The 115343-nt window shown below is 74.4% G+C and carries 97 protein-coding genes, 3 tRNA genes and 1 pseudogene (2 of these 101 only partly in view); 69 read left to right on the top strand and 32 right to left on the bottom strand.

The features are described 5' to 3' along the window. From ACFVXN_RS12310 to ACFVXN_RS12290, 5 genes are all read left to right on the top strand, one after another. Nucleotides 1-570 carry the 3' portion of an HAD family hydrolase gene (locus ACFVXN_RS12310; protein ID WP_389232434.1) on the top strand. 243 nt of this gene lie to the left of the window's left edge, so only the last 570 of its 813 coding nucleotides appear in the window; the start codon falls outside the window, past its left edge; it ends in the stop codon at nucleotides 568-570. A gap of 134 nt (nucleotides 571-704) precedes the next feature. Continuing rightward, a complete protein-coding gene (locus ACFVXN_RS12305; RefSeq protein ID WP_389232431.1) occupies nucleotides 705-1727 on the top strand; it encodes a LacI family DNA-binding transcriptional regulator in 1023 nt (340 codons plus the stop codon). Between the two features lie 99 nt (nucleotides 1728-1826). Then, nucleotides 1827-3218 (top strand): ABC transporter substrate-binding protein, encoded by a 1392-nt coding sequence (locus ACFVXN_RS12300; RefSeq protein WP_389232428.1) that lies wholly within the window; start codon nucleotides 1827-1829, stop codon nucleotides 3216-3218. Between the two features lie 90 nt (nucleotides 3219-3308). Then, nucleotides 3309-4298: a carbohydrate ABC transporter permease gene (locus tag ACFVXN_RS12295; RefSeq protein WP_389232425.1), complete on the top strand. Its 990-nt coding sequence runs from the start codon at nucleotides 3309-3311 to the stop codon at nucleotides 4296-4298. Then, a complete protein-coding gene (locus ACFVXN_RS12290; RefSeq protein ID WP_389232422.1) occupies nucleotides 4295-5260 on the top strand; it encodes a carbohydrate ABC transporter permease in 966 nt (321 codons plus the stop codon). Before ACFVXN_RS12295 ends, ACFVXN_RS12290 begins: the two co-directional genes overlap by 4 nt. 64 nt (nucleotides 5261-5324) lie before the next feature. Here the strand turns inward: ACFVXN_RS12290 and ACFVXN_RS12285 are convergent, their stop codons facing one another. Both ACFVXN_RS12285 and ACFVXN_RS12280 read right to left on the bottom strand, forming a co-directional pair. Continuing rightward, complete coding sequence (locus tag ACFVXN_RS12285; protein ID WP_389232419.1) at nucleotides 5325-7319, bottom strand: hypothetical protein; 1995 nt, start codon at nucleotides 7317-7319, stop codon at nucleotides 5325-5327. Next, on the bottom strand, nucleotides 7316-8254 hold the full coding sequence (locus ACFVXN_RS12280; RefSeq protein WP_389232416.1) for a hypothetical protein: 939 nt from the start codon (nucleotides 8252-8254) through the stop codon (nucleotides 7316-7318). The genes ACFVXN_RS12285 and ACFVXN_RS12280 overlap by 4 nt, the downstream gene beginning before the upstream one ends. 332 nt (nucleotides 8255-8586) lie before the next feature. Here ACFVXN_RS12280 and ACFVXN_RS12275 point away from each other — a divergent pair, with 332 nt between their 5' ends. The 3 genes from ACFVXN_RS12275 (at nucleotide 8587) to ACFVXN_RS12265 (ending at nucleotide 10857) form a co-directional block, all read left to right on the top strand. Continuing rightward, nucleotides 8587-9498, top strand: a complete 912-nt coding sequence (locus tag ACFVXN_RS12275) for a DMT family transporter (protein WP_389232619.1) — start codon at nucleotides 8587-8589, stop codon at nucleotides 9496-9498. A gap of 85 nt (nucleotides 9499-9583) precedes the next feature. After that, nucleotides 9584-10225, top strand: a complete 642-nt coding sequence (locus tag ACFVXN_RS12270; protein WP_389232413.1) for a GNAT family N-acetyltransferase — start codon at nucleotides 9584-9586, stop codon at nucleotides 10223-10225. 23 nt (nucleotides 10226-10248) lie between these two features. After that, a complete protein-coding gene (locus tag ACFVXN_RS12265; RefSeq protein ID WP_389232410.1) occupies nucleotides 10249-10857 on the top strand; it encodes a TetR/AcrR family transcriptional regulator in 609 nt (202 codons plus the stop codon). 40 nt (nucleotides 10858-10897) lie between these two features. Here ACFVXN_RS12265 and ACFVXN_RS12260 read toward each other — a convergent pair whose 3' ends face one another. From ACFVXN_RS12260 to ACFVXN_RS12250, 3 genes are all read right to left on the bottom strand, one after another. Further along, nucleotides 10898-12784, bottom strand: a complete 1887-nt coding sequence (locus ACFVXN_RS12260) for an RCC1 domain-containing protein (RefSeq protein WP_389232407.1) — start codon at nucleotides 12782-12784, stop codon at nucleotides 10898-10900. 229 nt (nucleotides 12785-13013) lie between these two features. After that, on the bottom strand, nucleotides 13014-13529 hold the full coding sequence (locus ACFVXN_RS12255; protein WP_389232404.1) for a bacterial proteasome activator family protein: 516 nt from the start codon (nucleotides 13527-13529) through the stop codon (nucleotides 13014-13016). 41 nt (nucleotides 13530-13570) lie between these two features. Beyond that, on the bottom strand, nucleotides 13571-14554 hold the full coding sequence (locus tag ACFVXN_RS12250; protein WP_389232401.1) for an NAD(P)H-quinone oxidoreductase: 984 nt from the start codon (nucleotides 14552-14554) through the stop codon (nucleotides 13571-13573). Between the two features lie 178 nt (nucleotides 14555-14732). Between ACFVXN_RS12250 and ACFVXN_RS12245 the strand changes: the two genes are divergently transcribed. From ACFVXN_RS12245 to ACFVXN_RS12215, 7 genes are all read left to right on the top strand, one after another. Next, nucleotides 14733-19175 (top strand): nitrate- and nitrite sensing domain-containing protein, encoded by a 4443-nt coding sequence (locus tag ACFVXN_RS12245; RefSeq protein ID WP_389232398.1) that lies wholly within the window; start codon nucleotides 14733-14735, stop codon nucleotides 19173-19175. A 43-nt stretch (nucleotides 19176-19218) separates the two neighbouring features. Further along, entirely contained in the window at nucleotides 19219-19668 is a 450-nt protein-coding gene (locus ACFVXN_RS12240; RefSeq protein WP_389232395.1) for a roadblock/LC7 domain-containing protein, read from the top strand. An 8-nt stretch (nucleotides 19669-19676) separates the two neighbouring features. After that, entirely contained in the window at nucleotides 19677-20051 is a 375-nt protein-coding gene (locus ACFVXN_RS12235; protein ID WP_389232392.1) for a DUF742 domain-containing protein, read from the top strand. Then, nucleotides 20032-20679: an ATP/GTP-binding protein gene (locus tag ACFVXN_RS12230; RefSeq protein WP_389232389.1), complete on the top strand. Its 648-nt coding sequence runs from the start codon at nucleotides 20032-20034 to the stop codon at nucleotides 20677-20679. Before ACFVXN_RS12235 ends, ACFVXN_RS12230 begins: the two co-directional genes overlap by 20 nt. 39 nt (nucleotides 20680-20718) lie before the next feature. Next, the gene (locus ACFVXN_RS12225; RefSeq protein ID WP_389232386.1) at nucleotides 20719-21201 is read left to right on the top strand and encodes a hypothetical protein; all 483 of its coding nucleotides are present in this window, start codon (nucleotides 20719-20721) and stop codon (nucleotides 21199-21201) included. 14 nt (nucleotides 21202-21215) lie between these two features. Beyond that, nucleotides 21216-21306 (top strand) — tRNA-Ser (locus ACFVXN_RS12220). A gap of 210 nt (nucleotides 21307-21516) precedes the next feature. After that, on the top strand, nucleotides 21517-23610 hold the full coding sequence (locus tag ACFVXN_RS12215; protein WP_389232383.1) for a putative Ig domain-containing protein: 2094 nt from the start codon (nucleotides 21517-21519) through the stop codon (nucleotides 23608-23610). Nucleotides 23611-23805: 195 nt separating this feature from the next. Here the strand turns inward: ACFVXN_RS12215 and ACFVXN_RS12210 are convergent, their stop codons facing one another. After that, nucleotides 23806-24741, bottom strand: coding sequence for a DUF2510 domain-containing protein (locus tag ACFVXN_RS12210; RefSeq protein ID WP_389232381.1), 936 nt, complete (start codon nucleotides 24739-24741; stop codon nucleotides 23806-23808). 118 nt (nucleotides 24742-24859) lie between these two features. Next, a complete protein-coding gene (locus ACFVXN_RS12205) occupies nucleotides 24860-26746 on the bottom strand; it encodes a glycoside hydrolase family 6 protein (RefSeq protein WP_389232378.1) in 1887 nt (628 codons plus the stop codon). Nucleotides 26747-27063: 317 nt separating this feature from the next. Between ACFVXN_RS12205 and ACFVXN_RS12200 the strand changes: the two genes are divergently transcribed. From ACFVXN_RS12200 to ACFVXN_RS12180, 5 genes are read left to right on the top strand one after another with little or no spacing between them, the layout of a single operon-like run. After that, the gene (locus ACFVXN_RS12200) at nucleotides 27064-28362 is read left to right on the top strand and encodes an extracellular solute-binding protein (protein WP_389232375.1); all 1299 of its coding nucleotides are present in this window, start codon (nucleotides 27064-27066) and stop codon (nucleotides 28360-28362) included. Nucleotides 28363-28371: 9 nt separating this feature from the next. Next, a complete protein-coding gene (locus ACFVXN_RS12195; protein ID WP_389232372.1) occupies nucleotides 28372-29388 on the top strand; it encodes a carbohydrate ABC transporter permease in 1017 nt (338 codons plus the stop codon). Next, nucleotides 29388-30278 (top strand): carbohydrate ABC transporter permease, encoded by an 891-nt coding sequence (locus tag ACFVXN_RS12190; protein WP_389232369.1) that lies wholly within the window; start codon nucleotides 29388-29390, stop codon nucleotides 30276-30278. Before ACFVXN_RS12195 ends, ACFVXN_RS12190 begins: the two co-directional genes overlap by 1 nt. 13 nt (nucleotides 30279-30291) lie before the next feature. Next, nucleotides 30292-32760, top strand: a complete 2469-nt coding sequence (locus ACFVXN_RS12185; RefSeq protein ID WP_389232366.1) for a beta-glucosidase — start codon at nucleotides 30292-30294, stop codon at nucleotides 32758-32760. After that, a complete protein-coding gene (locus ACFVXN_RS12180) occupies nucleotides 32757-34388 on the top strand; it encodes a family 43 glycosylhydrolase (protein WP_389232363.1) in 1632 nt (543 codons plus the stop codon). The genes ACFVXN_RS12185 and ACFVXN_RS12180 overlap by 4 nt, the downstream gene beginning before the upstream one ends. A 106-nt stretch (nucleotides 34389-34494) precedes the next feature. On the opposite strand, the gene ACFVXN_RS12175 is transcribed toward ACFVXN_RS12180, so the two are convergent. Beyond that, entirely contained in the window at nucleotides 34495-35457 is a 963-nt protein-coding gene (locus ACFVXN_RS12175) for an acetylxylan esterase (RefSeq protein WP_389232360.1), read from the bottom strand. A gap of 83 nt (nucleotides 35458-35540) precedes the next feature. Then, nucleotides 35541-35945: a YchJ family protein gene (locus ACFVXN_RS12170; protein ID WP_389232357.1), complete on the bottom strand. Its 405-nt coding sequence runs from the start codon at nucleotides 35943-35945 to the stop codon at nucleotides 35541-35543. Between the two features lie 61 nt (nucleotides 35946-36006). On the opposite strand from ACFVXN_RS12170, the gene ACFVXN_RS12165 reads away from it, so the two are divergent. Continuing rightward, nucleotides 36007-37293 carry a threonine/serine exporter ThrE family protein gene (locus ACFVXN_RS12165; protein ID WP_389232354.1) on the top strand — a complete coding sequence of 429 codons (1287 nt, stop codon included), beginning with the start codon at nucleotides 36007-36009 and terminating at the stop codon, nucleotides 37291-37293. A gap of 52 nt (nucleotides 37294-37345) precedes the next feature. Then, nucleotides 37346-37434: transfer RNA gene (locus ACFVXN_RS12160), tRNA-Ser, on the top strand. Nucleotides 37435-37648: 214 nt separating this feature from the next. On the opposite strand, the gene ACFVXN_RS12155 is transcribed toward ACFVXN_RS12160, so the two are convergent. Further along, the gene (locus ACFVXN_RS12155; protein ID WP_389232351.1) at nucleotides 37649-39640 is read right to left on the bottom strand and encodes a TPM domain-containing protein; all 1992 of its coding nucleotides are present in this window, start codon (nucleotides 39638-39640) and stop codon (nucleotides 37649-37651) included. Between the two features lie 158 nt (nucleotides 39641-39798). Here ACFVXN_RS12155 and ACFVXN_RS12150 point away from each other — a divergent pair, with 158 nt between their 5' ends. From ACFVXN_RS12150 to ACFVXN_RS12075, 16 genes are all read left to right on the top strand, one after another. After that, the gene (locus ACFVXN_RS12150; RefSeq protein WP_389232349.1) at nucleotides 39799-40095 is read left to right on the top strand and encodes a hypothetical protein; all 297 of its coding nucleotides are present in this window, start codon (nucleotides 39799-39801) and stop codon (nucleotides 40093-40095) included. Beyond that, nucleotides 40095-42434 (top strand): hypothetical protein, encoded by a 2340-nt coding sequence (locus ACFVXN_RS12145; RefSeq protein WP_389232346.1) that lies wholly within the window; start codon nucleotides 40095-40097, stop codon nucleotides 42432-42434. The genes ACFVXN_RS12150 and ACFVXN_RS12145 overlap by 1 nt, the downstream gene beginning before the upstream one ends. After that, nucleotides 42431-43006 (top strand): hypothetical protein, encoded by a 576-nt coding sequence (locus ACFVXN_RS12140; RefSeq protein WP_389232344.1) that lies wholly within the window; start codon nucleotides 42431-42433, stop codon nucleotides 43004-43006. Before ACFVXN_RS12145 ends, ACFVXN_RS12140 begins: the two co-directional genes overlap by 4 nt. Further along, entirely contained in the window at nucleotides 43003-44718 is a 1716-nt protein-coding gene (locus tag ACFVXN_RS12135) for a hypothetical protein (RefSeq protein ID WP_389232341.1), read from the top strand. The genes ACFVXN_RS12140 and ACFVXN_RS12135 overlap by 4 nt, the downstream gene beginning before the upstream one ends. Nucleotides 44719-44797: 79 nt before the next feature. Further along, entirely contained in the window at nucleotides 44798-46474 is a 1677-nt protein-coding gene (locus tag ACFVXN_RS12130; protein WP_389232338.1) for an FAD-binding dehydrogenase, read from the top strand. Nucleotides 46475-46562: 88 nt separating this feature from the next. Next, a complete protein-coding gene (locus ACFVXN_RS12125) occupies nucleotides 46563-47414 on the top strand; it encodes a DUF4397 domain-containing protein (protein ID WP_389232335.1) in 852 nt (283 codons plus the stop codon). A gap of 7 nt (nucleotides 47415-47421) precedes the next feature. After that, nucleotides 47422-48150 carry a class F sortase gene (locus tag ACFVXN_RS12120; protein WP_389232332.1) on the top strand — a complete coding sequence of 243 codons (729 nt, stop codon included), beginning with the start codon at nucleotides 47422-47424 and terminating at the stop codon, nucleotides 48148-48150. Between the two features lie 8 nt (nucleotides 48151-48158). Further along, complete coding sequence (locus ACFVXN_RS12115; protein ID WP_389232329.1) at nucleotides 48159-48812, top strand: RNA polymerase sigma factor; 654 nt, start codon at nucleotides 48159-48161, stop codon at nucleotides 48810-48812. After that, nucleotides 48793-49563 (top strand): anti-sigma factor domain-containing protein, encoded by a 771-nt coding sequence (locus tag ACFVXN_RS12110; protein WP_389232326.1) that lies wholly within the window; start codon nucleotides 48793-48795, stop codon nucleotides 49561-49563. Before ACFVXN_RS12115 ends, ACFVXN_RS12110 begins: the two co-directional genes overlap by 20 nt. A 187-nt stretch (nucleotides 49564-49750) precedes the next feature. Continuing rightward, nucleotides 49751-51835 (top strand): serine hydrolase, encoded by a 2085-nt coding sequence (locus ACFVXN_RS12105; protein ID WP_389232323.1) that lies wholly within the window; start codon nucleotides 49751-49753, stop codon nucleotides 51833-51835. Between the two features lie 39 nt (nucleotides 51836-51874). Then, nucleotides 51875-53188 (top strand): sensor histidine kinase, encoded by a 1314-nt coding sequence (locus ACFVXN_RS12100; protein ID WP_389232321.1) that lies wholly within the window; start codon nucleotides 51875-51877, stop codon nucleotides 53186-53188. Beyond that, a complete protein-coding gene (locus ACFVXN_RS12095; RefSeq protein ID WP_389232318.1) occupies nucleotides 53185-53850 on the top strand; it encodes a response regulator in 666 nt (221 codons plus the stop codon). The genes ACFVXN_RS12100 and ACFVXN_RS12095 overlap by 4 nt, the downstream gene beginning before the upstream one ends. Before the next feature lie 76 nt (nucleotides 53851-53926). After that, nucleotides 53927-53999: transfer RNA gene (locus tag ACFVXN_RS12090), tRNA-Arg, on the top strand. Nucleotides 54000-54199: 200 nt separating this feature from the next. After that, the gene (locus ACFVXN_RS12085) at nucleotides 54200-54538 is read left to right on the top strand and encodes a hypothetical protein (protein WP_389232315.1); all 339 of its coding nucleotides are present in this window, start codon (nucleotides 54200-54202) and stop codon (nucleotides 54536-54538) included. A 50-nt stretch (nucleotides 54539-54588) separates the two neighbouring features. Then, nucleotides 54589-56346, top strand: coding sequence for a hypothetical protein (locus ACFVXN_RS12080; RefSeq protein ID WP_389232312.1), 1758 nt, complete (start codon nucleotides 54589-54591; stop codon nucleotides 56344-56346). Nucleotides 56347-56373: 27 nt separating this feature from the next. Further along, nucleotides 56374-56583, top strand: coding sequence for a hypothetical protein (locus ACFVXN_RS12075; RefSeq protein WP_389232309.1), 210 nt, complete (start codon nucleotides 56374-56376; stop codon nucleotides 56581-56583). Nucleotides 56584-57468: 885 nt separating this feature from the next. Here the strand turns inward: ACFVXN_RS12075 and ACFVXN_RS12070 are convergent. Together ACFVXN_RS12070 and ACFVXN_RS12065 are read right to left on the bottom strand one after the other, a co-directional pair. After that, complete coding sequence (locus tag ACFVXN_RS12070; RefSeq protein WP_389232616.1) at nucleotides 57469-57648, bottom strand: DUF2188 domain-containing protein; 180 nt, start codon at nucleotides 57646-57648, stop codon at nucleotides 57469-57471. A gap of 78 nt (nucleotides 57649-57726) precedes the next feature. Next, nucleotides 57727-58509, bottom strand: a complete 783-nt coding sequence (locus tag ACFVXN_RS12065) for a PASTA domain-containing protein (RefSeq protein WP_389232307.1) — start codon at nucleotides 58507-58509, stop codon at nucleotides 57727-57729. Between the two features lie 142 nt (nucleotides 58510-58651). Between ACFVXN_RS12065 and ACFVXN_RS12060 the strand changes: the two genes are divergently transcribed. The 3 genes from ACFVXN_RS12060 to ACFVXN_RS12050 all read left to right on the top strand — a co-directional run bounded on the left by ACFVXN_RS12060 (nucleotide 58652) and on the right by ACFVXN_RS12050 (nucleotide 60613). After that, a complete protein-coding gene (locus ACFVXN_RS12060; RefSeq protein WP_389232304.1) occupies nucleotides 58652-58912 on the top strand; it encodes a hypothetical protein in 261 nt (86 codons plus the stop codon). A 170-nt stretch (nucleotides 58913-59082) separates the two neighbouring features. Further along, on the top strand, nucleotides 59083-59619 hold the full coding sequence (locus ACFVXN_RS12055) for a hypothetical protein (RefSeq protein ID WP_389232301.1): 537 nt from the start codon (nucleotides 59083-59085) through the stop codon (nucleotides 59617-59619). 364 nt (nucleotides 59620-59983) lie between these two features. Further along, nucleotides 59984-60613, top strand: a complete 630-nt coding sequence (locus tag ACFVXN_RS12050) for a sce7726 family protein (protein ID WP_389232298.1) — start codon at nucleotides 59984-59986, stop codon at nucleotides 60611-60613. Nucleotides 60614-60617: 4 nt separating this feature from the next. Here ACFVXN_RS12050 and ACFVXN_RS12045 read toward each other — a convergent pair whose 3' ends face one another. Continuing rightward, nucleotides 60618-61646 (bottom strand): hypothetical protein, encoded by a 1029-nt coding sequence (locus ACFVXN_RS12045; RefSeq protein WP_389232295.1) that lies wholly within the window; start codon nucleotides 61644-61646, stop codon nucleotides 60618-60620. A gap of 118 nt (nucleotides 61647-61764) precedes the next feature. Here ACFVXN_RS12045 and ACFVXN_RS12040 point away from each other — a divergent pair, with 118 nt between their 5' ends. Then, nucleotides 61765-62118: a helix-turn-helix domain-containing protein gene (locus tag ACFVXN_RS12040; RefSeq protein WP_389232292.1), complete on the top strand. Its 354-nt coding sequence runs from the start codon at nucleotides 61765-61767 to the stop codon at nucleotides 62116-62118. Nucleotides 62119-62122: 4 nt separating this feature from the next. Further along, a complete protein-coding gene (locus tag ACFVXN_RS12035; protein ID WP_389232289.1) occupies nucleotides 62123-62953 on the top strand; it encodes an ImmA/IrrE family metallo-endopeptidase in 831 nt (276 codons plus the stop codon). A gap of 46 nt (nucleotides 62954-62999) precedes the next feature. Here the strand turns inward: ACFVXN_RS12035 and ACFVXN_RS12030 are convergent, their stop codons facing one another. Together ACFVXN_RS12030 and ACFVXN_RS12025 are read right to left on the bottom strand one after the other, a co-directional pair. Then, on the bottom strand, nucleotides 63000-63410 hold the full coding sequence (locus ACFVXN_RS12030; protein WP_389232286.1) for a hypothetical protein: 411 nt from the start codon (nucleotides 63408-63410) through the stop codon (nucleotides 63000-63002). A gap of 88 nt (nucleotides 63411-63498) precedes the next feature. After that, nucleotides 63499-63792 carry a hypothetical protein gene (locus ACFVXN_RS12025; RefSeq protein ID WP_389232283.1) on the bottom strand — a complete coding sequence of 98 codons (294 nt, stop codon included), beginning with the start codon at nucleotides 63790-63792 and terminating at the stop codon, nucleotides 63499-63501. 6 nt (nucleotides 63793-63798) lie between these two features. Between ACFVXN_RS12025 and ACFVXN_RS12020 the strand changes: the two genes are divergently transcribed. From ACFVXN_RS12020 to ACFVXN_RS12010, 3 genes are all read left to right on the top strand, one after another. After that, on the top strand, nucleotides 63799-65232 hold the full coding sequence (locus tag ACFVXN_RS12020) for a hypothetical protein (protein ID WP_389232280.1): 1434 nt from the start codon (nucleotides 63799-63801) through the stop codon (nucleotides 65230-65232). A gap of 107 nt (nucleotides 65233-65339) precedes the next feature. Continuing rightward, nucleotides 65340-65651 (top strand): helix-turn-helix domain-containing protein, encoded by a 312-nt coding sequence (locus tag ACFVXN_RS12015; protein ID WP_389232277.1) that lies wholly within the window; start codon nucleotides 65340-65342, stop codon nucleotides 65649-65651. Nucleotides 65652-65770: 119 nt separating this feature from the next. Beyond that, nucleotides 65771-66037, top strand: coding sequence for a hypothetical protein (locus tag ACFVXN_RS12010; RefSeq protein ID WP_389232275.1), 267 nt, complete (start codon nucleotides 65771-65773; stop codon nucleotides 66035-66037). Between the two features lie 198 nt (nucleotides 66038-66235). Here the strand turns inward: ACFVXN_RS12010 and ACFVXN_RS12005 are convergent, their stop codons facing one another. Further along, entirely contained in the window at nucleotides 66236-66706 is a 471-nt protein-coding gene (locus ACFVXN_RS12005; RefSeq protein ID WP_389232272.1) for a sugar O-acetyltransferase, read from the bottom strand. A 150-nt stretch (nucleotides 66707-66856) separates the two neighbouring features. Here ACFVXN_RS12005 and ACFVXN_RS12000 point away from each other — a divergent pair, with 150 nt between their 5' ends. After that, complete coding sequence (locus ACFVXN_RS12000) at nucleotides 66857-67726, top strand: hypothetical protein (protein WP_389232269.1); 870 nt, start codon at nucleotides 66857-66859, stop codon at nucleotides 67724-67726. Between the two features lie 936 nt (nucleotides 67727-68662). Further along, entirely contained in the window at nucleotides 68663-72274 is a 3612-nt protein-coding gene (locus ACFVXN_RS11995) for an NACHT domain-containing protein (RefSeq protein ID WP_389232266.1), read from the top strand. A gap of 204 nt (nucleotides 72275-72478) precedes the next feature. On the opposite strand, the gene ACFVXN_RS11990 is transcribed toward ACFVXN_RS11995, so the two are convergent. Genes ACFVXN_RS11990 through ACFVXN_RS11980 form a run of 3 tightly spaced genes read right to left on the bottom strand, consistent with a single transcriptional unit; the run spans nucleotide 72479 to nucleotide 75110 of the window. Further along, nucleotides 72479-73399, bottom strand: coding sequence for a hypothetical protein (locus tag ACFVXN_RS11990; protein ID WP_389232263.1), 921 nt, complete (start codon nucleotides 73397-73399; stop codon nucleotides 72479-72481). A gap of 29 nt (nucleotides 73400-73428) precedes the next feature. Then, on the bottom strand, nucleotides 73429-74280 hold the full coding sequence (locus ACFVXN_RS11985) for a hypothetical protein (RefSeq protein WP_389232260.1): 852 nt from the start codon (nucleotides 74278-74280) through the stop codon (nucleotides 73429-73431). Continuing rightward, nucleotides 74277-75110 carry a TIGR04255 family protein gene (locus tag ACFVXN_RS11980; protein WP_389232257.1) on the bottom strand — a complete coding sequence of 278 codons (834 nt, stop codon included), beginning with the start codon at nucleotides 75108-75110 and terminating at the stop codon, nucleotides 74277-74279. The genes ACFVXN_RS11985 and ACFVXN_RS11980 overlap by 4 nt, the downstream gene beginning before the upstream one ends. A gap of 1956 nt (nucleotides 75111-77066) precedes the next feature. Here ACFVXN_RS11980 and ACFVXN_RS11975 point away from each other — a divergent pair. The 4 genes and pseudogenes from ACFVXN_RS11975 to ACFVXN_RS11960 all read left to right on the top strand — a co-directional run bounded on the left by ACFVXN_RS11975 (nucleotide 77067) and on the right by ACFVXN_RS11960 (nucleotide 80909). Continuing rightward, on the top strand, nucleotides 77067-78119 hold the full coding sequence (locus tag ACFVXN_RS11975) for a type IV toxin-antitoxin system AbiEi family antitoxin domain-containing protein (RefSeq protein WP_389232254.1): 1053 nt from the start codon (nucleotides 77067-77069) through the stop codon (nucleotides 78117-78119). Continuing rightward, on the top strand, nucleotides 78116-79021 hold the full coding sequence (locus ACFVXN_RS11970; protein WP_389232251.1) for a nucleotidyl transferase AbiEii/AbiGii toxin family protein: 906 nt from the start codon (nucleotides 78116-78118) through the stop codon (nucleotides 79019-79021). Before ACFVXN_RS11975 ends, ACFVXN_RS11970 begins: the two co-directional genes overlap by 4 nt. Nucleotides 79022-79233: 212 nt before the next feature. Continuing rightward, nucleotides 79234-80387, top strand: a pseudogene (locus tag ACFVXN_RS11965) (IS3 family transposase). A 288-nt stretch (nucleotides 80388-80675) separates the two neighbouring features. Next, complete coding sequence (locus tag ACFVXN_RS11960; RefSeq protein ID WP_389232249.1) at nucleotides 80676-80909, top strand: hypothetical protein; 234 nt, start codon at nucleotides 80676-80678, stop codon at nucleotides 80907-80909. Between the two features lie 11 nt (nucleotides 80910-80920). On the opposite strand, the gene ACFVXN_RS11955 is transcribed toward ACFVXN_RS11960, so the two are convergent. Both ACFVXN_RS11955 and ACFVXN_RS11950 read right to left on the bottom strand, forming a co-directional pair. Further along, nucleotides 80921-82036 (bottom strand): sensor histidine kinase, encoded by a 1116-nt coding sequence (locus ACFVXN_RS11955; RefSeq protein WP_389232247.1) that lies wholly within the window; start codon nucleotides 82034-82036, stop codon nucleotides 80921-80923. After that, nucleotides 82033-82701 carry a response regulator transcription factor gene (locus ACFVXN_RS11950; RefSeq protein ID WP_389232245.1) on the bottom strand — a complete coding sequence of 223 codons (669 nt, stop codon included), beginning with the start codon at nucleotides 82699-82701 and terminating at the stop codon, nucleotides 82033-82035. The genes ACFVXN_RS11955 and ACFVXN_RS11950 overlap by 4 nt, the downstream gene beginning before the upstream one ends. 114 nt (nucleotides 82702-82815) lie before the next feature. On the opposite strand from ACFVXN_RS11950, the gene ACFVXN_RS11945 reads away from it, so the two are divergent. After that, nucleotides 82816-83424, top strand: a complete 609-nt coding sequence (locus ACFVXN_RS11945) for a M15 family metallopeptidase (protein WP_389232242.1) — start codon at nucleotides 82816-82818, stop codon at nucleotides 83422-83424. A gap of 186 nt (nucleotides 83425-83610) precedes the next feature. On the opposite strand, the gene ACFVXN_RS11940 is transcribed toward ACFVXN_RS11945, so the two are convergent. The 4 genes from ACFVXN_RS11940 to ACFVXN_RS11925 form a co-directional block, all read right to left on the bottom strand. Beyond that, nucleotides 83611-84144 (bottom strand): signal peptidase I, encoded by a 534-nt coding sequence (locus ACFVXN_RS11940; RefSeq protein ID WP_389232240.1) that lies wholly within the window; start codon nucleotides 84142-84144, stop codon nucleotides 83611-83613. Between the two features lie 87 nt (nucleotides 84145-84231). Next, the gene (locus tag ACFVXN_RS11935; RefSeq protein WP_389232237.1) at nucleotides 84232-84801 is read right to left on the bottom strand and encodes a hypothetical protein; all 570 of its coding nucleotides are present in this window, start codon (nucleotides 84799-84801) and stop codon (nucleotides 84232-84234) included. A gap of 225 nt (nucleotides 84802-85026) precedes the next feature. Then, the gene (locus tag ACFVXN_RS11930) at nucleotides 85027-85953 is read right to left on the bottom strand and encodes a cation transporter (protein WP_389232234.1); all 927 of its coding nucleotides are present in this window, start codon (nucleotides 85951-85953) and stop codon (nucleotides 85027-85029) included. Between the two features lie 48 nt (nucleotides 85954-86001). Then, nucleotides 86002-88110, bottom strand: a complete 2109-nt coding sequence (locus ACFVXN_RS11925; protein ID WP_389232231.1) for a glycosyltransferase family 39 protein — start codon at nucleotides 88108-88110, stop codon at nucleotides 86002-86004. Nucleotides 88111-88319: 209 nt separating this feature from the next. Here ACFVXN_RS11925 and ACFVXN_RS11920 point away from each other — a divergent pair, with 209 nt between their 5' ends. Continuing rightward, the gene (locus ACFVXN_RS11920) at nucleotides 88320-89180 is read left to right on the top strand and encodes an alpha/beta fold hydrolase (protein WP_389232228.1); all 861 of its coding nucleotides are present in this window, start codon (nucleotides 88320-88322) and stop codon (nucleotides 89178-89180) included. 60 nt (nucleotides 89181-89240) lie between these two features. Here ACFVXN_RS11920 and ACFVXN_RS11915 read toward each other — a convergent pair whose 3' ends face one another. Both ACFVXN_RS11915 and ACFVXN_RS11910 read right to left on the bottom strand, forming a co-directional pair. Further along, nucleotides 89241-90470, bottom strand: a complete 1230-nt coding sequence (locus ACFVXN_RS11915; RefSeq protein ID WP_389232225.1) for a cytochrome P450 — start codon at nucleotides 90468-90470, stop codon at nucleotides 89241-89243. Further along, on the bottom strand, nucleotides 90467-91405 hold the full coding sequence (locus ACFVXN_RS11910) for a PDR/VanB family oxidoreductase (protein WP_389232222.1): 939 nt from the start codon (nucleotides 91403-91405) through the stop codon (nucleotides 90467-90469). Before ACFVXN_RS11910 ends, ACFVXN_RS11915 begins: the two co-directional genes overlap by 4 nt. Nucleotides 91406-91584: 179 nt before the next feature. Between ACFVXN_RS11910 and ACFVXN_RS11905 the strand changes: the two genes are divergently transcribed. From ACFVXN_RS11905 to ACFVXN_RS11890, 4 genes are read left to right on the top strand one after another with little or no spacing between them, the layout of a single operon-like run. After that, nucleotides 91585-93096 carry an MFS transporter gene (locus tag ACFVXN_RS11905; protein ID WP_389232219.1) on the top strand — a complete coding sequence of 504 codons (1512 nt, stop codon included), beginning with the start codon at nucleotides 91585-91587 and terminating at the stop codon, nucleotides 93094-93096. After that, nucleotides 93093-94079 (top strand): SDR family NAD(P)-dependent oxidoreductase, encoded by a 987-nt coding sequence (locus tag ACFVXN_RS11900; protein WP_389232216.1) that lies wholly within the window; start codon nucleotides 93093-93095, stop codon nucleotides 94077-94079. The genes ACFVXN_RS11905 and ACFVXN_RS11900 overlap by 4 nt, the downstream gene beginning before the upstream one ends. A 36-nt stretch (nucleotides 94080-94115) precedes the next feature. After that, entirely contained in the window at nucleotides 94116-94829 is a 714-nt protein-coding gene (locus tag ACFVXN_RS11895; RefSeq protein ID WP_389232213.1) for a sugar phosphate nucleotidyltransferase, read from the top strand. A gap of 13 nt (nucleotides 94830-94842) precedes the next feature. After that, complete coding sequence (locus ACFVXN_RS11890; RefSeq protein WP_389232210.1) at nucleotides 94843-95748, top strand: NAD-dependent epimerase/dehydratase family protein; 906 nt, start codon at nucleotides 94843-94845, stop codon at nucleotides 95746-95748. A 159-nt stretch (nucleotides 95749-95907) separates the two neighbouring features. Here the strand turns inward: ACFVXN_RS11890 and ACFVXN_RS11885 are convergent, their stop codons facing one another. Further along, nucleotides 95908-96612 carry a methyltransferase domain-containing protein gene (locus ACFVXN_RS11885; protein ID WP_389232208.1) on the bottom strand — a complete coding sequence of 235 codons (705 nt, stop codon included), beginning with the start codon at nucleotides 96610-96612 and terminating at the stop codon, nucleotides 95908-95910. Between the two features lie 131 nt (nucleotides 96613-96743). Between ACFVXN_RS11885 and ACFVXN_RS11880 the strand changes: the two genes are divergently transcribed. Genes ACFVXN_RS11880 through ACFVXN_RS11860 form a run of 5 tightly spaced genes read left to right on the top strand, consistent with a single transcriptional unit; the run spans nucleotide 96744 to nucleotide 100556 of the window. Beyond that, complete coding sequence (locus tag ACFVXN_RS11880) at nucleotides 96744-97520, top strand: glycosyltransferase (RefSeq protein WP_389232205.1); 777 nt, start codon at nucleotides 96744-96746, stop codon at nucleotides 97518-97520. Nucleotides 97521-97569: 49 nt separating this feature from the next. After that, on the top strand, nucleotides 97570-98037 hold the full coding sequence (locus ACFVXN_RS11875; RefSeq protein ID WP_389232202.1) for a GtrA family protein: 468 nt from the start codon (nucleotides 97570-97572) through the stop codon (nucleotides 98035-98037). Continuing rightward, the gene (locus tag ACFVXN_RS11870; RefSeq protein ID WP_389232199.1) at nucleotides 98025-98846 is read left to right on the top strand and encodes a carbohydrate deacetylase; all 822 of its coding nucleotides are present in this window, start codon (nucleotides 98025-98027) and stop codon (nucleotides 98844-98846) included. Before ACFVXN_RS11875 ends, ACFVXN_RS11870 begins: the two co-directional genes overlap by 13 nt. Before the next feature lie 50 nt (nucleotides 98847-98896). After that, nucleotides 98897-99271: a VOC family protein gene (locus tag ACFVXN_RS11865; protein ID WP_389232196.1), complete on the top strand. Its 375-nt coding sequence runs from the start codon at nucleotides 98897-98899 to the stop codon at nucleotides 99269-99271. A gap of 25 nt (nucleotides 99272-99296) precedes the next feature. Further along, nucleotides 99297-100556: a cytochrome P450 gene (locus tag ACFVXN_RS11860; protein WP_389232193.1), complete on the top strand. Its 1260-nt coding sequence runs from the start codon at nucleotides 99297-99299 to the stop codon at nucleotides 100554-100556. Nucleotides 100557-100845: 289 nt separating this feature from the next. On the opposite strand, the gene ACFVXN_RS11855 is transcribed toward ACFVXN_RS11860, so the two are convergent. The 4 genes from ACFVXN_RS11855 to ACFVXN_RS11840 are packed head-to-tail and all read right to left on the bottom strand — an operon-like array spanning nucleotide 100846 to nucleotide 105855. Then, a complete protein-coding gene (locus ACFVXN_RS11855) occupies nucleotides 100846-101583 on the bottom strand; it encodes a thioesterase II family protein (protein WP_389232190.1) in 738 nt (245 codons plus the stop codon). 2 nt (nucleotides 101584-101585) lie between these two features. After that, entirely contained in the window at nucleotides 101586-103004 is a 1419-nt protein-coding gene (locus ACFVXN_RS11850) for an NAD(P)-dependent oxidoreductase (protein ID WP_389232188.1), read from the bottom strand. Then, a complete protein-coding gene (locus tag ACFVXN_RS11845; protein WP_389232185.1) occupies nucleotides 103001-104101 on the bottom strand; it encodes a methyltransferase in 1101 nt (366 codons plus the stop codon). Before ACFVXN_RS11845 ends, ACFVXN_RS11850 begins: the two co-directional genes overlap by 4 nt. Next, nucleotides 104098-105855 (bottom strand): (2,3-dihydroxybenzoyl)adenylate synthase, encoded by a 1758-nt coding sequence (locus tag ACFVXN_RS11840; RefSeq protein WP_389232182.1) that lies wholly within the window; start codon nucleotides 105853-105855, stop codon nucleotides 104098-104100. Before ACFVXN_RS11840 ends, ACFVXN_RS11845 begins: the two co-directional genes overlap by 4 nt. Before the next feature lie 181 nt (nucleotides 105856-106036). Between ACFVXN_RS11840 and ACFVXN_RS11835 the strand changes: the two genes are divergently transcribed. The 6 genes in view from ACFVXN_RS11835 to ACFVXN_RS11810 are tightly spaced (at most 47 nt apart) and all read left to right on the top strand, a layout consistent with a single transcriptional unit that may run on beyond the window. Continuing rightward, on the top strand, nucleotides 106037-111289 hold the full coding sequence (locus ACFVXN_RS11835) for an SDR family NAD(P)-dependent oxidoreductase (protein ID WP_389232179.1): 5253 nt from the start codon (nucleotides 106037-106039) through the stop codon (nucleotides 111287-111289). A 47-nt stretch (nucleotides 111290-111336) separates the two neighbouring features. Next, nucleotides 111337-111759 (top strand): SgcJ/EcaC family oxidoreductase, encoded by a 423-nt coding sequence (locus tag ACFVXN_RS11830; protein ID WP_389232176.1) that lies wholly within the window; start codon nucleotides 111337-111339, stop codon nucleotides 111757-111759. After that, complete coding sequence (locus ACFVXN_RS11825) at nucleotides 111756-113057, top strand: FAD-binding protein (RefSeq protein ID WP_389232173.1); 1302 nt, start codon at nucleotides 111756-111758, stop codon at nucleotides 113055-113057. The genes ACFVXN_RS11830 and ACFVXN_RS11825 overlap by 4 nt, the downstream gene beginning before the upstream one ends. Nucleotides 113058-113091: 34 nt before the next feature. Further along, nucleotides 113092-114000 (top strand): UbiA family prenyltransferase, encoded by a 909-nt coding sequence (locus tag ACFVXN_RS11820; protein ID WP_389232170.1) that lies wholly within the window; start codon nucleotides 113092-113094, stop codon nucleotides 113998-114000. 19 nt (nucleotides 114001-114019) lie between these two features. Further along, nucleotides 114020-115090: a sensor histidine kinase gene (locus ACFVXN_RS11815; RefSeq protein WP_389232167.1), complete on the top strand. Its 1071-nt coding sequence runs from the start codon at nucleotides 114020-114022 to the stop codon at nucleotides 115088-115090. After that, a protein-coding gene (locus tag ACFVXN_RS11810; RefSeq protein WP_389232164.1) for a response regulator crosses the window boundary here: on the top strand, nucleotides 115087-115343 show its start. 403 nt of this gene lie beyond the right edge of the window; the window shows 257 of its 660 coding nt (coding positions 1-257); it begins with the start codon at nucleotides 115087-115089; the stop codon falls past the right edge of the window. Before ACFVXN_RS11815 ends, ACFVXN_RS11810 begins: the two co-directional genes overlap by 4 nt.

The raw sequence follows: 115343 nt of genomic DNA, 5'->3' as shown, positions 1-115343 counted from the left end.
GACCCGTCGCTTCCCGGCGGGTACGAGGTGACCAGCACGATCACGTTCGACCCGGAGCCGGCGCTCCGGCTGCTCCAGATGGAGCTGCCCGACGCGCTGTTCGCCGTCGAGGACCTGGGCCACGGGTTCAAGGTGTCGCGGGCGTTCCCGGAGAACGAGCTCACGGGCGACCAGACGGTGGTGCCGTTCGACGACCTGGTGGCCGAGCCGGCGACCCGCGTCGTCGTCCGGGACCCGGGGAGCACGCCGGAGGAGTTCCACGCGCTCGTCGAGCGGGTCGGCCTGCACCAGGTGTCGTACGCGGTGGGCTGGAGCGCCTGGTTGGACCTCACCCCGGGCGGGGTGTCGAAGGCCAGCGCGCTGGAGGAGGTCCGGCGCGCGCTGGGCGTCGAGCCGTTCGCGACGGTGGCGGTGGGCGACGGCGGCAACGACGTCGAGATGCTGCGCTGGGCCGCCCGCGGGGTGGCGATGGGGCACGCGTCGGAGCACGTGCGGCTCGCGGCCGACGAGGTCACCGGCTCGATCGACGACGACGGCGCCGTCGCGGTGCTGCGCAGCATCGGGCGCTGACGGGCCCGCGAACCTGCGGACCGGCGCCTCGCGGGGCGCCGCGCGCGTGACCGCGTGATGCGGTCGCGCTCCCACGGCAACCCGGAGCCGATGAGGGTGGACCCGCCCGGTCGGCGCAGAGCACAATCCCCCGCATGGCTCACGGCATCGTGGACGTGGCCCGGGCGGCCGGGGTGTCCACCGCGACCGTCTCCCGCGCGCTGCGGGGCCTGCCGAACGTCACGGCGGCCACGCGCGAGCGGGTGCGTCGTGCTGCCGACGAGCTCGGGTACGTCCCGTCGCCGTCCGCCGCCTCGCTGGCCTCGGGCCGGACGCGGACGATCGGCCTGATCACGCCGTGGGTGGCGCACTGGTTCTTCGCGAACGTGATCGAGGGCGCCGAGCGCGCGCTGCGCGCGGAGGAGTTCGACGCGCTGCTGTACACGTTCGAGGTCTCCCGCGAGCGGCGGCGACGCCCGGTCGACCCCGACGTGCTCCGTCGGCGCGTGGACGGGGTGCTGGTGGTCGGCCTGCCGCTGGAGGCCGAGGAGGTCGCGACGCTGGAGGGCCTGGAGCTGCCGCTGGTGTTCGTCGGGGCCGGTGCGCCCGGCCAGGTGACCGTCGGCGTGGACGACGTCGCCACGGCCCGGCGCGCGGTCGCGCACCTGGCGGAGCTCGGGCACGTCGTGATCGCGCACCTCAGCGGCGAGCCGGACGACACGCTGCCCTGGTCGCCGGCGGTGCGGCGGGCGCAGGGCTGGCAGGCGGAGATGCGGGACCGGGGCCTGGCGCACGCCGGGCTGGAGGTGCACGGGCACTTCGACGTGCGCGGCGGCCGGGCGTCGATGCACGCGCTGCTGGACCGGCGCCCGGACGTCACCGCGGTGTTCGCTGCGTCGGACGAGATGGCGATGGGCGCTGTCCTCGCGCTGCGCGACCGGGGGCTGCGGGTGCCGCAGGACGTGTCCGTCGTCGGGGTGGACGGGCACGAGATGGGCGAGCACCTGGGGCTGAGCACGATGGCCCAGAACGCGCACGAGCAGGGGGTCACGGCGGCCACGATGCTGCTCGAGATGATCACCGGGACGCCGGTCCCCGCGGACGTCGTGTTCCCGACGGTGCTGGTCGACCGGGGTTCGACGGCCCCTCCCTGTGACCGAATTGTGACCACGGTCTAGCCCGAAGTGGTTGTGCGCGAGCCATGTAAACGCTTGCATGGTGCCCACGCACCGAGGCGTCCCCCGCCTCGGGCTACCACGACGAGGTGGAGGCAACGCATGACCAGGATTCGTCGTCGCGGCACAGGTGCCGCGATCGCCGGCGGGCTCGGGCTGGCGCTCGCGCTCACGGCTTGTTCCGGTGGCGACTCGGGAGGCGGCAGCACGGACGACTCGGGCGGCGACACGGGCGCCGCGTCGGAGATCGACTGCGCCCCCTACGAGGAGTTCGGTGACCTCGAGGGCACGACCGTGTCGATCTACACGTCGATCGTCGAGCCCGAGCAGCAGACCCAGGAGGACTCCTACGACCCGTTCGAGGAGTGCACCGGCGTCACCGTCGAGTACGAGGGCTCCCGCGAGTTCGAGGCGCAGCTGCTCGTCCGCATCCAGGCCGGCAACGCGCCCGACATCGCCTACCTGCCCCAGCCCGGCCTGCTGAAGACGATCGTCCAGGACTTCCCGGACGCGATCGTGCCCGCCCCCGACGCGGTGAACGCGAACGTGGACGAGTTCTTCACCGAGTCGTGGAAGGAGTACGGCTCGGTCGACGGCACGTTCTACGCGGCCCCGCTCGGCGCGAATGCCAAGTCGTTCGTCTGGTACTCCCCGGCCATGTTCGAGGACGCCGGCTACGAGGTCCCGGAGACCTGGGACGAGATGATGGACCTGTCCCAGCAGATCGTCGACGACGGCGCGATGCCGTGGTGCGCGGGCGTCGAGTCCGGTGACGCCACCGGCTGGCCGGCCACCGACTGGATCGAGGACGTGGTGCTGCGCACCGCCGGCCCCGAGGTCTACGACCAGTGGTACACCCACGAGATCCCGTTCAACGACCCGCAGATCGTCGACGCGTTCGACACCGCGGGCGAGATCCTCAAGAACGACGAGTTCGTGAACGCCGGCCTCGGCGGCGTCGACTCGATCGCGACCACCCCGTGGACCGACGCGGGCTTCCCGATCCTCGACGGCACCTGCTGGATGCACCGCGCGGCGAACTTCTACGCCACGCAGTGGCCGGAGGGCACGGAGGTCGCCGAGGACGGCGACGTGTACGCGTTCTACCTGCCGACCAACCAGACCGACATCAAGCCGGTCCTCGGCGGCGCGGAGTTCGTGGCGGCGTTCGACGACCGTCCCGAGGTCCAGGCGTTCCAGGCGTACCTGTCCAGCGCCGACTGGGCCAACGCCAAGGCCAAGGCCACCCCGATGGGCGGCTGGGTCAGCGCGAACAACGGGCTCGACCCGGAGAACCTCGCGACCGACTTCGACAAGCTGTCGGCCGAGATCCTGTCCAACCCCGACTCGGTGATCCGGTTCGACGCGTCCGACCTGATGCCGGGCGAGGTCGGTGCCGGGACGTTCTGGACCGGGATGGTCAACTGGTTCACCGGTTCGTCGACCCAGGAGGTCACCGACCAGATCGAGGCGTCCTGGCCGGCGTCGTCCTGACCGTCAGGCACTGATCGGAACCGGCCTGCCCGGCCGGACGGGGGACCTCCCTCGTCCGGCCGGGCGGGCCGACCTGGCTCGGAGGGGCACATGGACTGGTTGACGAATGCGAGCACGGTGGGCGAGAAGTTCGCCCTGATGTTCGTGGCGATCGCGTTGTTCGTGGTCGTGATGGGGGCGATCCTCTTCCTGGTCGACCGACCGAAGCGGATCCCGAAGTGGGTCGTGGCGACCGCGTTCGCCGGGCCCGCGCTGCTGCTGCTGGCGTGGGGCCTCGTGCGGCCCGCGCTGATCACGATCTGGAACTCGTTCTTCGACCGGCGGGGCAACGAGTTCGTCGGGCTGGACAACTACCAGCGCGCGGTGACCGAGGGCCAGTTCCAGAGCGTGCTGGCCAACACCGCGGTCTGGGTGATCCTGGTGCCGATCGGGTCCACCCTGATCGGCCTGGTCTACGCGGTGCTGGTCGACCGCACCCGGTTCGAGCGCCTCGCCAAGGCGCTGGTGTTCATCCCGATGGCGATCTCGATGGTCGGTGCGTCGATCATCTGGAAGTTCGTCTACGAGTTCCGGCCGAACCAGCCGGGCGTCAAGCAGACGGGCCTGCTCAACCAGGTGCTGGTCTGGATCGGCCTGGAACCCCAGCAGTTCCTCATCAACGGGCCCTGGAACACGATGTTCCTCATCGTCGTGATGGTGTGGATCCAGACCGGGTTCGCGATGACGGTGCTGTCGGCGGCGATCAAGGCCATCCCGGACGACATCGTCGAGGCCGCCCGCCTGGACGGCCTGCACGGCGCGAAGATGTTCCGGTTCATCACGGTGCCGTCGATCCGACCGGCGCTCGTGGTCGTGCTCACCACCATCGCGATCGGCACGCTCAAGGTGTTCGACATCGTCCGGACCATGACCGGTGGGCAGTTCGACACCCAGGTCATCGCGAACGAGTTCTACACGCAGGCGTTCCGGCAGAACAACCAGGGGCTGGCCGCCGCGCTCGCGGTGATCCTGTTCATCCTGGTCATCCCCATCGTGATCTACAACGTGCGGCAGCTGCGCAAGTCGGAGGAGATCCGATGACCACCACCCCCCTCCCGCCGACGGCACCCGTCGGCCAGGCGATCGACGAGACCGCGTCGGGCAACGGGCAGCTGCGCAAGCTGAGCCGGCTCGAGAAGCGCGCGATCGCCACCAAGGGCAAGCTCTCGTCCCCCTGGGCGTCGTTCATCGCGATCCTCATCGCGATCCTGTGGACCATCCCCTCGGTGGGTCTGCTGGTGACGTCGTTCCGCCCCGAGCTCGACATCCGGCGCTCCGGCTGGTGGTCGGTCTTCGGCGGCCTGTTCAACGGCGAGGCCGAGTTCACGCTCGACAACTACGACCAGGCGCTCTTCGGCTCCGGGGCGAACCTGGCGACGTACTTCGTCAACTCGTTCGTCATCACGATCCCGGCCGTGATCATCCCGATCACCATCGCGCTGCTCGCGGCCTACGCGTTCGCGTGGATCGACTTCCGGGGCCGGAACCTGCTGTTCGTCGCGGTGTTCGCGCTGCAGGTCGTGCCGCTCCAGGTGGCGCTGGTGCCGCTGCTGCGCGACTACGTCGGGTTCGGCATCGAGGGCTCGTTCTGGACCGTGTGGCTGTCGCACTCGATCTTCGGCCTGCCGCTGGCGATCTTCCTGCTGCACAACTTCATGAAGGACATCCCGGCCTCGCTCGTCGAGGCGGCGCGGGTCGACGGCGCCGGGCACGTGAAGATCTTCTTCCAGGTGCTCATGCCGCTCCTGGTGCCGGCGATCGCCGCGTTCGGGATCTTCCAGTTCCTGTGGGTGTGGAACGACCTGCTGGTCGGCCTCACCTTCGCGAACACCGGCTCCCGGCCGCTGACCGTGGCGGTCGCGGAGATGGCGGGCAGCCGCGGCGGCGACTGGCACGTGCTCACCGCGGGGGCGTTCATCTCGATGGTGGTGCCGCTGATCGTGTTCATCTCGCTCCAGCGGTACTTCGTCCGCGGCCTGCTGGCGGGGTCCGTCAAGGGCTGAGCCGCCGGTCGCGAGCCGTGCGCCCCGGTCCCCGCCGTCGTGGGGGCCGGGGCGTCGTGCGTCGTCAGCCGATCATCGCGGACAGCGCGTCGTGGACGGTGTCGAGGTCGGCGCCGAGGTCCCGGGCGTTCTTGGCCAGCGCGTCGACCGCGTCGGCTGCGTGGTCGTCCAGGTGGTGCGCGACCTCCGCGAACGCGAGCCGGGACCGGTCGACCAGGTTGCGGCACCGGCGGTACCCGTCCTCGGCGGCCTCCAGCACGGCGTCCGCGAGGAAGGTGTCGCGCAGGTACGGGACCAGCTCGTCGACGAGGTCGGGCAGCTCGCCCAGCGTGCTGCGCACCCGGCGGATGTCGTCCTCCACGCGCTCGAGCTCGACGCGGACGCACGTGGTGACGTACTCCAGCTCGTCGGCGAACCGGCGCAGGTCCGCGGTCGAGCCCGCGGCGGTCAGGGCGAGCCCGGCGGGGGTCAGCAGGTACGCCCCGATCGCGGCCCGGGTCGCCCGCGACGCGGTCGTGATCGCCAGGTCGACGACCTCGACCGCCGCGACCGCCACCGTGCACGCCACGTCGAGCTGGGACAGCAGGTCCGCGAGGTCGGAGGCGAGCTCGCGGGCGAGGGTCCCGGCCGCGTCCTGCCGCTGCTCGACGGCGTCCCGGAGCGACCGGGCGCGGGCGTCGGGCACGGGCGGCGACGCGGCCCCGACCGGCCAGGGCGGCGCGCTCGCCGGCAGCGCGTCGGGCGGGCAGGTGCGCCCGGCGATGGCGGCGGCGAGGTCCTGGTCGACCTGGGCGAGCGCGGTGCCCAGCGTCTGCGTACCGGCGGCGAACGCCAGCCACTTGTCGTCGACGAGGCGCAGGTCCGCCCGCAGGTCCTCGCTGCTGTCGAGCAGCGACCGGGTGAGGTGGCGGGACTCCGCGAGGAACCCCTGCTCGCACAGGTCCCAGACCTGGACGGCGCCGAGCCGGGTGGCGAAGTCCGCGACCCGACCGCACCCCGCGGCCAGGTCGGCGAGCGCGTCCAGCACGGGATCACGCAGGGGCGTCCAGAGCACCCGCAGCGGCCCGGGCGGCCGCATCCGGACCCACGGGGACCGCAGCGCCCGGTCGATCTGCTCGACCACGTCGGACATCGTCCGGCGCACCGGCCGGTAGGCCTCGTCGACGTCGGCGGCGAACGACTCGCGCATCTGCGCGGCGCGCCGGTCGAGGTCGTCCTCGTGGGCGCGCAGGGTGTCGGCGACGTCGTCGATCTCGGACGCCAGGACCGCCACGAGGTCCTCGCGCTGCCGGGACAGGCTCGCGCCCATCCACCCCAGGACGTCCGCGTCCACCGCGACCGGCGCGCCGGGCCCTCGCAGCGCCCCGTGGCCGTCGGACCGGAGCACCACGCCGGGGTGGAACAGCGAGAACGGCACGCCCATCGACGCGTCGTAGACCCCGTCCGAGCGGTCGCTGCCGACGTGGTTCGCCCCCAGGAACGCGAGGTTGAACCCGGTGCCGGCGATCCGCACCTGCTCCCCGAGGATCCGGCTCTCGAGCTTGCCGGCGACCACCGCCCGGTGCAGCGGGTCCGTGGGGGTGATGTAGTTGCGCACCTGCGGGGCGTGCACGTCCGCGACGGCGTGCGGGACCGGTGCGGGGTTGACCGTCACGGCCCGGATCCGGGGGTTCTTCGCGGACACGTAGGCGGCCAGCCCGCCGCCGAGCGAGTTGCCGCAGACGGACGACACGACCTGGCCGCGGTCGCGCTCCACCTGCAGGACGTAGGCCTCGGCGGCCGCGAACTGCGACGGGGTCAGGGAGGTGATCAGGGCGATGTCCTGGCGCACGTCGGTGCCGCCCTGGGTGCCCTGGAAGCCGACGGTGAGCTCGCCGGTGGCCTTGTTCTCGAAGGTGAAGGCGTCGAGTCCGGTCACGGTGTCGTGCTTGACGTTGATGACCTGGAACTCCTTCCCGTTCGGGTGGATGTACGTCTTCTCCGTGAGGTCCTTCAGATAGCTGAACCGGCTCGCGAGGTCCATCAGGTCGTCGTCGTCGGTCCCGGGGCGACCGCTCATGTGGCCGGCTCCGTCGTGGGCGTCTCGTCGTCGCGCCAGTTGACCGACCCGCCGTCGAGCGTCTCGTCGACCCGCCACTCGACCCGAGCACGGTCGGCCCAGACCCCGACCTCGTGGTGGAAGTCGTTCCCGTCGCGGGTCATGAGGTGGGTCGCGACGCGGACGTCCCAGGCCGTGTACGGCGCGAACAGGGGGTGCGCGCGCAGCTCGTCGGCGATCTGCGCCACCTCCTCGCGGGACACGTCGGCTGCGGGGTCGGTGTGCACCAGGTTGACCTGGATCGACCAGGTCAGGTCCCCGCCGGCGGCGGCGACGACGGTGCGCCACTCCACGTCGGTGCGGTCGGGGTCGTCGCGGTAGGCGAGCCTGATCGCGTCCTCGGCGGCCCGCGCCCGTGGGCGCTCGTCGTCGCGCTGGTCGTCGTAGTGGAACGCGAACGTCCGGTCGGCCCGGGTGAACGCCTCCGAGTACCCCTTCGGCAGCGGCGCCAGGTGCGGGTACGCCGTCGCCAGGTGCTCCCGCAGCGCCGTGACCTCCGTCCGGTAGGCCATGAGGTAGATCGCGCCCACGTCGATCGGGGCGAGCGCGCCGTCGCCCGTCCGCGAGATGTGCGCCTCGGACCGCAGTGTCCCGTCCGCCTCGATCTCCACGAACTCGTACGACGCCACGATCGGCTCGTCCACGGTCCGCCACCGGACGTTCGCCGCGGAGTAGGGGTACCCGGTGCTGATCCCGGTCATCCGCACCTCGCGGCCGAGCTCGCGCTCGACGTACGGCTGCACGACGGAGTAGATCTGCTCGCGGTGCTCCCAGACCTTGCGCTGCAACCCCGGGGTGCGGGAGTCCTCCGGGCGGAAGTACCCCAGCCGCTCCTTCTCGGCCACGGTCACGAGCACCGGTTCGTCCGGTCCGATCCTGTCCAGCAACGGCACCACGGCACAGCCTCCTGACGTCAGGACCAGCGCCGCGGCCGCCAGGACCGCGCACCAGCGTCGTCGACGATCGCCTCGCACCGTCGCGACGTTAATGCCATGTGCGGGCTCACCGAAAGTACCAACATCGCATTTCTGACTATTCGGGCGACATTGTCGACGCAATGTCCGAGATGTTCCCTGTGGTCCTGCTCGCCGGGCGTCGCACGGGTGTCGGTGCGGCCCGCGTACAGTCGGCCACCGGCACGCCAGGGCGACGGGAAGGGCCACGAGATGCACGGCGAGGGGCCGACCCGATGACCCCGGGCGCCGGCGCGGGTCGCGCCCTCGGCCGGGTGCCCGCGCCCGGGCTGTTCCTGGTCTCGGGCCTGGCGCAGTACGGCGGCGCGGCGCTCGCGGTGGCCCTGTTCGCCGTGGTGGCCGCGCCGACGGTCGCGTGGCTGCGGATCGCGGTCGCGGCCGTGGTGCTGCTCGCGTGGCGGCGCCCGTGGCGGGCGCGGTGGACCCGGGCGGAGCTGGTGACCGCGGCGGCCTTCGGCGTGGTGCTGGCGGCGATGAACGTGACGTTCTACGTCGCGATCGACGTGCTGCCGCTGGGGACGGCCGTCGCCATCGAGTTCCTCGGGCCGGTCGCGGTCGCGGCGGTCACCGGTCGGACGTGGCGGGAGCGGGCGGGCATCGTCGTCGCCGCGGCGGGAGTGGTCGCGCTGGCCGGCGTCGAGCTGCGCGCCGGTGGCGAGGACGGCGTGCGCGGGCTGGTCGCCATCGGGCTCGCCGCGGCCTGCTGGGCGGGGTACATCCTGCTCGGGCGGCGCGTGGCGGTGGGTCGGGCCGAGGTGGACGAGGTGCCGGGCGCCGGCCCGCGCCCCGACCCCCGGCCCCGCCCCGACGGCATCGCCTCGCTGGCGGTCGGCATGACCGCGGGCGCGCTGGTCGGCGCGCCGTTCCTCGCCGCCCCCGCCGCGCCGGTGCTCGCCGACGCCGGTCTGGCCGCGGCGGTCGTGGGCATCGCGGTGCTGTCCTCGGTGGTGCCGTACGCGATCGAGCAGGTGGTGCTGCGCCGGGTGAGCGCGGCGACGTTCGCGGTGCTGCTGGCGATGCTGCCCGCGACGGCCGCGGTGGTCGGGGCGGTGGCGCTGCGGCAGCTGCCGCACGGGTGGGAGGTCGTGGGGCTGGGGTGCGTGTCCGTGGCCATCGTGCTGACGGCGACGCGCCGGTCGCCCGACCCGGACGTGCGGGACCGGTGAAGATCTGGTCGGACGACTTGGTCAACTGACCTGAACTGCCTACGGTGGGGTGGTCCGCTCGTCGTCCCCGCCGTCAGGAGCCGTCATGGTCGTCGTCACCCCCGCTGCGCCCGTCCACGTCGACGAGGCAGCCCACGTCCTCGCCGGCACCTTCCGCGAGGACGCGCTGATGTCCTCGCTCGTCGGCGGCCGCCCCGCCGACCGCGAGCGGCGCCTCACGCACCTGTTCCGTGCGCTGGTCCGGCGCGGCCTGCGGCACGGCGTCGTCGACCTGGCCCGCGCGGAGGGCGACCCCGCCGTCCTGGGTGTCGCGGTCTGGTCGGCGCCCGGGCACCGGTCGGAGGGCCTGCTCGACCTGCTGCGCGACGTCGGCTCGTACGTGCGGGCCCTCGGCGTCACCGGCCTGCGCGCCGGGGCGGCGTTCGACCGGCACCTGCACGCGTCCCGGCCGGGGGAGCCGCACTGGTACCTCGGGGCGATCGGCAGCAGCGCCGCGGCCCGCGGCCGCGGCACCGGCTCGGCGCTGCTGCACACCCGTCTCCGCGCGGTGGACGGATCCGGAGCGCCCGCGCCCGCCTACCTGGAGGCGTCGACCGAGCGCAGCGCCGCCCTGTACGCCCGGTTCGGGTTCGTCCCCACCGGTAGGGTGGCGGGCTTCGGCGCGACGGCGCCGATCGCCATGTGGCGCTCCGGGGCGCTCGACCGGGACCCCGCGCGGCAGCCCTGACCCCGGCCCGAGGAGACCCGACGGTGGCACGCACGACCCGGGAGCACCGCCCCGCCGCCGAGCGGCGCGAGCAGCTGCTCGACGCCGCCGTCGAGGTGATGCGCGCGGGCGGGGTCGGCGCGGCGACCACCCGTGCGGTCGCCGAGCGCGCCGGTCTGCCGCAGGGGGCGTTCCACTACTGCTTCCGGTCGAAGGACGAGCTGTTCGCGGCGCTCCTGGAGCGGGAGCTCGACGCGTCGCTCGGCCGCGCGTGGGACGCGGTCGCCGGCGGCACGGACCTCCAGGCCGGCATCGCGGCGGCGCTCGGCGCGGTGCTCGACCGGGTGCGGTCGGACCCCGAGTACCACCTGCTGACCGCCGAGCTCGTGGCCGTCGCCGCCCGCACGCCCGACCTCGCGCACGTCGCCCGCCGGGAGCAGGTCGCCTACGCCGAGCACGTCGAGGAGATGCTGGACCGTTGGCAGCAGGACACCGGTGCGGTGCTGGCGGTCCCGGCCCGCGCGCTGGCCGAGACGCTGGTCGCGGCGTCGACCGGGGTCACGACCGCGTGGCTGAGCACCCGGGACGACGCCGCGGCGGACGCCTCGGTGGCCCTGCTCGCCGCGGGCCTGGGTGGCGCGGCGGCGCGCTGACCCGCCACGCCACCCCCCAGCCTGGCGCCGCCACCCCGCGTCAACCGCGGAGCCTCTGAGCGCGGACGAGCAGCGACCCGGCCAGCACGAGGACCAGACCGCCGACGGCCCACGCCAGCACCGGGGCACCGGTGGTGGCGAGCGCGCCGTCGCCGTCGGGAGCGGGGTCGACGGTCCCGGGCGTCGCGGCCGTGTCCGCGGTCGTCGCGGGCACCGCGCCGGGCAGCGGGAGGTCCGCGAGCTCGACGACGTCGGACGTCACGCTGCCGGCGCAGCTCGTGAACACCGCGCGCAGCCGGGTCCCGTCCTCGACCCGGGCGGCCAGCTCCTCGGAGGTCGCGCCCACGACGTCGGCCCAGTCCGACCCGGGCGCGGACCGCTGCCACTGCACCGTCGGCGCGGGGTCGCCCTCGGCCGCCGCGACGAGCCGCACCTCGGTGCCCGTCCCCGCCGCCGGCGGGGCCACCGGCTGGAGCGTCACCGTCGGCGAGGTCCCCGCGGTGAAGGCGTTCGTGGACGTCGTCGTGGTGACGTCCAGCAGGCGCGACGTGACGGTCACGTCGACGGGTCCGCACAGGCCCGCGGGCGTCGTGACCGTCCAGCCCGCGGCGTCCTGGCGGAGGTCGGTGCCGGGCACGCCGCCGAACGCGACCTGGGTGACCAGCGGCTCCGGTCGCAGCGCGACGGGGACGGTCGACCCGTCGGGCCCCGCCTGCTCGCCGAGCTGGCCGACGGTGTTCTGGCCCCACGTGTAGGTGAGGCCGTCCGACCCCTGCGCGACGGTGTGCCGCAACCCGGCGGCGACGTCCGTGAACGTCACGCCGGAGGGAGTCCGGACCAGCGCCGGGGTCGGGCTGTCGCCCGTGGTGCCGTGACCGACGACGGAGCCGGCCCCCCACGCGTAGGTGAGGCCGTCCGACCCGATCAGCACGGAGTGGTACTGCCCGGCGCTGGCCGAGAGCCCGCGGACGCCCGCCGGCAGCGCCACGGGTACCGGGCTCCACCGGTCCGTCGTCGTCCCGTCGCCGAGCATCCCGAAGGCGTTGGAGCCCCACGCGTACGCGTCGCCGTCGGCGGTCAGGCCGAGACCGTGCGTGGAGCCGGCCACGACCCGGGCGAAGGTCACCCCGACGGGGGTGCGGACCGGGACCGGGACGCGGGACGCGGTGAGGTTGCCGGTACCGAGCTGCCCCCGGGTGTTGCTGCCCCAGGCGTACGTGACGCCGTCGGACCCGACCGCGTAGGCCACGCCGGTCCCCAGCGACACCCCGCTGAACGTCACCCCCGCGGGCATCGTCACCGCGACGGGCGAGGCCGCGTTCTCGGTCGTGCCCGTTCCGAGCTGGCCCCAGCTGTTCCGTCCCCACGCGTACAGCGTCCCGTCGGACGCGGTCGCGACGGTGAACTCGGCGCCCGCCGCGACCGCCGTGAGCTCGACGCCCGCCGGCGTGAGCACGCGCACCGGGACGGAGGAGTCAGCGGTCGTGCCGTCACCGAGCTGCCCGTTGGCGTTGCTGCCCCAGGCGTACGTCGCGCCGTCCGAGCCGACCGCCACCGTGTGGTCCTCGCCGGTGGCGACCTGGGTGAACGAGACGCCCGCCGGTGCGAGCACCCGGACGGGACGGCTCGTCGACGTCGTCGTGCCGTCGCCGAGCTGGCCGGCGACGTTGTCCCCCCACGCGACCGCCGCACCGTCGGGGTCGAGCAGCACCGTGTGGCTCCCGCTGCTTCCCCCGCCCACGGGGGACAGGACGAGGTCGGTCCGCTCCGGGAGCGGACCGGCGACCAGGGTCCCGCCCGCCGTGGGGCCGTGGTCGGGTGAGGGCAGCGCCCACGCGGCGGACGGTGCGACGAGCACGAGGACCGCCGCCAGTGCGGTGGCCCCTGCTCGGCGGAGACGCGCGGACGCCTCCAGTGGTGCGGTCATGGTGGTCCCGTTCGTTCGGTGGTCCGGCGCCAGGGCCGGGCCGGGCGCGTCCCACACGGCGTGGCTCCCGGTCGACGGGGACGCTAGATCCGCTCCGGCACCCAGGCGGGACTGCTGACGTCACCTACGCACGACCGACCTGCGGCGCCGCGATCGGCCGCGGCGCAACTGAGGGGCGGTCCGCCGTCCCCCCGACCACCTACGCAGTGCCCTCGGCCGGGCCGCGGCCCTAGAGGTACTGGCCCGGCCCCGCGTCGCCCTGCGGTGCCGGGTGCGCCCCGCCCGAGCCGCCCGGCAGGGCCCGCATGTGGCTCAGCTGCGCCTGCGCCGCCATCTGCTGCGCCACCAGGGCCGTCTGGATCCCGTGGAACAGGCCCTCCAGCCAGCCGACCAGCTGCGCCTGCGCGATCCGCAGCTCCGCGTCGCTCGGGGTCTGGTCGTCCCCGAACGGCAGCGTCAGCCGGTGCAGCTCCTCGACCAGCTCGGGGGACAGGCCGTCCTCGAGCTCCTGCAGCGACCGCTCGTGCACCTCGGCCAGCCGCGCCCGGGCGGCGTCGTCGAGCGGCGCCGTGCGGACCTCCTCGAGCAGCTGCTTGATCATCGTGCCGATCCGCATCACCTTCGCGGGCTGGCCGACCGTCCCGGACGGGGTCGCGCCCGGGGTGCCCTCGCCGCTCGCGGGCGCGTCCTGGCCCACGACCACGATCCGGGGGGTCGGGTCGCCGGGGGTGCTCGTCTCGCTCATGCTCGCCATCCTCCTCCGGCGCCGCCGCGGGCGTCACGTGCTCACGGGACGAGCAGCACCTTCCCGAACACCTCGCCGGAGTCCAGCAGCCGGTGCGCGTCGCCCGCGCGGTCCAGCGGCAGGCGCGCGTGCACGACGGGACGGAGCCGCCCGTCGGACAGCATCGGCCACACGTGCGCGCGCACGTCCGCGACGACCCGCTCCTTCTCGGCCAGGGGACGCGGCCGCAGCGTCGTGCCGATCACGCTGGCGCGACGGGCCATGAGCAGGCCCAGGTCGATCTCCCCGCGAGCACCCCGTTGGGTGCCGATCACGACCAGCCGACCGCCGGTGGCCAGCAGGGCCTGGTGCGTCGCGAGCCCGCCCGCGCCGAGCACGTCCAGGACCACGTCCGCGCCGTGCCCCCCGGTCGCCGCGCGCACCGCCTCGACGACGTCCTGCGTGCGGTGGTCGACGACGTCCCGCGCGCCGAGCTCCCGGCACCGCGCGGCGCGCTCGGCCCCGCCTGCCGTGGCGACGACGTGCGCGCCCAGGGCCGCGCCGAGCTGCACCGCGATCGAACCGACGCCGCCGGACCCGCCCTGCACGAGCAGCACCTCGCCCGCGGCGAGCCGGCCGGCGTCGACCAGGTTCGTCCACGAGGTGAGCACCGCCTCGGGCAGCCCGGCGGCGTCCACCAGGTCCACGTCGTCGGGGACGGGCAGCAGCATCCCGACCGGCACGACGGCCTCGGACGCGTAGCCGCCGCCCGGCAGCAGCGCCGCGACCCGGGCACCCAGCGGCCACGCGGCGACATCGACGCCGGGGCCGTGACCTGCGACGACGCCGGACACCTCGAGCCCCGGCCAGTCGGGTGCACCGGGCGGCGGCGGGTAGTGTCCCTGGCGCTGGAGGAGGTCCGCGCGGTTCACGCCCGCGGCCGCGACCCGCACCAGGACCTCACCGGGGCCGGGTCGGGGACCGGCGCGCTCCACCGTCTCCAGCTGCTCCGGTCCGCCTGCTTCCTTGACCTGCACCACCCGCATCGTGCGAGCCTACGCACGGCGTCGGCGCAGCACACAGCGGATGAAAGTGCGCCCGGGGCTTCAGTCGGGCGGGTGGGGCGCCGATGAGGTTCGGACGGGTGCCCTGAACGGGGTGCCCGCGCCGGGCGGCCGCACCACGGTCGCCGGGCGGACGACAGGGAACGGGAGGCAGGTCGACATGCTGCGCAGGCTGGGCATCCGCGCCAAGGTGCTGGCGGTCCTCGCCGTGCCCGTGCTCGTCCTGCTCGCGATCTCGTCCTTCGTCACCGCGCAGTCCGTGAACCAGGCCCGCACGGCCGCCACGGTCCGCGACGTGGTGGCGGTGCTGCCGTTGTCCGGCCGCGCGGCCGAGTCGCTCCAGCAGGAGCGCACGCTCTCCGTCCAGGAGGCGGACGACAAGCCGCTCGGCGGCAACCTGGCGGCGTCGCGCGCCGCGACCGACTCCGCGATCGCCGAGCTCACCGACGCGGTCCGCGCGCTCGACCTGTCCGCGCTGGACGCCCGGGTCCGCGAGGCGGTCGTCACCGCCGACACCCAGCACGGGCGGCTCGCGGAGATCCGCGCCCGCGTCGACGCCGACACCATCCCCGCGACGCTGGTGTCCAGCAACTACACCGACATCGTCGACTCGGACAACAACGTCACCGGCGTCGTCGCGGAGACGCTGTCCGAGCGGTCCCTGGCCAGCCAGATGTCCGCGTACGCCGCGATCGCCGAGACCATCGAGCAGGTGCTGCGCGCCGGCCCGGTCGCCGACGACGTCCTCGCGGACGACGGCGCCGACTCCGGCACCGTGCGCGAGCTCGCCGCCCTCCTGGCGGTCGGCGACAACGCCCGCTCCGAGGCCCGTGAGCTGACCAACAACCTGCGCCTCGGGAACATCCAGCTCCCGTCGCGCGACGCCGACCTCACGGCGATGCAGCTGTCGCTGACCTCCGGCAACGAGCTCACCGTGTCCGCGCTGGACGCGACGCGGTGGAACGGCCTCGTCAACGCCGAGCTCGCCGCGCTGCGCCCCGTCGCCGCCGACCTGCTCGAGTCCGCCGCGAGCGACGCCGACGCCCTCGCCACCCAGGCGCAGGAGCAGACGCTGCTCACCGTGGGCCTGACCGTCGCCGCCGCCGTGCTGTCGATCGTCATCGCCTTCATCGTGTCGCGGGGGATCGTCGTCCCGATGCGGCGCCTGACGGCCGCGGCCGGCAACGTCCGCGAGGAGCTGCCGCGCCTCGTCGAGCAGGTGGCGGTCCCGGGCGAGAGCCCCGACCTCACGCTCGCCGACATCCCCGTCGAGTCCCAGGACGAGGTGGGCCGGCTGGCCCAGGCGTTCAACGACGTCAACGCCACCACCATCCAGGTCGCCCGTGAGCAGGCCGCGCTGCGTGGCTCCATCGCCGAGATGTTCGTCAACGTCGCCCGCCGCGACCAGGTGCTGCTCGGGCGCCAGCTGTCGTTCATCGACTCCCTCGAGCGCTCCGAGGAGGACCCGGCGGTCCTCGCGAACCTGTTCCGCCTCGACCACCTCGCGACCCGTATGCGCCGCAACGCGGAGTCGCTCCTCGTGCTCGCCGGCATCGACTCCGGCCGCCGACTGCGCGAGGCGATGCCGCTGTCCGACGTGGTCCGCACCGCCTCCTCCGAGATCGAGCAGTACGACCGCGTCCAGCTCGACCTGCGGGCCGACCCGCTGATGCACGGCTTCAACGCGCTGGCAGCCGCGCACCTGCTGGCCGAGCTGCTGGAGAACGCGACGCTGTTCTCCGAGCCCGGCACGCCGGTGGTCGTCGAGACCGGCGTCGACGGCGACCACGTCGTCGTCCGGATCGTCGACCAGGGCCTGGGCATGTCGCCCGCCGAGATCGAGGCCGCGAACCGCACCATCGCGTCCACGTCCCCGACCGAGGCGCTCGGCGCCCAGCGCCTGGGCCTGTTCGTGGTGGCCCGCCTGGCCCAGCGGCTCGGCGCCCGGGTCTCCCTGGTCCGCGCCACCGGTGACGTCTCCGGCACGGCCGCCGTCGTCCGGTTCCCCGTCGCGCTGTTCACCTCCAACGACCCCGCGCTCACCGGCGGCCCCGGTGCCGCCCAGCGTGCCTCGGGTCCTGCGACGGGCTCCGTCCCGGTCGCCGACGCGCCCGTCGCGGTCCCCGTCGACCTGGCGGCGCTCACCGACGGCGCCACGACCACGGGCCTGCCGCGCCGCCGGACCGCCGACGCGCCCGCGGGCGGCCGCTCCGAGCTGCCGACCGAGCAGGACGTCGTCCTGCCCGCGCCGACCGAGACCACGCTCTCGCCCGAGATCACCGCCGAGGCCAGCGGCTGGACCCCCGCCGTCGCGCCGTCCGCCGCCGGTCCCGCCGCGCTGCCGTCCCGGGGCTCGCTGCCCAGCCGGACGCCCGCGCTGCCGCCTGTCGACGAGGCCCCCGTCGCCCCCGCGGCGCCCGCCGGTCCCCGCAGCGGCCTGTTCTCCGCCTTCCGGGCGCGCGAGCTCGCCGCCGGGGAGCGCGAGACGCCCCAGCAGGACGGGCCCGCCACGTCCGTCGCGCCGGGCGGGACCGAGGCACCCGCTCCGGAGGCCGCCGCGCACGAGGCACCCGCTCCGGAGGCCGCCGCGCAGGTGGACGCCGCGCACGAGGACGCCGCGCGGCAGGAGCACGCGTACCCCGAGGACGCGCCCCACGAGCCGGTCGCCGCCCCCGCCGCGTCGGTGTTCGACACGGCCGTCTTCGACACCGCCTCGTTCGAGGCAGCGATGGCCGACCACGAGCCCGAGCTGTCCCCCGAGGACCACGCGCGCCTGGACGCGCTGTCGGCGCCGCTGACCGGCGACCTGCCCCTGGTCACGCGCCAGCCCGTCGCCGACACCACCGCCGATCTCGGGGCGTTCCGCACCGCCCCCGAGCCCGAGCCGGCCCCCGAGCCCGAGCACGAGCCGGCCCCCGTCCAGCCCGCCGCGTTCGTCGTGCCGGGCCTCGTTCCCGACGAGACGCCCGACGCCGGCGACGCGTGGGACGGTGGCTGGGCCGCGAGCGAGCCCGCCGCCACCGTCACCGAGCCCGCCGCCACCGTCAGCGAGCCCGCCGCACCCGGCTGGGAGCAGCCCGCCGCCTCGTGGGACGCCCCGGCTGCCGCGTGGTCGCAGGACGCGCCGGCTCCGTCGTACGACGCGCCCGCACCCACCTGGCAGGACGACGCCCCGGCGCCGTCGTGGTCGCAGGAGGCGCCCGCCGCACCGGCTCCCTGGGCCGAGACGCCCGCGTGGTCGGCGCCCGTCCCCACGGAGTCGTCCCCCGCGCCGCTGGTGGCACGGCACGCCGAGCCGCAGCACGCCGAGCCGCAGGCGGTCGAGCAGCACGCGCCGTACGCGCAGCAGCCCGCACCCCAGGCCTTCGCCGAGCAGCCCGCGCCGCAGCCCGTCGCCGCAGCGCCGGCACCCGCCGCGCCCGCCCCGGCCGCGCCCACCGCCCCGGCCCTGCCGGACTTCACCTCCCTCGTGCAGGGTGACGAGCCGGCCGAGCCCGCGCGCCGGCAGCGCGAGCGCCGGTCGTTCTTCTCCTTCCGGCGCAAGCAGGCCGAGCCGACGGCCCCGGTCGCCGCCACGCCGGCGCCGTCCGCGGCCCCGGCCTGGCCCGCCACGTCGTCGCCGGCGGGCGTGCCCGTGGCGCCGCCGGCCCCGGCCGTCGCGCGGCAGCCCGTGCTCCAGCAGCCCGTCGTCCAGCAGCCCGCGCCCCAGCCGGTCGCGCCGCAGCCCGTCGCCCCGGCGGTGGCCCCCGTGCTGTCGCAGACGTGGCTCCCGGCCGCCGCCGCGGCGGTCGAGGCGGAGCAGCCGGCCGCCGCCGCACCGGTCTGGACCCCGCAGGCGCCGGCCGAGTGGGCGCCCCCGCCGGCCGCCGAGGCGCCCTCCTGGGGTGCCCCGCAGGCCTTCGCGCCGGAGCAGGTCGCACCCGTGCAGCCGGTGGCGGCCCCGCCTGCGCCCGTCGCCCCCGCGGAGCCCACCTGGGCCGCTGCGGCCCCGGCGGCCGCACCGCTGCCGACCCGGACGCGCGGCGCGGTGCCGCCGCCCGTCCCGGAGCCGACCGCGGCCCCGATCGCGGAGCGTCGCGCCCCGCGGGACATCAGCGCCTGGGCGTCCTCCTGGTCGCCCGAGGGCGGCAGCGTCCCGCAGCCGGCCCCGGCACCCACCTGGTCGTCGCGCCCGGCGGCCGCACCCGCCGCCGCGAGCACCCCGGCGTCGACCGGCGAGTCCCCCCGTCGCCCCGGAGGCATGGACGCCGAGGCGGCCGCGATGCTCTCCCTGCGCGCCGACATCCAGGAGCAGGCGTTGAGCGAGCTGACCCAGCTGTCCGCGTACCGGCCCCAGGTCGACGTGCCCGCCGGCGGTTCGCTCACCCGGCGCGTGCCGACCGCCATCCCGGCGGCACCCGAGATCTCGACCCCGGACTCCGGCCCGGCCCCGGCGCGCGACGCCGACGGCCTGCGGTCCCGGCTGTCGAGCTTCCAGTCCGGCAGCCGGCGAGGGCGTCGTTCCCTCACGGACGCCGGGGAGGGGCAGCCGGGTACCATGCCCGACCAGCAGCCCCGCACCGAGTCCGACCAGCAGCCCGTCCCGCCGTCGCCCTCGTGGTGACACCCGTCCCCGCAGCTCCGGCTGCTTCACATCAGGAGGATGTGTGACCACCCTCAGCACCGAGGCAGCCAACTTCGGCTGGCTGCTGGACAACTTCGTCCGGACCGTGCCCGGCACCCGGCACACGCTGGTGGTGTCGGCCGACGGTCTGCTCATGGCGATGTCCGAGCAGCTCGACCGGACGAGCGGCGACCAGCTCGCCGCCATCGTGGCCGGCATGTCCAGCCTGACCCGCGGGGCGGCGCGCCAGCTGCGCGCCGGCGACGTGCGTCAGTCGATCGTGGAGATGGACAACCTGTTCCTCTTCCTCATGAGCGTCTCCAACGGGTCCGTCCTGTCGGTCGTGGCCGAGGCCACGTGCGACGTCGGCCTCATCGGCTACGAGATGGCGATGCTGGTGTCCCGCACCGAGGCGACGCTCACCCCGCAGCTGATCAGCGAGATGCGCGGCAGCCTGCCCGTCGACGGCGCCATGCGCGCTCCGTCTGCGTGAGGTAGCCGATGAGCGAGAGCGAGTTCGAGACGCGGACCGTCCGCCCGTACGCCCTCACGGGCGGCCGGGTGAAGTCGGAGCGGTCCGACTACCCCCTCGAGGCGCTGGTGGAGATGCTGCCCGCGGCAGCCTCCGCGCAGGGCCTGACGCCGGAGAAGCGCGCGATCCTGCAGCACGCGTCGCACGGGTACATCTCCGTCGCGGAGCTGTCGGCGCTGCTGCACCTGCCCCTGGGCGTGACGCGCATCGTCACCTCCGACCTGGCGGACGCCGGATTCATCAAGGTCCACACGTCCGACCCGGTCGAGGCGAAGACCGGCCAGTCGCCTGCCCTGTCCCTCAGCGTCCTGGAGAGTGTTCTCAATGGCATTTCCGCCCTCTGACGCCGGCACCGCGACCGGCCAGGCCGCTGCCGTCCCCACCGCGCGCCCGTCGGGCGACGCGGGCACGATGGGCGCCGCGCCCACCGTCGTCAAGATCGTCGTGGCCGGCGGGTTCGCCGTCGGCAAGACGACCTTCATCGGCTCCATCTCCGACATCGAGCCGCTGAACACCGAGGCCGCGATGACCGAGCACTCGGTCGGCGTCGACGACGCGGGCGGCCAGACCGACCGCAAGACCTCGACCACGGTCGCGATGGACTTCGGTCGCATCGCGCTGCCGGGCTCGCTGTGGCTCTACCTGTTCGGCACCCCGGGCCAGGACCGCTTCCTGTTCATGTGGGACGACCTGGTGCGCGGCGCGATCGGCGCGGTCGTCCTGGTCGACACCGACCGTCTCGACCAGTGCTTCCCGGCCGTCGACTACTTCGAGTCGCGGGGCATCCCGTTCGTGGTCGGCGTCAACTGCTTCGACGGCGTGGCCAAGCACCGGCTGGAGGACGTCCGCGAGGCGCTCGCCATCCCGGCGCACGTGCCGGTGCTGTACACCGACGCCCGCTCGCGCACCGCGACCAAGCAGACGCTGATCTCGCTGGTCCAGCTCGCGATGGAGCGTCTGCGCGGCGCCTGACCGTCCGGCGGACCCGCGCGTCCCGATAGGGTTCGGGGCGTGCGGGTCTACGCCGACGGTTCGGCGCTCGTGCGCTTCCTGCCCGCCCCGGACCAGTCGGTCGACTGGCAGCGGTGGGCGGAGCAGCGGCTGCCGGACCTCCTGGTCACGTCGCTGTCCCTGGCCGAGCTCCGGCTCGCTGCCCTGTGGACGCCGGCGCACGTCCGCGCGCGCCTGCACGCCGTGACGGAGCGGCTCGAGGTGGCGCGGTTCTCCGACCAGGCGGTGCACGTCGCCGCGCTGGACGAGTCGGGCCTGTCGCCGTTCGGTCGGCTGCACCTCGGCGTCGCGGTCGCGCACCCCGAGGTGACGGCGTTCGCCTCCTATGACCCGCTGCTGGCGGCTGCTGCGGCGGAGCGCGGGCTCGCCGTGGTCGCCCCGGGGCGCCCCGACCGGTGGTGGGACCCGCTCGCCTCGGCCCCGCTCGGGGACGCGACGCCGCGCTGGCCCGCCGTTGCTGCGGGGCCGCGGACCGGCCGGTAGGGTCTTCGCGTCCGGGAGGGCTGGCTGAGCGGCCGAAAGCGACGGTCTTGAAAACCGTTGGGGCGTCGAAAGGCGTCCTCGTGGGTTCGAATCCCACGCCCTCCGCCCAGGGCACTGCGTACGTCGGTCGTCCTCCGGTACGCAGTCTCGCCCGGTCAGCACCTAGATGGTGCGCCCCGGTACGCAGACTCCGTCGCCGGGTGCCGTGGGGGTGTCGGTGCCGCGCTAGCGTCACCCGGTCGCCGACGGCCCGACCGACGTCGGGCCGTCGACGTGTGCGCCCCCGGGCCGACGGGGGCCCGACCGAGGAGTCTCATGCCCGTCCGCACCGATCCTGATCCGTCCGTCGACGCCCGTCCACGGACGTCCGGCCTCCGCGCGCTCGCCGTCTCGGCGCTGGCGGTCGTCCTGGTGCTCCTCGGTGGACTCGCGCCGGCGCAGGCCGAGACGACCGGTCCGCTGCTGGACCAGGCGTTCGCCACGCGGGTGGGGGAGGGATTCGGTGGGCAGACCCGAGGCCAGTCCAGCACCCGCGTGTACGAGGTGGCACCGATGCCTGACGGCGGCTACGTCGTCGCCGGATCGTTCACCACCTACCAGGGGCAGCCCGCCCCGGGCCTCGCGCGGCTGACTCCGGAGCTCACGCTCGACGTCGCCTTCATGGAGCGGCTCGGCACCGGGTTCGACGGGTACACCGTCTTCGCGGTGGCACCGATGCCCGACGGCTCGCTCGTGATCGGCGTGGGCATCACGGCCACCTACCACGGGAGGAAGCTCCAGGGGCTGGCACGGCTGACACCCGAGCTGGAGCTCGACAGCGCGTTCGAGGCGGAGCTCGGTGACGGCATCGGGTACATGGGCATCGTGTACGAGGTCGTGCCGTTGCCGGACGGCGGGTTCGTGCTCGCGGGCAACTTCTTCCAGTTCCGGGGGCAGCCGGCGCCGGGCGGGATCATCCGTGTCGACGACCGGCTCCAGGTGGACGGGGACTTCGCCGCGGCGCTGGGCGCGGGATTCGCCGGGGGCTCCGTGGAGATGGTCGCCGCGCTGCCCGACGGCGGCTGGCTGGTCGCAGGCACCTTCCGCACGTTCCAGGGGCAGCCGGTCGGCTACCTGGTCCGGCTCACGCCCCAGCTCGACCTCGCTGTCGAGGACGCGACGGCAGCGGTGGACGGCCGGGTCACGGGGTTGGCCGTGCAGCCGGACGGCAGCGCGGTGGTCGCCGGGTCGTTCCGGACCTACGGCGGGGAGCCGGTCGGCCAGGTCATCCGGCTGGACCCGCGCATGCGGCTCCTGCCCGCCCCGCCCTTCTCGACGGCGGCGCAGGCCTGGATCACGTCGATCGTCCCGATGGCGGACGGCGCCTACCTGGTCGGCGGGAGCCCGTTCGTCACGGCCGACGGCGAGGCCGTCCCGGGGTTCGGGCGCTTCGTGGGGGTCACGGTGGCGCTGGACCCGGTGCCCGACCGGTCCGGGTACGCGGGTCTGCCGTCCGCCGACGCGCGCCTCGCCGCGACGCGGAGCCCGGCGGGGGCGCCGGGGGTCACGTACTCGGCCACCGGCCTGCCGGAGGGCGTGACGCTCGACGCCGCGACGGGCCGGATCACGGGCACGCCCTCGGCCGCCGGGACGTACCGGGTGGAGCTCGCGGCGCACGTGCGCTCGGTCACGGACGTCACGACCACGACGTGGGAGGTGCTGCCGTCCTCGGCTCCGGTGCTCTCCGGGCTGCCGACCGGCGCGGTCGTCGGGACGCCGTACCGGTTCCAGCCCGAGGTCGCCGGGGCTCCGGCACCGACCGTGACCATCAGCCAGGGTGCGTTGCCGGACGGGCTGACGCTCGACGCGAGCACGGGCCTGGTCTCCGGCACCCCGACCACGCCGGGGGAGTACCGGTTCACGCTCGTGGCGACGAACGGGATCGCGCCGGGCGCGACCGCGGTCGAGGTCACGATCGAGGTGCTCGGCCCGCCGCAGGTCGCGGTGACCCGGCCCGAGGTGGTCGCCGGTCAGGAGCAGTCCGTCACCGGGGCCGGGTTCGCGGCGGGCGAGGTGGTCGCGGTCGCGATGGCGTCCGACCCGGTCGACCTCGGCACCGTGACCGCGGACGCGGCCGGCGAGGTCGCGTTCACGTTCACCGTCCCGGAGGGGACGCCGCTGGGCGAGCACAGGGTCACCGCGATCGGCCGCGGTGGCGCCGCCGCGGCGACGTTCACGGTCGTCGAGGCGGTCGTCATGGAGGCGGTCGTGGCCGACCAGGCCGCTTCCGCCGAGACGCCCGACCACGCGCTGGCCGTCACCGGTTCCGCGGTCGGCGTGGTGGTCGGGGTCGCAGGGCTGCTGGTGGCTGCCGGACTGCTGCTGTCCCTGGGCGTCGGGTCGGCGCGGCGGCGCACCACCCAGGGCTGAGGCCCGGGGGGCTGCTGCCGCGCCCGGGGTTACCGGCCTGCGCGCTGCGCCATCCCCAGCAGGTACGGCTCCCGGTACGTCCCCCTGACCGGTGGGCCCACCGCATGCGGAACGGCGGGTGGCGTCGACCCTCTCTCCGTCACGGTGCTCCAGCAGAGCCCGGTCGATCGGCGCGCGCGGTGCGCGTCGTGGTCCTCACGGCTGCGGGAGCGCGCTCTCGTCCTGCGTCGGACGCACGTGCGCCGTCCACGACGTGCCGTCGTGCCAGCGGTAGTGCCGCTGGTCGGCGGTGAGGTACCAGCCGGCCGCGATCAGCGGCTCGGGCGGTGCCACGACGGGTGCCGCGGCGGCGGGCGACCCCGGAGCCCAGGACGGCACCGGCGGCCCGGGTGCGGCCGTGGGCGCGGCGCCGCCGACCGGCGTCGTGCTGGACCGCCGGCCCGCGCGCCGGTGGCTGAGCAGCACGGCGGTGATCGCCTGCCGCGCCTCTTCGACCAGACCGGCGTCGTCGGTCGTCCGGGGGTGCCGCTTCGCCTGGGCCGAGCCGGTCGCCACCAGCCGGAGGCCGTACACGAGGGAGGCGCAGCGCAGCACCGCCTGACCGAGCGACACCAGCGCGATCAGCGCGCCGACCGCGACGAACACCATCAGGACGAGGCGACCGGTCGGGTCGGCGGTCTCGCTGCGGCCCGGGTCGGTCGAGTCGTAGTCGACCTGGATCGCGTCGCCGACGGCCTTCGAGCAGAAGGAGCTCGACCGGGCGGTCGAGCTCGTCCGGTACTCCTGGCCGTCGACGGTGAAGACGGCCTGGAGACCGCACGTGTCGTCGTACCGGGACACCGCGGTGATCGTGCCGGTGGTGGAGGCGTCCGTGTCCGGGGAGAGCCCGAAGGCGAACAAGGGCATCGCGATGAACGCCAGGCCCATCAGGACGCCGCCGAGCGCGCCGACGATGCCGGGGCGTGACTTCTTCCCGCCCGGGACCTCGAGGCCGACGAGACCGTCGGCGACGAGCACCGCGCCCACGGCCTGGCGCACCTGCCCGGCCGTGTGCGGGTTGGCGGTCTCGACGCGGGCGATCGTCGCCCGTGCCTCGGTGATGCCGCTGAGGGCGGTGCGGACGGGGTTCACGCGGCGGGTCTCCTTGGACGACGGGTATCCCGGCTATCGGGTGCGCCGTGGGCGCAGGTGAGCCCGACCGACGCTCCGGGGGTGAGCATCACCCGGTCGGAGCACAGGCGCCCGCGCCTCACCAGCCCGCGCGCTGCGCCATCCCCAGCAGGTACGGCTCCCAGTACGTCCCGGCCGCGGGCCCGCCGCCGCACAGCCCGTCGGACCGCCCGACGGTCTTGACCCACAGGTTCGCGACGTGCGGGCCGCTGCCGGTGGCGGCGGGCAGTGCACCGAGCGCGCGGCCCTCCGGGTTGCACCAGACCGTCCCGTCGGGCCCGGGCAGCGGGCCGTTGCCGTTCCGGGACGTGTCGATGACGAACGCGGGCCCGCCGAGCAGCGCCGACAGGTAGCGGCCGTAGGCGACCTCGTGGTCGGTGCGCTGGAAGTTCGAGACGTTGACCGAGAAGCCGGCGGCGCGGTCCACCCCGGCGGCCCGCAGCCGCAGCGCCATCTCCTGCAGCTGCGCGGCGCTCCACCCGAAGCTGTTGCTGCTGGCCGCGTCGAGGTAGACCTCCGCGCCGGCGGCGGCGTAGGCGGTGACCGAGTAGCGCAGCAGGGCGGTGCGGTCGTCGCGGTTCCCGCAGCGGTCGAGGTGCAGCAGCGCGTCGGGCTCGACGACGACCACGGCCGACGACCCGCGCAGGCCCGCGGCGACCCGGTCGACCCAGGCGCGGTACTCCGCGGGCGTCGCGAACCCGCCGGCGGAGTGGTTCCCGCAGTCCCGGTCGGGGATCGCGTAGGTCACCAGCACGGGGGTCCGGGCCGCGGCCGTGGCCGCGGCGGCGTAGGCGCGCACCTCGGCGGTGCCGTCGGCCGGGCCGAGCCACCGGGCGGCCCCGCCCGACGCGGCCCGGGCGAGCAGCGCGGCGTCCGCCGACCGACCCTCGGCCTGCGCGGTGCGCGCCGCCTCGGCGACGGTCGACGCCGGGTCCGCGTACTGCGGGGCGCGCTGCAGGACGGTGCGGTAGACGCGCTCGTCGGTGCCGCCGCCGGCGTCGGTGCCGGAGCCGCCGCCGAGCCCCGTGCCACCGCCGATCCCCGCGCCCGGGCGCACCGGCAGCGGCAGGGCGGCGGGCAGCGGCAGCGACACCACGGCGGGCACGGCGGGCACCGGGGCGCCGGTGGGCGTCGCGGTCGACCAGGCGCTCGCACCCGCGGTGGTGATGAGGTAGATCCGGGCGTGGTCCTTGACGACCAGGCGGGCGCCCGGGGCGCTGGTGCCGGACGTCCAGCGGACCGACCCGTCGACGGCCACCACCTGGAGCGCCCCGTCGGGCGTGACCCGGGCGTGGGCGCCGCGCGCCGCGGTCCCGCTGCGCCAGACCGGGGTGCCGGCGCGCGTGAGCACCAGGTCCCCGTCGCCGCCCATCGCCAGGCGCACGTCGCCGGTGCCCACCGACTCGCCGGCCAGCAGGACGCCGCCCGACGGGAGCCGGTCGCCCGCGCCGCCGGTGCGCAGCGCGGGGCCGTCGGGGGTGGACTTCCACGCGAGGGACCCGGCGGTGTCGACCGTGTAGAGCACGCCGTCCGGCTTGATGATCGACCGCGCGCCCGGCGACGCGACGCCGGTGCTCCACAGCACGGCGCCCGCGGTCGACCGGACCTCGAGCGCGCCCGACGGCTGCTGCACGAGGCGCGCGCCGGGGTTGCCCGTGGTGCCGGTGTGCCAGAGCACCGGGCCGGTGCCGAGCCGCACGGTGACGTCCCCGTCCGGCTGGACGCTCAGCCGGTGCGCGCTGCCGACGGCGACCAGGGTCGCCCCCGACGCGAGCTGCGCGCCGCTGGTGAGGCGGTCGCCGGTCGTGGTGCCCGCTGCGGGTGCGGCGGGCGCGGCCGCGGCGGGCACGGGGGCGAGCAGCGTCAGGGTCAGCAGCACGGCGCCGGCGAGGGCGACCGCGGCGGTCAGCAGGTCGGCGCCGCGGGCGGGCGGGGTGGCGGTCGGGCGGGTGAGCAGGCGCGGCATGGTGAGGTCCTCGTCGGGGGCGGTCCCCTCCCGATCGACCACCCCACGCCCGCACCGCCCCCACCCCCCGGGTGAAACCCCCTCACCCCCGGCCCGCGCCAGCCGAGGTCGAGGGTTTCGCGCGAGGTCGAGGGTTTCCGGGCACCCCAGCCCGCGAAACCCTCGACCTCGACCGCCGCGGCGACCTGCGCGGAGTCCGATACCGGTAACGAAAACGTTATCGATAACGGTTGACATGCCGTTTTGTCCCTGTCAGAGTCGCTCTGCCCGGTCAGCGACGACCGCGAGACGGTCACTCGACGAAGAGGACAGATCAGATGATGGCGAGGAAGACACTGGCGCTCTCGGCCGCCGTGCTCATGGGAGCGATGGGCCTGAGCGCGTGCGGCGGAGGCGACGACGGCGGCTCCGGCAGCAGCGACGGCTCCGTGGAGATGACGTTCTGGCACAACTCCACCACCGGGGAGGGCAAGGCGTACTGGGAGGACACGGTCGCCGCCTTCGAGGAGGCCAACCCCGGCGTCACGATCACCATCCAGTCCATCCAGAACGAGGACATGGACGGCAAGCTCCAGACCGCCCTCAACTCCGGCGACGCCCCCGACATCTTCATGGCCCGCGGCGGCGGCAAGCTCGCCGACGTCGTCGAGGCCGGGCAGGCGATGGACCTGACCGACCTGGTCGACGACGCCACCAAGACGGCCGTCGGCGACGGCGCGTTCAGCGCGTTCTCCGTCGACGGCAAGGTCTACGGCATGCCGGTGTCCGTGCTCCCGGGCGGCATCTACTACAGCAAGGACCTGTTCGCCCAGGCCGGCATCACCGAGACGCCGACGACGATGGCCGAGCTCGAGACCGCGGTCGACCAGCTGAAGGCCGCGGGCATCGCGCCGATCGCGCTGGGCGCCAAGGACGCCTGGCCGGCCGCGCACTGGTACTACTTCTTCGCGCTGCGGGCCTGCTCGCAGGACACGATGGACCAGGCCGCCAAGGACCGGACGTTCGACGACCCGTGCTGGACCCAGGCGGGCGAGGAGTTCGCCGACTTCGCCGGCACCGAGCCGTTCAACGACGGCTACCTCACCACCTCCGCGCAGCAGGGCGCGGGCTCGTCCGCGGGCCTGATCGCCAACCACCAGGCGGCGATGGAGCTCATGGGCGCCTGGGACCCGGGCGTGATCGCGTCGCTGACGCCCGACCAGAAGCCGCTGGCGGACCTCGGTTGGTTCCCGTTCCCCGAGGTCGACGGTGGCAAGGGCGACCCCACCGCGATGATGGGTGGCGTCGACGGGTTCTCCTGCTCCGCGCAGGCCCCGCAGGAGGAGTGCGCCGCGTTCCTCAACTTCATCCTGGGTCAGGAGCAGCAGGAGGGCTACGCCGAGGCGTTCCACACCCTGCCCGCCAGCAAGGACGCCCAGTCCGTCGTGACCGAGCCCGCGCTGCAGGACATCCTCGCCGCGTACAACGACGCCGCGTACGTGTCGGTGTGGCTCGACACCCTGTTCGGCCAGAACATCGGCAACGCCCTCAACACCAGCGTCGTCGACATGCTCGCCGGCTCGGGTGACGCGGACGGCATCGTCAGCGCCGTCAACGACGCTGCTGCCAAGGAGTAGTCGACAGCGATGAGCGACGCGCGACTCGTGACGACGTCGCCCGCGGCTCCGGTCGCGGCCGGGGACGGTGCCACCACGGCGCCGGCCCCGGCCGCCCGGCTCCGGCGCAAGCCGGGGAACCGCGGCGCCTGGCGCCAGCGGACGGAGATCGGGCTGCTCGCCGGCCCGGCCGTCCTGATCTTCCTGGCGTTCGTGATCTTCCCCGTGCTGATGGCGGCCTACTACGGGTTCTACAAGTGGAAGGGCTTCGGGCCCCCCACGGACTTCGTCGGGTTCGAGAACTACCTGACGATCCTCAAGGACCCGACGTTCCTCGACGCCCTGCGGCACAACGGCGTCATCGTGGTGCTGTCCCTGCTGCTGCAGGGTCCGGCCGCGGTGGTGCTCGCCCTGCTGCTGAACCGGCGGATCCGCGGCCGCTCCCTGATCCGGGTGCTGATCTTCGTGCCGTACGTGATCGCCGAGGTCATCGTCGGGACGGGCTGGAGCCTGATGCTCCAGACCTCCGGGGCCGTCAACGACCTGCTGGGGAAGATCGGCCTGGAGGGGTGGGCCGTCGACTGGCTGTCCGACCCGAAGGTCGCGATCTGGTCGCTCATGCTCATCATCACGTGGAAGTACATCGGGTTCGCGGTGATCCTGTTCCTCGCCGGGCTGCAGTCCATCCCCGAGGAGCTGCACGAGGCCGCCGCCATCGACGGCGCGTCCTACTGGCAGAGCCAGCGCGCGATCACCCTGCCGCTGCTCGGCCCGACGATCCGCATCTGGGCGTTCCTGTCGATCATCGGCTCGCTCCAGCTGTTCGACCTCGTCTACATCATCTGGGGCCAGTACGTGGCAGCGACCGCGGGCACCTCGACGATGGCGACGTACATGGTGGCCAACGGCCGCAACGCCGGGAACTACGGCTTCGGCAACGCCGTCGCGGTCGTCCTGTTCGTGATCTCGCTGGTGATCGCCCTGACCTACCAGCGCTTCGTGCTCCGCCGGGACACCGAGGGCGCGCTCACCGGAGGGAAGAAGTGATGGCCGCCGTCGCCGTGCAGGCTCCGCCCGTCCCGGGGCCGCGGTCCCGGGGCGCCGTCCGCAAGGTCTCCCGGTTCGAGAAGGTCAACCCGCTGGTCTACGTGGTCGCGTGGCTGCTGGTCGCCGTGTGCATCGGGCCGGTCGCGTACATCGTCCTCGGCGGCCTGCGGACCAACGCGCAGATCACCCAGGACCCGTCCGGCTTCCCGACCACGTGGGAGTTCGGGAACTACGGCGACGTGCTGGGCAGCTCGCTGTTCTGGCGGCAGGCCGCGAACTCCGCGATCTGCGGCATCGGCACCACCATCGGGGTCGTGGTGCTGGGCGTGATGGCGAGCTTCGTCCTCGCCCGGTACCGGTTCAACGCCCGCGGCGCGCTCTACGCGCTGTTCGCCGCCGGCCTGATGTTCCCGATGACCGTGGCGATCACCCCGCTGTACCTGATGATCAAGAGCCTCGGCCTGATGAACAGCCTCGCGGGGATCATCCTCCCGCAGATCGCGTTCGCGCTGCCGACGACGATCATCATCCTGGTGCCGTTCCTGCGGGCCATCCCCCAGGAGATCGAGGAGGCCGCGGCCATCGACGGCGCGAGCCGCCTCGGGTTCTTCTTCCGGATGGTCGTGCCGCTGTCGGTGCCCGGCGTCGTCACGGTCGGCATCCTCGCGTTCGTCGCGAGCTGGAACAGCTACATGCTGCCGCTGTTCATCCTCAACGACGAGACCTCCTACACGCTCCCGCTGGGCGTGCAGTCGTTCGCGTCGCAGTACTCCGTCGACACCGCCCGGGTGCTGGCGTTCACGTCCCTGTCGATGATCCCCGCGCTGATCTTCTTCTCGCTCTTCGAGCGGAGGATCGTGGGCGGTCTGACCGGTGCCGTCAAGGGCTGAGCGCAGCTCACCGATGACCACGTCGAAGGAGAAGGCCCGCGTGCCCGAGACCCCCGCAGCACACCCGACCTCCGAGCGGGTGCAGGCGCTGCACGCCCGGATGACCCTGGAGGAGAAGCTCGCCCAGCTGGTCGGCTACTGGCTCGACCAGAACGGCACCGTCGCGCCGATGCAGTCCGAGATGGCCGCCGGTCAGGCGGACGCGTCCGCGCTGCCGGAGATCACCCGGCACGGCATCGGGCACTACACCCGGGTGTACGGCACCCGGCCGGTGGAGCCCGACGAGCGCGCCGCGTGGCTGTGGGCCGAGCAGCGCCGCCTGCAGCGCGAGACCCGCCTCGGGATCCCCGCGCTGGTGCACGAGGAGTGCCTCACCGGTCTGGCCGCGTGGCGGGCCGCGACGTACCCGACCCCGCTGGCGTGGGGCGCGTCGTTCGACCCGGACCTGGTGCAGGAGGCCGCCCGGGCGATCGGGGACTCGATGCGGGAGATCGGCGTGCACCAGGGCCTGGCACCGGTGCTCGACGTGGTCCGCGACCCGCGCTGGGGGCGGGTCGACGAGTGCATCGGCGAGGACCCGTACCTGGTCGGCACCATCGGCACCGCGTACGTGCGGGGACTGCAGGAGGCGGGGGTGCACGCCACCCTCAAGCACTTCGCCGGGTACTCCGGGTCGGCCGCGGGGCGCAACCACGCCCCGGTCAGCGCCGGGCCGCGCGAGATGGCGGACGTCTACCTGCCGCCGTTCGAGATGGCCGTCCGCGACGGCGGCGCCCGGTCCGTGATGAACTCCTACGCGACGGTCGACGGCGTGCCGATGGCCGCGAGCACGGAGCACCTGACGACGCTGCTGCGCGACACCTGGGGCTTCGACGGCGTCGTGGTCGCGGACTACTTCGCCGTCGCGTTCCTCGAGGTGATGCACGGCGTCGCCGCCGACCGGGGCGAGGCCGCGGCGCAGGCCCTCGAGGCCGGGATCGACGTCGAGCTGCCGACCGGCGACGCCTACCTGGAGCCGCTCGCCGCGCGGGTGCGCGCCGGGCTGCTCGACGAGGCGCTGGTCGACCGGGCCGTCCTGCGCGTGCTCGCGCAGAAGGAGGAGCTCGGCCTGCTGGACCCGGACGCGTTCGCCGACGAGCCGCCGACCGGCATCGACCTGGACTCCCCGCGGCAGCGCGCGCTCGCCCGGCGGCTCGCGCAGGAGTCCGTGGTGCTGCTGGCCGACGACGGCGTCCTGCCGCTCGCCGGTCCGGGACGCACCGCGCCGGCGCGGGTCGCGGTGCTGGGGCCCAACGCGGCCCGGCCCGAGGCGCTGATGGGCTGCTACTCGTTCGCCAACCACGTGCTGGCGCACCACCCGGGGCTGCCGTTCGGGTTCGAGATCGCCAGCGTGCTCGACGCGCTGGGCCCGGCGTTCGACCGTGCGGGGGCCGAACGGCCCGAGCTCGTCGTCGCCGAGGGCTGCACCGTCGAGGGCGACGACCGCAGCGGGTTCGCGGCGGCCGTCGAGGCGGCGACGGGGGCGGACGTCGCGGTGGTCGTCGTCGGCGACCAGGCCGGGCTGTTCGGCCGCGGCACGGTGGGGGAGGGCAACGACGTCCAGTCGCTCGACCTGCCCGGTGTCCAGCGCGAGCTGGTCGAGGCCGTCGTCGCCACGGGCACGCCGGTGGTGCTGGTGCTGCTCACCGGCCGGCCGTACGCGATCGGCTGGGCCCTCGACGGGACCGGCCCGCGACCCGCGGCCGTCGTGCAGGCGTTCTTCCCCGGCGAGGGGGGCGGCGACGCGCTCGCCGACGTCCTGACCGGGGTGGTCAACCCCTCGGGCCGGCTGCCGGTGTCCCTGCCGCGCGCCGCCGGGGCGCAGCCGCACGGCTACCTGCACCCGGTGCTCGGCGGTCCCTCCGACGTCACGTCCACCGACCCCACGCCGGTCCGGCCGTTCGGGTTCGGGCTCGGCTACACGACGTTCGCCTACGCGGACCTCGCGGTCGACCCGTCCGTCGCGACGGACGGCGCGTTCGAGGCGGCGGTGACGGTCACGAACACGGGCACCGTCGCCGGCACCGAGACGGTCCAGCTCTACGCCCGGGACCTGCTCGGCAGCATCCCGCGCCCGGTGGCGCAGCTGCTCGGCTACGGCCGCGTGGACCTCGAGCCCGGCGAGTCGCGGCGGGTGACGTTCCGGGTGCCCACGACCCGGCTCGCGTTCGCGGACCGGCGGGTGGTCCGGGTCGTCGAGCCCGGCGACGTCGAGGTCTGGGCCGGGTCCCACGCCGCAGCGGCGCACGTCGACCCCGCGGGCGCCGCGCCCGGCGAGCTCGGCGGCACGACCGGCGGCGCGATCCGCAGCGCCCGCGACCGGGACGTCGTCGACCTGCCCGGCGCCGCGACCCCGCGGGCGACGCTGGTCGTGACCGGCGACGTGCACGAGGTCACCGGCGCGGACCCGCGGCTGGTCGAGGTGAAGGTCATGCCCCTGTGACGGTCCGGGTCCCGAACCCCGTCCTGCCCGGGTGCTACCCCGACCCGTCGGTCTGCCGGGTCGGGGACACCTACTACCTCGTCACGTCGACGTTCGAGTACCTGCCCGGCCTGCCGGTGCTGCGCAGCACCGACCTGGTGAGCTGGGAGCAGGTCGGGCACGTCGTGCACCGGCCCGGGCAGCTCGGCCCCGGCGGGCTGGACTACACGGGGCTCGCGTCGTCCAGCGGCCTCTACGCCCCGACGCTGCGGCACCACGACGGGCTGTTCTGGCTGGTGTGCACGCTCGTCGACCAGCAGGACGACTCCCGAGGCGGGCACGTGCTGCTCACCGCCGAGGACGCCGCGGGCCCGTGGTCCGACCCCGTGCACCTCGAGGGCGTCGGCATCGACCCGTCCCTGCTGATCGACGACGACGGCCGGGCCTGGTTCCACGCGACCCGGCTCGCCCGCGACCCGCAGTGGCACCACCAGACGGAGGTCTGGGTCCGCGAGCTCGACCTCACGACCCGGCGGCTCGTCGGGCCCGAGCACGTCATCTGGACCGGCGCCCTGCACGGCGCCGTCTGGGCGGAGGGCCCGCACCTCTACCGGGTCGGCGACGGCTACCTGCTGGTGGCGGCCGAGGGCGGCACCGAGCACCACCACGCCGTCTGCGTCGCCCGGGCCGACCACGTCACCGGGCCGTACATCGGCAACCGCGGCAACCCGGTGCTCACCCACCGGCACCTCGGGCACGGCGGCGACGTGGTCGGGGTCGGGCACGCCGACCTGGTCGAGGCGCCCGACGGCACCTGGTGGGCGGTGCTGCTCGGCATGCGGCCCTACGGCGGCTACCACTACCCGCTCGGCCGCGAGACGTTCCTGGTCCCCGTGACCTGGGAGGACGGCTGGCCGGTGCTCGCGCGCGGCGTGGGACGCGTGCCCACGGAGGTCGAGGTGCCGGGCGACGCGTGGCACCCGGGCGCGGTCCAGGGCGCCGTCGCGGGCCCGGTCCCGTCCGACGACCTGCGGTGGTGCGCCGTCCGGGCCCTGCCGACCGACGTGGCGACGCCGCGCGGCACCGGCTGGGACCTGCCCCTGCGGCCCGCGGCACCCGCCGAGGTCGAGGTGCCCGCGTTCCTCGGCCTGCGGCTCCAGCACCACGACGCGGACCTGCACGTCACGCTGCGCACGGCGCTCGCGGACGGCGAGGAGGTCGGGCTGACCGTCCGGCAGTCGGAGCGGCACCACGTCCGGCTCGCGGTGACCCCCGACGGCCGCGGCGGGCTGCGCGCGGCGGTGCGGCACCAGGACGGCGACGCCGAGCACGACCTCGGGCAGGCGGCGCTCCCCGGCGACCCGGCGCTGCCGCTGACGCTGGTCGCCCGCGTCCGGGGGGTCGACGTCGACCTGCTCGCCGGGCTCGGCGACGCGGACCCGGTCGTCGTCGGCCGCGCCGACCTGCGCACCCTGGACAGCGTCGCGACCGGCGGGTTCCTCGGCATCTGGCTCGGCGTCCACGGCGCGAGCCACGGCCGCCCGACGACGACGGTCGCGCACGTCGACGCGGTGACGTACGCCCCGCTGCCGCCCGCGGTGTCGCTCCCGGTGCCGCCCGCGCTGCCGCTCCTGGTGCCGCCGAGATAGGACCGCCGCGCCGAGGTAGGTCGTCCGGCGGCCCCGTCTCGGCGCGGACGTCCTGTCTCGGCGACCCGCGGCCGGCCGCCGCGCGACCCGGCCGCCGGCGGCGGGCTCAGGCCAGTGCGGTCGCGACGAACTCGACGGCCTCGCGGTCGTCGACCGGGCCGCCGGCCTCGTGGCCGTTGTACCGCCAGACCCGCAGCTCCTTCGGCCCCTGCCAGGCCTGGTGCGCGGCGACCACCGTCGACGGCGGCACCACCGGGTCCATCAGCGCGACGGCGAACCGCGCGGGCGCCGTGCCCCGGCGGGAGAATGCCACGCCGTCGACGTAGGACAACGTCCGCAGCACCCGCTCGTCGGTGTCGCGGTGCACGCGCAGGTACTCGACGACCTCCCCGAACGGCTTCGCGTCGGTGATCGTGATCGCCCGCGCGACGTCGCAGAGGAACGGCACGTGCGCGACCACCGCCCCGACGTCCGTGGCCAGCGCGCCCGCGGCCAGGGCCATCGCCCCGCCCTGGCTGCCGCCGACCACCGCGACGCGGTCGGGGTCGACCCCGGGCAGGGCGCGCGCGGCGTCCACGGCCAGCGCCGCGTCGGCGAGCAGCCGCCGGTAGTAGTAGGTCGACGGGTCCTCGATGCCCCGGGTCATCACGCCGGGCGACTGCGGGCCGGTGCCCCACGGGTCGGGGGTGTCGCCGCGGCTCCAGCCGGACCCCTGACCGCGGCTGTCGACGTACAGGTGCGCGTACCCGGCGGACGCCCACAGCAGGTTGTCGGTGGGCTCGCCGCGGCCGCCGCCGTAGCCGATGAACTGCACGACGACCGGCAGGTCCGCGTCGACGCCCGCGGGCCGGCGGTACCAGGCGCGGACCGGGTCGCCCCCGAACCCGCCGAACGTCACGTCCCACACGTCGACCGTCGTCAGCGGGGTGTGCACCCGACGCACCTGCGGGGCCCCGCTCGCGGCACGGCCCTCGGCGAGGGTCGACGCCCAGAAGTCGTCGAAGTCGTCGGGCTCCACGAGCGCGCTCGTGTGCGCCCACAGCTGCGGCTCGGCCAGGTCCAGGTACACGGTGCTGCTCCGTCCTCGGCGTCGTCGCCGTCGGCCAGCACGCTAGCGGACGCCGGTCCGTCCCGGGACGCCGGACCGCCTGGTCAGCCGGTCACGCCGTCGACGTACAGCCAGCGGCCGCCCTCCCGGGTAAACCGGCTGACCTCGTGCAGCGACCCGGTCGGGTGCCGGTGGTGCGCCCGGAACTCGACGGTGCCCGCGCGGTCGAACGGCCCGCCGCCCGAGGTCGCGAGCACGTCGAGCCGGGACCAGCGCACCTCCGGGTCGAGGTCCAGGTCCGCCGGCCGGGTCGACGGGTGCCAGGTGGCCCGCAGGTAGGCGGCGTCGCCGACCGCGAACGCGCTGTACCGGGACCGCATCAGCTGCTCGGCGGTCGCGGCCGTCGCGGTGCCGGCGTGCAGCGGTCCGCAGCAGGCCGCGTAGGTCTCCCCGCTGAGGCAGGGGCAGCGGGTCGGGGGCGTCGGGGGCGTGGGTGGGGTCGCGGGCACCCGGCCAGTATCGGCGCGCGGCGGACCGACGTCCCGTCCGCCGGGCCCGCGGGCCGCCATCATGGAGCCCGTGCCCACCCAGCCCACCGACGACGAGCTCCTGCTCATCCGGCAGTCCGGCGTCGCCCTGCGCGTCGGGCGCCTCAGCCTGTCCGCCGGCACCGGCTCGTACCGCGTGAAGTCCTCGATGGCGCGCGTCGCGCACGCGCTCGGCGTCGACCGGCACGCCGCGCACGTCACCCTGACCGAGATCACCACGACCTCCCACCGCGGCCCGAGCTTCCGCACCGAGGTCGCGGAGGTCCGCAGCGTCGGCATCAACGCCGACCGGCTCGCGGAGCTCGAGCGCCTGGCGGGGTCGCTCGCCGCCCGGACCGCCGCGGGCGGCTCCGCCACGGTCGAGGAGGTCTCGGGCGCCCTCGACCGCATCGAGCGCAAGCCCCCGCTGTACCCGGCGGCCGTCAACGCGCTGTGGGCGGCGGTCGCGTGCGCGGCGTTCGCGTTCCTCAACCACGGCGGACCGATCGAGATGGCCGGCGCGTTCGTCGCCGCGTGGCTCGGGCAGCTCGCCCGCCGGCTGCTGGTGCACCGGGGGTTCAACCAGTTCGGCGTCACGATGCTCGCCGCCGCGCTGGCCTGCCTCGCCTACCTCGGGGTGGTGTCCGCGCTGCACGGGCTCGGCGCGACCGAGGTCCGGCACGCCGCGGGGTACGTGTCCGCGGTGCTGTTCCTCGTCCCCGGGTTCCCGCTGGTCACCGGCGGGCTGGACCTCGCGAAGCTCGACTTCTCCGCCGGGGTCGCCCGCCTGACCTACGCGATGATGATCCTGACCTCGGCGGCGCTCGCGGTGTGGGGCGTGTCCATCGCGGTGGGGCTGACCCCGGACCCGGAGGTCGCGGTCACCATCGAGCCCGCCGCGCTGCTGCCCCTGCGCGCGGCCGCGAGCTTCGTGGGCGTCCTCGGGTTCGCGCTGATGTTCAACAGCCCGTGGCGGATGGCCCTGGGTGCCGCGGCCGTCGGGATGCTCGCGAACACGGGCCGGCTGTACCTGGTCGACACCGGCCTCGCCCCGCAGGCCGCGGCCGCCGGTGCGGCGCTGCTCGTCGGGCTGCTGGCCGCGCTGGTCGCACCCCGGCTCGGCGTCCCGCGGATCACCGTGTCCGTGCCCGCGGTCGTCATCATGGTGCCCGGCGTGGCCGCGTACCGGTCGGTGTTCTACCTGTCGAACGGCGACACCACCGAGGCGCTGGCCTACGGCGTGCAGGCCGGTCTGGTGGTGGTCGCGCTCGCGATGGGCCTGGCCATCGCGCGGATGCTGACCGACCGGGAGTGGGCGTTCGAGCGCTGACCGTCCGGCGTTTTGCCCGGTGCCCGTGCCGCCCGGTACTGTGGCGCAGTCTGGAGACGTCGCATAGCCAGGTCTAGTGCGCGACCCTGCTAAGGTCGTGAAGGGGCAACCCTTCCGTGGGTTCAAATCCCACCGTCTCCGCATCACGAGGGCCCGGTCACGGCGACCGGGCCTTCGTCGTCCCCGGGGACCTGCGTCCCCGCCCCGCCCCGGCCTGCCCCGCCCCCGCCCCCGCTGCCGCGGCCGACGAGAGGTCACGACACGCTGGGTCCGGCGCGGCTGCGTCAGCGTGTCGTGACCTCTCGTCCGCGGACGGAGCGGGGCGCGGGAGAGGGCGCGGTGCGGGAGCGCCGGGTCAGAAGCGGCCGCCGCCGCCGCGGCGACCGCCGCCGGAGCGCCGGGAGGACGAGCTCGACCGCGTCGTGCTCGACGACCGGCTCGACGACGACCGGCTCGACGAGGACCTGCCCGACGACGAGCGCCCGGACCACGACGCCCGCGACCGCGAGCCGGACGAGCTCGACGAGCCCCACGACCACCCGCTCGACGACCCGCCGGACCAGCCGCCCGACGAGCCGAACCCTGCGGCGTCGTCGCGCCGACGCTGCGCCGCCGCGATGTCCGACCGCGCGGCCCGCTCGGCCTGCTCGGCACGCTCGGCGGCGGCCCGCAGGTCGCGCAGGGCGCCCACGGGGTCGGTCCCGGACGCGGCGTCGGCCTGGGTGGCGAGCCGCTCGGCCTCGGCGAGGCGGGTGCGGGCGGCGGAGCCGACGTCGGACCGGTCGCGGGCGATCGTGGCGGTGGCGGAGGTGATCCGGGTGCGGGCGGTCTGCAGCGCCTGGGGGATCCGCTCGATCGCGTGGTACCGGGCGGCCTCCGCGGCTCGCAGGGGGTCGAGCAGCCGGTCGAGGTCACGCTCGGCGGCCTGGAGCGCGGCCAGGGCAGCGAGCGGGTCGGCGGCCTGCTCGGTCGCGGCGGCCTGGGCCTGCGCGGACCGCGCGGCGTCCACGAGGGTCGCCACCGCGACGTCGCCCGCGGCGAGCCGTGCGGCGTCGCCGAGGTCGGCGTCGATCTCCGCCGAGATCGCCGCGATCGCGGCGGGGGCAGCCTCCAGCTCGGCGACCCGCTGGTCGAGGGCGTCCAGGTCCGCGGCGGCGAGCCGGAGCTGCGCCCACGCCGCCTGGGCGTGCTCGACGGCGGCGACGCGGTCGGTGTCCAGGACCGCCAGCCCGGACGTGGCCTGCGCCGCCGCGGCGGCGGCACCGCCGGCGGCCCGGTCCGCCGCGCCGGCGACGTCGCCCAGGGCGGTCGCGGCGAACCGCTGCGTGAGCCCGGCGGTCGTGACCCGCGCCGCCTCCACCCGCTCGGTGGTCCGGGCGGCCTCGTCGCGGGCGGCGGCCAGGTCGCGCGGCGCGTTCTCGTGCAGGTCGCGCAGCTGGTCGAAGGCGGTCCGCTGCTCGGCGATCACCGCGTGCACCCGCGCGCAGCCCGCGAGGACCGCCTCGGACATCGCGCGGCGCTCGGCGGCCGTGTCGGGCTCGTCGTCGTCGAGCAGCTGCCGGACGCGGAACGCCTCGGCGAGCGCCGAGCGCCCGGTGCCGAGCGCCGCGGCGAACGGGGCGACCGCCGCGGTGCCGTACCGGGCCTCGGCGAAGCCGATCTCCTGCGCGGCGGTCGTCACCGCGTCGTCGGCGGCGACCAGGGCCAGCGCGGCGCTGTCGTCGAGCGCGTCGAGCTCGGCCGCGGCCCGCCGCCGGCGCACCAGCCAGACACCGCCGACGACCAGCGCCGCGAGCAGCGCCAGGACGCCGACCACCGCGAGGAACGTCCGCATCCCCGCGCCCCGGGACCCGGGGACGTCCGCGTACGCGTCCGCCGCGGCGGTCGCCGCGCCCGCCCAGTCGTCGTCGCCCAGGGCGGGCTCGATCGCCCGCTGCTCGACCGACGTCAGCTCGCGGTCGGTGAGGTCGATGTCGTCCTGCACGGACACCTGGTAGCGGCGGTCCTCGACGGCGACGGCGAGCAGGATGTCGTCGCGCCCGAGGCCCGACGCCGCCGCGGTGTCCGCTGCCCACTGCTCGTTGCCCAGACCGTCGAACGAGTCCACGTAGACGACGAACAGCTGGTACGGCGTCGCGTCGTCCAGCCGGTCCAGCGCCGCCTCGACCTCCTGCTCCTGCGCCGGTGACAGCACCCCGGCGAGGTCCGTGACCGGCCCGGGCAGGTCGAGCGGCGGCTCCGCGGCGGCAGGCCCGGCGAGCGCGAGCGTCGCGGCGGTGCCGACGACCGTGCACGCCAGGGCGAGGGCGCCGCGTGCGGCGGCGGACGGGCGGGCGGTCACGGGCATGCGGACTCCGGGGCGTCGGGCGGTCGGCGGGTCGGGTCTGGCCGGGGTGGCGGCGACCGGTCCCCAGTGTGGCGGAGCGGACCGGATCGCGGGTGCGGACGCAGCGGTTCCTCTACTGTCTCTCCCGAGGTCACACGGTCGACAGGGGGGAACCTGCGGTGGGAGAGATCAAGCCGGGCGAGGTCCGGACGGCGGCGACGACCGTCGAGGGGGTCGCGTCGAGCGTCCGCAACCACGTCCCCGACGAGGTCGGGCAGATCGCGGCGGCGCTCCCGGGCAGCGCCAGCGGCGCCGCGGGCTCGACGCTCGCGACCACGTGGGCCGACGCGTACGCCGCGTGGGCGACCAGCGCCGAGACGCACGCGCAGTCGATGCGCAGCGCGGCCGACGCCTGGACCGAGGCCAACTCGACCACCGCGGACCGGTTCAACCGGTTCGGGGCGACGGCGATCTGATGGTCTCCCCCGCCGAGCTGGAGTCCTGGCAGCCGTCCTCGCTCACCGACATCGCCGAGTCGATCCTGAGCCACCGCCGCACCCTCACCGCCCTCGACGACGACCTGGTCGACGGCCGCCCGCCGGCCTCCTGGACGTTCGCCGACGCCGACGCGGCCCGGACCACGCACGACACCCTGACGGCCGCCCTCGCGACGCAGGTCTCCGAGACCACGGGGGTGATCGACGCGCTCGACGCCGCCGCCGCGGCCATCACCACGGCGAAGAGCAGCCTCGCCGGGGCGAAGAGCACCGCCCGGTCCTACGGGATGACGGTCGACCCGACCACCGGCGCGGTGCGCTCGACCCGGACCTACGAGGACGACGCCGAGCGCGCCGACGCCCGGCTCGTCCAGCAGGACCTCGCCACCCAGATCACGTCCGCGCTGAACGACGCCCAGGCGGCCGACGACGCCCTCGCCGCCGCGCTCACCACCGCGAGCACCACCGACACCAACACCCTCGGGACGCTCACCCAGCAGCGGGAGCTCGCGGAGTTCGAGGCGAAGACGCCCTCGCAGCAGGTCCAGTACCTGCTCGAGCACCCGGAGGCGTACGCGTTCCTCGGGGAGCACGTGTCGCCCGAGGTGAAGGCGCAGCTGGGCGAGGAGCTCGGCGCGGGGCTCGACGGCGTCGCCCGCGACGCGACGGGGTTCAACGACCTCGAGACGGTGAAGCGCTACTCCGAGCTGCTGGGCGCGTTCGGCGACGACCCCGCGGTCATGGGGCCGATGTACGAGCGGCTCGGCCCCGACGGCCTGCTCGGCGCCTACAACGGCATGACGTCGATGATGTACGTCGGGTCGAACGTCGAGGAGCTGGGGGCGCTCGCCGGCGAGCTCCGCGCGGGCCTGCAGACGGCGACCCAGGACGAGGGCTTCGACGGCCGGACGTTCGGCGAGGACCTGGTCCGCTACGCCACCTACACGACCAGCGACGACGCCCGCGACGCGTTCGCCTCGGACTACCCCTCCGGTGGCGAGCACGCCGCGGTGCTCGACTACCTGCTGCGCGACGGCGAGTACGGCGAGGACTTCGTCCGCGGGGTCGCGTGGGAGCTCGACGAGTTCGAGCGCGCCGAGCCGCTGCGCGCCCAGACCTGGACGCACCACGCGTCGTTCGCGTCCCCGCTCAACGGCCTCGGGACCGGCACCGACGGGATCTACCAGCCCGACCCGATGGCCGCCACGATGGGCCAGCTCGGCCAGCACCCCGGGCTCGGCCTGGAGTTCTTCTCGGACTCCGACGGCGAGAAGCGGTCGGCGTACTACTTCGCCGAGCGGGACTGGAGCCGCGACGGGTTCGCGGGGATCTCCGAGGCGGCGCTCGCGATCGGGACGGACCCGGAGAACATCGCGAACGACAGGCACGACACCAGCATGTTCGTCTCGCGGTACTTCGACCAGCTCCCGAAGAACCCGGAGTTCGACGCGGACAGCGCCGCCGGAGCCGCCGAGCCGCTCGCCGACCTGCTCAAGCACTACATGCCGGCCGTCGAGGGCGCGGTCTCCGCCGAGAACGGCATCGACGCGCCTGCGGGCGTGCGGACCATCGCGTCCGGGAAGTTCCTCCCCGAGATGACGGACTACCCGATGCTCGACTCCGAGAGCCTCGACGGTCTGCTGAAGGTGGCGCTGAGCACGGACGACGGGATGGCCAGGATCGCCGAGGGCGTCGCGGGCTACCGGCAGGCGGCGCTCGGCGGGTTCCAGGACCAGTACGGGGGCGCGGGCGGAGCCGAGGCGGACCGCACCGGCCTGCAGAACATCCTCGACTCCAGCGTGCGCCTGGAGGGGTATCTCCAGCACGCGGTCGGTGAGATCGCGATCGAGGGCGCGAAGTCCGAGGACCAGCGCGTGGCGGTCTTCACGTCGCTGGTGTCCGAGGCGGTCGGGCTGGTCCCGGTGCCGTTCGCGGACGAGTTCGGGGAGGTCGGGGGCAAGCTGGTCGAGTCCGCGTGGGGCAAGGTCCAGGAGATCCCGTCCGACCGCATCACGGAGGCGTTCGGGTCCAACGAGGACGCCGCACGGGACGAGCAGACGGGCGACGCGCAGCACGGACGCATGAAGGCGGTCCTGAGCTCGTACCTCGCGATGGCGAACGCGGGACTGATCGAGGTCCCGCCCGAGGCGCGTTCCGTCTGGGCGCCGGACGGCAGGCTGATCTCCATTGCGGACATCGACCCGTTGCAGATCCCGAACTACTACAACGACGCGACGACGGCGATGGAGAGCGTCATCAGCGAGGGGGACCTGCTGACCATGTACAAGGACCCGTTCACGGACTGGTTCGACAAGTGAGCGGCAGGCGGCTGGGAGCTCTCATCGCGGGTGCGGTCGCTCTCGCGCTCGCCGGCTGCGCGAGCAGCCCGGTGCTCCTCGACGAGGACGACGTGCCCGGTGCGGAGCGCGTGATCCAGAACGCCCGGCACGCGGTCGCCCCGGGGTGGACGTGGTGCAGCGACCTCAACCCCGCCGGTTACGTCGGGGCGGACCTCGTCGGCTCGTGGTTCTCGTTCGGCGGGGACGTCCAGGCCGGGGCGAACATCATCGACCGGTCGTCCGACGGGCTGACGGCCGAGCGCATCGTCGAACGGTTCGAGGACGACGCGTCGCTGTGCGCCGACGCCGCGGCGGGCACCGACGTCGACGGCCGGTCGATCGAGCCGCTGGTCGGGCTCGACGCGGGTGCCGTCGGCTGGCGGACGGAGACGGGCGACGGCACCTGGGGCGAGCTCGTCCTGGTCCCGCTGGACGAGTGGCGGCTGCTCGCAGTCGGGCTCTCGACGGACGAGGACCGTGCCCCGGTCGAGCTGGACGACCTCGTGCGGCTCGCCCGCCAGGGCGCCGAGCAGCTGCCCGCGGACGAGTGAGGGCGCGGGGTCTGCTGCTCGTCGGGGTGCTGCTCGCCGTGACGGGCTGCGCTCCGGCGACCGCCGTCCTCGACCCGGCCGACGGCGTCGCGGACCAGCTGCGCGCCGTCGCCCGGGACGCGAGGGCGCTCGCGGACGCCGGCGAGGTGGACCGGCTCACGGACGCGGTCGACGCCGCGCACGACACCGCCGCGCCCCTGGTCGACGCGCTGGGCCCGGACGGGGTCCTCGCCGCGGTCGACGCGGTGGCCGCGATGCTGCGGGTCGCGGGCGCCGACGACGTGGCGGGGCTGACCCGGTTGGCGGACGCCCTGCGGTCGACGGTGCAGGCGGCGTCGACCACGCCGGGGTTCGACGGCGAGACCTTCGGCGCGGACCTGGTGCGGTACGCGACGGGGACCGCGGACGAGGCGGAGCAGCGCGCGTTCGAGCGGCTGGACCGGTCAGGTGGTGCCCACGCGGCGGTGCTCAGCCACCTGCTCGCCGACGGCGCGTACGGCCAGGACCTGGTCCGGGGTGTCACGTGGGCGCTGGACGAGGTCGAGCGCGCGGACCCGGTCGGTGCCGCGTCGTGGGTGCGGCACGGGACCACGGGTGCCCCGCTGGGCGGGCCGGGCGCTGACCCGGTGGCCGAGGCGATGGGGCAGCTCGCTCAGCACCCGGCGCTGGCGCTGGAGTTCTTCGTCGCCGACCCGGCCCGCACCGGCTACTACCTCGCGGAGCGGGACTGGAGCAGGGACGGCTTCGCGGGGATCGCCGCGGTGGCGCTCGCCGTGGGCACGGACCCGGACACCCTGGCGGCGGAGCCGGAGCGGACGGGGCTGCTGGTGTCCGAGGTCGCCGACCAGCTCTCGAAGAACCCCGCGTTCACCCCGGAGCGCGCCGCAGCGGCGTCGGAGCCCGTCGCCGACCTGCTCAAGCACTACGTGGTGGCGGTGGACGTCGCCACGCCGTTCGGCGTCGCGGGCCCCGACTACCCGGCCCGGACCTGGGACCTGGCGTACAGCAGCATCGGGCCGTTCACGGCGTACCCCGTGATGGACGGCCCGGACGTCGAGGGTCTGCTCGCCGTGGCGTTGAGCACCGACGAGGGCGTCGCCCGGGTCGCCGAGGGTGTGGCGGGCTACCGGCAGGCGGACCTCGCGAGCTTCGCCGCCCGGTACCGCGAACCCGACGCCGAGCGTCTCCACGGGATCGAGCTGGAGAACGTCCTGTACGCGTCGACCGGTCTCGACGCCGTCGTGCGCGGCCAGCTGCGCGCGACCGGACCCGAGGCCGACCGGCGCGTCGCCGCGTTCGCCGACCTCGTGTCCCGGGCCGAGGCGGACCTGCCGGTGCCGTTCACTTACCGGACGACCGACTGGTACCAGGACGCGGGCGCCGAGCCCGTCCCGGTGTGGCTCGACGTCCGGCAGCTCCCCGCCGACGTCGTGGAGCGGACGTTCGCCGGGGCGTCGTCCCGGCCCCCGTCCGAGCAGGAGCAGCAGGACCGGGTGTGGGTCACGACGTACCTGGCGCTGCTCGAGGCGGGCGTGCTCCACCTGCCGGACGACCAGGTCGGCACGTGGGCGCCGGGCGGGCAGCTCGTGGCGCTCGGGGACATCCCGGCGGACGCCCTCGCGGACCGGGCCGTCCAGGCGCGCGAGGCGACCGGGTTCCTGCTCAGCGACCTCGACGTCGAACGCCGCGCCGCCGAGCTCGCCGGGGACTGACCGGCGACGTCGCCGGTCGCTACAGTCGCCCCACCGGTGCGGGCGACGGAGCCCCACCCCGGGCGGTCGAGGGGGCGGCGTGGACGCGGACGTCATCGTCGTGGGTGGTGGGCTGGCGGGTCTGGTGGCGGCGGACGAGCTGGTCCGCGCGGGCCGGCGGGTCACGGTGGTCGAGCAGGAGGGCCCCGCGGACCTGGGCGGGCAGGCGTTCTGGTCGTTCGGCGGCCTGTTCCTGGTCGACAGCCCGATGCAGCGCCGCGCGGGGATCCGGGACTCCCTCGACCTGGCCTGGCGGGACTGGCAGGGCAGCGCGGGCTGGGACCGGCTCGACGGGGAGCTGCCCGAGGACGCGTGGGCGGTGCGCTGGGGCCGGGCGTTCGTCGAGTTCGCCGCGGGGGAGGCGCTGCCGTGGCTGCGGGACCGCGGGGTCCGGTTCACGCCGGTGGTCGGCTGGGCTGAGCGCGGCGACGGGCGCGCCGGCGGGCACGGCAACTCGGTGCCGCGGTTCCACGTGCCGTGGGGGACCGGCACGGGGGTCGTCGAGCCGTTCGCGGACCGGGTGCGCGAGGCCGCGGCGGACGGGCGGCTGACCCTGCTGCACCGGCACCGCGTCGACGGGCTGGTCCGCACCGGCGGCGCCGTGACCGGGGTGCACGGGTCCGTGCTCGCGGACGACCCGACGCCGCGCGGGGTGGCGTCGAACCGCGACGTGGTCGGCGACTTCACGCTGAGCGCGGGCGCGGTGCTGCTCGCGAGCGGGGGGATCGGCGGGAACCACGACCTGGTGCGGCGCTGGTGGCCGGAGCGGCTGGGCACGCCGCCGGCGACGATGCTCACCGGCGTGCCCGCCCACGTGGACGGCCGGGTGCTCGACCTCGCGGAGGCCGAGGGCGTGCGCCTGGTGAACCGGGACCGGATGTGGCACTACACCGAGGGCATCGCGAACTGGGCGCCGGTGTGGCCGGGGCACGGCATCCGGATCCTGCCGGGTCCGTCGTCCCTGTGGCTGGACGCGCTGGGGCGCCGGCTGCCCCCGCCGGGCCTGCCCGGGCACGACACGATCGGCACGCTCCGGCTGCTGCGCACCGACCCGGACCTGACCCCGCACGACCACTCCTGGTTCGTGCTGACGCGGCGGATCATCGCCAAGGAGCTCGCGCTGTCGGGCTCGGAGCAGAACCCCGACCTCACCGGCCGGGACTACCGGCTGCTGCTCGCGAGCCGGCTCGGGCGGGGCGCGCCCGGGCCCGTCGCGGCGTTCCAGCGCAGCGGCGCGGACTTCGTCACCGCGAGCACCCTGCGGGAGCTGGTCGCGGGGATGAACGCGCTGACGCCGGAGCCGCTGCTCGACCCCGGCGCCGTCGAGCGGCAGGTGCGGGACCGCGACGCCCAGCTGGCCAACCCGTTCACGAAGGACGCGCAGGTGCAGAGCATCCACAACGCCCGGCGGTACCGGGGCGACCGGCTGCTGCGGGTCGCGGCGCCCCACCGGCTGCTGGACCCGGACGCCGGGCCGCTCGTCGCCGTCCGGCTGCGGGTCATCACGCGCAAGACGCTCGGCGGCATCCAGACCGACCTCGACGGCCGGGCGCTCGGCCGCGACGGCGCACCGGTGCCCGGGCTGTACGCCGCGGGGGAGGCGGCGGGGTTCGGCGGCGGCGGGATGCACGGGTACAACGCGCTGGAGGGGACGTTCCTCGGGGGCTGCCTGCTGACCGGCCGGACGGCCGGTCGGGCGCTCGCGCGAGATTCCTGAGACCCGGTGCATCCACGGACGGGGGTGCGGCCGTAGTAGGGGTGTCAGCACATCCCGCCCCGCAGGGGGCACGGACCGAGGAGCACGCATGCGTCACCGTCCGTTCGTCACCGGAGCCGCCGGACTCGCCGCCGCGGCCGTCGTCGCGGCCGTCGCCGCGCTGCCCGCGTCAGCCGCCACCGCGAGCACCGCCTCGCTCTCCGTCCTGCACGGTGTCCCCGACGTCACCGTGGACGTCTGGCTCGACGGCACCCGCGCGCTGGACGACTTCACGCCCGGCACGCTCGCCGGGCCGCTCGACGTCCCCGCCGGAGCGCACTCGATCGTCATCACCGCGTCCGACGCCACCGACATCAGCTCGCCGGTGATCGGCCCCGTCGACGTCACGCTCGACGCGGGCGCCAGCTACACCGCCGCCGCGCACCTGGACACCGCGGGCCAGCCGACCGCCACGCTCTACACGAACGACCTCTCCGCGATCCCCGCGGGCCAGGCGCGCCTGACGGTCCGGCACACGGCAGCGGCCCCGGCCGTCGACGTGCTCGCCGGCGGCAGCCCGGTGGTCACCAACCTGTCGAACCCCGACGAGCAGTCGCTCACCGTCCCCGCGGGCACCGTGTCCGCGGCCGTCGCCGCCACCGGCACCACCACGCCGGTGATCGGCCCGACCGACCTGCCGCTCGCCGAGGGCGTCAGCACGATCGTCTACGCGTGGGGCTCGCTCGACGCGGGCAACCTGCAGCTCGCCGTGCAGACCATCGACGGCCTGCACTCCGCGCCCGGCGGCGTGCCGTCCGGCGAGCTCGGTCTCGCGGCCGACGGCGGCAGCAGCACCCCGGCGCTGGTCGGCGGGGCGGTCCTGCTCGCCGGTCTCGGCGCCGCGCTGATCGCCCGGCGCAGCACGCGTCCGGTCGCGCGTCAGCAGGCTGCGGGGCGCTGAGGTCCGGATGACCCCCACCGACGCCCGGCCGCGCCGTCGCCCCCACGGCGCGGTCGGGCTCGTCGCGGCGGCCCTGCTGCTGGTCGGCGGCGCGGGCGTGCTCGGTGCGCTGTCCGGGGACCCGGACGCACCCGGCGCCCCGCGCACGACCGTCGGCGCCGCGGCGACGGCCACCCCGACGGCCCCCGCGCCGACGGGTCCCGCACCGGCGGACCCCGCCGCGCCGGACGTCCCCCGGGTCGCGGCCACCCCGCCGCCCGTGGACGCGGCGTCGTCCCCGGCGGGCGCCCCGGTGCGGGTCGTCGTGCCCGCGCACGACGTGGACATGCCGGTCGACCCCGTCGGGGTCGCCGCGGACGGCCAGATGGAGATCCCGCCGCTCGCCGAGCGGGGCGGCTGGTACCGGTTCGGCGCCGACCCGGCCGACGCCGCCGGCACGACGGTGATCGCCGGGCACGTCGACTCGGTGGCCTCCGCCGGGACCGGGCCGTTCGTCCGGCTGCCGGAGGTCCGGGCCGGGGACGCCGTCGAGCTCACGCTCGCCGACGGGACAACCCGGGCCTACGCGGTGCAGAGCGTGACGAGGGTGCCGAAGTCCGAGGCGCGCTGGCCCGACGTGTTCACCCGCGAGGGCGAGGCGCGGCTGGCGCTCATCACCTGCGGCGGCGCGTTCGACACCGCGACGCGGCACTACACCGACAACGTGCTGGTCATCGCCACCCCGGTCGGCGCATGATGGGGGCGGTGCCGTCCCCGGCCGGCGGCGTCCCCCGGGCCGCCAGGAGGGTCACCCCGACCGCGAGGAGGCGCGCCCTGTCCAGCACCGTGGCGCACCTGCGGCCCCCGCCCGAGTGGGACGACGACGCGCTCGCCCGGGCGTTCGAGGCCGGTGACGAGCAGGCGCTCGCGGAGGCCTACCGGCGGTGGTCGACGTTCGTGCACACCGTGGCCCTGCGCTCGCTCGGGTCCGCGGCGGACGCGGAGGACGTCACCCAGCAGGTGTTCGTGCAGGCGTGGCGCGGGCGCGCCGGGTACCGGACCGACCGGGGCCCGCTGCGCGGCTGGCTCACCGGCATCACGCGCAACGCCGTCGCCGACGCCCTCGGGCGCCGCACCCGGGACGTGCGGGACGTGCACGCGGTCGCCGCGCGCACCGGGCGGGACCCGGAGCCGGAGGTCGCCCAGGTCGCGGACCGGGTGGTGGTCACCGACGAGCTCGACCGGCTCGGCGAGCCCCAGCGGACGATCCTGGCGCTCGCGTTCTACGCCGACCTCACCCACGACGAGATCGCCCGGCGCCTCGAGCTGCCGCTGGGCACCGTGAAGAGCCACATCAGACGTAGCCTGCTGCGACTGCGCGACCGGTTGGAGGTGGAGGGTGCCGCACATCGACCCTGACTCCGTCGCGCTCGCGGCGCTGGGCGAGCCGCTGCCCGCGGCCGACCGCGCGCACCTGGCCGACTGCGCGGACTGCGCCCGGGAGGTGGCCTCGCTGTCCGCGACCGTGGCCGTGGGCCGCGCAGCCGGTGGCGAGCCGCCCGTCCCCGCGCCCGCCGCGGTGTGGGAGCGGATCCGGGGCGAGCTCGGCCTCGACCCGGCGCTGGTGCCGGCCGCCGACGACCCCGGGCCGGGGACCGTCGGGGCCGTCGGGACCGTCGGGGCCGAGCACACCCCGGACGTGGGGCGGCGCCCGGGCGCACCCCGGGGCCGGTCCCGGTTCGTCGCGCTCGCGGCCGCCGCCGGCCTCGTCGTCGGCGCCGCCGGGGGTGGCCTGGTCGTGGCCGCCACCCGCGACGACGGCCCCGCGGAGCCGTCCGTGCTCGCGGAGGCCGTGCTCGACGCGCTGCCCGGGTGGTCCGCCACCGGCGACGCACTCGTCGAGGAGGACCCCGACGGCCGGCGCACGCTCGTCGTGCGGCTGGCCGGTGACGAGGGCGACGGGTTCCGCGAGGTGTGGCTGCTGGACCGTGACGCCACCCGGCTGGTCGGCCTGGGCGTGCTCGACGGCGACGAGGGCCGGTTCTCGATCCCGGTCGGGCTGGACCTCGACGACTACGCGCTGGTCGACGTGTCCGCGGAGCAGTTCGACGGCGACCCGTCGCACTCCGGCGACAGCATCCTGCGCGGGGAGCTGAGCACCCCCGCCTGACGGGGGCCGCGCCGCGCGGGGGCCGAGGTCCGCCGCGCGGGCGAGCCGGGCTTGCGACGAAGGTCGCAACCCCGGTGGGCACCCGCGCCCGATGTGCCGTGGCTCCGCGCTGACCAGGCTGGACGTCAGGCAGGGGGTGACGCCGCACGGGGTCTCCCGGACACCGCCCCGCCGTCGAGGAGGGCCCGTGCCCACCACCGACCTGACCCCCGACCACGCGCCCGCGGTCGCCGTCCGTGGCCGCCGGGTGACCCGTGCGCTCGCCGCGGTCGCCGCCGTCGCGCTGCTGGGCGGCACCGTCGCGGCCTGCGCCCCGGGTGCCGCGCCGGTCGCCGAGCCCGCGCCGCCGATCACCGCACCGGCCGCACCGGCTGCTCCGGCTGCTCCGGCCGACCCTGCCGCCGACGGGTCCACCGCCGGGTCGCCCGCGCTCGACCGGGCCGACGTCGACGCGTGGCTCGACGGCCTGCTGCCGGCCGCCCTCGACCGGACCCGCATCGCCGGGGCGGCCGTCTCCGTCGTGCACGACGGCGAGCTCGTCACCGCCCGCGGCTACGGCTGGGCGGACATCGGCGCCGACGGCGGCGACCCCGTCCCGGTCGACCCGGAGTCCACGCTGTTCCGGCCCGGTTCCGTGTCCAAGCTCGTGACCGCCACCGCCGTCCTGCAGCTCGTCGAGGCGGGGGACGTCGACCTCGACGCCCCGGTCGCCGACTACCTCGACTTCGCGGTGCCGACGACGTTCGACGAGCCGATCACGCTGCGGCACCTGCTCACCCACACCGCGGGGTTCGAGGAGCGCGTCGCCGGGCTGATCGGCGTCGAGGGCGACCCCGTCGACCTGCGGGCCGCGCTGTCCACCGACGCGCCCGAGCAGGTGTACCGCCCCGGGACCGTCCCCGCGTACTCGAACTTCGGCAACGCGCTCGCGGGCTACGTCGTCGAGCACGTCAGCGGCGAGCGGTTCGAGGACTACGTCGCCGAGCACGTCCTCGAGCCCGCGGGGATGACCACCGCGACGTTCGAGCAGCCGCTGCCCGACGCGCTGCGCGACCGGATGTCCCGCGGCTACGCCACCGCGGACGGCCCCGCGTCGCCGTTCGAGGTCGTCGGCGTCGCCCCCGCCGGCGCCCTGTCCGCCAGCGCGACCGACATGGCCGGCTTCATGCTCGCGCAGCTCGGCGAGCCCACCGGCGAGCCCCTGCTCGCGCCCGAGACCCTGGAGCTCATGCACGCCCCGGCGCTCGACGCCGACACCCTCGGCACCCTCGCCGACGGCCCCCGGATGGCCCTCGGGTTCTTCGACGAGAGCCGCAACGGGCACGACATCGTCGGCCACGGCGGCGACACGAACGTCTTCCACTCCCACCTGCAGCTCTACCCGCAGGAGCGCACCGGCATCTTCGTGTCGTTCAACAGCTCGGGCCAGGGCGCCGCGGACACCGTCGAGCTCCGCGACCAGCTGATGCACGGGTTCGCCGACCGGTACTTCCCGGCCGACGACCCGACCGCCGCCCCGGTGCCCACGGTCGACGCGGACACCGCCCGGGAGCACGCCGCGCAGGCCGCGGGCAGCTACGTCGGCTCGCGGAACATGCACAGCACGTTCCTGGCGGTGCTCGACGTGCTGCAGCACACCGAGGTGACCCCGCAGGACGACGGCCGGATCCTGATCGCCCCCGGCCCTGGCACCGACCACCCGGTCCTGTTCGAGGAGGTCGAGCCCTGGGTGTGGCAGGAGGTCGGCGGGCAGCAGCGCATCGCCGCCCGCGCCACGGACGGGAAGGTCGAGGCGATCTCCTGGCAGTCCGCGTTCACGCTGCTGCGCGCCGAGCCCGCGAACGCCGTCGCGGTGCCGGTGCTGCTGGCCTCGGTGGCCGTGCTGCTCGTGACCGCGCTCGCCTGGGCCGGCGCCGCGGTGGTCCGCCGGGTCCGTCGCCGCCCCGCCCCGCCCCGCGAGGGTCGCGTCCTGCGGGTGCTGACCCGGGTCGCCGCGGGGACGGCCGTCGTCGCCCTCGCCGGGTGGTTCCTGGTGATCCAGACCGTCATGGGCCTGCAGGAGGTGCCGACCGCACCGATCCGCGTGCTGCAGGTGCTCCAGGGGCTCGCCGTCGTGGGCCTGGTGCCCGCGGTGTTGCGTCTGGCCGGTGACCTCCGCGCCCGGGCCGGCTGGCGACGGGTGCTGGCGAGCGTGCTGGTGCTGGCCGCGCTGGCCGGGGTCGCCTGGTTCGCGGTCACGTACCGGCTGCTCGCGCCGAGCGTCTCGTACTGACCTGCCCGTCGCCACCGTCGAACTGCGAGGATGCCGCGCATGGCCCTGACGTCCGTACCGCCGTCCACCGGCGACGACGACGTGCTCGCGTCCCCGCGCCCGTCCCGCGTCGACGCGCTCCTCACCCGCATCGGGGTGACGGGCGTGCCGGCGCGGGACGCCGCGCTGGCGTCGGTCGTCGCGGTGCTGACGCTCGCGCTGATCGCGCTCGGGTCGACCGGGACGGCCGCCACCGAGGGTGTCGTGCTCACCGACCGCGGGATCCTCGTCGCCCTGTGCACCGCCCAGGCCGGGGTCCTCGCGCTGCGCCGCAGCAGGCCGGTGCTGTGCCTCGGCCTCGTGGTCGCGTGCCAGATCGGCGTCACCGCGGTGCTGCCGCCCGACCTGAACATCCGGGCGTTCGCACCGCTGGTCGCCGGGTACACCGTCGGCCTGCTGCTCCCGACGTCCCGGGCGCTGGCCGTCACCGGGGTGGCCGTCCTGGTCGAGACCGTCGGCGCCACGCTCGTCGCGACCCCCGACGGCCGCACCGTCGGGGAGCTGCTCCTGCAGCACGCCGCCGGGGCTGCCCTGTCCTACCCCCTGCTCGCGCTGATCGGCTCGTCGGTCGCCACCCGCCGCCGCTACCTCGACCTGCTGCGGCTGCGCGCCGTCGAGGCCGTCCGCGCCCAGCAGGCCACCGCCCGGGCCGCGGTCGTCGCCGAGCGGTCCCGGATGGCCCGCGAGCTGCACGACGTCGCCGCCCACCACCTGTCCGGCATGGTCGTGCAGGCCGCCGCCGTCGAGCGCCTGGTCGACCGCGACCCCGCCGCCGCCAAGGAGGGCGCCGCGTGGCTGCGCCGGCAGGGCAAGCAGACCCTCGACGACCTGCGGCTCGTCGTCGGGGTGCTGCGCGAGGGCCCCGAGGACGGCCGCGCACCCGTGCCCGGTCTCGCTGACCTGCCCGAGCTCGTCGCGACCGCCCAGGACCTCGGCACACCGGTCACGCTCGACCGCACGGGCCCGCCGGTCGCGCTCGGCCCGCTCGCCGACGCCGCCCTGTACCGGGCGGCCCAGGAGGCGCTCGCCAACGCCCGGCAGCACGCGGTCGGCGCGCCCGTGCGGGTCGCCCTGCGGACCGACGACACGACCGTGACGCTGGAGGTGGTGAACGACGCCGGCGGCGAGCCGCCGCCCCCGGACCGCCCCCGGCGCGAGGGCGCCGGGCTGATCGGGATGCGGGAGCGGGCGCAGCTCGTCGGTGCGACGCTGGCCGTCGGCCCGACGCCCGACGGCGGGTGGGTGGTGCGGGTCAGGCTGCCGGTGCCGGAGGGCGCTGCGGTCGACGAGGTCGTGACGGAGGAGCAGGGATGATCCGGGTGGTGCTGGTCGACGACCAGGCGGTGGTGCGCGCGGGCTTCCGCGTCATCCTCGAGGAGCACGGCGACATCGAGGTCGTCGCCGAGGCCGCCGACGGGCCGTCCGCCGTCGCCGCGGTCGGGCGCACCCACCCCGACGTCGTCTGCATGGACGTCCGGATGCCCGGCGGCGACGGCCTCGCCGCGACCCGGACCATCACCGCCGCCGGCCCCGACGCACCCGCCGTCCTCGTCGTCACGACGTTCGACCTCGACGAGTACGTGTTCGGCGCCCTCGAGGCCGGCGCCAGCGGCTTCGTCCTCAAGGACACCGAGCCCGAGGACCTCGTCGACGCCGTCCGCCGGCTCGCCGCCGGGCAGGGCCTCGTCGACCAGTCCGTCACCCGGCGGGTCATCGCGGAGTTCGCCCGCCGTGGCCCCGGCGCCGAGCACGTCCCGTCGACCCCCGCGCTCGTCGACGCGCTCACCGCCCGGGAGACGGATGTCGTCCAGCTCCTCGCCCGTGGGCTGTCGAACGCCGAGATCGCCGCCGAGCTCGTCGTCGAGACCTCCACCGTGAAGTCGCACCTCGGCCGCGCGATGGCGAAGATCGGCACCCGCGACCGGCTCCAGACCGTCGTCTGGGCGTACCAGCAGGGCGTCGTCCCGCGGGTGTGACACGGGCCTCGGCCGGTCCGGTTTGGGCCCGGCCCCCTCGACCTGTACTCTCTTCATCGGCCCTCCAAGGGCCGATGCGCCCGTAGCTCAATGGATAGAGCATCTGACTACGGATCAGAAGGTTGGGGGTTCGAGTCCCTCCGGGCGCACGCATCACGACGAAGGCCGACGTCCACCGGACGTCGGCCTTTGTTCGTCTCCGGACGAGAAGTATCTTCGCTGGTCGCTTCGGGAACACACTCGAGGTCGCGGTGGGACACACCCGTCGCGACGGGCGGACACAGCGGGGCCTCGCGTGCGGGGTCCGCGCGGGCTGACGTGGTCTGCAGGTACCGGCTTCGGCCGGACGGTGACACGACTTCCCCTACCCACCATCACCCTGGCCACCGACGGGCACGGGCTGCTGCAGCCGGCGCCGCAGCAGCGCCAGCTGCACGGCATCCGCACGTCCTCCTACCGGCCGGTGCGGGCGCGCGCCAGCGTGCGTGCGCAGTCGGCTTCGTCGTGCGCGACGGTGCCGGCCGGGTATGTCGACGCTGCGGCGTTCGCGGCTGCCCGGGACTGGCCCGAGTCGGTGGTCGTCTACCGCGCGCTGCGGGCGCCGGAGAAGCTGCCGGTGCACGTCGTGGTGGACGGGCGACCGTACTTCCCGGTGTCGAGTTTGCCGGGGGCGGTGGTGGGCGCGTGAGCGTGTGGGCGGGGCCGTACGTCGTGGTGACGTCGGCGGACGGGCATCGGGTGGACTGGCAGCTGCCGGATCCGCTGCCGTGGCCGGCGGGGGCGTGCGCTGATGAGGCGCTGCGTGTCCCGGTGGACCTGGGCCTGCCGGAGGGTGGGTCGATCAAGGTGCGGTGGCGGACGCCGTCGCACGCGAATCCGCGGAGCAGGAAGACGCCGACGTCGGACTTGCAAACCGTGGCCCTGGCAGCGGATGTGGCGCGGGCGGTGCGTGCAGGTGGGAACGGCTGGGAGCCGGATGTGAACGGTTGGCCGGTGCACGTGCGGCCGGATCCGACGGCGCTGGCGCCGGCGTCGTTGGCTCGGGTGATCCCGTTGCCGCGGTTGGTCGACGAGGTGCCGACGCAGGCCATGCCCACGCAGGTCGAGGCGTTGGCCGGTGACCGGGTGGTGGTTGGTCCGCACAACGCGACCTTGGCGGAGGTGCGGGCGGGTCGCCGGGAACTTGGTGCGACGGTGGCGCAGGTGATTGCGGCGATCCGTCGGGAGCGGGAGCCCGGGTGGTCGCCGGCGCATCGCGTGAACATGGCGAACGTCCTGGACTTCGTCGAGCAGGTCCTGGTGTACGCGGAGCCGGTCGTCGACGACGTGGATGCGGATCTGCCGGAGGTGGCCGCGTGGATGCGCGCGCGGCTGGAGCTGCCGGGCGTTGAGGTCGGCGGGTCGGTGCACGTGGCTTTGCTGCTGACCCCGGATCTGACGCGGGCGATCGAGGTGCGGCGGTCCACCGATCGACGGCTGGAGCTGTTGAACGAACAGCGGATGGCGAAGTGGGAGGCCGCGAGGGGGCGGTGGGAGGCAGCGGTCGCGCAGCAGGCGGCCGGCGTGCGCCGCGGTCGGATGCCGACGAAGCCGGACGATCCGCTGCTGCGGGACGTGACCGTGGTGGTGTGTTCCCCGCGGACGGAGGAGCTGTTCGCAAACGCGCTGGGGATGGTGTTGGGCTTCGCGGAGCAGCACGGGCTGCTGGCAGGTCCGAACCCGTGGCGTCGGTTCTCAGCGGTGGGGAGCTCGTTGACGGGCTACCGGCGCTCGGAGCTGGTGCGGCCGCATCAGCGGAACGTGCCGCCGGTGGGCACGGTGGTGGATCTGGCGGATGCGATCGCCGAGCTGGGTCCGGTGGATCCGCGTACGGGTCGGCCGACTGGTGACCGGTTCCGGGCGTTGGTGCTGGCGTCGCTGCTGGGGCCGCGACCGTCGGAGATGGACGCACTGGCGGCGGATGACTTCCGGCCGGGCCCGGATCCGACGTTGCACGTCGCGAAGTCGGCAGCGTCGGTGCACAGGCTGGCGTCGGAGGACGGCACTTCGATCTCGGTGCGTGACGGGTTGAAGCACCGCCCGTTGGGGTCGGCGCGCGTGGTCGGGATGCCACAGGTGGTCGCGGACGCGCTCGAGGAGCACATCGCGCTGGAGTACGCGTCAGACCGGCACCTGTTCACGAGCCCGGAGGGTGGGGTGCTGCGGTGGGGGAACCAGATCGTCCCGTACTGGCGGCCGGCGGTGGAGCGGGTGCTGGGACGGTCCTCGAGTGACCTGTTGCGGGACATGCCGCGCAAGTGGCTGCGGAAGGCCGCGGTGACGTGGATGTTGCGGTCGGGGTTGTCAGTCGAGCACGTCGCTGAGCTGACCGGACACGACGTCGTGACGCTGTACCGGCACTACTCGGGTGTGGTCGGTGATCTTCGGTCTCGGCAGGTGTGGTCGGGCTGGGATGACGCGTGGGCGTGGGCGGTGCGGGAGCACGGCGTGAACTGACGGGTGTCCTGCCTGGGGGGTGCGGGGATGTTCGTGCAGCAGATCACTGGTGATGAGACGGGGACGTGGGCGATCCGGACCGCGTCGGGGCAGGTGCTGGTGCTGTACGTGCCTGCGGATCGTCGGGCGCGGGTGGAGTGGTTGGGCAACACCCGGGAGCTGTTGTCGAGCGACCCGGCTGCGCAGGAGCCGTTCGCGTGTGAGCTGGTGGCGTTCGGCAGGTTCGGTCTGCTCTAGGGCATCGGCGAGGGGGTGCTTCTCGGGCAGTCGTTGGTGCTGGTGCTGGAGCCGTTGCGGATGCACGGGGAGGCGCAGGCGTTGATCACGGCGCCGGTGGTGGAGATCGATCACGTGCACTGAAGGGGGTGTGCCGTAAATGAAGTGGCGTTGCTGTTCCCGGCGCCGTCGCGGGTGGGTGCTGGCGGCGCGGACAGGTGTCTCGCTTCGGCCTGTTGTCGCCGGGCGCTGGGGCGGGACCGTCGTGCGGATGTACGGGGAGCGTGCGTGGTGCACTGGTGGGGCGAAGGCACGGATGAGTTCAGGGATCGGTCTCGATTCGGCGAGTTCACGCGTCTGGCGCATGCGAGTACTGGTTGGCGCGGACGGCGGGTCTTCGACGCTGGTTGAGGGAGCGGGTCGTGAGTGGTGAGGGTCGTGGTGCTGAGGCTCCCGGTGTCGGGGGAGCGGATGCGGGTGCCGGCTCGGGGCGCCTGGCCCGGCTCTCCGTGCGCGCGGAGCTTGTTGATGGCGCGGTGACCTTCGCGGAGTGCTTGGTCGAGTCAGCGGGTGGGGATCGGTTGCTTGGTTCGGAGTCGATCTCGGTCGGGGAGTTCGCGGGGACCGCTGGCGACGTCGAGGCGGTGCGAGACGTCGCGATCGAGCGCGGTGAGATGGTGCGGCGGCTCTCGGACTCGGGACCGGCGGGGTCGTGGACCGTGGATCTCGAGCGGGTACCTGCAGCTGGTGCCGGCTGGTGTGGATCGGTGACGGTCGTCTCGCTGCTCCGGTCAAGGTGAGTGTCGAACCCCGCTCGAGCGGCCGAGCCAGGCGCGGCGGGGTCATCTGCTGCTGCCCGGTGCCCCACCTCGACCACCGGTGGGCCGAGGCGGGACTGTGGGTGATTCAGCCGGGGATGTTCCTCGGTCCATTACCGGGGTCGACGGTGTCCTTGGCGCGGATCTGCCCGTCGCGGCCGTGGATGGTCACTTCGCCGCCACCGGCGTTGTGCACGATCTGCTTGGCGCGGGCGATCGCGTCAGCCTGGGTGGTTCGTCGTGGGCACGGATGCGTCCTCGCATCGATCCCAGGTTGCCAGAGCGGGCACTCGTGCGGGAGGTCTGCAAGCCGCGGTGTCGTTCCACGGGTGCGGGCCGAGCGCGTTCAGGAGGGCAGCCAGGCTCCGCAGCCTTCAGAGATGAACCCTTCGCCGGCGGCGACGGTGATGGTGACGCCTTGCGGGGCGAGGGTGACGAAGTCGTTGTCGATGGTGTCGCCGCCTCCGGTGGTGCGTTCCCAGTAGCAGTCGTGGGTGCCGGTCGCGCCAGGGTTGACGATGGTCGTGTATGTGCCGGGCGCGATGTCTTGGCCGACAACGCGGGTGCCGTCGTAGAACCCGGACTGGGCGGTGGCGAGCGCGGGCAGGAACTCGGGGCAGTAGATCTCGATGCCGAGAGGGTCGCGGCTGGCGCTGTTCTCGATGAGGGCGCTGACGGCGGCGGCGGGGTCGGTGCCGTAGTGCTGGCGGAGGTTGTCGCACGCGGACTGCGCGAGGCGGCTCGGGCCGGCGGGGTCGCCGGTGCCGCCGCGCGCCGTGTACTGCTCTTGGTACCGCTGGTCGTCGGTGAGCGCGACGGGTGCCGGGGTGGGATCTGCCGGTTCACCGAGGGTGACGATGACGGTGGTCCCGGCTTCGAAGCTGGTGCCTCCGTCGGGTGTCTGGCGGATGGCGACGCCGTCGTCCCCGATGATCTTCGGTGTCAGGTCTGCGTCTTCGAGGGTGTCGCGGACCTCGAGCCAGGACATGCCGAGGACGTCGGGCACGGTGACCCGCTCTGGCGCGGGTGCAGAGGTCGTGGGCGTCGTCGGCGGCTGCGTCGGGTCACCGCTGCAGGCCGCTGTGAGGAGGATCGCGGTGAGCATCATCGCGAGGCCGACGTGTCGCATGGCTTCCTCCGGTGCCGGGTGATCTCCTCGGAAGTGAGGGGTCGAGCCTGACACGAGGGCCGGTGCGCCCGGCTCGACCATCCGCGTGAAAGTCCCGAGCCGCTGCGCCATTGTTCGAACAGGTGTTCGATAGGATGCGTTGGTGAGTCGACCGACGGGCCGCACGCCGTTCCCCAAGCGTGCTCGGTCGCTGATGCCGCGGCAGTTCGACTCGGCCGGCGAGCACCGACCGGAGCGTCCGATCGCGGTCCGGGCGTGGATCGTGACCGTCAGCGGCGAAGACCTTGAGGTCGACGGCGACGCGGTGGCGTGGACGAAGCGCGCGGTGCGGGTCCGGTTCGTCGACCAGTTCGGGCATCTCGATCACGCGTGGGTGTGGGTCGGGGCGGTGACTCGCCGGTAGGCGCCGGCGTCGGCGGCGGGCGACTGTCAGCGCGAGGGTCGTGCGGATACGCCTTGCCGGCTGCGTCCTGGTGCGCGACGTGGACCACGTCGTGCGTTGTCGTTGCGGCAGGACGGGACCTCGGACCTGTCAGCCGGGCGCGTTGCCGGTCGATGGGGATGGCGACCGAAGTGATCGACGAGCTGCCCCGGGTCGGGCAGTTGGAGGTTGCCTGCCGCATGTGCCCGATCGACCCTCGCTGCCAGACCAGGTACCACCGGCGTCCGGAGAGCTGCCGGTACTTCGGACGCGTGCGGCGCCCCGTGCCGGTTCAGTCGTTCGCGCCGCCGGTCCCTCCGGCGCGGCGGGTGCCGCCGCTGCTGCCTCCCGCGCGAACTCCGCAGCAGGTGGCGAATCGAGCGGCAGGGAAGTCGACCGGGGCGGCGGATCTCGTCGCTGTGTTGCTCGTGCTGATCGTGGCGGACGATGCGACTTCGCAGCCGTGGCGGTTGGTGCTCGCGGCGGCCGCGGTCGTCATCCCGCTCCTGCTGGCTTCGTGGTGGGCGCTGCGATGCGGGGCGTGGACGGCCGCCGGCACGCGGTGTGCGAACGTGCGCCGAGGTGTCGGCAAGCGGTGCCAGCACCATCGCGGCCCGGTGCTCGCGGACGCACTGGCGATCGCCTCGGGCTTGGTGACGGCGTTGAACATCCTGGTGCTCGCAACGTGACCCTGACGGCTGGGGGCCGGGCCCACGGCGGGATGCACGGCGGCGCGGGCGGCGAGCGGCGCTCACGCGGGCCACGGGTCCGCGCGGGCGTTGGCCGGTAGGTGCTGGCGTCCGGGGCGGGCGCCGCGCCGGTGAAAGGTGGCCTCGCACGGCGACCGCTTCGCCCCGGGCGTACCGCGCCTGGCAGCCGTTGCGCGGACGCCGTGGTGATGCGGCTGGAGCAGTGCGTCAACTGTCGGGTTGTGCGGAGGTCCTGGTTGTCGCGTGTGGCGATGCGGGGACGGTGCGGTTCGTGATGAACTCCACCGGCGCGTTGCGTGATGATCCTGGGCGTGTCGCCCGGGCGCCGAGTAGCGTCCTCGTCGTGCGTGACAAGGAGATGCGGCACGCCGTCGCCGAGCGGATCAGGGCCACTCACGGGGGAGTGGATCACCTGCTGATCGACGAGGTCGATGTGCGCGACACGGGCCGCCGCATGGACTTGCTGCTGGTCGCCAAGGAGCTGACGGCGTTCGAGCTGAAGTCTGACGGTGATTCGTTGCGGCGTCTGCGTCCGCAGGCCGAGGCGTACGGGTTGGTTGCCGACCGTGCGGTGCTCGTGGTCGGTACTCGACATGTCGGCGCTGTTGATGCGCACATCCCGGACTGGTGGGCGATCTGGCAGGTGGTCGGTACCTCGTCCGGTGTTCGTGTGAAGGTCCTGCGGCGTGGTTCGCGGAACCCGGTTGTTGATCGTCGTGCTCTGGCTGGTCTGCTTCTGCGTGAGGAGCTCGTCGAGGAGCTGTCGTGGTACGGCCGTCGAGGCCTGTCGAGCCTGGGTGTCGGTGGTCTGCGGGACGAGGTCGTGGAGGCCGTACCGGCGCGCGAGCTTGGCCCTGATATCCGCGAGCACCTGATGCGCCGGCCCGCGTGGCGTGATCGTGCCCTCAGCCGCTACCGGCAGCCGTACGTGCCGGCAGCGGCTGAGCAGGAACTGGTTCTGGCTGCGGGTTGACCCATCAGGCGGTACCTGCGGGCGGGGCGGTCGGCGGGGTGACGAGCTGGTCGTCGACCTGGGCAAGGTGGTGCTGCAGGGCGATGCGGCGCCAGCCGGCGGCGTTGGTCGTGAAGTCGGGGTCGTGGGCGGCGTCGTCGATGGTGCGGTCGCCGTCGCTGAAGGCGGCGCCGCGAAACTCGGCGGAGCTGGCGATGGCGGCGGCGCACTTGTGCGTGCCGGTGGGGCCGAGGCGGCCGGTGCCGTTGCGCTCCCGGTAGATGGTCGTGGTCATCTGGCCGGTGTAGCGGATCGCCGGGATGGAGGCGCGGCCGTTGCCCGGCTGCGGGGCGGGGAAGCCGGCGTAGTCGCCGTAGGTCACGGTCTGCGGCAGGCCTGCGGTGTTCTGGCTGAGACGCAGCCACAGCCACCACTCGCGGCGGGCCCGCTCGAACGCCCCGGTGCCGGTCGGGGCGGAGCCGGCCGCGGTGCCGACGACGGCGACGCTGGCCCACCCGCCGCCGGCGGCGGCGAGCAGTGCGCGGCTCTCCTGCTCGAGGGAGTCCAGGTCGCGGGTGGTCGGGGCGTCGCGCCAGTCGAGGATGAGGTGAATCTGGTCCCGCGAGATGCCGAGCCGGGTGAGGGTCCCGGTGACGGCGGCGTCGAGGAGGTCGGGGTCGGCGGACTCGGCGTCGACACGCAGGGCGGCTGACTGCGCGAGGGCGGCGGTGCGGGCGGCGGCGGTGTGGACGGCGGCGTCGTCCTCCGGGTCGACGACGGGCGCGACGTTCGTGATGCCCTGGTGGCGGAGCCAGAAGTCGGCCAGCTCCCAGGCGAACGTCCGGTCCGGGGGCGTGGCGACGAGCTGCGCGACGTCGACGAAGCAGGGGCCGGTCCACGCGTCCCGGAGTTGCTCGAGGCAGAACATCATCTCCGAGGCCAGGCCGCGGTCCTTGTGCTCGACGAGCTCGAACAGTGGGGTCAGGGGGCGGCCGGCCCACGCGGACAGGGCGTCGGTCTCGGCCTCTCGGACCTTGAGGACGGGGACGTACATCGGGGACTCCGTTCACTTGAGTAGCTGGCGTACACCAAAGTGTGCATGGCGATGATCGCGTCGTCAACCAAAGTGTGTGGCGTGTACGATGGTGTGTCGGCGAGCGTGGGAGGGGACTGTGGGCGAGAAGCCAGCGGAGTTGGGGCGTGTTCTGCTGCAGGCGCGCAAGCTGCAGGGGCACTCGCTGCAGACGATCGCGGAGCGTGCGGAGATCTCTGCCGCGTACCTCGCGAAGCTTGAGCGTGACGCCGTTCAATCGCCATCGCCGCACGTCCTGCACCGCCTTTCGGGTGCATTGGGCCTTGGGTACCTGGACTTGATGCGCGCGGCAGGGTATGTAGTGCCAGATAGCAGTGCGCCGAGCGCCGTCGGAGACGCGAACGCCGCGCTGCGCGCTGATGACCTCACTCCCGCCGAGCTCGACGCGCTGTCGCAGTTCATGGATTTCCTGAGGAAACAACGGCACAATTGATCGCGTGACAACTGCACCGCCCGCTGCGCGAGACATTGACGACATCGTCGACGACCTCTTGGTGCGAGCGGGTGCCGTCGGTCGTTTCCCCACCCCGGTCGAGGAGATCGTTGCCGCGGCGGGGTTGGCCGAGGCACAGGACTACGTCCTGACGGAGGAGGCGATCGCCCAGGCGCCTGCGCAGCTGCGCGAGCTGCTGCGCAGCAGTCGGGAGAAGATCCTCGGTCTGGTCGATCGGCGCGAGCGAGTCATCCACGTCTCGCCGACGATCACGCACGGTGGCCGGCGCAGCTTCGTGAAGCTGCACGAGGTGACGCATCACGTGCTGCCGTGGCAGCGCGAGCTGGTGTACGCCGATGACGACGACTCGCTGTCGCCGTCGGTGCGGGCGCAGTTCGAACGTGAGGCGAACTACGGCGCGGCCGCGTTGCTTTTCCAGGGCTCGCAGTTCGATGAGTCCATCGTGCAGCTGCCGGTACGGCTGGAGTCGATCGACATGCTCGCGGGACTCTTCGGAGCGTCGTTTCGGGCGACGGCTCGTCGATACGGTGAGCGGCACTCGCGCGCGGTTCTCATTGCTGCATTCGACGGTGGTGAGGGCGGTCGTTGGCAGCGGCGGGAGGTGTCGGCGAGCCCGGAGTGGCGGCGCCGTTTTGGTACGCCGGCATGGCCGGGGCTCATGACCGAGGACCGGTTCCCGGTGCTCGCGCACGTGCGTCAGGGGTCGCAGGCGACCGTGACCTGGCGCGACCAGAACGGGGAGTCCGCGCAGGTGCGTGTCGCCGGCCGCGCTGGTGCGAAGTGGGCGTCGTACCTGTTGCTGACCGTTGCCTGAAGCGAGCAGTTCGACAGCGTGGCGCGTCCGGTTGAGCGGGTCTGGCTCAGCTCGCGAGTGGTCCTGGAAGGGACGCCGAGGTGAACCGGGCGCGGATCGCTGCCGCGTCTGCCCCCGTGATGCGTTCGATGACGGTGACGATCCGCTGCAGCCGCCACTCCACGTCGGGCCAGCTCGGGTCCGGGTCGAACCGGTACCGGGGCCGGCCACCGATTCTGATGACGTCGGGCTCGGGGATGCCGGTGTCGATGTCGTTGCAGATGACGTCGATGAGGCTGGTCCACTGGTTGTCGAACGGGAACCGACCGGATCCGGACCCGCGGGCGCGGACCACCCGGTGGTCGTCGAGGTCGAGGTAGTACTCGGTGCTACCGGCGGATGCGATCCGCCACAGCCCCGTTGCGCGCTTCACCTCGAGGGTGCCCGTGGAGTGTTGACTTCGTGGTGTCGTGTCCATGCTCCAGCGTGCCGCCGGGCACTGACATCGACCGAAGCGGGCGGTGGTGGTCCGGCGACAGGGGACGCGTGATCGCTGGGCCCGGTGGTCAGCGGGTCACGAGGTGGTGACGCATCGCAGACTCGTAGGGCGTGTCGGGCAGCCCTTTCGTCCCGCGTTCTTCGCGGCGTGCGGGGCCGAACGTCACTGCGGTGGCGCCCGGGTGGAAGCCGATCACGCTCTCGTTCGGATTCTCGGGGGAGTGCTGCAACGCGGTCCACGACTCCGGCCCGTCGTCGAGCACGGTCTGCAGATCAGCGTGCTCGATCTCCTCTGCTGCGCCGAGGTCCGTACTCGGTCGTTCCAGCCGAGGCGATCCGCCAATGCTTGAGCTGGAGGTCACGCGCGCTTGGCCGCGGCGCAGCATACGCGGGACCTGTCGCTGTACTACGCGATGGATCAGGCAGCGTTCGTCGACAACCGGGCAACGCAGCAGGCGTTGCTGACCAAGGAGGCCGAGCAGGCGCGTGTCGGATGGGACCGTGCGCGTCGCTCAGCGCAGACCGCACCGGATGACGAGACCGCTGCCGCGCTCGAGCAGGACGCGGCCCGGTGGCTCGACCGGCTGCGTACGGCGCGGCGGTCGCTGGAAGCGCTCGAGGCCGAGGCGAACAGCGAGGAGCAGGCGGACGTGGCGTTCGAGTCGTCGACGCAGCTGATCGATGCGGCGCTGTCCCGGATCGCGACCACCGACCGGGTTACCCAGGCGGAGATCGATGCGTTCCACGAGCTGACTGACGGGTGGTCGATGATCCCTCGCGCCGACGGCGCGCTGGACGCCTCGGTCACGGTCCGGTTGCCGGTGAAGGGCGGTGCGCTGCTGATCCCGGTCAGGTGGGAGATCGCCCAGCTCAGTGTCGGGACCCAGGCAGTCCGCGCCCAGATCGACCGGCCGACAGGCGCGCCGGTCGTGAAGAGGGAGCAGACCGTGCACGACCTCACCGAGGCCGGACTGTCGCGGCTGGCTGCTCTGGTCGTCACGAACGCACCCTTCACCGAGCTGCCGCAGCTCGTTCGCGAGTTCGTGCTCGGTGACCCAGAAGCGGAATGGGTCGGGCCGCAGTGGCGCGAACCGGCGTTCGTCGAGCACATCCGCTCGGTGTACCTCGACCCGAAGTTCCAGTGGAACGGCAGGGGGAAGTACGTGCTCTACTCGTGGATGCGCCAGGCAGCCGTGGACCTCGCGCTCGAACGCGGCGCGATCAGCACGCAGGACCTGATCGACGAGCACCCGGCCGCGTCGAAGCACACCCTCCAGTCGTTCTGCGGGGTCGGTCCGCCCAACGGTGTGATCCGACGGTGGGCCCCGGTGCTGGACGGCACGCTCGAGCGCAACAAGCTGCGCGCGAGCGCACGGGTCTGCTGGTGCGGTGCACCCGGGGTGGCAGTGGCACGGGTGCCGGAGGTACCCAAGGACCTCATCTGCGAAGCGGGTCACCCGCTGCAGGACGCACCCCCACAGGGCGGTGTCGTGGTTCTGCCGGACGCCTACCGGGTGCTGCGGATGAGCGGCGAGCAGGTACGGCTCGCCCTTCGCCAGTCCCGTGCCGCCCGCAACCGGCAACTGCCGGTCACGACTCCGACACCGGGGCAGCCCAAGGTCCTCGAAGTGCTTCCCTGGGTCGGCCACGAGCCCGTGAGTGCGGCGCAGGTCGGGGACGCCCTGGGAGCGCACCAGAGTGCAGCAGGGACCCAGCTCAAGAAGATGGCCGCGATCGGGTGGGTGGTGCGGTTCGACGGGTGGCCGGCACGCTGGGCCCGCACCGCCAACGCGCCGCTCTGACCCGCAGCGTTCGGCCCGTGTCGTGTGGGGTCGGGCCGAGAACACGAGCGTCCGCAGCCCCGAATCTTCATCGATCACGCGTGTCAAGCCCCTTGTAGCCTGAGGACATGCCCCGCCGGTCGAGCTCCTACCGCACTCCGCGGGAGTGGCTGACCGACGGCGAGTGGCCAGAGGGCACGTTCGACGCCGAGTCGCCCACGGCCGTCGCGTACGCCGTCGAGATCGCCCGGCGCCTGGAGCAGGGGATGGCCGACCGGTCCAAGGCCGGCGTGGCCCGTGAGGCGAACCTCGAACGGTCCACGCTGTACGACCTGCTCTCCGGTCGCAGCTGGCCAGACGCGATCACGATCGCCCAGCTCGAGCAGGTCCTGCAGACCCGGCTGTGGCCGGACCACCCCGTTCCGCCGCTCAAGAGCTGAGCACCTCGAGTTCTCGTTCACCCGCTACCGGCGTCCGCCTCGTGGTCGATAGGGAGAGTGCCGGCGTGATCCGCCGGCGCGTCCGCCACGAGCGGCGCAGTGACGACGAGAGGTGCGCAGTGAGCGAGTGGGTCAGTTTGGGAACCGTTGCCGTCGACGCGGGGATGATCGCGATCACCGGTGTCCCGGTGCCTGAGGGCATCACCGACGCCGCCGAGCGGCGCGACGTGGCGCTCGGATTCGACCTGCGCCCGACGGACAGCCTCAACGCCGTGCTCGCGCGCACCGCCTTCGGGGACGGCCGCTACCCGGTGATGGGACTTCTCGAGCACGACGAGGACGGCCAGGGGTACCTCGCCGAGGTCAAGGTCGTCTTCACGGCGTAGACGCGCTGTGACGAAGCCGCCCGAGCTGGACAGCTCGGGCGGCTTCGTCGTGTTGTCGCACGCGTCATCGGTCGGTGCGTGCTCGACGACCTTGCCGCCCTGCATCACCACGACGGAGTCCCGGCGGGCGACGACGTCGAACAGCCCGCGCACGCGAGTCTCGTGCGGGCAGCACGGCGGCGGCGTGGTGCAGCGGCCCTACGGCTCGTCGCAACGCCCTCGTCGTGGACCGCTCAGCGCTCCGGTGCGCTCCGGATGGGGCGCGCGGGGGACACCTGCCACGGTCGTGTCGTTGGGGATTTTCCGGCTGACCACGGCCCCGGCGGCCACGATGACGCGGTCACCGATCGTCACGCCCGGCAGGATCGTGCAGTTCGCTCCGATCCAGACGTCGTCACCGATCGTGACAGGAGTGGCGACGGCGAGCTTGTCGCGCCTGCCCTGAGGGGTCAGCGGGTGCCCGACGGTGGAGATGACGGTGTTCGGGCCGATCATGCAGTGGTCTCCGATGGTGACCGGTGCGACGTCGAGGGTCGTGACGTTGTAGTTGCAGAGGAAGTCGGCCCCGACGCGGATGTTCTTGCCGTCGTCGCAGCGGAATGGCGACTGGAGCGACGAGCACTCGTACCTCCTGGGGTGGGGCGCGCCGTCCGCGCCCGACCTACCCAAGCCGCCGCCGTGGCCGGAACCGCCGCAAGCACCCGAACCGCCGTCAGCTCGGGAACGAGAAGCGATCGCTCACCACGCGGCCGAGTACAAGCGCCGGCGGGGCGTCGTCGACGGCCGCTGACTGGTGCTGGCGCCTGGTTTGATTCGGGCGTGAACGACGACCAGATCGCCGACAGGCTGCAAGCGCTCGAACCGGCCGCTATGGGATTCGCGCTGGTGGGTGCCGCCCTCGCCGTCGTCGCCCTCACCTTGCTGTACACCTGGTGGCTCATCACGTCGATCACGAGCGACAGGCGGCGACGCACGCCGACACAGATGACCCAGAGCGAACGGCGCCGCGCCGGCGAGGCGATCACCGAGATCGTCGACGCCGTCGAGAACGACGTCGACCGCGCCCGGCTGGGGGCAGCGTTGATGCGGGAGCCTCGCCGCAGACGGCGGGTGCAGGTCACCACCTCCACGCTCGCGAGCGTCGCGGCCGGCGGAGCCACGCTGACGGTCCTGACACTGTGGACCCAGCCCTCCGAGGGAGCCGAGACGTACTGGGTCTTGATGGCGGCCTTGGTCGTCTTGTTCACCGTGCAGATCTCAACGCTCCTCCTGACGCTCCGGGTGTACAGGCGCATCGATCGCCGCGCCCCGCTCACAGCAGCGGCAGTGGTGCTCGCGCGCGTCATCTTCCGACGGCCCGAAGAGACTTCGGAGTTCGACGCCCGCACCCAGCGCGTCGAGGGTGGACGCCGGCTGCGCGACGCCTTCGTGAAGGCCGCCATCCCGGAAGCCGACCTCGACCTGCTCCACCAGATCGCGGCCGAGGACGCCACCGCGTGGAAGCAGATGAAGACGACCGCCATGCTGCAGCTCACACGTGCCTTCGCGGGAGAGTTCATCCGAGCACCCGACATAGCACCTGGCGAACCTTCCCTGAGCTGGTGGCAGCGACAGAGCGCGGTGGTCCTCACCGTCATCGCGCTCATCACGGCACTGGTCACCTTCGTATCCCGGCTTCTTCCGGAGTAGATCAGCGTCGAGCAGGAGCCGGACGTCGTTGTCCAGATCTACGGACGTGTCGACCTACCACGCAAACCGCTGCAGGGCGTGACTCGTGGCCGGTTCGGACCCGGAGGCGGCCGAGCGAGCAGTGGAGCACACGACAAGCAATCGAGGTCCAGACGCGGAAGCAGGGCCGATCTCCAGCGGCCGCGGAGGTCGACGCGCTCGGCGAGCCGCATCGTCGCCGACAACCCGGGCGGCGTCGCCTACGTGCTCGCCCCCGGCCACGGTGCTGCGGGCAGCGCCTCGTTCGCTGTACTCGCCGACGGCTGGTGCTGCGCGAAACCCGCCGCCGTGGGCGTCGTGCCGTGCACCGTGCGCCTTGCAGCGGTCGACCTCACCAGGCAACCGCCGCGACCGGTCCGTGTTCGTCGAAGTGGCTCCTGGCGCCGACTCCGTCACGCCGAGAGCGACGCCGCTCGCGCGCGGTCGACCTTGCGTCCTCGACCTCGGCGACCGCTCCGGCCCTTGCCGCGACCGGTGCGCCGCTCGGGCGGCCGCGGGCATGGCCGCCCGGCTATTGGCTGCACGGGCACTGCTCGTCGCCAGCGCGGACGCTCGGCGACGCCGAGCGCGACCGACAGGTCCGTGACCCCAGCATCCCCCTCGCGGATTAGTGCGGGTCGGTGCGCCGCACGCCGACTCGTCGCCGTCAGCGGCGATCGTCGACTGGCTCGTGGTCCGCATCAGCGGTGCTTCCGACGAGGGCCCACGGCTACTACCGCGGGCCGGCCAGCGCCAGCCCGCCGCTTCTCGCGGCTCGAGATGGCGCCATTCCGACCCGGCCCGAGCCGTCGTGGCGGATCAGGTCGCTGCGTGTGGATGCGGTGTGGTCTGGGGCGTTGGCGGCATGATGTGGCGGATGCCCGAAGCGCGCCGGGCGCTGGGCGGAACGGTGAGGCGATGAGCACGGCAGGCCGGGCGGATGCTGCCGGAGGGCTGTTCCGCATCCACGTCGCGATCTACCTTGCGGTGCACGGGTTGCGTGGACGTTCGGTTCCGGGTCTGGACCTGCCCGCAGACGTGGTCCCTGTGCGGCTGGCCTTCGAGACCGCGGACCCGACCGACGACATCAAGGTGACGTTCTCTGACGGCCGTCACGCCTACGTGTCGGCCAAGCGAAGCGTGGGCAACAACTCGCACCTCGAGAGCACGGTGGCAGGTTGGGTGGCGCAGGTGCCCACGGCCGATGAGCGTGACCTCCTCGTGCTCGCCGCCGAGGAGCTGACCGGAGTGGTCCGGGAGCTGGAGGGTGCCTTGAAGCGCCGGCGCGGCGAGGTCGATCAGGCCGAGCGACCCAAGGACACAGCGGCGATCGCCGCTGTGATCAAGCACGTCCCCGACGGTCTGAGGGAGCAGGTGCTCGGCAGCGCTCGGCTGCTGCACGTGCCGCACGTCACCAACAGCGATCTCGGGACCTCCTACTTGGCCGAGGTGGCCTCGAACATCGTCGAGGGAGACCAAGGCAACAGCGTGGTGAGCGCGCTCGGGCATGAGTTCACTCGGCAGGCCGGCGACGGCGACGGTTCGACGATCGAGGACTGGGAGGCGGCCCTCGCGGCAGGCGGACTCCGGGTGGCGCCCGATCCCGGTGGTGTCCCGGGGCGGCAAGCAGCCGCTCGGCGCCTCGCAGTCGAGGCATACGGAGCGAGACTGACTCGCCACCGCGGCATGATCGACCTGACCCTGCTCGCCGACGACCTGCCGCCGGTACACGTCGATGACCTTCTGGACCAGATCCGTGTGGGCGTTCGCGGTGATCGGGACTCGGTGAACGGCACACTTCTCTCCCGAGTGCGACGCTGGCGTCGGTTGCTGCTCGTCGGGCCGCCCGGCGCGGGCAAGTCGATCGCAGTGCGTGAGCTCGCCGCCGCGTGCGTGGAGAACCCGGACGCGCCGGTGCCGATCGTCATCCCCCTGCTCAAGGCGCTGGGCCACTTCCCCCGCGGCTTGGATGTGGACGACCTCCTCGAGGTATGCGTGCACGAGTTCGTCGGCGAGGAGCATCGTCCGGCGCTACGCACCTACCTGCGCGAGCAGGTTGATCGAGGCGACGCGATCCTGATCTGCGACGGGCTCGATGAGTGCGGAGCCCGCGCCCCTTGGGTCGCTCAGCAGCTGCGGTCTGTAGCGGCCTCGGTGCACGCCCGCACCGGGCTGGTGATCTCGACCCGCCCGAGCGCGGAACTGGCGGCCGGCCGACTCGACCTGCCCCGCGTCGAGCTGCGTGAGCCCAGCGGGTTGCGGGACACCACCGACGCCATCCTCGAGGCCTGCGCGGATCTTCGAGCAGCACAGGGCGAGCGTGACGCGTGGATGCGGTCGCGGCGGAAGTGGATCGCGCGATCCCGCGAGGAGCACCGCGACCTCATGGAGGTGCCGTTGCTCGCGAACCTGGTCACGTTGATCTGCGCTGACACCCCCGAGCACGCCTTGCCCACCCGCCGTGCACGTGTGCTGCACCAGGCGGTGACACGCTCCGTCGAGCGGTGGGAAAGCGAGCGGGAGTCAGCGGACGAGGCCCGTCCCTGGGCGCCCGAAGTCACCCAGGCGATGCTCCTCGACGGCTTCATCGAGCTCGGGCGGCTGCTGGACACGCCCACCGCACCGACCAGGCAGGCTGCGCTCGATGCTCTGGGCCGCCTGCTGTCTGGGCCGCGCTGGTCGTTCCCCGTTGCACCCGCAACGGAGCTGGCAACGCACGTGCTCCGGTTCTGGGACGAGCGCGTCGCCGTCTTCGTGGTCGACGGCGATGGCCTCCTCGGCAGCCGCAGTCGGGTCTTCGTCGACATCGCGCTGGCGATGTGGACCGCCGGCGCCCCGCGCGAGCTCCGCGACTGGCTGGCCGAAGTGATCCAGTACACGGACACCGACGACGCGATCGGTCTGTCTGCCGACCTCCACCCACCCGTTCTGGACGCCCTGCTCGATCTGGGCTCGACAGGGTCGCCGGCCGCGACCGCGATGGTGCTGGCCCTGACCAGCGACGCGGCCATCGACCTGACCGATGCGCAGCGGCTGCGGATGCTGACGAACCTGGAGCGACACGTCGCCGACCAGGTTGTCCCGCCCCGACGCAGCTCGCGAGACCAGACGTCCATCCTGGGCTTCTTGCGCGGACGCACGTCGCGCTTCGAGACCACAACTGGACTGCTCATTCGTGTGTGCCAGCTGCCCTGGGACGGCGAAGCGCGTGCCCGACGTGACGAGCTCGTCCGTGTTGCGGGCCTCGCCGAGGACGAGACGGTAATCCTGACTGCGATCGCCGGCCTCGCGGACGCCACGCGCGACGTGCAGCCCGTGAGCGAGCAGGTGCTGCGCGCCGTCGAGCGCGTGATGGAGATCCCGGTGCCGCAGGCACCCGCGACCGACCGGACCTCTCGTCGGCACGTTTTCGTCGTCCCGCCCGCACGACAGGTCGGGATTGCGGAGGTCGCGATGGCCGTGGCCCCGCATCTGCGTCAGCTGGAGGACCGGCGCCCGGGCTCCGCCCGGTGGGTGTTCGACGCGGCCAAGGAAGCGCCTCGCGGCGGCGAGGAAGCGCAGCGAAGCCTCGCGGTCGTCCAGCAACACGTGGAGGCCGTCGACGCCCGGGCCGCGGAGTGGCAGCACGAACGCTGGGCCCGGCTGGCGGGCTCCTGGCCGAACGGGCTCGACCTCGACCATCGCCATGACGTCACCCTGGTCGCGCATCTCGCCGCGCTCGGTGATCCGGTGCGCGCGAACGGCCCGCTCGACGCGTGGTCGCTGACCGATGCCGGCGACCTGCTTGAGGCCGTCGGATACGCCACCGTCACCTACGCAGACTTCCGCGACGCGTTCCGCGCGGAGTTCGACGCGCTGCGGGGGCAGTGGCTTGCGGTGCTTGCGCGCGCGCGTGGCCTGGACGCTGACGCGATCGGCGCCCAAGCCCGGCACGTGCTGGCGACGAACCGCGTCACGACAGAGATCTCGCTGTCCAGCTCGAGCGATTGGCAGGTGCTGACGACGCCCGCCATCGAGCACGCGCGCAAACAGGAGAGCAGCACGCGCGAGCTGTCCGCGCCGGATCAGGAGGTGCTCGCTGAGTGCCTCGTCAGCGGCTCCAACTGGATGGCAGCGTCCGCCGCGAACCTGCTGGCGAATGCACGCCCGGTCCGCTGGAACCCGACCGAGCTGTTCGCGCGGGACCTTCCGCACCTCTCCATGCGAAGCGCGGCCATCGCGTACGCGGTGGCCGTCCTTGCCGACCACCGCCTCGGCGGCGAGCTGCTCACCGCGGCCGCGAGCAACGCGGAGAGCAGTCGTCGGTGGGGAGCTCAGATCGCGACCAGCGTCGATGATGACCTGGATCCGGACGGCGTGATCAGGGCGAAGCTGCGCGTCGATGAGGACTTGACTGTGCGCCTCGACGAGGATCACGCGGCCGAGCCCGCCGCCAGCTACTGGAGCTGCGCCTGGTGCCGCACGCCCAACCCCATCGCGGAGGAGGCCTGCTCCGAGTGCGCGCAGGGCGACCGTCCCCGTACTCGGTGAGCCAGGTGAGCTGGTCCGAGCGGCGGCTCGGCAGTCAATCGGTGGAGTCGAGGAGACCAAGCAGCAGTCCGGCGAGATCGCACCATTCCCGAGCCGGTGAAGGCGCCCCGCCACGCGATCGCACGCCTGTGCCAGCGCCTGGCGAGACCGTGTCAGCAGTCGCTCACGATGACGAAACTTGCTGCGCCGGCGATCGAGGGCTGCTCAGGAGAACGAGCGAAAGTCTGAGATCCGCAGCGGCGTCGAGTTCCGGTACTCCTCCACGCTCAGCTTCTCGAGCCGCTGGAACCGTACGGGACCAAGGACACAGCCGTGCGGGGCCCGCGTAGCGTCGATAGTCGCCCGCTTGAACGGCTTGCCGAGCTGCGTGCGAAGGTCTCTGATCGCACGCTTGCCCGAAGGCTGCAGCTCACCCCGCAGCACCACGAGCAGTTCTACTCGCGACGGCCACAACGGTTCGCCTTCCACGACGGTCAGCCGGACCTGCTCGATGTCGGCGATCCAGTCCGACTCACGCTGCCGCTTGAAGAACGTCTCAAGCGCGGGGACGAGCTGATCGGAGACCGCATCGTGCAGCGCGGGTCGTCGTACCTTCGCCGCGAGGTGCTGCGCGAATCGGTGGGACTCCTCGACAGTCACGAACCCCCGCACCGGGGTGGCGAGAGCCAGCAACGACTTGCTGACGGGAAACGACACCCGCAGGTCTGCGAACCAAGGTCCGCCGGACAGCCCGGAGACCGGGAACAGGTCGACCTTCCGATGGCCGTACGCGTCCGCCAACGCCTCCTTGCTCATGGACGGGGCCTCCACCACGGGATGTACCTGCACCGTGAGGTGACGTAGTCCAGGACCCGTCGCGCCGACATCGCATGTCTGGGATGCGACGATCGCCCAACCACGGCCGATGTCGGTCGAGACAGCCTCGCCAGCAGCACGCTCGTCCCACATCGCCACACCCGACCGCTGCGCGATCGAGGTGGTGAAGAGCTCGGTCAGCGGGTCCGCGCCACCAGGCGAAGCCCAGAAGTACGGTACGGAGTCGATCAGGTCACCCTGACGCCATTCGGCAAGCTGTCCCTTCATCGATGCAAGGGCATCCCGGTCGTAGGCGGCGTCCAGCCCCACGACCGGCCGCTGGCCCCCTGCAGCCGCGGTCATCGCTCGCGCGGGACACGACGAGCGACCTGAATCGCCGAGCCATGCCGCGCTGGAGCTGCGCCGCGCTCGAACGCGGGAGCTGAACCGAACAGCGGCGCGTCATCCTCAGGCCCGATGGCAGCCGCGAACGCGGTGCCCGTCGACTCCAAAGAGGCCGGGCGTTCGGGATAGGGGTAGCGCTCGCGCGATGCCCGCGCAAGAAGGGAGTCGAAGTCCCCGTGCGCGAGCTCACGGCGAGCCGCCGGCCTGGCGGCGAACCACGACGCCAGGCCATCACCGATGATCTCTTGCAGCTCGCTGACGCAGTCAGACAGTTCCCACAGTCGGGCGAGAGAATCAACCCGAGGCTGCGTGGCGGGGTTCCGCTTCCAGTGGAAGAACGTGCTCTTGCGGATGCCCGCGGCATCCAGAACCCGACGCTGCGGCATGCCCAGCACGCGCCCAAGGCGCGCTACGGCGGACACAACGCTCTCCTGGCCCGATGAAACAGGCTCAACGGAAGACACTTCGGCACTGAGGGCGTTCCCCGTGAACCCGGGCAGCACGACGGTCAGGTCGAACTGCTGCGACAGGTTCACGTCCAGAACGAACTGCCACTGAGCCCCCCGAGACATCTCCGCCAGGGCACCGCTCCACACGATCGACCGGTGTTGACCGGCCAGCATCGTCAACGACGGCAGCGGCTGACGGGTGCTCAGTTCCGCGCAGTCGAACCGGCGTAGGGCATCTCGAAGTCCAGGATCTGCGACTCGCGCAGACATCGCGGTGCGCTCCTGATCGTCGGCGACCGCGTCAAGAAAGCTGAAGTCACCGAGGATGGAACCAGTCCGCACAGCAGTCGACGTCATGCACCCAGCCCCCCTTCCCTGGTCTTGAGTTCCCGAAGGTACTCGTCAGTCAGCGACGCCTGGAACAGTGACAGGGCCGTCCGGTTCAGTGCCTGAGCGCGATCAACGATGTCCCGAGGGTCGAAAGCCACCTTTCGCTCATCGAACGTGTCGATGTCCAGCAGGTAGCTGAAGCGTCCGCCGGCCTGCGCGTCTTGGAACGCCCCATGACGGATCAGGGCGCCACACTCTGGCTCAAGACGAAGCTCAAGTTGCTGCTGAGCGGCAGTCAGGCGATCACCGAACACGGGATGCGACACCGGCCCGATCAGGTCATGGTGGATCCTGCCCACCCAGGCCCCAGGAGACTGAGCCGACGGGTCGACGAACCGGTCGATGTAGCGCAACCCGACCCGATCCGTCACCTGCGGCGACATCACCTCGTCCACCGCCGCGAGCGCCGCTTCGATCAGCGGAGCCATAGTCACGCTCCACCGTTCATAGCGTGCAGCCTGTACCGCGATGGACGCGCCCAGGATAGTCACGCTCGCGGAACGCTCAGCGTCCGCGTACTGCCAACCCACCTGGTGGTTCTCCACCCGCTGTTGAGCCTCGCCCGTGGCGTTGATGTCGAACGACACCACGTTCTGCTGAGCGCGCTCCATCCCGGTCACGCTCAGACCGGCCTCGTTCATCACCTCACGCAGGCGCAGGCCAACTGCTGGCTCCAGCGCTGTTGCCGCGGCGCCGACGAACCGAACCTCTGCGACCGCAAGCTCCAGCGGCGGCGCTGGCAACTGCGTCTGATCCGCGGCCGGCAGCCCACCCAAAGCCTTCACGTCGCTGCTCATCCCGCTCCTTCAGTCCGAAGTTGGACCGTACTTGGACACTATGCGGGCGCAACCCGATCCCGCAACGGGGCGAGGAGCATGCGCTCGGATGGAGCAGTGTGCCGGGCACCAGTGACACGACGCCGCTTGAGGTCAGGCATGCCGGGCCCCGCGGGTCGGCACGGTGTGCGCGTAACCCATGAGCAGTTCGAACCGAGGTCGGCCTGCCCGCAACGGCATGGAGTCCTGCCGCCGGCCATAGCCTGCCAGCACCGCAGAACGAGCCATCCACTGATCACTTTGCGTTGTCGCCTACGGCGAAGTGGTCCTCATGGGCGGTTGGCCTCCCGAACCCTCTCCGGAGCCACCCGAGCGAGCGGCGACGTCCATCGTCCCATCGAGGGAGCTCCTCCAGCTCCGGCGCGATGCACTGGCTACCGGGAGGGGACCCACCACCTTCGCCTCGATGGGGTTCGAGTGCTGCTGCCGTTCTTGTCGGCAGTATCGGAACGCGCCCGGCGGGGCTGGCCCGAGCATGCGCACCCCGGCCGGCCTCGGGCGCGAGCGCGTTACTCCGGCGGGAGGCTCGTGGCGTAGCGGGACTCGCGACGGACCATCGGTGGAGTGTTGACGAGGCGCTCGGTCGAGGAGGACTGTTGTGGGTTAGAACCTACACATGGCCGACGGAGGTCCTGGTGGACGCGTTCGACTCACCCCGCACAGTCCCTGGACGCGGGGCCGAACACACCCAGCATCTGACTACGGATCAGAAGGTTGGGGGTTCGAGTCCCTCCGGGCGCACCAGAGGATGTGTTTGAGATAACCCCCGCTGACCAGCGAGAAGACCGGTCAGCGGGGGTTCTTCTTTGCCTAGCCAGCCTCTCCATCCCGGCTCCAGTGGGGAGGTCATGGGGAGGCTGTGGTCCGCAGACCCGACCCACACACACACCCACGTCCAGCGCCGCGAACGCCGTGCACGGCGTTCGTAACCTCCTCATGGGGGAGGTCTGGCAGCGCCTCCCGTGGGCTCATGGCATCGGACGATGAGCACGGCTCTCAGCGCCAGCAGCGCGCTGCACGCTGGCTCGTCAACGCTGACCGGTGGCGAGGACTGTCCCGCACCACCCGCACTCCCGAGTTCGCCACCGTCACTCGGCATGACGCCTCCCTGGTCACCAACGGTGTCGTCCTCCTGAGCCACGACGGCGGGGTCTGCCTCCACGTCGAGTGCAGCAACCGAGCGTCTCGCCCCCGGCGGTGCAGTCACGCCGGACGGAAGGGTCTCGGTGAGAGGCGGAGGGCGCGTGCGCTACGAGCTCACCGCCGGCCATGTGCGAGATCGAACCGGCCGGACCATTCCACGGAGTCTGCGAGATGCCCTGGCGGCAGCAGGCGACGCCGCACGGCGCCTGCGGTCGGCGGTCCAGGAAGCAGTCAGCGCCGGTGCATCGTGGAGCGTCATCGCCGACGTCGTCGGCGTTACCCGCGCTGCGGTGCACAGACGCTTCGGCGCTGACCGGCTGATCTAGCGACGACTTCGGCTTGGCTCCGCGGTGGGGTGCGACAGGCCGCCGGCCCCAGCCACCTCACGTCGAGCGGCGTTCTCTCGTTCGCTCCCGGACGCTGACGACCGTTGTTGCCGAGCGCAGGCAAGGGTGCGATTGGGTAGCACCGCCTGAGCCAGCTCTCGCGACCTCCCGCGCCGTCGCCTCCCACGCCGCGCGCTGGCTCCGCCCGCCACCAGTATCACCGACCGCACTCGGCGCGCTGAGGGGGCGCTCAGAGACACCCGGTGGCGATCACGTCGTCAGGCGATCTGTGGGGTCATCTGCGGGCCCCCAGCGTGCAGTGCGCCACCGTCAAGGGAGTGGGTGGTTACTGCGCTTGTAACATGCAGGAGCAACGAACGTAGTACGTCAGCGTGCAACGCTCAAGGCGGCCACTTCGTTTGTATCACCAGGGTGATACGATCGCAGTATGCCGACACCCAGCACACGTGTTCTCGCGGTTGTGTCTGAGCTCGCGGCCGGCCAATGGGGACTACTGACCACCGCCCAAGCCGAACGTCGAGGCGTCACCCGCGTCCAGCTCGCTCGTCTCACCGACGCCGACGTTCTCGAGCGCGTCGACCGGGGCATCTACGCGACCACTGCCGCGCCAGCCGAGCATCGTGCCCTGCGCGCTGCATGGCTCACCCTCGACCCGACCCGCACCGCCGAGGAGCGCCTCGCCGACCCAGTCAGCGCCGGCGTGGCGTCCCACACGTCCGCAGCGGCACTGCACCGCCTCGGTGACCTCCTCGATGACGTCCCTGAACTCACCCACACCGAACGCAAGCAGTCCCGCCGTGGTGTCCGGCTGCACCGCCTGGCCCTCGCTGACGCTGACGTGACCCTCGTCGACGGGCTCCCGACGACCACCGAGGAACGCACCGCCACCGACCTGCTGCGCGACGGCCATGATCCCGACCACATCGCGCAGATCATCGGCCAAGGCGTCCGCCGCGGCGTCATCGACGTCGACGACCTCGCCAGCCGCCTCGAGCCGCTGGCCCGTCGGCACGGTCAGCCGGACGGTCACGCGCTCGTCGAGCACCTCCTCGACCTCGTTGACCTGAGCACCGCGGCACTCACGCGCGAGCTCGTCGCAAGCCCAGCCGGTCAGGAACTCGTCAACGCCGGTCGGCTCGCCGGGATCAATGACATGCTCGCTGAACTCCTGCCGAAGATCGACACGTCCACGATCCTCGGACTCGACAAGGTCACCGAAGGCTTCGGTCGCCTCACGGGCCTCACGGGCCTCACGGGACTCAGCAAGGCCGTTCAAGCTCACACCGGTGTGCAGGAGCTGGGGGAGCAAGTGAGGGCTTCTCTTCTCGGGATGTCGAACGCTCCGGCGTTCCGCGCCGCGATCGAGGCGGCAAATGCCCCTGTGGTGCGCGAGGCTCAGGGGTGGCTGAACTCGCCCGCAGGCCGCGAAGCGACCCGTGTCCTTGCCGAGGCGCACCGACGTCAGGGGGGCAAGCCATGACGAGCTCCGACGGGTACGCCAGCGGTGTCGCACTGTGGAGTGCGGTGACCGCGCGCGCGAAGGTGACCGCGAAGGCCACCAGCGTTGACAGCGGGGCACTCGTGCGACGGTTCGTCTTCTCCAGGTTCCTCGCCCGCATCTTCCACCACCCGTCCAGCCCGTGGGTGCTCAAAGGGGGCACCGCCGTGCTCGCCCGCGTCCACGACGCAAGGACGACCAAGGACGTCGACCTGCTCCACCGGCTCGGTGACCTCGACGACGCCGTAGAAGCGCTGACTGCCGCCACGAAGGTCGATCTCGGTGACCACTTCCGGTTCGTCATCGCGAAGGTCGAACGGAACATCGGTGGGCAACCGGAGGTCAACGGGTACCGCGTCACCGTCGACGCCTACGTCGGAGCCATGAAGAAGAACACGTTCGGCGTCGATCTCGTGACCGGGTCACTGATGACGACCGCACCCGAAGAGCGCACCGACCCGGTCCTCGACGTGCGCGGGCTCGAGGCCCCCGTGATGCGCCTCTACCCGGTCGTCGACCACATCGCCGACAAGCTCTGCGCGATACAGGCGACGTACGGCACTGACGGCCGACTGCCGTCCAGCCGGGTCCGTGATCTGGTTGACCTGGTCGTGTTCGCACGCTCCCAGGACGTCGACGGCACTGCGCTGATCGCGGCGGTACATGGCGAGTGGAAGCACCGCGGCCTGACGGGCGGCCCCGTCTTCGACCCGCCGACCGACTGGGAACGCCGGTACCCACCCGAGGCACGCAAGGCCCCGATCGTCGTCGACTTCACTCGCTTCGAGGACGCGGTCGTGCTCGTCAGGGCGTTCCTCGCCCCGGTGCTCGACGGCACTGCCGCGAGCCGACGCTGGGTAGCGGCAGAGCTCATCTGGAAGTGAGGTTCGGCGCGTAGGGGACTGCTGCAGGTTCGGTTGGCACCAGGTGAGTGGTGATCATGCCGCAGGCGCGGCGGTCTGAGCGGTGAAGGCGAGCTCGAACTCGACCGGCGTGAGCTTGCCGAGCGCACGCTCCAGATGGAGTGACCTGCCCTACGGTTCGGTTACCAGGTCGGGTCTGGTGGTTCGGCTTCTCCAGAGAGAAGGTTCGAACCATGCCGAAGCCGTATCCACTGGAGTTCCGCGCCAGGGCGGTCGCGCTCGTGCGGGCCGGCAAGCCCGCGAGCACGGTCGCCGGTGACCTGGCGATCAGGGCGAGCTGCCTGCAGAACTGGCTGCGTCAGGACCGCATCGACCGCGGCGAGATCGAGGGCGTTCCTCGCGTCGAGAGCGTGGAGCTGCGACGGGCGCGTGCCCGGATCCGCGAGCTGGAACGCGAGGTCGAGATCCTGCGCGTCGCGTCGAACCTGCTCGGGGACGAGGCACCGCACCCAAAAGGGTCCACCCGGTGATCGACACCCTCGTCGCCGCCGGGCACCCTGTCCTGGCCTGCTGCCGTGTCCTGGGCGTCAGCAAGCCGGGCTACTACCGGTACCGCAACCGTGCCACGTCTCAGACGCAGCTACGCCGTCAGTGGCTCACCGGCCTCATTCGGGAGGTCCACGTCGCCTCACGCGGCACCTACGGCTACCGGCGAGTGCACGCTGAGCTGACCATGGCGATGGACGTGACCGTCAGCTCCCGGTTGGTGTTCACGCTCATGCACGACGCCGGGATCTACGGGCTGCCCGGACCGGCTCGGGTCAAGCGCCTGCGCGGCGTTGTCACGGCCGGTGACCTGGTCAACCGCAAGTTCCACCGGGTTCGACCGAACGAGCTGTGGGTCACTGACATCACCGAGCACCCCACCCGCGAGGGCAAGCTCTACTGCTGCGCCGTGCGGGACGCGTTCAGCCGCAAGATCATCGGCTGGTCGATCGACTCCACCCAGGACGCCCGCCTGGTCATCAACGCCCTCGACAGGGCCATCAGCAACCGCGACCCAGCCCCGGGAGGGATCGTGCACGCCGACCACGGGGCCCAGTTCACGTCCTGGGCATTCGGCGACCGCATCCGCCGGGCCGGGCTCATGCCCTCGTTCGGGTCCGTCGGTGACGGCCTGGACAACGCAATGATGGAGTCGTTCTGGTCCTCGATGCAGATCGAGCTGCTCGACCGGCAACGCTGGAACACCCGCGTCGAGCTCGCGAACGCGATCTTCGAGTACATCGAGATCTTCCACAACCGTCGACGCCGGCACTCGAGCCTGGGCTACCTCAGCCCGATCGAGTTCGAGCTACGCTCCGAACTGCCATCCATACCGGCCTGACCACCACACCCACGGTGGTAACCGAGCCGTAGGGCAGGTCAGAGTGTCAACCAGCCCTGCAGCAGTCCCGCCGATCCACCGCTTCACCGTGCCCCCTCGGTCCAGGTCCGCGTGCCGCCACGGTAGCCCGCCCGGGCCTCCCTCGCGGGGCGGAGCCGGCACCCGGTGCTCCGCCGCCGGGCTGGCGCCCGGGCACCCGCCCACGTGCGCCTCCACCGCCGGGCGGAACGGCAAGATCGGCCGCCGGACCGATCCCCGGGCCGGGGTCGCCGCCCTAGCGTTCTCGGCATGACGAACCAGCCGAAGTCCCGTCCCGTCCCGTCCGCCGCGCAGGTCGCCCTGCAGCGCCGCCTGAGCGCCGTCGCCCTGCCGGTCGGCCTGCTGCTCCTCGTGCTCGCCCTCGTCGACCTCGCCGGTGGCGAGCCGTCGACCACGGCGTACGCGTTCTTCCCCCTCGGTGCCGCGATGCTGCTGATGTCGACGCAGCGGTACTGGAAGCGCCCGGTCGCCGTCGAGGAGTAGGCCGGACCCGCTCAGGCCCCGGCCGCGGGCAGCGCGACCGTGACCACCAGCCCGCCGCCGGGCCGCGGCGCGACGTCGAGCGTGCCCCCGTGCGTCCGGGCGATGCGGTCCACGAGGGCCAGGCCGAGGCCGTGGCCGCGCTCGCCGGTGGCGAGCCGCCCGGCGCCGCGCAGGAACGGCTCGACCAGCTGGGCCGCGGCCTCGGGAGTGAGCACGGTCCCGGTGCTCTCGACCCGCAGCACGGCGCGATCGCCGTCGCGACCGGTGGTGACCACGGCAGCGCCGGGGTCCCCGCTGTGCCGGACCGCGTTCTGGACCAGGTTGGTGGCGAGCTGGGCGAGCAGCGTCGGCTCGCCGACGACGGTCGCCGGGTCCAGGCGTGCGGTGATCGTGACGTGGCGCCGCGCGGCCTCGGCGGTGTTCTCGTCGAGCGCGGTCCGCACCACCGCGTCGAGCGCGACGGGCCGGGCGACGGCGCCGACCGCCCCCGCGTCGGCGAGCCGGAGCAGCGACTCGGTGAGGGCGACGGCCCGGTCGTTGGTCTGCCTGAGCCGGTCGACCAGCGCCGGGTAGTCCTGGCCGTCGGGGTCCCGGGCGGCGACGTCCAGCATCGTGGCGGTCACGGCCAGGGGGGTCCGGAGCTCGTGCGAGGCGTTCGCGGCGAACCGCTCGTGCGCCTCGGCGGCGCTGTGCAGCTGGTCGAGCATGTGGTCGACGCTGTCCGCGAGCTGGCGGAACTCGTCGTTGCGGCCGCCGAGCCGGACGCGGCGCGTGCGGTCGCCGGTCGCCGCGACCAGGACGGCCTCGTTGATGCGGTGCAGCGGCCGCAGCACCCACCCGGCGAGGAACCACCCGCCGACCACCCCGACGACGGCGAGGCCCACGAGCATGGCCGCCGAGACCCCGACGACGGCCTCGAGGATCTCCTGCCGAGACGCCGCGTAGGTGGTGCCGCTGTCGCGGGGGTTCGCCGCGGTCAGCGGGTAGTCCGGCACGAACCGGAGCACGACGTAGACGCCGAACAGCAGCACGGCCCCGGCGGCGACGAGGAACAGCGCGTAGCCCAGCGCGAGCCGCAGGCGGGCGCTGACCCGGACGCCGGGCCCGGGCGCGCGGCGCGGGCTCACGGGGCCGGCTCGGCGACGCGGTAGCCGACGCCCGGCACCGTGCGGATGAGGTCGGGCGCCCCGAGGGCCTTGCGCAGCGTGGAGATGGTGACGCGCGGGGCCGTGGTCAGCGGGTCGGCGTGCTCGTCCCAGGCCTTCTCGAGCAGGGTCTCGGCGCTGACCACGCCGCCGTCCGCCTGCATGAGCAGCCGCAGGACCGCGAACTGCTTGCGGGTCAGCCGCACGTAGCGGCCGGCGCGGTACGCCTCCTGCCGGAACGGGTCGAGGCGCAGGTCCGCGACCTGGAGCACCGGCGGGGTCGCGGAGGCGGGTCGGCGGGCCAGGGCGTGCAGGCGGACGACCAGCTCCTCGACGGCGAACGGCTTCGTCAGGTAGTCGTCGGCGCCGAGCTCGAAGCCGTCGACCTTGTCCCGCAGCCGGGCCGCGGCGGTGAGCATCAGGACGCGCACCTGCGGGTGGTCCCGGACGATCGCGGCGCACACGTCGTCGCCGTGGGTGCCGGGCAGGTCGCGGTCGAGCACGACGACGTCGTACGCGTGCACGGCGATCCGCTCCAGGGCGTCGTCGCCGTCGAGCGCGATGTCGGCGGCGATCGACTCGTGCCGCAGACCGGCCTGGAGGGCCTCGGCGAGGAACACCTCGTCCTCGACGACGAGCACGCGCATCGTGGCCCCCTTCGTGGTCGTGCGGCGCGGCCGAGTCTAGGCAGCGCGGTGTTGCGGAACTGTGAGGCGGACGGCTCACGGCCGCGCAACGGCCGCGCTGGTGGTGTGGCTCCCATGAAACGCCGCACCCACCTCCGCACCGCCCGCCGCACGTCCCGCCGGGCGACCGCCGCCGTCGCGCTCCTGCTCGTGCTGGGGTCGGCCGCCTGCACCGCCGCCGAGCACCGGCTCGACGTGCGCGACGGCGTCGCCGACGCCGACGCCGCGCCCGCGAGCACCGGGCTGTCCGCCGCCGACGGCCTGCTCCCCGGTGGTGACCCCGTCTCCCCGTTCGACGAGGACCTGCCGGCGATCGCCCGGATCAAGCCGGACCTGCTGGCCGCGGTCCAGGCCGCCGCGACCGCCGCCGACGCCGCAGGGATCGAGATGGTCGTGACGTCGGGGTGGCGCAGCGCCCAGTTCCAGCAGTCGCTGCTGGACGACGCCGTGCAGAAGTACGGCAGCGCCGACGAGGCCGCACGCTGGGTGAAGTCGCCCAGCGCGTCGAGCCACGTCAGCGGCGACGCGGTCGACATCGGCTTCACCGACGCGGCCGACTGGCTGACGCGGCACGGCGAGGACTTCGGCCTCTGCCAGACCTACGCGAACGAGATGTGGCACTTCGAGCTCGCGACCGAGCCCGGCGGCACCTGCCCCGAGCCGCTGACCGACGCCGCGGGCTGAGCGCGCCGCGCCGGTCGGGCCGGCGTCACGCGCGTGGCCCGCTGCGACCGGAGCGCCGGGTGCGGTCGCGCAGGAGCAGCACCACCCCGGCGACGACCAGGCCGACGGCGAGCAGCGCGGCCGGGACCGTCCCCGCCGCGCCGGTCCCGGTCGGAGGTCTCCCGCAGCGGGGTGCGCGACGTGGCCTCAGCCGCCGGCGGCCGCGCGCATCGCGCGCCGGCCGGTGGGTGCGGCGTCGGGCGAGGGTGCCGGGCGCGGCCCCGTCGGCAGCAGCGCGAGCCCGAGCACCAGGAGCCCCACGACGCCGCGGGCGCCCCAGGACTGGGACACCCGGTAGAGCGTGCCGAGGTCGCCGGCGAGCACGGCGCGGGGCGTGCCCACGACGTCCTGCTCGGTGACGGTGACGGGGTCGGGGACCTCGTTGTCGTCGCCCTTCAGGACGGCACCGTCGGCGGTGATCTCGTGGACGCGGTGCACGTACTGGGTCCCGGCGTCGCCGGGGGTGAACTCGACGACGACCGGCTGGCCCACCACCGCGAGGTCGTGCCCCGTGGGGTCCTGCACCACGAGGACGTCGCCCACGCGGTAGGTCGGCTCCATCGAGACGCCGGTGACGCTCATGAACGTGTCACCGGTCGTGACCTGCCAGACGAACGGCGCGGCGAAGACCACCAGGACGGGGACGAGCAGGACCCACAGGGTCCGGGACAGGACGTGCACGTCGTCTCCTCGCAGGCACGGTGCGGTCGGGGTGGGGAGGTGTCCCGGTCGGTGCGCCGCGTGCGCGCACCGACCGGGGGCGGGACGTCAGGACGCGGCGACGAAGATCGCGTCGAACGCGAAGTCCGCGGTCACCTCGGAGGTGGAGGTGAACCCGGCGGCCTGGAACGCCGTCGGGCTGGGCACGTAGACCTCGACCTTCACCGACGTGCTGGTCCCCGGCTGGAGCGTGATCTGCGACGCGCCCGGGACCGCCATCGCGGCGAGCGAGCCGGTGGAGACCTCGGTGCCGTTCAGCGTGACGCGCGTCTGGAGCACGCCGGCCAGCTCGGCCGCCTTCGGCGCCGACGCGTCGATGACGGTGTTGATGTCGAACGTCGCGGCGGCGACGGTCGAGGTGTTGCGGACCTGGAAGAACGCCGTCGTCGACTCGTTCGCGACCAGACCGGTGAACTTCTTCGACATCGGGTCACCGGTGACGACGAGCTCACCGCCCGCGGGGTCGACGCCGCCCTCGGTGGACGTGTCGACGCCGAACCAGTTCCCGGCGATCGTGCTGTTCTGCGTCACCAGGGCGCCACCGGTGGCGAGGGACCCGCCGACCAGGAGGATCGCGGCGGCGGCGACGTACTTCTTCTTGCGGGAGCTCTTCTGCATGGGGGGTCGTCCTTCTGGTCGAGCGGGGGGCGGTCGACCGGAAGGGCGACGGGGACGCCTGCCAGCTCACCAGGGACGACGATGAGCGACATCAGGAGCGGTCAGCGCTCGCCCGGGCGCCATTGAGTGTGGATGAGTGGCGAACTGTGTAGTGGCGCGGTCCCACCTGAGTGGTGCGGCGTCGCGGGCTGCGGTCCGGCTGAGTGGCGCGGCCTCGGAGGCGGCTCACCACGCCAGGTCGGGGTCCGCGGTGATCTCGACCGTCGCCCACACGTCGTACGGCAGGAGCAGCAGCGGGTCGACGACCGCGTGCCGCACGGCGTCCTCCGCGTCCACGTCCCACGCGGACCCGGTGCCGACGACGAAGTCCACCTCGACGTACAGCCGCCGCCCCAGCTTGGTGGCCCGCACCAGCGCCTCGGGCAGGTCGTGCCGCGCGCGAGCGGCCTCGACCACCCGGGCGATCTCCGCCCCGACCTCCGGCGGGGGGGCACCCTCGAGCAGCTCGTGCATCCCCGCCCGGACCAGCCGCACCGGCAGCGGCGCGACGAGCAGCACGGCGAGCAGGAGCAGCACGGGGTCGACGTAGCCCGCGGCGACCCGGTGCCCCGCGTCCTGCAGCAGCCGGCCCGCGACGCCGCCGAGCGCGACGACCACGCTCAGCCACGCGCCCGCCCGCCAGGACACGACCTCCGCGTGCACGAGCTCGGAGTCCGGGGCGCGCCGGCGCAGGGCGACCGCCGCGACCGCGCTCGCGACCGCCGTGACCGCGCCGTAGGCGAGCAGGCTGGCGGGGTCGCCGTCCGAGCCGCCCGCGAGCAGCGTCCCCGCGGCGTCGGCCGCGCCGTAGACGAGGGTCGCGATCAGGGCGGTGCCCTGCATCGCCACGGCCAGGGGCGTCGCGGCGTGCCGGCCGAACGGGTAGCGGTCGCTCGGTGAGGACCGCGCGGCGCGGGAGGCGAGGAACGACACCGCGACCAGGGCGATCCCGGCGAGGGAGTAGACGCCGTCGAACAGGATCACGCCGGACCCGGCGACGAGTCCCCACACGACCCCGGCGGTCCCGAGGACCCCGGCGACGACGGCCGACCCGAGCAGCGCGGCCCGTTCGCGGCGCGCGCCGTCCGCACGAAGGGGGTCGGCACCGCCCATCGGGTCACCTCCGGTCGACCTCCGCAGTCTGCCCCACGGCGTCGCGGGTCACCCGCAGTCGTAGAGCACGGCGTCCCCGTAGCCCGGGAGCGGCAGGTCGTCCGCGGCGGTGAACGGCGTGCCGCCGTACTCCCGCGGGTCGACGACCGTGCAGCTCGTCTGCACCCAGTCCACGCGCGCCCGCGCCTCGTCGCCGCCCATGCCGGCGATCCCGCCGACGCGGTCGGGTCCCGGGGCGGCGGACAGCACGAACCGCATCGTCCCGTCGCGCTGCCACGCGGTGAGCGTCCCGACCGAGGGCACGGGGTCGGCGCCGAGGAACCCGCCCATCCCGACGACCGCCTCGTCGCTGCCGAGGATGAACTCGGACGACGCCAGGCCGCCGCCCTCGGTGAGCAGCGTGATCGGTGCGCCGTCGGCGTGCTCGCGGGCGTAGGCGAGCGCCGCGGCGTTCTCCGCGGACATCTCGTGGCCCGCGAACCCGCCGGCGCGGACCGGGCCGGTGTGCTCGGGGTCGGTCAGCGCGAGCAGCTCCGGCGGCAGCTCGGTGGGGATCTCGGTGTCGCCGGGGGCGGGCGCGGGCATCGGCAGGTCCGTGAGCTCGACCGGGATCAGGACGCCGTCCCGCATCGCCTCGAACCGCTCGTTCACCGGACCGGCCTTCGGGAAGCCGCCCGAGGTCGGCGCGCTCGCGGCGCTGGCGACGGACCAGGACGCGGACCCCGCGAGCACGGCGACGACGACCAGCGCCAGCGGGCGCGCGGACCGGTGCAGGCCGGTCGCGAGGGCCGCCGCGGCGACCAGGCAGAGCAGGACCGCCACCCAGCCGATCCAGCCGTGCCAGTCCGCGGAGCGGCCGACGAGCACCAGCGCGGTGACACCGGTCGCGAGCACCCCCGCCGCGAGCGTCGCGCGGGCCAGGCGGTCCCCGGCGCGCTGCGCGTCCCACAGCCGGACGAGCCCCGCGCCGGTGACCGCGCCGACGGCGGGCACCAGGAGGGAGACGTAGTACGCGTTGAAGATGCCCTCGGTGAAGCTCAGCACCGTGAACGCCATCGCGAGCCAGCCGCCCCACAGCGCCCAGCCGCCGGCGGCCGGACCGAGCACGAACGGCTGCGCGCGCCACGCCCGCTGGTACGCGGTCGCGCCCACGTGCAGCAGCAGCACCGCGCACAGCGGCAGCAGCCAGGCGATCTGCCCGCCGGTCTCGGGGGAGAACATCCGGCCCAGCCCGGCCGCACCGCCGAACAGGCCCACCACCGCGAGCGGCACGTCGAGCCCGGACCCGCCGGCCGACTGCCCGGAGCCGAGCAGCGCGCCGAAGCCGTTGTAGCCGAACACGAGCTCGAAGGCGCTGTCGCCCACGGTGCCGCCCATGTAGGGCTTCTCGCCCGTCCACAGGTCACGCAGCGCGGACCACGAGAACGAGACCACGAGCAGGACTGCGCAGGACCGCAGCAGGTCACCGAGCCGGGCCCCCCACGACCGTCCCGCGACCCCGAGGCAGACCGCGGCCACGAACGCGGGCACCACGATCCACGCCTCGAGCATCTTGGTGTTGAACCCGAGCCCGATCAGCGCGGCCGCCGCCATGAACCACGCGCTCCGGCGCCGGTCGCCCCCGGTCGTGTGCAGGCCGCGGGTCAGCGCCCACGCCGCGAGCACCAGCAGCAGGATCAGCAGCGTGTCCGTGTTGTTGTGCCGGTTCAGCGCGACGGTGACCGGGGTGGTCGCCATCACCGCCGCGGCGATCAGGGCCGCGCGCTCGCCCGCCCAGGGCCGGACCGCGCGGTGCAGCACGAACACCGTCGCGACGCCCGCGACCACCTGGGGCAGGAACAGCCCCCAGCTGGTGAAGCCGAGCAGGCTGACGCTGAGCGCCTGGAGCCACAGCGCCAGCGGCGGCTTGTCGACCGAGACCACGCCGCTCGGGTCGGCCGCGCCGAACAGGAAGTTCGTCGGGCTGGCGAGCATCGACTTCACGGCGGCCGAGTAGTACGTGTTGCCCAGGTCGGCCTCGGCGACGCGCCAGGACGTCAGCGCCGCCGCCGTCAGGCAGATCAGGACCAGCGCGACGACGGGGCCGACGCGGCGGGACGGGGTCGGCTCGGCGGCCGCGGCGGGTGCTGTGCGGGCCTCGGGGGTCGCAACGGCCATCGTGGGTCCCTTCGTCGTGGCGGTCGCGATCACGCTCACAGGCGCACGGCACCGGGCCAACTCACCACTTGCCGGCGCCCGTGCGCGGCGCGGCGCGGTGCGGGCCGAGGGGGCGGCGCAGCACGCGGGAAGAACCCGGGTCGGGCGCCCCGACCTAGCGTGGAGCGTGGCCCGGGCGCCCGGCTCGGGCTCCTGACCCGGGAGGTCCGATGAGCCCCACCGACACGACCGTCGACCAGCGCGGCCCGCTGCCGCTCGACGCCGACTACGCCGCCGGACGCGGCCTCCCGGTCGAGCACGTGACCTCCGCGGACGGCACCCGGATCGCGTTCGAGCGGTCCGGCACCGGGCGCCCCGTCGTCATCGTCGGCGGCGGGCTGAACGACCGTGCGATGTTCCGCCCGATGGCCGGCATCATGTCCGAGCGGTTCACGGTGGTGAACTACGACCGCCGCGGCCGGGGGGCCAGCGAGCTGGGCGACCCGGACGCGTGGACGCTCGACACCGAGGTCGAGGACCTACGCGCGGTGATCGACGCGGTCGGCGAGCCGTGCGACGTGTTCGGCAACTGCACCGGCGGCATGGTGGCGATCGAGGCCGCCGCCGCGGGCCTGCCGATCCGGCGGATGGCGCTCTACGAGCCCCCGTACCGCTCCCCGGAGGCGACGACCGAGCAGCTCGCCGTGATCCGCGGGCTGATCGACGAGGGCCGGCGGGGCGAGATCGTCGAGCTGTTCGGGCGCGACATCGTCGGGTTCATCAGCCCGGAGAAGATGGAGTACTTCAAGCAGCACCCGGCGTGGGCGGCGTTCGAGTCGATGGCGTTCTCGGCGTACTACGACGCGATCATCAGCCGCGACCACACCGGCATCCCGTTCGCGAAGCTGCCGCTGGTGCAGGTGCCGACGGTCATCATGCGCGGGGACGTCGGCGACGGCGGGATCCACGACGCGTGCGTGCAGCTCGCCGAGGGCATCCCCGGCGCGCAGCTGCTCACCATGAAGGACCGGGACCACCTGCTCGACCAGGCCGCGTGGTCGCGGTACGTGATGGCGTTCCTCGAGGGCTGAGCCCCGGGTCGTCCGCCGTCCGCCAGGTCCCCCGGAACGCGCCGGTCGCGCGCCGGGGGATCAGGCGCGGGTGACCCGGACCGGGATGCTCGACCACGCGCGCAGCGTGTTGTTCGCGCGCGGGACCGCGGGACCCGCGGGCTCGATCGTGGCGACCCGGCGGGCCAGCGCGGTGAGCAGCGCCTCGGCCTCCAGCCGCGCGAAGCTCTGCCCGAGGCACGCGTGCAGCCCGGTCCCGAACCCCACGTGCCCCGCCGGGTCGCGCGTGACGTCGAAGGCGTCCGGGTCGGTCCACCGCCGGGGGTCGCGGTTGGCGGCCCCGAGCAGCACCATCACCTTCTCGTGCCGGCCCAGCGGGACCCCCGCGAGCTCGACCTCGCGCGTCGTCGTCCGGAAGAACGTCTGCACCGGCGTCGACCAGCGCAGCGCCTCGTCCAGGGCGCGCCGGCGGACGCCGGCGTCCTCGCGCACCAGCGCCCACTGCGCCGGGTGCGTCGCGAGCGCGTGCAGCAGCGAGCCGAGCGCGTGCACGGTCGTGTTCACCCCGGCCGCGAACAGCGACCGGACGACGTCGGGCGCCTGCTCCGCGGTGATCTCCCCGCGGTCGGCGGCGGCCCAGATCCGTGCCCCGAGCCCGCCGGGCGTCAGCGCCTCCCGGCGGCAGCTGCGGTCCACCCACTCCGAGTGCGACCGCGCGTCGGCGCCGGCGTCGCGGACCAGGGCGTTGCGCGGGCCGAACGCGTTGAACAGGAAGTCGCTGAACGCCATCAGCCGGTGCCGGTCGCCCTGCGCGATGCCGACCGCGTCCGGGAACGCCTGCAGCGGGTACGCCATCGCCAGGTCGGTGAGCGCGTCGAACGTGGTCCTGCGGTCCAGCAGGGCGTCGACCAGCCGCTCCGCCTCCGCGAACCAGGACTCGCGCAGCGTGCGCTGGGTCCGCGGGGAGAGGATCTCCGCGAGCACCCGGTGCGGGGCGTCGTGGTGCGGCGGGTCGGCCTCGAGCAGGATGCTCGTCTGCCGCCACGCCCGGCCCGTCGCGAAGTTGGACAGCCCGACGCCGGCGGCGGAGCCGTAGTCCTGCCAGTTCCGCAGCACCGGCACGACGTGCTCGTGCCGGCCGGTCGCCCAGCAGCCCAGGCGGTCGAGGCGCACCACGTCGGCGGTCTCGCGGACCGCGACCTGGAACGCCGTCGGGTCCGTCGAGCCGTGCTCGCCGTACGGGTCGTCGTCGATCGTGGGGACGGTCGACGGGTCGGTCGTCGGGGCTGTCGTCACGGGTGCCTCGCTCACAGGTCCAGCTCCAGGAGCCCGGTGCGGGCCCGGGAGACGCAGGGGAACATCACGCCGGCGTCGTCGTCGGTGAGGATCGTGTCGCGGTGCTCGACGGCGCCCCGGAGCACGGGGGTCTCGCACGCGCCGCACGACCCCACGCGGCACGACGACAGCACGTCGACGCCGGCGGCGTGGATCGCCTCCAGCAGGGAGGTCGTCCGCGGCACCTCGACGGTGACGCCCGTGCGCCGGAGCCGGACGGTGAACGCCTCGTCGGTGTCCTGCCCGACCGGCCGGCCGAACGCCTCGGTCCACAGGGTGTGCTCCGGCCACGCGCGCGCGAGGTCGGCCAGCGCGAGGTGCAGGCCCGGCGGACCGCAGCCGTAGACGCGACCGCCGTCCGGGACGGGACCGACGGCGGCCGCGAGGTCCGGGCGGCCCGCGGTGCCGGTGACGTGCACCTGGAGCCGCCCGTCGCCCAGGCGCCCGGTGAGGTCGGCGAGGTACGGCATCCGGTCCGCGTCGCGCCCGAGGTAGACCAGGCGGTACGGCACGCCGAGCCGGTCGGCGGCCTGCAGCATCGGCAGGAACGGCGTCACGCCGATGCCCCCGGCGACGAAGACGTACGCGGACGCGGGGACCAGCGGGAACGACGTCCGGGGCGCGCCGACGCCGACCGTGCTGCCCACGTCGAGGCGGTCGTGCACGTACGCCGACCCCCCGGTGCCGGCGACCTCCCGCCGCACCGCGAGCGTGTAGGACGCCGGGTCCCACCGGTCGCCGCACAGGCTGTACGGCCGGACCATCCCGTTCGGGAGCGTCACCGCGACGTGCGCTCCCGGTGCCCAGTCCGGCAGCCGGCCGCCGTCGGGGCGGCGCAAGGTCAGCTCGACGACGTCGCGGGCGAGCGTGCGCCGCGCGACCACGTCGAGCTGGGCTGCGCCGATCTGCATGGGACCCCGTCCGGTGGCAGTGGTGTCGCCCCGACGCTAGGCAGCGGGCCCGGGCCGCAGTTCTCGCGGGTTGCGTCTCGCGGGTCGCGTCGCTGTCGCAAGTCAGGAGTGGGCCCGGCCGACCGGGCGACCTAGCGTGAACGTGCACGTCAGCACCGCGGTCCCGGAGGAAACCACCGATGCCCACCCGCCAGAAGCAGCCCGTCGTCCACCCGCCCGGTGCCGACCCCCGGCGGTGGAAGGCGCTCATCGTCCTGTCCGCGCTCCAGTTCATGATCCTGCTGGACATGACGATCGTGAACGTCGCGCTGCCCGCGATCGAGGACGGGCTCGCGTTCAGCCAGTCGGGCCTGACCTGGGTGGTCAACGGGTACGCGCTCGCGGCCGGGTCGCTGCTGATCCTCGGCGGGCGGCTCGCGGACTACTTCGGCCGCCGGCGGCTGCTGGTCGTCGGCGTCGTGCTGTTCGCGGTGTCGTCCGCGCTGTGCGGGTTCGCGACGCACGGCGGCGTGATGATCCTCGGCCGGTTCGGCCAGGGCGCGGCCGAGGCCATCGCGGCCCCCGCGTCGCTCGGCCTCATCGCGCTGCTGTTCACCGACGCGAAGGAGCGGACCAAGGCCCTCGGGATCTGGGGCGGGCTGGTCGCGCTCGGCGGCACGCTCGGCTACGTGTTCTCCGGGCTGCTGACCAGCTTCACGTCGTGGCGGTGGATCTTCCTCATCAACCTGCCCGTCGCGGCGGTCGCGCTGATCGCGATCCCCCTGCTGCTCAACGAGTCGCGGATGTCCGCCGAGCGGCGCGGGAAGCTCGACATCGGCGGCGCGGTCACCTCGACCACCGGGCTCATCGCGATCGTCTACGGGCTGCTCCAGGCCGCGGAGAACCCCTGGGGCTCCGCCGCGGTGGTGTTCCCGGTCGGCCTCGGCGTGCTGCTGCTGCTCGCGATGCTGCTGATCGAGCGCCGGGTCGCGGACCCCCTGCTCCCGCGCGGGTTCTTCAGCAACCGGACCCGGTCCGTGGTCAACTTCACCAGCCTGTTCTTCATGGCCGCGTTCATCGGCTACACGTTCATGCTGACGCTGTTCGAGCAGGACGTGCTCGGGTACTCGCCGCTGAAGAGCGGGCTGGGGTACCTGCCGCTCGGCATCGGGATCGGCGTCGGCATCGGGCTGTCGTCGGTCCTGGTCCCGAAGATCGGCGTGAAGCCCGTGGTCGTCGCCGGGTTCATCGGCGCGGGTGTCGGGCTCGGGCTGACCAGCCTGGTGACGCCGGAGAGCTCGTACGCGCTCGGCATCCTGCCCGGCATGGTGATCTTCGCGGTGTTCGCCGGGGCGACGATGCCCGCGGCGACCAACGCCGCGCTGCACCAGGTCACCGCGCAGAACTCCGGGCTCGCGTCCGGCGTGCAGAGCACCGCCCAGCAGATCGGCGGGGCCCTCGGCCTCGCGGTCCTGGTGACGTTCGCGACCCGGCGGTTCCTCACCGATGTCACCGCGGGGGAGCCCGTCGAGGTCGCCATGACCAACGGCTTCACGCTCGGGTTCCAGATCGGCTCGGTGCTCATGCTCGTCGGCGGCGTGCTGCTCGCGGTGTTCCTCGAGCGCGTCGACGGCGAGCTGCGCGACCCGGTGCTCGAGGAGGTCGAGGCCGGGCTGCAGCCGGCCCCCGTCACCGAGGACGCGCGGCCGTGAGGGTCGCCGTCACCGGCGCCGACGGGTTCATCGGCTCGCACCTGGTGGACGCGCTGGTCCGGGACGGCGCCGAGGTCGTCGCGCTCGTGCAGTACACGTCGGTCGGCTCGTGGGGCTGGCTGGAGGACCTGGACCCGGACGTGCGCGACGCCGTCGACGTGCGCGTCGGGGACCTGCGCGACCCGACCTCGGTCCGGGACGCGCTGGCCGGCGCCGAGCTGGTCTACCACCTGGGCGCGCTGATCGCGGTCCCGTACTCGTTCCGCGCGCCCCGCTCGTACGTCGAGACCAACGTGCTCGGGACGCAGCACGTCGTCGACGCGGTCCGGGCGCACGGCGCGCGCCTCGTGCACACCTCCACCAGCGAGGTGTACGGCAACACCACGAGCGACCCCCTCACCGAGGACCACCCGCTCCAGGCCCGCTCCCCGTACGCGGCCACCAAGATCGCGGCCGACAAGCTCGTCGAGGCCGCCGTCGCCGGGTACGACCTGCACGCGGTGACGATCCGCCCGTTCAACACGTTCGGGCCGCGGCAGTCCGCGCGGGCGTTCATCCCCGCGGTGCTCGCGCAGGTGCTCGCGGGGCGCACCACCCTCGCGCTCGGCTCGCTCGAACCGCGCCGCGACCTCACGTTCGTCACCGACACCGCGGCCGCGTTCCGCGCGGTCGGCAGCCTCGACGACCCGCGCTGGGCCGGCGCCGTGCTCAACGCCGGCACGGGTGTCTCGTGGCCGATGAGCGCGGTCGTCGACGAGATCGCGCGCGTCGTCGGCGTGCCGCTCGACGTCGTCGCGGACGAGGCGCGGGTCCGCCCCGCCGGCGCCGAGGTGCACCACCTGCAGTGCGACAGCTCGCGGCTGCGGGCGGCGACCGGGTGGGAGCCGCGCGTCACCCTGCACGACGGGCTGGAGGCGACCCGGGCGTGGATGGCCGAGCCGCGCCACCTCCGGGCGTACAAGGCCGACCTCTACCAGGTGTGACGCCGCACGACCGGGCGGACGCCGAAGGGACCGACGATGGAAGCAGTGATCCTGGCCGGCGGGCAGGGCGTGCGCCTGCGGCCCTACACGACCCGGCTGCCGAAGCCGCTGATGCCGATCGGCGCGGACCACGCGATCCTCGAGATCGTGCTCCACCAGCTCGCGCAGCAGGGGTTCCGCAAGGTCACCCTGGCGATCGGGCACTTCGGGCACCTGATCCGGTCGTTCGTCGGCGACGGCCAGCGGTGGGGCCTCGACATCGCGTACGTGAACGAGTTCCAGCCCCTCGGGACGCTCGGTCCCGTCGTCGGCGCCCGCGACGCCCTGCCCGAGCACTTCCTCGTGATGAACGGCGACGTGCTCACCGACATCGACACGATGCAGCTGCTGCGCACCCACGCCGCGACCGACGCGCCGCTCACCGTCGCGACCCACCGCCGGCAGGTGACGATCGACCTCGGTGTGATCGAGGCGCGCGACGGCCGGATCGTCGGGTTCGTCGAGAAGCCGGCCTACGACTACCGGGTGTCGATGGGCGTCTACGCGGTGTCCCGCGAGGCGCTCGCCACCTACGGCGTCGGGGAGGCGCTCGGGTTCGACCGGTTCATCCTCGACCTGATCCGCGCGGGCCGGAACCCCGCGGAGTACCTGCACGAGGGGTACTGGCTCGACATCGGACGACCCGACGACTACGACCGGGCGAACGAGGAGTTCGGCCGGATGCGCGGCGCGCTGCTCCGCGGCGCGTGAGGCAGGCCGGCGCGTGAGGCGGGCGGTGCTCGTCGGGGCGGCCGGGTTCGTGGGGGCGCGCGTGCACGCGGCGCTCGTCCGGGACGGGTGGGACGTCGACCCGGTGGACCGGGCCGCGTGCGCGGACGGTGACGTGCCGAGCGCGGTCGCCGCCGCGCTGGCGTCGCCCGCGGACGCGGTGCTGTGCTGCGCGGGCGCGACCACCGGCGCGCCGGACGCCCTGGAGCGGGCGAACGCGGACCTGCCGGCGGCGCTGGCCGCGGTGGTGGCGTCGGCGGCGGGCGTCGAGCCGGGGTCGGTGCCGCGGTCGGTGCCGCGGTCGGTGCCGCGGTTCGTGCACGTCGGGTCCGCGGCGGAGTACGGGGCCGCGTGCGGCGAGCGACCCTGCACCGAGGACGACCCCCCGGCCCCGCTGTCCGACTACGGGCGGAGCAAGGCCGCGGGGACCGCGCGCGTGCTCGCGACGCTGCCGGACGCGGTCGTGCTGCGCGCCACCACCGTGATCGGCCCGGGCGGGCGCGGGTTCCTCGCGACGCTCTGCCGGCAGATCGCCGCCGCCCCGCCCGACGGGGTCGTGCACGTCGGGCCGCTGGACGCCGCGCGCGACCTCCTCGACGTCGACGACCTCGCGGCGGCCGTGGTCGCCGCGGCGCACCCCGACGGGTCCGGCGCTGCCCGGGGCGTGCTGAACGTCGGGACCGGTGTCGCGGTGCCGCTGTCGGCGCTCGTCGCCCGGGTCCGCGCGGTCACGGGCTTCCGCGGCGCCGTCGTCCCGGACGCCCCGGCGCCGGCGACCTCCGCGCAGGTCCGGACGCAGTGCTCCGACACCACCCGCATCACCCACGCCCTCGGCTGGACCCCCCGCATCCCCCTCGACGCCACGATCCGCCGCACCTGGCTCTGGTCCACCGCCCCCTGACCCGCCCCCCGCCCCCCGCCACCCCCCCCACGAGGGCGCATCCGACACCACGAGGGCGTACTCCGGGGGATGCGCCCTCGTGGTGTCGCGTACGCCCTCGGCGGGCCGGCGGGCCGGCGGGCCGGCGGGCAGGCGGGCCGCCAGGCGGGTGGGCGGGTGTCAGCGGCGGCGGGCGTGGAGGGTCCAGCGGGCGGCGTTGTTGCCGAGGTTGCGCCCGAGGGGGTGGGCGTCGAAGCCGTGGGCCGCCACCGTCGCGGTGAGGGCGTCGACCGTGTGGGTCGCCAGGCCGTGCCGGCGGCGCGTCCGGGCGTAGGTCGACGCGGGCAGGGCGGCGAGCCGGGCCAGCGCCGACCGCAGGAACCGGCCGCGCGCCGCGAACCGCACGAGCTCCGCGAGGTCCGCACCCGGTCCCGCACCCGGTGCGACCAGGTCGCCCAGCAGCAGCACCCCGCCGGGCGGGAGCAACCGGGCGGCCTCCGCCAGCAGGACGTCGAGCTCCGGGGCGGTGAGGTACTGCAGGACCGACTGCACCAGCACCACGTCCACCGACCCGGGCGCCAGGTCCGGGAGGTCCGCGGGTCCGATCACCCGCACGTCCGGGTGCTCCCCGAACCGGTCGCCCAGGCCCGCGCGGATGCGGGGGGCAGCCTCGCAGAGCACCACCTGCCGGCAGCCGGGCACGACCGCGGGCACGTGCAGCGCGTCGCCGGGGCCGTAGTCCAGCAGCACGCCGCCGGCGGGCAGGTGCGGCTCCAGGCTGCGGGCCAGCGCGGCGAAGTGCGCCGCCTTGTGCCGGTCGCCGAAGTAGGCGTGCTGCCCGCGGTCCCACTCCTCGAGCCACGGCGTCGGGCGGGTGTCGGCCATCGTCCCAGGCAACGCCGCAGGTCGGGCCCGGGCAACTCCCGGGTGGCGGGGCCCGGCGCCCACCCGCAGGTCAGGAGTCGTGCCGCGTCGTGGCGCGTCAGTAGCGTCGCGACGCGAGGAGAGGGGGACCCGTGAACCGACCTACGCGCACACCGGCCGTCGACGTCGTCGTCCCGGTGTACAACGAGGCCCGGGTGCTGCGGGCCAGCATCACCACCCTGCACGCGTACCTGGCGGCGAACCTGCCGTACCCGGTGACCCTGACGATCGCGGAGAGCGGGAGCACCGACGGCACCGCCGCCGTCGCCGCGGAGCTCGCCGACGAGCTCGACGGGGTCCGGGTGCGGTCCGACCCGGCGCGCGGGCGGGGACTGGCGGTCCGGCGTGCCTGGGAGACCAGCGACGCCGAGGTGGTGGCGTTCATCGACGCGGACCTGTCGATCGGCCTGGACGCGTTCGTGCCGCTGCTCCAGCCGCTGGTCGACGGGCGCAGCGACCTGTCCGTCGGCAGCCGGCACCGCCGGGGCGCCACGGTCCGGCGCTCGCTGCACCGCGCCCTGCTGTCCCGCACGCTGAACCTGCTGCTGCGCGTGACCCTCGGCGCCCGGTTCACCGACGCGCAGTGCGGGTTCAAGGCAGGCCGGCGGGACGCGCTGCTGCCGGTGATGCGGGACGTGCAGGCGCAGCACTGGTTCTTCGACACGGAGCTGCTCGTCGTCGCGCAGCGCCGCGGGCTGCGGCTCCACGAGGTGCCGGTGGTGTGCCTGGACGACCCGGACACGTCGGTGGACCTGCTGCCGACGGTCGGCGGGTTCCTGCGGGAGATCGCCCGCCTGGTGCGCAGCCGCCGGACGCCGACGCCGCGGCCGTCGGCAGCGGGCGCGGACGCCGGGGCGGTCGGTGCCTGACGTCGGCACCCCCGTGACCGTCGCGCGCCGTCGCGGGCCGGGCCGTCGCGTGCCCGTCCGTCGCGTGTCGGTGCGGGCGCTGCTCGCGCACCCGGTCGCGCGGTTCGTGCTCGTCGGCGCCACGACCGGCGTGCTGCACCTGGGCGGGTTCTGGCTGCTGCGCACCTGGTGGGAGCCCGTCGCGGCGAACGCCGTCGCGCTGGTGGTGGCGACCGTCGTCAACACCGAGGGGAACAGGCGCCTGACGTTCCCCGGGCACGAGCCGGTCCCGGTGTGGCGCCAGCACCTGAAGGCCGGCTTCGCGCTGGCGGCGAGCCTCGGGGTGAGCGCCGTCGCGCTGACGCTGGTGACCACGTCGCACCGCGTCGTCGAGCTGGCGCTGGTCGTGGCGGCGGACGGCGTCGCGGCGGCGGTGCGGTACCTGCTGCTGCGGCACTGGGTGTTCCGGGCGGCCCGCCCGGCCCCGTCGGCCCGCTCCAACCCTCCGGGACCCGAGGGGGCGTCGTGGTCGAGCTGATCGTCACCGCGGACGACCTCGGGATCAGCGAGGGCATCAACCGCGGCGTCCTGGACGCGCACGCGCGCGGCGTCGTGACGGCGGCGTCGCTGATGGCCAACGGCCGGGCGCTGCGGCACGCCGTCGACGCGGCGGCCGACCTCCCGGACCTCGCCCTCGGGGCGCACGTCGTGCTGGTCGGGGAGGACCCGCCGCTGCTGACCCACGCAGAGGTGCCGACGCTCGTCGACCGGTCCGGCGCCCTGCCCGCGTCGTGGCGGCACCTGTCGGCCCGCGTCCTGGCCGGCCGGGTCGACCCCGCAGACGTCCGGGCGGAGGCCCGCGCGCAGCTCGACCACCTCCGCACCGGGTGCGGCCTGCACCTCAGCCACCTGAACACCCACCAGCACGTGCACCTGCTGCCGCTCGTCGCGCGGGTCGTCGTGAACCTCGCCGTCGAGCACGGGATCGGGTACCTGCGCGCGCCGACCAGCCGGCGACGGTCCCCGCAGGCCGCCGTCATCCGCAGCTGGCGGCGGTCGCTGGTGGCGGTGGCGGACCGCGCGGGGGTCGCCACCCCGGACGCGTTCGCGGGGCTCGACGAGGCCGGCGGCCTGACCCAGGACGACGTGCTGGTGGCCGTGCGGCGGTCCACGGGCCGCGCCCGGCGGCTCGAGATCACCTGCCACCCGGGGCTGCCGACCCCCGCCGACCGGGAGCGGTACCGCTGGGACTACGGCTGGGAGGGCGAGGTCCGCGCGCTCACCGACCCCGGCCTGCGGGAGGCGCTGACCCGCGCGGGAGCGGTCCTGGCCCGGCCCGGCCGCTGACCGCACCCGGGAAGAACTCCCCGTCCGACCGCGCGCCTAGCGTGCCGGTCATGAGCAACGACACCAGCCCCGCACCGAGCTCCGCCCAGCCCGTCTGGTTCGACATCTCCAGCCGTGACCCCCAGGCCACCGGCGACTTCTACAGCGGCGTGTTCGGGTGGACCGTCCACTCCCTCGAGGGCGAGGACTACGCCATGATCGCGGCCGGCGACGGCCCGCCCGCCGGCGGCATCGGCCACGGCTCGGACGACGCGCCGTACCTCGGCGTCGTCCCGTACTTCCCCGTCGACGACCTCGACGCGGCGCTGGAGCGTGCCACCACGCGCGGCGCCACCGTCGTGCTCGACCCCGCACCCACCCCGATGGGCCGGATCGCCGCGATCCGCGACCCGCAGGGCCACACCGTCGGCCTGCAGGGACCGTGAACCTCCGCAACGGAAAGGCGATGTCATGACCACGACCGAAGCATCCGCGTGCCCCTACCTCCTCGACCCGCAGGGCCTGGACACCCACGGCGAGACCAAGCGGCTGCGCGAGCAGGGCCCGATCGCCCGCGTCGAGCTGCCCGACGGCGTGCTGGCGTGGTCGGTGCACGACTACGAGGTCGCCCGGAAGATGATGGGCAACCAGGAGCTGTTCTCCAAGGACCCCCGGCGCAACTGGCCGGACTACATGGAGGGCCGGATCTCCGACGGCTGGCCGCTCATCACGTGGGCGGCGATGAACACGCTCGCGACCAACGACGGCGCGGACCACTCCCGGCTGCGCAAGCTGCTGCTGCAGGCGTTCACCGGCCGCCGGGTCGAGAAGATGCGCGGGCACATCGAGCAGCGGGTCGGCGAGCTGCTGGACCGGATGGAGGAGGCGGGCCGCGACGGCGCGACCGTCGACCTGCGCGGCATGTTCTGCATGGAGCTGCCGACGCAGCTGATGTGCGACCTGTTCGGTGTCCCGGACGACCGGCGGGCCGACGTGCTCGCGGGCGGCCACAAGAACGTCGAGACCACGCTCAGCAACGAGGAGGCCGAGGCCAACCTCGGCCAGTGGCAGGACGCCATCGCGGAGCTGGTCCAGTACAAGAAGACCCACCCCGGCGACGACCTCACGACCGGCCTGATCGCCGCAAAGGAGGAGGACGGCTCCCGGCTGTCCGACGACGAGTTGATCGGGACGCTGCACCTGCTCCTCGGCGCGGGCTCGGAGACGCTGGTGAACGGCCTCGCGCACTCGCTGCTGCACGTGCTCGAGGACCCGACGGTGCGCCAGGAGCTGCGCGACGGCACGATCACCTGGGAGGAGGTGTTCGACGAGACGCTGCGGGTGCAGTCGCCGGTCGCGCACCTGCCGTTCCGGTTCGCGGTCGAGGACTGCGAGTTCGGCGGCGTCCGGATGAAGCGCGGCGACGTGATCCTGATGGACTTCGCCGGCGTCGGCCGCGACCCGGCGGTGCACGGCGACACGGCCGACGTGTTCGACGCGCACCGCGAGGACAAGCAGCACCTGTCGTTCGGGTTCGGGGTGCACTACTGCCTCGGCGCCCGGCTCGCGACGCTCGCCGCGATGATCGGCCTGCCCGCGGTGCTCGACCGGTTCCCGCACATGGAGCTGGCCGTGCCGCGCGCCGAGCTGAAGCCGCAGGGCAGCTTCGTGGTGAACGGCTACGCCGCGATCCCGGTGCAGCTGGACGCCCGCGTCCCCGCCCGCGCCTGACCCACCCCGCACCGGACCCGGCGCCGCACCCGCGGCGCCGGGTCCCGCTGCGCCCGGCCCCCCGCGCCTGCCGCGGGTGCACGAGCGGCGAGTGGTCACGACACGCGGGTGTCACGGCGGGCGCGCCGGCGTGTCGTGACCTCTCGTCGCTGCGCGTGCGGCGTCTCGCCGAGATGACGACGCTCGCCTGGGGAGCGCACCCCGGTCAGAGGCGCGGACTGCCAGCTCGGCGGGGCGGCGGTGTGCGGCGCGGGCGGCGCGGCGCGCGGCGGGGTGCGGCGCCCGCGGGTCAGCGGGCGGGGTGGGGGGTGAGGGCGGCGGCGTCGCGCAGGAGGCGTGCGGCGTGCACGGGGGTGCGGATCAGCGTGCCGTGGTCGCCGCGGAACACCGACCCGGACGACCCGGGGCCGCCGAGCGCGGCCCAGCTCGCGACGTCCTCGGGCCCGGCGAGCGGGTCGCGGTCGCCGGCGACCGCGACCACCGGGCAGCGCAGCGTCAGGGCGTGCGGGCGGATCGACTCGGCGACGCGCGAGTCCGCGCGCCACACCGACATGAACAGGGCGACCAGCCACTCGTCGTCGAGCACCTCCGCGGGTGCGATGCCGAGCCGCCGGAACCGCGCGACGAAGTCGACGTCGGACAGCGTGGAGGTGCCGCGGTGCTCCCACCGGTCCGGTGCGGCGGCGCCGCCGACGACGAGCGCGCGCACCGTGGCGCCGGCGGCCTCGACGCGACGGGCCATCTCGGCGGCCATCATCCCGCCGAGGCTGTAGCCGAACAGCACGAGGTCGGCCGCGTCCCGGGTCTCGAGCTCGCGGGCGAGCTGCCCCCACAGGTCGTCGGCCAGTGCCCCGAACGCCGTGTGCGACGGCTCCCGGTGCCGGCGGTCGCGCCCCGGCAGCTCGGGGACGTGCGCGTGGTGCCCGGCGAGCATCGGCAGCAGCGTGCGGTAGCTGGTGACGCCGCCGCCCCCGTACGGGTACAGCGCGAACCAGGCGGCGGGGTCCATACCCGTGGGAGAGCTCATCGTCACCTCATGGCGTGCGGTCGTGCGGCGGGGACTTCTTCTGACGTGCTGCGCGGGTGCCGCGCGTCGGGTGCGGGCGCCGGCGCGGGTGCCGCGAACAGGTCCGCGAGCAGGGCCTCGTAGTCGGGGAGCGTGCCCGCGGCGGCGTGCGCGCGTGCCCGGGTCACCGGGGCGTGCAGCAGCCGGTTGACGACCCGGTCCAGCGACCTGCGCAGCAGCTCCGCGGTGTCGGCGCCGCCCGCCGTCGCGGTGGCGTGCGCGACGCGGCGGAGCTCGTCCTCGACGGCGGCGGCCGCCCGTTCGCGGAGCGCCTGGATGGTGGGTCCCGCGGTCGCGGCGCGCCGCGCGGCCTCCCACGCGCGGGCGTCGGCCAGGGCCAGCTCCTCGGCGGCGCCGGGGTCCGGGCGGCCGGGGTCCGCGAGGTCCGGCAGGCCCAGGCGCAGCACGCCGGGCAGGTCGCCGACGCCGGTCGGGACGTCGCGGGGCCGCGCCAGGTCGACGTAGACCTGCGCCGGGCCCGGTGCCGGGGCCGACGCGGCAGCAGCCGGAGTCCCGACCTGCGCGCCCCCGGCCCCCCGGGCGTCCCGCCGCTGCCGGGCGCCCCGCCCCTGCCGGGCGCCCCGGGCGCGCACCGCCGCGGCGGCCGCGTCGAGGCCGACGACGGGCTCGGGCGCGGAGGTCGCGCAGACCACCACGTCGGCGTCGGCGAGCGCGTCGCCGAGGGGCCCGACGGCGGCGGTGCCGCGGACCTCGTCGGCCAGCGTGCGCGCCCGCGCGGCCGTGCGGTTGTGCACGACGACGTCCGCCCCGCGCGCGGCGGCTGCGCGGGCCGCCTCCCGGCCGAGCGTCCCCGCGCCGACGACGAGCACCCCCGTGCCGGGCCCGACGGGGACGCGCGCCGAGGCGAGGTCCAGGGCACGCTGCACCAGGCCCGCGCCGGGCGGGGCGTCGTCGAGCGCGCGGATCCGCCGGCCGGTGCGCAGCGCCTGCTGCACGAGCCGGTCGAGCTCGGTGCCGAGGCGGCCCTGGCGCTGCGCGCGAGCCAGCGCGCACCGGACCTGGTCGACGACGTGCGACTCCCCGACGGTCGCGGACCGCCGGCCGCCGACCACCGCGAACAGGTGCGCCGCGGCCTCGGCGCCGGTCCGGGTGAGCAGGTGCCCGGCCGCGACGGCGGCGCCCGCGCGGTCGGTGGCGGTGGTCCAGGCGTCCCGGACCCGTGCGGCGTCGTGGGGCCCGTCGGGGGCCTCGACGTACACCTCGGTGCGCTGGCAGGTGCTCAGCACGAACACGCCGCGGGCGGCGCCGTCGCGCACGAGCGACCGGCTGAGGCGGTCCTGGGCGGCGGGGTCGAGCGCGAGCGCGTCGAGCTGGTCCTCGGTGGCGGACCCGAGCTCGGCCCCCACCATCAGCAGGCTCACCGCTGCTCCGTGCCGGCCGGCCGGAGCTCGACGACGCCCATCCAGGCGCGCCCGGGGACGGGGTGCGTGGCGACGAGGTCCAGGCCGGCCGCGCGACCGAGCGCCGCCAGCTCGCCGACGCCGCGCTCCTGGCCGCCGGTGAACGCGAGCATGCGCAGGTCCATGCGGGGGTCGACGGACTCGCCGTCCCCGCCGACGGCCTCCACGACGAGCAGCCGGTCGTCGGCGCCCATCGCGGCGCGGCAGGTGCCGAGCACCCGGCGGCAGTCGTCGTCGTCCCAGTCGTGCAGCACGGCGCTGAGCACGTAGGCGTCGCCGCGTGCGGGCAGCGGGTCGAAGAACGAGCCGACGACCACGTCCGCCCGGTCACGCAGGTCGGCGGCCTCGAAGGTGGCGCGGGCGCGGGCGGCGGGCCCGTCCAGCTCGACGACCACGCCGGTCAGGGCCGGGTGGGCGCGCAGCACGGTCGCGAGCAGCGTGCCGTCCCCGCCGGCGACGTCGACGACGGTGCGGTGCCGGTGCCACGGGTAGGCCTCGGCGATCCCGGCGGCGTCCGCCCGGACGTGCCGGCGCATCAGCGCGTCGAACGAGGCGCGCAGGCCGGGGTCCTGGTCCAGGTCGTCCCAGAACCCGCGGCCGTACCGGGCGTCGTAGGCGGACGCGCCGGTGGTCACGGTGTGCAGCAGCTCGACGAACGCCAGGTCGCCCCGGCCGACGCTGCCGCGGATGTCGAGCCAGTCCCGCCGGCCGGCGGGGTGGTCGGCGCGCAGCTCGGCGCCGAGCGCCGTGAGCCGGTAGGTGCCGGGCGTGCCCGGGGCGCCCGCGCGCTCCAGGAGGCCGAGCCACGCCCAGTGCAGCAGCAGCCGCTCGAGCGCGGGCGCGTGGGCGCCGCACCGCTCGGCGACGGCCGTCGCCGTGGTCGCGCCCGCGGCGACGTGGTCGGCGACCCCGAGCGTCGCGCCGACGCGGATGGACATCGGCGTGGCGAGGTCGGCCATCGCCCGCAGCCCCGCCCGTGCGGGCGCCGGGGCGCCAGGGGCTGCGGTCGCCACCTCGCCCGGCGCAGCAGTCGTCGGTGCGGTCCCTCGTGCGGTCACGGTGTCCTCCGCTCCTGGCGGTCGCGCGGCGCGGGGAGCGCCCCGCCCGCCGTGGTGGACGCTAGGTCGGCGCCCGCGGGTCGTCCAGGGCCGGCGGCGGGGTCCGCAACCGGGGAGAGCCCGGCGGCGGCGGCCAGCGCGCGCAGCCGGCGGCGGTCCACCTTGCCGATGCCGGTCAGGGGCAGCGCGTCGACGACGAGCACCTGCCGGGGCGTCTTGTACCCGGCCAGCCCGCGGTCGCGCAGGTGCCTCGCGACGTCCGCCGGCTCGACCGTGGCGGCGCCGGCGACGACCACGACCGCGCACACCTCCTCGCCGTAGACCCGGTCGGGCACGCCGACGACCGCGCAGTCCGTGACGCCGTCGAGGTCGCGGAGCAGGTCCTCGACCTCGGCGGCGACGATCTTCTCCCCACCCCGGTTGACGGTGTCCCCGGTGCGGCCCTGGACCACGATCCGGCCGTCGGGCCGGCGCACCACCAGGTCGCCCGTGATGTAGCGGCCGTCGGCGGTGAACGCCCGGGCGTCGACCTCGGGGGACCGGTAGTAGCCGCGCACCGTGTACGGGCCGCGGACGGTCAGCGTGCCGACCTCCCCGTCGGGGACCTCGGCGCCGTCGTCGTCGACGACCCGCAGCTCGTCGAGCGGGCTGAGCGGCCGGCCCTGGGTGGTGCGGCGGACGTCCGTCGGGTCGTCGACCCGGGTGACGCAGGTCAGGCCCTCGGACATCCCGTAGACCTGCTGGACCACGCACCCGAGGTGCCGCTCGGCGGCGGCGGCGAGCTCGGGCGGGAGGTACGCCGCGCCGCTCTGCACCAGGACCAGTGACGGCGCGGCGTCCGGCTCGGTGTCGAGGTGGTCGACCCAGCGCTGCAGGATCGCGGGGACCACGCTGGTGGCGGTGGCCCGGTGCCGCGCGGCGATCGGCAGGGCGGTCTCGGGCGCGGGCGACGGGCTGAGCACCACGGTGCCGCCGGAGAGCAGGGTGCCCAGGACCCCGGGCCCGGTGTTCGCGAAGCCGTGCCCGACCGGCAGCACCACCAGGTAGGTGCTCGTGCGGTCGAACCGGGCGGCGGCGCACGCGGCCCGCAGCATCGCGCCGAGGTCGTTGTGGGTGCGGGGCACGATCTTCGAGGCGCCGGTCGTGCCGCCGGAGGGGATGAGGACGGCGACCGCGTCGGCGGACGGCGGGCCGTCCACCACCAGCGGGGCGTCCTGGGCGGCGCCGCGCGCCAGGTCCGTGAAGGGGACCGAACCCGCGCGGGCCGGCTCGCCGACGACGACCACGTGCTCCAGCACCGGTGCCTGGGCGCGCACCTCGTGCGCGAGCGCCTCGGAGTCGAACCCGCGGTGCACCGCCGCCGTGACCAGCGCGCGGGCACCGCAGTGCCGGACGAACGCGCCGAGCTCGCGCTCGCGGTGCTGCGGCAGTGCCCACACGGGCACGACGCCCGCGGCGAGGCAGGCCAGCGTGGTGAGCACCGCCTCGGCCTGGTTGGGCAGCTGGACCACCAGGCGGTCGCCGACGTCGAGCAGCGTGCGCAGGCCGGCGGCGAGCGCCTCGACCTCCACGACCAGCTCGGCGTACGTCCACGCCCGGTCGCCGTCGACCAGCGCGGGCCGGGGCGCGACCTGCGTGGCCGCGTCGACCAGCAGCGCGAACAGCGTGTCGTCGGTCCACGTCCCGGCGCGGCGGTAGGCCGCGGCGACGTCGGACGGCCAACCCGGCGCGGCCGGGGGTGCGTCAGCAGTCACGGGCGGGTCCTCCTCGGGTCGGTCGGTGTCATCGCACGTCATGAGGTGCGGACGCCCTGGTGGCGTCAGGAGACTCGTCGCAGCGACTCGAACCTATGGAGCCCGGACGTCGGCGGAGTCTTCGGAGTTGCTGGCACCCAGCACTGCGCCGACAGCCGGGCACGGACGGAAGGACAGGTCCTTGAGTCACTCCCAGGACAACGAGAACGCGATCGCGATCATCGGGATGAGCTGCCGGTTCGCCCCCGACCTGACGTCGCCCGCGGCGCTGTGGGCGGCGCTGCTCGCCGGGCGCTCGGCCGTCGGGCCGATGCCGCCGAAGCGGTGGCGCGCGTACGCGGACGCCTCGCCCGAGGCCACGGCGGTGCTGCGCGGCACGACCCTGCTCGGCTCCTACCTCGACGACATCGAGGGGTTCGACGCCGAGTTCTTCGGCATCACGCCCAAGGAGGCCGCGTACCTCGACCCGCAGCAGCGGTTCATGCTCGAGCTGACCTGGGAGGCGCTGGTCGACGCGGGGATCCCGCCGACCTCGCTGCGCGGCTCCGACACCGGGGTGTACGCGGCGGTCAACTCCACCGACTACGGGCGCCGGCTGCTGGAGGACATGGCGCTGACCGGCCCGTACGCGGTGAACGGCACGACCGACTACGGCATCGCCAACCGGGTCTCGTACCTGCTGGACACCCGCGGCCCGAGCATGGCGGTGAACACCGCGTGCGCCGCGTCGCTGACCGCGATGCACGTCGCCTGCCAGGGGCTGCGCGAGGGGGAGACGTCGCTGGCGGTCGTCGGCGGGCTCAACCTGATCTCGACGCCCGCGCTGAACGTCGCGCTCGAGGGCGCCGGCGCCCTCGCGCCCGACGGCCGCAGCAAGGCCTACGACGCAGCCGCCGACGGGTACGGCCGTGGCGAGGGTGCGGGCGTGCTCGTGCTCAAGCGGGTCGCGGACGCGGTGCGGGACGGCGACCCGGTGCTCGCCGTCGTGCGGGCCAGCGGCGTCTTCCAGGACGGCCGGTCCGAGGGGATGATGGCGCCGAACGCGGACGCCCAGGCCCACATGCTGCGCACGGTCTACCGGCGCGCGGGCATCGACCCGGCCACGGTCGGGTACGTCGAGGCGCACGGGACGGGGACGCCCACGGGCGACGCGGCCGAGCTGGACGCGCTGGCGCGGGTCGTCGGCGCCGACCGCGAGCAGCCGTGCGTGGTCGGCTCGGTGAAGCCGAACATCGGCCACGTCGAGGGCGGCTCGGGCATGGCCGGGATCATCAAGGTCGTGCTGGCGCTGCGCAACGGCGTCATCCCGCCGACCGTGCACGAGCACGCCACGACGGTCACCGACTGGACGACCAACGGCCTGCGGCTCGCCGACGGACCCCTCCCGTGGGCCCGGGGCGACGCGCCCCGGCGCGCGGGGGTGTCGAACTACGGGGTCGGCGGGACGATCGCGCACCTGGTGCTCGAGGAGGCGCCGGCGACCGCCGTGGCGCCCACCAGCACCGACGACGCCCCGGCGCGGGCCGTGGTGCCGGTGTCGTCGGCGACGGCCGCCGGCGTCCGCGCGCTCGCGGGCCGGACCGCCGCGTGGCTGACGGAGCACCGGCCGGACGTCGCCGACGTGCGGCACACCCTGCGGTCGCGGCGTTCGCACCTGCCGGAGCGGGTCGCGGTCCTCGCGGCCGACGTGCCCGACGTGGCCCGGGCGCTCGCGGCGGCGGGGCGCGGCGACGCGGACCCGGACGTGGTCACCGGGCGCGCGGTCGGCGGCGCGGAGCAGGGGCCGGTCTGGGTGTTCTCCGGGCACGGGTCGCAGTGGGAGGGGATGGGCCGGGCGCTGCTCGACGTCGACCCGGCGTTCACCGCGGAGGTCGACGCGCTCGCGCCGGTCTACGTCGAGGAGCTCGGCTGGACGCCGCGGCAGCAGCTCGAGCGCGGCGGCCCGTGGACGACGTCGGAGGTGCAGGCGCTCACGTTCGCGGTCCAGGCGGCGCTCGCCGCGACCTGGCGCGCGCACGGCGTGACGCCGGCGGCGGTGATCGGCCACTCCGTCGGGGAGATCGCCGCGGCGCACGCCGCCGGGGTGCTCGACCGGGACGCCGCGGCGCGGTTCGCGTGCCGCCGGGCCCGGGCGCTCGACGCGGTCGCCGGCAGCGGCGCGATGGTGATGGTCGGGCTCGGGTTCGCCGACGTCCGCGCGCGGCTGGTCGACGTCGTCGGCGCGGTCGCCGCCATCGAGGCGTCCCCGACGTCGACGGTCGTCTCCGGGGAGGCCGACGCGGTCGCCGCGGTCGCCGCCGCGTGGGAGGCCGAGGGCGTCGGGGTGCGCCGGGTCGCCACGGACCTCGCGTTCCACAGCCCGCTGGTGGAGCCCGTGCTCGCGGAGGTCGTGGAGGCGGCGGGCGCCCTGCACCCGGTGCCGGCGACGGTCCCGCTGTACAGCACGGCGCTGGACGACCCGCGGTCGGACGCGCCGCGGGACGCCGCGTACTGGGGTCGGAACCTGCGGGCCCCGGTCCGGTTCGCGGGCGCGGTCGCCGCGGCGCTGGACGACGGCTACCGCGTGTTCGTGGAGGTGTCGACGCACCCGGTGGTGACGCACTCGCTCGCGGAGGTCGCCGAGGCCCGGGGCGTCGAGGTCGCGGCGCTGGGCACCGTCCGGCGCGGCGCGGGCGGGCCCGACGACGTGCTGCGTGCGATCGCGACGCTGTACTGCGCGGGCGTGACCCCGGCCTGGGGCACCGGCGCGGGCACCAGCACCGGCACCAGCACCGGCACGGCCACCGAGCCCGGCGCGCTGCTCGCGCTGCCCGGCGTGGTCTGGCAGCACCGGCCGTACTGGCTGTTCGAGGACGCGCCCCGCACGGGGTCCGGGGCGGGGCACGACCCGGCCGCGCACGACCTGCTCGGCGGCGCGTACGCGGTCGGCGGCGTGCCGGCGCGGCAGGTCTGGCAGACCCGCCTGGACCTCGGCACCCGGCCGTACCCGCTGGACCACACACTCGACGGCGTGGAGGTCACCCCCGCCGCCTCGATCCTCAACTCGTTCCTCAAGACGGCCGGCAGCCCGGACGACGTGGTGCTGCGCGACGTCGTGCTGCGGACCCCGCTCGCGGTCGAGCCGCCGCGCACGGTGCAGATCGTCCGCGAGGGGCGGGGCATCTCGCTGTCCTCCCGGGTCGCGGCCGACGACGAGGGCGGTGACGACAGCTGGATCCTGCACGCGACCGCGGTGCTGGAGCCGGCGCGGGCACCGCTCGCCGGTCGGGTGGACGCCGACGCGCTGCGCGCCCGCCTGCCGCTCGGGGACTGGCAGCGTCTGGACGCGATGTTCCACAACATGGGGGTCGGCGGCTACGCGTTCGGCTGGGACCTGGACGAGCTGCACCGCTCGGACGCCGAGCAGCTCGCCGTGCTCACGCTCGTGGACGACGACGGCGCCCCGCACGGCGACGGCTCGCCGACCTCGTGGGCGCACGTCGTGGACGGCGCGCTGACCATCAGCGCCACGCTGGTCACCCCGGTCGACGCGCAGACCCTGTGGATGTCCCGGGCCATCGCGGACGTCGCGGTGACCGGGGAGCCGCCCGCGCGGATCCTCGTGCACACCCGGCGGTCCCCGGGTTCGCCGCACGACAGCGTGGACGTGGACGTGGCGGGCCCCGACGGGCGCGTCGTCGCCCGGGTGCACGGCCTCGCGTTCAGCGACGTCGAGCGGATCGGAGCCGCGCAGCCCACCGAGCTCGTGCACGAGGTCGTCTGGCGCGAGCTGCCCGGTGCGACGGCGGCCGCGGTCCCGGCGGCGGTCACCGTGGTCGGCGACGGCTCGCGCGCGGCGGGGGTCGTCGCGGCGCTGGACCGCGCGGGCGTGCGGGTGGTCGCGGCGGACGGGCCGGTCCCGGCCGAGGTGGTGCTGCTGGTCGCGGCGCCGGAGCCGGTCACCGCGCCGGAGGCGACCGCGGGCCTGGTGCAGCGGACCGTCGACGCGCTGCTCGGCACGCTGGACGCCGCGCCGGCGGGGGTGTCGCCGCGGGTGTGGGTGCTGACCGAGGGCGTGCGCGACCCGGACGGCGTCGACCAGGTGGCGCAGGCCGCCGCGTGGGGCCTCGGCCGGATCGTCGCCGGGGAGCACCCGCAGGCGTGGGGCGGTGTCGTCGACGTCCCGTCGGTGGCCGACCTGGCCGGGGCGGCGCTCGCCCGGGTGCTGGGCGGTGCGGCGGGGCAGGAGGACGTCATCCACATCGCGTCCGACGGCACGGCCACGGTCCCGCGGCTCGCGCGGATCACCCGGTCCGCGGACGCGGAGCCGCTGCGGTGCACCCCGGCGGGGACAGTGCTCGTCACCGGCGGCCTGGGTGCGCTCGGGCTCGAGGCGGCGCAGTGGCTCGTCGCCCGCGGTGCCCGGCGCGTGGTGCTGCTCGGCCGGCGGGGGCTGCCGCCGCGGGACCGGTGGGCGGACCTGACGGACCCGCACGAGCGGCGGGCGGCCCAGGCGGTGCGGGCGCTCGAGGCGGCGGGGGTGTCGGTCCGGGTCGCTCCGGTCGACGTCGCCGACGCGGGGGCGCTGCGCGCGTTCGTCGTCGCGCACGACGCCGAGCACCCGCCGATCACGGGCATCGTCCACGCGGCCGGGGGCGTCGACGACGCCCTGGTCGACGCGATGACCGAGGCGGGGGTGCGGCACGTGCTCAGCGCGAAGGCGCTCGGCGCCTGGCACCTGCACGAGCTCTTCCCGCCGGGGTCGCTCGACTTCTTCGTGGCGTTCTCGTCGTGCGGGCAGCTGGCCCGGCTGTCCGGCCAGGGCGCGTACGCCGCCGCGAACTCGTTCCTCGACGCGCTGGTGCAGGTGCGCCACCGGGCCGGGGAGCGCGGCGCGGTGTCGCTGGCGTGGACGTCGTGGCGCGGTCTCGGGCTGTCCGCGGGGCTGACGACCACGATGGTCGAGGGCACGATGCGGGGCCTCGACGCGGTGTCCGCGAGCGAGGCGCTGGCGGCGTGGACCTTCGCCGACCGGTTCGCCGGGCCGTACAAGGCCGTGCTGCGGACCCTGCCGGTCGCCCCCGGGCTGCCGGTGCCGCCGATGTTCCGCGACCTGGAGCACGACACCGCGGACCCGGCCGCGTCCGACATCTACCGGCTGGACGCGGCCCTCCCGCCCGCGGAGGCCCGCGCCGAGGTCACCGACCTCGTGCACGCGGTCGTCGCGGCCGAGCTGCGGCTCGACCCGGCCGACCTCGGCTACCGGCGGCCGCTGGTCGAGATGGGCGTCGACTCCGTGATGGCGGTCGCCCTGCGCGCGCGCCTGCAGCGCCGGTTCGCGCTCGAGTTCCCGTCGACGATCCTCTGGGCCAAGCCGACGGTGCACGACCTCGGGGCGTACGTGCACGAGGTGCTGCACGACGCCCCCGAGCTGACCGAGCCGCTGGCCGGCTGACGCCCCGACGACCACCGCCCACCCGCAGCAGGAAGAAGGACGCGACCATGACCACCACCACGACGCAGCACTCCGACCAGGCGCTCCCGGAGGCGTGGGCCCCGCTCGCGGCCGTCCCCCGCCGGATCATCGAGGCGTGGGCGGCGCACGACGCCGACGCGTTCGCCGACGTGTTCACCGAGGACGGGACGATGATCCTGCCCGGGGCGTTCGCGACGGGCCGGACCGCGATCCGCGAGTTCATGGGCCGCGCGTTCGCCGGCCCCTACGCCGGGACCCGGGTCACCGGCACCCCGTTCCAGGTCCGCAGCCTGAGCGAGGACACCGCGATCATGCTGACCGAGGGCGGCGTGGCGAAGGCCGGCGCCGACGGCGTCGCCGAGGGGGACGCCGTGCGCGCCTCGTGGCTCCTGGTCCGGCGGGGCGACGAGTGGAAGCTGGCGGCGTACCAGAACAGCCCTCGCAGTTGAGGGAGCCCAGCCCGGGCGTCGGGCCGGTCGTCCTCACCCGAGGAGGACCGGCCCGCACCCGTGCCGGTGGCGTCCCGGGGGAGCGGCTCACCGACTTCGGCCGGCAGGTGCACGCACGCCCGGCGGTGGTCTACGCACCCCGGACCGCCGCCCAGGCCGCGGACGCCGTGGTCGAGGCGACCGCGAGCGGGCGGGTGGTGGTGCCGCGCGGCCGCGGGCACAGCGTCGACGGCCAGACGGTCGTCGAGGGCTCGGCGCTGCTCGACCTCAGCCGGTCCCGCGCCGTGCACGAGGTCACCCCGGTCGAGGTGACCGTGGACGCCGGTGCCACCTGGCGGGACGTGCTCGCGGCGACGCTGCCGCGGGGGCTGGCCCCGGTGGTCGTGCCCGACTTCCTGGACCTGACCGTCGGCGGCACGGTGTCGGTCGGCGGGATCAGCGGCATCAGCCACCGGTACGGGACGGCCGCGGACCACGTGCGGCGGGCCGTCGTCGTCGGCGCGGACGGCGTCCCGCTCGACCTGGGCCGCGGCGACCCGCTCCTCGACCGGGTGCTCACCGGGCAGGGCCGGTACGGCGTGCTCGTCACGGTGACGCTGGCGCTGCGGGAGGTCCCGGGGCGGGTGCGGCGCTCGGACATCGTCACCGGCACGCTCGCGGACCACGTCGACGTCCAGCGGCGGCTGCTGGACACCGGCGCGGTGCACTGGCTCGAGGGCACCGCGGTCCGTGGCCCGGACGGCGCGCTGAGCTGGACGACGCGGCTGGCGCAGCCGGAGGACCTGGACGCCTCGGCGCTGATGATGGACCGCACCCGGGGCTGGTCCGACTTCCCCGACTTCCTCGAGCGCGCGGACCGGGTGGTCCGGGGGGAGCAGGAGGCGGGCCGGTGGACCCGGGACGCGCACCCGCGGCTGCAGACGATCCTGCCGCTCGAGGAGGGGCGCCGGGTGGTCGACGAGCTGCTGGCGCGCGCGCCCGCCGAGCCACTCGGCCCGGGAGGCGCCATCATGGTCTACGTGACCCTGGCGGACGCCCTGCGGCGGCTCGCGGTCCGCGGCGACGCGGGCGGTCACGCCCTGGTGGTCGGCTGGCAGCGGACCGCTCCGTGCGGCGACGAGGCCGCGCTGGCGCGCATGCAGGAGGCCAACCGCCGGGTCGCCGCGCTCACCGCCGAGGTCGGCGGGGTGCTCTACGGCGCCGGCCGCGCGGTCGGCGCCGACGGCTCCTGGCCGCGGGGCACCTCAGGAGAACTGCCGGGCGGGGGTGCGGTGCGAGGCTCGACCGACGCCCGATGACGCCCGCCGACCGCCCGCCGAGGAGCCCGCCCTGATGTCCGCGACGACCGTCCCCGCCCGCCGGGCCGCGCTGCGCCCGGCCGCCGCCGTCCGCACCGGGCTGCGCACCGGCGGCATGGTGCTCCTCGAGGCCCGGCCCAAGGTGCTCGCGATCGGCGGCATCCGCTACCTCACGGGCGCCCTGCTCAGCGGTGGCGTGGTGCTGTCGTCGGACACGCTGACCGGTCTGGTCGCCTGGGTGCTGGTCACCACGTCCGTGTACGTGCTGAACGGCGTCACGGACGTCGGGCCGGACCGGGTCAACGGCTCGCGCCGCCCGCTCGCCTCCGGCCGGCTCCCCGTGCGGGTGGCCCGCGCCGCGGTGGCCGCGAGCGCGGTCGCGGCGGTGCTGCTCAGCGTCGTGGTGTCCTGGGGCTTCGCCCTGCACCTGGTGGTCGCGCTGCTGCTCGGGGTCCGCTACTCCTCGGGGCGCCGACCCGCGAAGGCGAGCTCGGCTGCGGCGTCGGTCGTCGTCGTGCTCGGCGGCCTCATCACGTACCACGCAGGCCTCATCGCCGCGGGCGGGCACATCACGGTGCCGTACCTCGTGTTCTCCACGTGCCTGTCGCTGTGGATGGGCGTGGGCGCGGTGCTCAAGGACCTGACCGACATCGACGGCGACCGCGCCGCGGCCCGCGCGACGCTCGCCGTGCGGTACGGGCCGGCACCGGCCGCCGGGCTGGCGTGGGTCGCGGCGGTGCTGATCACGACCGCGCTCGTCGTCGCGACCACCGGACCGCACCCCCTGGCGGGGCACCTGCGGCTGCCCTCGGCGGCGATGATCGCCGGCACCGTGTGGCTCGGTGTGACGTGCGCTAGCGTGGCGCTCCGGACGCGTTGGGCGTACCGCGTCTTCATGTACACGCAGTTCGCCGCCCACGGATCACTGGTGCCGTTGTACTGAAGAGAGTCGCGGGGACACGTTGGCAGAAGCGGATCAGGTCGTCGGCCTCGCCAGCCTGCGCGCCTTCGTGCACCGGTCCCGCCCGGACATCGTGGCCGCGTACGGCGCCGGTCTGCGGGCCGCGGACAACCCGCTCGGGCGGACGTCCGACGCGGACCTCCAGGAGGTCGTGGGGCCGCTGCTCGACGTGCTGGCCCGGCCCGGTGCCGCGCGGGACTCCGTCGGGGAGGACGTCGGCCGGTCACGCGCGATCCAGCAGGTCAACCCCGTCCACTCGCTCGAGGCCGCGTCGGTCCTGTACGACGTCACCGCGGACGTGGTGGTCCGCGGCGCCGCCGAGCGCGGGGTCCCCGCCGCCGACCTCGCCCAGCTGCTGCGCGAGCTGCACGCGGTGATCCTGCACCGGGTCGGGGAGGCCGCGATCCCGTACGCCGGCGTGCTGCTCGGCCAGATCTCGCAGGCGCACGCCGCCGAGCGCGCCCGCATCGCCCGGGACCTGCACGACCGCTCGGCCCACGCGCTCGCCCTGGCGTTCCAGCAGCTGGAGATCCGGCGGATCCGGGTCGAGCGCGGCGACGCCGAGGGCGCCGAGGACTGCCTCGACGTGCTGCGGGCCCAGCTCGAGGACGCCGCGGAGATGATCCGGACGCTCGCGCAGGACCTCGGCAGCGACCACACCCGCGACGGCCTCGCGCCGGCGCTGCGCGACTACGTGGCGGCCTCGGGCGCGGACCGGGTCACGCTGCTGGTCGACGACGCGCCGGCGGTGGCCGCGGTCCCGGCGTGGGTGCGCGAGCAGGCGTTCCTGTCGATCCGCGAGGCGGTGCGCAACGCGCTGCTGCACTCCGGGTCGGACAGCATCACGGTGCGGGTCGGGGTCCGCAGCGGCACGCTCGTCGTGGTGGTCCGGGACCGCGGCGTCGGGCTGCCGGTCGCGGTCCCGACGGGCGCGACCGCGGCGGACCGCGGCACGTCCGGGTCGGGGCTGCGGTCGATGCGCGAGCGCGTCGAGCAGCTGGGCGGCTCGGTCGTGGTCGAGTCCCGGCCAGGTGCGGGCACCACCGTCGAGCTGCTGGTGCCGCTGCCGTGAGGGAGCCGGCCGAGGGGCTGACGGTGGTGGTCGCCGACGACCACGTGGTGTTCCGCGAGGGCCTGACGTACATCCTCGACGACGCGGGCTTCCGCGTGGTCGGCACGGCGGGCGACGCGACCACGGCCGCGCACCTGGTCCGGGAGCACCAGCCGGACCTGGCGGTCCTGGACGTGCACATGCCCGGCGGGTCGGCGTCCGCGCTGGTGCGGCGGATCCGGCAGGACAGCCCGTCGACCCGGATCGCGATGCT

This window comes from Cellulomonas sp. NPDC058312 (genome assembly GCF_042880135.1).
Classification (GTDB): Bacteria; Actinomycetota; Actinomycetes; order Actinomycetales; family Cellulomonadaceae; genus Cellulomonas.
This window is presented reverse-complemented; position numbering and strand designations above follow the sequence as displayed.

What these genes read in the sequence shown, in the direction of transcription:
- ACFVXN_RS11950 (WP_389232245.1), bottom strand. Translation starts at nt 82,701, where the DNA reads ATGCGCGTGCTCGTCGTCGAGGACGAGGTGTTCCTCGCCGAGGCCCTC.
- ACFVXN_RS11995 (WP_389232266.1), top strand. Translation starts at nt 68,663, where the DNA reads ATGAGCACGGCAGGCCGGGCGGATGCTGCCGGAGGGCTGTTCCGCATC.
- ACFVXN_RS11820 (WP_389232170.1), top strand. Translation starts at nt 113,092, where the DNA reads ATGTCCGCGACGACCGTCCCCGCCCGCCGGGCCGCGCTGCGCCCGGCC.
- ACFVXN_RS12030 (WP_389232286.1), bottom strand. Translation starts at nt 63,410, where the DNA reads ATGGACACGACACCACGAAGTCAACACTCCACGGGCACCCTCGAGGTG.
- ACFVXN_RS11975 (WP_389232254.1), top strand. Translation starts at nt 77,067, where the DNA reads ATGCCGACACCCAGCACACGTGTTCTCGCGGTTGTGTCTGAGCTCGCG.
- ACFVXN_RS11855 (WP_389232190.1), bottom strand. Translation starts at nt 101,583, where the DNA reads ATGAGCTCTCCCACGGGTATGGACCCCGCCGCCTGGTTCGCGCTGTAC.
- ACFVXN_RS11885 (WP_389232208.1), bottom strand. Translation starts at nt 96,612, where the DNA reads ATGGCCGACACCCGCCCGACGCCGTGGCTCGAGGAGTGGGACCGCGGG.
- ACFVXN_RS11905 (WP_389232219.1), top strand. Translation starts at nt 91,585, where the DNA reads ATGCCCACCCGCCAGAAGCAGCCCGTCGTCCACCCGCCCGGTGCCGAC.
- ACFVXN_RS12190 (WP_389232369.1), top strand. Translation starts at nt 29,388, where the DNA reads ATGGCCGCCGTCGCCGTGCAGGCTCCGCCCGTCCCGGGGCCGCGGTCC.
- ACFVXN_RS11910 (WP_389232222.1), bottom strand. Translation starts at nt 91,405, where the DNA reads ATGCAGATCGGCGCAGCCCAGCTCGACGTGGTCGCGCGGCGCACGCTC.
- ACFVXN_RS12260 (WP_389232407.1), bottom strand. Translation starts at nt 12,784, where the DNA reads ATGACCGCACCACTGGAGGCGTCCGCGCGTCTCCGCCGAGCAGGGGCC.
- ACFVXN_RS12250 (WP_389232401.1), bottom strand. Translation starts at nt 14,554, where the DNA reads ATGCGGGTGGTGCAGGTCAAGGAAGCAGGCGGACCGGAGCAGCTGGAG.
- ACFVXN_RS12045 (WP_389232295.1), bottom strand. Translation starts at nt 61,646, where the DNA reads ATGTACGTCCCCGTCCTCAAGGTCCGAGAGGCCGAGACCGACGCCCTG.
- ACFVXN_RS12200 (WP_389232375.1), top strand. Translation starts at nt 27,064, where the DNA reads ATGATGGCGAGGAAGACACTGGCGCTCTCGGCCGCCGTGCTCATGGGA.
- ACFVXN_RS12230 (WP_389232389.1), top strand. Translation starts at nt 20,032, where the DNA reads ATGGCATTTCCGCCCTCTGACGCCGGCACCGCGACCGGCCAGGCCGCT.
- ACFVXN_RS12120 (WP_389232332.1), top strand. Translation starts at nt 47,422, where the DNA reads ATGACCCCCACCGACGCCCGGCCGCGCCGTCGCCCCCACGGCGCGGTC.
- ACFVXN_RS11945 (WP_389232242.1), top strand. Translation starts at nt 82,816, where the DNA reads ATGAAACGCCGCACCCACCTCCGCACCGCCCGCCGCACGTCCCGCCGG.
- ACFVXN_RS11970 (WP_389232251.1), top strand. Translation starts at nt 78,116, where the DNA reads ATGACGAGCTCCGACGGGTACGCCAGCGGTGTCGCACTGTGGAGTGCG.
- ACFVXN_RS11860 (WP_389232193.1), top strand. Translation starts at nt 99,297, where the DNA reads ATGACCACGACCGAAGCATCCGCGTGCCCCTACCTCCTCGACCCGCAG.
- ACFVXN_RS12075 (WP_389232309.1), top strand. Translation starts at nt 56,374, where the DNA reads ATGTTCGTGCAGCAGATCACTGGTGATGAGACGGGGACGTGGGCGATC.
- ACFVXN_RS11920 (WP_389232228.1), top strand. Translation starts at nt 88,320, where the DNA reads ATGAGCCCCACCGACACGACCGTCGACCAGCGCGGCCCGCTGCCGCTC.
- ACFVXN_RS12285 (WP_389232419.1), bottom strand. Translation starts at nt 7,319, where the DNA reads ATGAGCGGTCGCCCCGGGACCGACGACGACGACCTGATGGACCTCGCG.
- ACFVXN_RS12270 (WP_389232413.1), top strand. Translation starts at nt 9,584, where the DNA reads ATGGTCGTCGTCACCCCCGCTGCGCCCGTCCACGTCGACGAGGCAGCC.
- ACFVXN_RS12195 (WP_389232372.1), top strand. Translation starts at nt 28,372, where the DNA reads ATGAGCGACGCGCGACTCGTGACGACGTCGCCCGCGGCTCCGGTCGCG.
- ACFVXN_RS11865 (WP_389232196.1), top strand. Translation starts at nt 98,897, where the DNA reads ATGAGCAACGACACCAGCCCCGCACCGAGCTCCGCCCAGCCCGTCTGG.
- ACFVXN_RS12305 (WP_389232431.1), top strand. Translation starts at nt 705, where the DNA reads ATGGCTCACGGCATCGTGGACGTGGCCCGGGCGGCCGGGGTGTCCACC.
- ACFVXN_RS11925 (WP_389232231.1), bottom strand. Translation starts at nt 88,110, where the DNA reads ATGGCCGTTGCGACCCCCGAGGCCCGCACAGCACCCGCCGCGGCCGCC.
- ACFVXN_RS12295 (WP_389232425.1), top strand. Translation starts at nt 3,309, where the DNA reads ATGGACTGGTTGACGAATGCGAGCACGGTGGGCGAGAAGTTCGCCCTG.
- ACFVXN_RS12165 (WP_389232354.1), top strand. Translation starts at nt 36,007, where the DNA reads ATGGAGCCCGTGCCCACCCAGCCCACCGACGACGAGCTCCTGCTCATC.
- ACFVXN_RS12095 (WP_389232318.1), top strand. Translation starts at nt 53,185, where the DNA reads ATGATCCGGGTGGTGCTGGTCGACGACCAGGCGGTGGTGCGCGCGGGC.
- ACFVXN_RS12100 (WP_389232321.1), top strand. Translation starts at nt 51,875, where the DNA reads ATGGCCCTGACGTCCGTACCGCCGTCCACCGGCGACGACGACGTGCTC.
- ACFVXN_RS11980 (WP_389232257.1), bottom strand. Translation starts at nt 75,110, where the DNA reads ATGAGCAGCGACGTGAAGGCTTTGGGTGGGCTGCCGGCCGCGGATCAG.
- ACFVXN_RS12235 (WP_389232392.1), top strand. Translation starts at nt 19,677, where the DNA reads ATGAGCGAGAGCGAGTTCGAGACGCGGACCGTCCGCCCGTACGCCCTC.
- ACFVXN_RS12215 (WP_389232383.1), top strand. Translation starts at nt 21,517, where the DNA reads ATGCCCGTCCGCACCGATCCTGATCCGTCCGTCGACGCCCGTCCACGG.
- ACFVXN_RS12205 (WP_389232378.1), bottom strand. Translation starts at nt 26,746, where the DNA reads ATGCCGCGCCTGCTCACCCGCCCGACCGCCACCCCGCCCGCCCGCGGC.
- ACFVXN_RS11960 (WP_389232249.1), top strand. Translation starts at nt 80,676, where the DNA reads ATGACGAACCAGCCGAAGTCCCGTCCCGTCCCGTCCGCCGCGCAGGTC.
- ACFVXN_RS12300 (WP_389232428.1), top strand. Translation starts at nt 1,827, where the DNA reads ATGACCAGGATTCGTCGTCGCGGCACAGGTGCCGCGATCGCCGGCGGG.
- ACFVXN_RS12185 (WP_389232366.1), top strand. Translation starts at nt 30,292, where the DNA reads ATGACCACGTCGAAGGAGAAGGCCCGCGTGCCCGAGACCCCCGCAGCA.
- ACFVXN_RS11895 (WP_389232213.1), top strand. Translation starts at nt 94,116, where the DNA reads ATGGAAGCAGTGATCCTGGCCGGCGGGCAGGGCGTGCGCCTGCGGCCC.
- ACFVXN_RS12125 (WP_389232335.1), top strand. Translation starts at nt 46,563, where the DNA reads ATGCGTCACCGTCCGTTCGTCACCGGAGCCGCCGGACTCGCCGCCGCG.
- ACFVXN_RS12255 (WP_389232404.1), bottom strand. Translation starts at nt 13,529, where the DNA reads ATGAGCGAGACGAGCACCCCCGGCGACCCGACCCCCCGGATCGTGGTC.
- ACFVXN_RS12290 (WP_389232422.1), top strand. Translation starts at nt 4,295, where the DNA reads ATGACCACCACCCCCCTCCCGCCGACGGCACCCGTCGGCCAGGCGATC.
- ACFVXN_RS11830 (WP_389232176.1), top strand. Translation starts at nt 111,337, where the DNA reads ATGACCACCACCACGACGCAGCACTCCGACCAGGCGCTCCCGGAGGCG.
- ACFVXN_RS12065 (WP_389232307.1), bottom strand. Translation starts at nt 58,509, where the DNA reads ATGCGACACGTCGGCCTCGCGATGATGCTCACCGCGATCCTCCTCACA.
- ACFVXN_RS11985 (WP_389232260.1), bottom strand. Translation starts at nt 74,280, where the DNA reads ATGACGTCGACTGCTGTGCGGACTGGTTCCATCCTCGGTGACTTCAGC.
- ACFVXN_RS12015 (WP_389232277.1), top strand. Translation starts at nt 65,340, where the DNA reads ATGCCCCGCCGGTCGAGCTCCTACCGCACTCCGCGGGAGTGGCTGACC.
- ACFVXN_RS11930 (WP_389232234.1), bottom strand. Translation starts at nt 85,953, where the DNA reads ATGGGCGGTGCCGACCCCCTTCGTGCGGACGGCGCGCGCCGCGAACGG.
- ACFVXN_RS11935 (WP_389232237.1), bottom strand. Translation starts at nt 84,801, where the DNA reads ATGCAGAAGAGCTCCCGCAAGAAGAAGTACGTCGCCGCCGCCGCGATC.
- ACFVXN_RS12245 (WP_389232398.1), top strand. Translation starts at nt 14,733, where the DNA reads ATGCTGCGCAGGCTGGGCATCCGCGCCAAGGTGCTGGCGGTCCTCGCC.
- ACFVXN_RS12145 (WP_389232346.1), top strand. Translation starts at nt 40,095, where the DNA reads ATGGTCTCCCCCGCCGAGCTGGAGTCCTGGCAGCCGTCCTCGCTCACC.
- ACFVXN_RS12155 (WP_389232351.1), bottom strand. Translation starts at nt 39,640, where the DNA reads ATGCCCGTGACCGCCCGCCCGTCCGCCGCCGCACGCGGCGCCCTCGCC.